Below are 112,276 nucleotides of genomic sequence, written 5' to 3'. Positions count from 1 at the left end.
GCTCGATCACGTCGCGCACGCGCTGCTTCAAGTCCTTCGGCCCCGGAAAGCCGCCGTCACGCTTACGCTCCCAGATCAGCGTATCGCCCACATGGATCTCAAAATTACCGCCGGTGCCGGGAATGAGCGCGACTTCACCGAGGCTGTCGCCGAACGTGGACAACAGTTCCTGTGCCATCCAGGCAGCGCGCAGCAGCCAGTTGCACTGGGTGCAGTAGAGAATGGCAATGCGCGGCTTTTCGGTCATGTCGGCTTCCGTGGCGATATCGGGTTGGCGGACGTTATCCATCGGCGGTCCACGCCGCAACAGTTCGCGATCAAGAATACCTCACGAAATTGTTAACTCAATTTATCAGGTTTTAGCGAAGGCCTCCCTTGATAGTCGCAATTTTCGCAGCAACAGAATGCTGCGTTGCAAAAAAACAAGAGGAGCCAACATGACTGACTTCACATCAACCCGGCCGCCAGCCATGCTGCCCGCGCTGCAGCGGTTCTATCTGCCGCTGGATACAACGGCCGAAACGCTGCTGCGCGTTGTTGCCGGCGCTCTGCTCGTCACCCACGGCTATGGCAAGATCCTTGATCCCTTCGGCGCCGCCGGCATGGTGGAAAGCCTTGGCTTCTATCCCGGCGCTTTCTGGTCGCTGCTGCTTTCGGCCACGGAATTCTTCGGCGGCATCTTGATCGCGATCGGCCTGTTGACCCGCCCGGCATCTTTCGCTGCGATGATCGTACTTCTGGTCACCGTCTACTTCCACGGCATCGTTCAGGACCAGGGCCTGGGCGGCTCTGAGAAGTCGATCCTGTGGGCGGCAATCTTCTTCTTCTTTGTCATTCGCGGATCGAACTCCCAGTCCGTCGACGCCAAAATTGGTAAACAGATCTAAGTCAGTGGCGCCGCAGTTCGCATTGCGGCGCTATTCCCCGATTTTCAGCGTTATCGGCTTGTAGGTGTCGATCTCGACACGCCCCGCGGCGATGAGATCCACGGCATCCCCATCTGCCGTTCCTGTGGCAGCAACAATATCGAACCCTTCGACATTGCAGTCGGTCTCGATCTTCGCCGTATTTCCCGCACTGTCCGCCGAGCCACCGAGCCTATTGAAAGTGATGGTTTCATCCGGCAGTTCGGTGTTCCCAGTCGCGGTGTTCGCCGGATCGAACTTCGGCCGAAGTGTCAGCGAAATATCCGTCAGTTCCTCACCACTTTCCAGGGCCGCAAAGTCATAGGCGCAATACCCTTGCCCGCCGAACCATGTGAACGTGTTGATCAGGGTAATGGTGAGGAATTGGGCGAGCATGTAGGAACCTTCCGATCGGATGAGTTCCGGGAGCGTAGACGCGACCAGCCATCATCGCCATGTCCATTTTCAGGCGGGTCGCCCGACGACTGAGCTTTGTGCCGAGGATCAGATCCCGCACAGCAAAATGGCGGCCGAAGCCGCCATTCTGAAGAGTGTCTTTGTCAACCCGGAAGCGATTACAGCGTGCGGGTGATGTGCTCGACGCGGAAGCACTCGATGGTGTCGCCGGCGCGGATGTCTTCGTAGTTCTCGAAGGCCATACCGCATTCCTGGCCCATCGGCACTTCGGAGACTTCGTCCTTGAAGCGCTTGAGGGTCTTGAGCTTGCCTTCGTGGATAACGACGTTGTCGCGAACCAGACGCACGCCTGCACCACGTTCGACCTTGCCTTCGATGACGCGGCAACCCGCGACCTTGCCGGTCTTGGTGATGTTGAACACTTCCAGGATTTCGGCATTGCCGAGGAAGGTTTCGCGGCGTTCCGGCGAGAGTAGGCCCGACATCGCTGCCTTCACGTCATCCACCAGATCGTAGATGATGTTGTAGTAGCGGATCTCGATACCGGCGCGTTCTGCGGCCGCACGGGCCTGGGTATTGGCACGAACGTTGAAGCCGATGATGGCCGCGTTCGAAGCTTCCGCCAGCGAGATGTCGGATTCGGTGATACCGCCGGCACCCGAATGGACGATGCGGGCACGGACTTCGTCGGTTCCCAGCTTGTCGAGTGCGCCGGCAATGGCTTCGATCGAGCCCTGCACGTCGCCCTTGATGACCAGCGGGAATTCCTTGAGGCCGGTATTCTGCAGCGTCATCATCATCTGTTCCAGCGAACCGCGCTGGCCCGATGCACGGGCAACGGCCTTGTCGCGGGTCAGGCGCTGACGATATTCCGAGATTTCGCGAGCACGGCTTTCGTTCTCGACGACGGCGAACTTGTCACCCGCCAGCGGCGTACCGGAAAGACCGAGGATCTCGACCGGCATTGACGGAGGCGCTTCCTTGACGTGTTCGCCCTTGTCGTTAACGAGGGCACGTACACGGCCCCACTGGTCGCCGGCAACGATGATCTGGCCCGGCTTCAATGTGCCCTTATGGACGAGAACGGTAGCAACTGCACCGCGGCCACGATCGAGCTGGGCTTCAACGACGGTACCTTCTGCCGAGCGGTCCGCATCGGCGCGCAGGTCGAGAATTTCGGCCTGCAGCAGGATGGCTTCGAGCAGCTTGTCGAGGCCGAGACCGGTCTTGGCCGAGACTTCAACGTCGAGCACTTCACCGCCCATGGTTTCCACGAACACTTCGTGCTGCAGAAGCTGATTGCGGACCTTCTGCGGATCGGCTTCGTGCTTGTCGACCTTGTTGATCGCCACGATGATCGGAACACCGGCAGCCTTTGCATGCTTGATAGATTCGATCGTCTGCGGCATGACGCTGTCGTCGGCCGCAACCACGAGGATCGCAATGTCGGTCGCCTGGGCGCCACGGGCACGCATCGCCGTAAAGGCGGCGTGGCCGGGGGTGTCGATGAAGGTGATCTTGTGACCGTTCTGCTCGACCTGATAGGCACCGATGTGCTGGGTGATGCCACCGGCTTCGCCCGAAACAACGTGGGTCTTGCGGATGGCGTCGAGCAGCGATGTCTTGCCGTGGTCGACGTGACCCATGATCGTCACGATCGGCGGACGTGGCAGCATGTCGCCATCGTCCTTGGTGTTGAACAGGCCTTCTTCGACGTCGGATTCCGATACGCGCTTGACGGTATGGCCGAATTCACCAGCGATGAGTTCTGCAAGGTCGGCGTCGATGACGTCGCCCGGCTTCATCATCTGGCCTTCCTTCATCAGGTACTTGATCACATCGACGGCCCGTTCAGCCATACGCTGCGACAATTCCTGAATGGTGATGGTTTCCGGAAGGATCACTTCGCGCATGACCTTTTCGCGGGTTTCCTGCATCTGGCTGCGGCGGAATTTCTCCTGCCGGCGGCGCATGGCAGCCATGGAACGGCTGCGCGGATTGCCATCGTCGGCGAGTGCTGCGGTCAGCGTCAGCTTGCCCTTGCGGCGTTCCTCTTCCGTCTTCGGACGGGCAGGGGCCTTGGCAGGCTCCGGACGAACGACCTTGCCGCGAACCGGTGCGGTCGCGCCACGGTTCGGACGTGCCTCTGTCTCTTCGCCTTCGGCCTTGCGGCGGGCGGCGAGTGCCGGTGTCACTGTCGACGGTGTCGTTGCAGGCTTTGCAGCCTCGGCACGAGCCTGGTCTTCCGCCTTGCGAACGGCAACGGCGGCTGCTTCGGCTTCAGCGGCAAGAGCGGCCTCGGCTGCTGCCTTTTCGGCTGCGCGTTCCGCAGGTGTGCGGGCAGCCTCTTCGGCGGCGAGGCGGGCTGCTTCAGCCTGCTCGGCCTTCAGGCGCTCTGCTTCTTCCGCCTGGCGGCGTGCCTCTTCGGCAGCGCGGCGCTTGGCGTCTTCGGCATCGCGGATCTGGGCTTCGGCAAGCGCACGGCGGCGGGCGTCGATCTCACCAGCGGAAAGCTGATTGAGAACCACACCGACCCGCGGGCGATTGTTGTTGTCCTGGCGATTGTCCTGCTGGCGCGGCTGCTGTTGCTGTGGAGCCGGGCGTGCTGGTTGTTGTTGTTGTACAGGTGCCGGACGCGGTGGTTCAACCACGCGTGCCACAGGGGCTGCCACCGGTGCTGCAATCGGAACGACCGGCTTTTCGTCTTCTGGCCGCATTGGCCGGCGCTTCCGCGTCTCGACCACGACAGCCTTCGTCCGGCCGCGACCCATGTCCTGGCGAACAGTTCCCTGGCTCACCCCGGAAGGCTTCAAGGTCAGCGTCTTCTTGGCTCCGCCGAATGTCTTGTCGTCGTTGTTGTCGGTCATTCCGTTCCGTTCCTAAGATCAGGGCCGGATGCGTATCACCAGACCCCGCCGTTCAATTTCTGTTTTGCAATCGCGGTTGTGCCGGCCTGCGCCGGTAACCCGCGTCATTGTGTCGGCAAGCCAGATTCGGCGCCAACGGCTCGAGCGGGGACGGTTCCCCGGTATCTTTCGAGCATGTTTGCGCGCTTCACTACACCCTCACCCGCCTGCCCTGCAAGCGCTGCGGCATGGATAAAAGCATTCTGGCCTAAAAGCCCTCCCATTTCCGCTTCGGTAAAGAAGCGGAAGGAGGGTATTTCCTGTCCGTCATTGACGACAAAGCTCATCGCCTTGCGCGCCTGGTCAATCTTGCGCACACCGTCCGCTGCGGCATCCACCGCATGAAAGGTGGCGAGTGCCGCAAGCCCGCGTACGGCCTGCTCGACTTTCGAGGCGCCGCTGATGAACTGCGCGGCCTTGCGTGCCAGGTTCATCATACCGCCCAGTTGCTGCGACAGGAGCCGGTCGACTTCGTCGGCAAGCTCCGGTCCAGCGATCACATCGGCCTTCTTCAGGCCACGGACAAACAACTTCTTCGCGATCGCCTTCTCCAGCACCGCGCGTTCCGCCGTCACCCAGCAGCCACGCCCAGGCAGCTGCTTCTTCAAGTCTGGCACCACCCGGCCATCAGGCCCGGCGACAAAGCGGATCAGCGTTTCCGGCGTTCCGCTCTGCCGTGTCACGATGCACATACGGCCGTTCACTGCGTCACCATCGACGTCCCCGACAGCATCTTTGTCTTCAACCAACATGGCGGTCATCAAGCAGCATCATCAGCCCAGATCACGATCAGCAACCCCTTTTCAGGCGTCCTGTTCCGCGCCTTCCACGACTTCGAGCGCTTCTTCTTCGCGCGCCAGATCTTCTTCGGTGATCCAGCCAGCAGCAAGACGCGCCTGCAGGATCATGCGTTCGGCATCGACGCGCGAGATTTCGATCTTGGAGAACAGACCTTCGAACTTCTTCGTCTCGCCGTCCTTGCGTTCCGACCAGCCGACGAGATCGTCAGCGGCGCAGCCTGCAAAGTCTTCCATCGTCTTGATGCCGTCTTCACCGAGCGCAACCAGCATCTGGCCGGTCATGCCGTTGATCGTGCGCAGCTCGTCGGAGACGCCGAGGGCAACGCGCTTGGCGTCCATCTCTGCTTCCAGGCGTTCGAGATATTCGCGAGCGCGGGTCTGCAATTCGCTGGCGGTGTCATCGTCGAAGCCTTCGATCGAAGCGATTTCGTCAAGCTCGACATAGGCAAGCTCTTCGACAGCGGCAAAGCCTTCCGATGCCAGAACCTGGCCAACCATTTCGTCGACATCGAGGGCTTCCATGAACAGCGCGGTGCGTTCGTTGAATTCCTTCTGGCGGCGCTCGGATTCTTCCGCTTCCGTCATGATGTCGATATCCCAGCCGGTCAGCTGCGATGCGAGGCGAACGTTCTGGCCGCGGCGGCCGATGGCCAGCGACAGCTGTTCATCCGGAACCACGACTTCGATGCGCTCTGCATCTTCGTCGAGAACAACCTTGGAGACTTCAGCCGGCTGCAGTGCGTTGACGATGAAGGATGCCGGGTTCTCATTCCACGGAATGATGTCGATCTTTTCACCCTGCAATTCGGCGACAACGGCCTGAACGCGCGAACCACGCATACCGACGCAGGCGCCGACCGGATCGATCGACGAATCGTTGGAGATGACGGCGATCTTGGCGCGCGAACCCGGGTCACGGGCAACCGAACGGATCTGAATGATGCCGTCGTAGATTTCCGGAACTTCCATGGTGAACAGCTTCACCATGAACTGCGGATGGGTACGCGACAGGAAAATCTGCGGGCCGCGCTGTTCGCGGCGCACGTCGTACACGAACGAGCGGACGCGGTCGCCGTAGCGCATGTTTTCCCGCGGGATCATTTCGTCGCGGCGGATGATGCCTTCGCCACGGCCGAGATCGACAATGACATTGCCATATTCGACGCGCTTGACCGTGCCGTTGACGATTTCGCCGATGCGATCCTTGAATTCGTCGAACTGGCGATCACGCTCGGCTTCACGAACCTTCTGGACGATAACCTGCTTGGCCGACTGGGCGGCGATACGGCCGAAATCCATCGGCGGCAGCGGGTCGGCGATGAAGTCACCGATAATGGCGTCCGGGTTGCGGTCACGCGCCAGTTCCAGCGGGATCTGGGTCGCGTAGTCCTCGGCGACCTCGACGACTTCGAGCAGGCGCTGAAGCCGGATTTCGCCGGTCTTGGAATTGATGTCGGCGCGGATATTGCTTTCCGAGCCGTAGCGCGAGCGGGCGGCCTTCTGGATCGCGTCAGCCATGGCGGCCAGAACGATTTCGCGGTCGATCACTTTTTCGCGCGCGACGGCATCCGCGATCTGCAGAAGTTCGAGCCTGTTAGCACTCACTGCCATATTAAAGTCTCCGTCTGATTGCCGGGGCCTCTATCGGAGGCGTCCCGCGCCCATGAACTCAATTGATCGGCGAATCTTCGTCTTCGAAGTTTTCGTTGGCGGCCTGCGCCGCCTTCGCCTTTTTGTCTGCTACCAGCGCGTCGCGGATCAGCTCGTCCGTCAGGATCAGCCTGCCTTCGGCCAGTGCCGTGAAGGGGATCACCACGCGCGGTTCTTCGCCGGGAGCCGGCTGATCACGCTCGATCGTAAAGCCTTCGTCGTCGGCCGAGATGATCGTGCCGCGGAAGCGCTTGCGGCTATCGACCAGGACCGACGTTTCGAACTTGATCAGATGACCCGACCAGCGGGTGAAATCCGACTTGCGCACCATCGGCCGGTCGATGCCCGGCGACGATACTTCCAGATGATACTCCCGGTCGACTGGATCTTCCACGTCGAGCACAGGCGAGATCGCCGTCGAGATCGCTTCGCAATCTTCCACGGTCATCGTGCCGTCAAGCCGCTCGGCCATGATCTGCAAGGTCGCGCCATTCTGTGAGGACAAGCGCACGCGCACCAGCTGGTAGCCCATCGGAACCAGCACTGGCTCGATGATATCGGCGATGCGCCGGTCGATCCCGGTCTCGGTGACGAGGCGCGGTTCCTGTATGTTTTCTGCCGTTGTCGTATCGGACAAACGATGTTCTCCCAAAACATCGGTAATAAAAAAGAGCGGGTCCTGATGGGCCCACCCTTCATCAACCGATCAAGAATTTGAGGGTCATATACGCGCGATTATCCGTAAATGCAAGATATCCTGCTTCCCGGACCGCAAAACCCGGTTGCAGGCTCTGAAGTGGTGAAATCCTGCCGATGACAGTGCTTTTGCTTGCCCGGCCGGTCATCTGGCTTAGATTGGGTGTCACAAAGACGATTCAAATCACAGACAGGGTGGGAAAGCGCGTTGCCGCATCGACTATCGCCATTGGCGCCGTTCAAGCACGATACGTTCCGGGTCATCTGGGTCGCAAGCCTCGCTTCCAATTTCGGCGGGCTGATCCAGGCCGTTGGCGCCGCCTGGATGATGACCTCAATTACAGATTCGGTGAACATGGTGGCGCTGGTACAGGCTTCGACCTCGCTGCCGATCATGCTGTTTTCGCTTGTTTCCGGGGCGCTTGCCGATAATTTCGACCGCCGCCGGATCATGCTGGTCGCCCAGTGTTTCATGCTGGTGGTGTCGGCACTTTTGACGCTCTGTGCCTATTTTGGCTTTATCTCGCCCTGGCTGCTTCTGCTGTTTACGTTTCTGATCGGTTGCGGCACGGCGCTGAACAATCCATCCTGGCAGGCCTCTGTCGGGGACATGGTGCCGCGCGATGTGCTGCCGGCGGCGGTGGCGCTGAACAGCATGGGCTTCAACATGACGCGCAGTGTCGGTCCGGCCATCGGCGGCGTCATCGTTGCGACCGCAGGCGCCGCGGCGGCCTTTGCCGCCAATACGCTCAGCTATTTCGCCATTATCTTTGCGCTCCTGCGTTGGCGCCGGGAAGAGACGCGCTCGACCTTGCCGCGCGAATCGATGGGCCGGGCCATTTCTGCCGGGCTGCGCTATGTCGCGATGTCGCCGAATATCGGCAAGGTGCTGGTGCGCGGCTTCTTCTTCGGCCTGTCCGCCAGCGCCATTCTGGCTCTGCTGCCGCTGGTCGCCCGCGATCTGGTTGCCGGCGGACCGCTCACCTATGGCATCATGCTCGGCGCCTTCGGCCTCGGCGCCATCGGTGGTGCACTTTTGAGCGCACGGTTGCGTGAACACATGTCCAGCGAGTGGGTCGTGCGCATCGCCTTTGCCGGTTTTGCCGTCAGCAGCCTGGTGACGGCCATAAGCCCCTATGGCTGGCTGACCAGTCTTGCGCTTCTGTTGTCGGGGGCCGGTTGGGTTCTGGCGCTGTCGCTGTTCAACACGACGGTGCAGCTGTCGACGCCGCGCTGGGTGGTTGGCCGGGCGCTGTCGCTCTACCAGACCACAACATTTGGCGGTATCGCTGCGGGCAGCTGGATGTGGGGGCAGGCGGCAGAGACCTATGGTCCGGCCACTGCCCTGATCGCCTCGGCCTTGCTGATGGTCGTCGGCGCCGCCATTGGACTGAAATTGCCGCTTCCGGAATTCGAGTCGCTCAATCTCGATCCGCTCAACCGGTTTTCGGAACCTCTGCTGAAGCTCGATCTCAAGCCGCGCAGCGGCCCGATCGTGGTGATGATCGATTACGAGATCGCCGATGACGATGTGCCGGAATTTCTGACGGCCATGGCCGAGCGCCGCCGAATCCGGATCAGGGACGGGGCGGGGCAATGGGGGCTGATGCGCGATCTGGAAAACCCGACGGTCTGGACAGAAACCTACCACGTGCCGACCTGGGTGGAATATGTCCGCCATAACCAGCGCCGCACCCAGGCCGATGCGGAGATCGGCGACCGGTTGACGGCGTTGCATCGGGGTGCCGCCGCCCCCCGTGTGCACCGGATGATCGAGCGCCAGACGATCCTTCCTTACGAGTACGAGCGCTATAAGCAGCAGATGGACATGCACTGAGCGTTACGCAGCGCGCCTCATGTCTCGAAAGGCCGGTTTTGCAATCCGCAACGCCGGCCTTTTTTATTGCCAGCTGCGCGATGTCCTCAAAAAGCCGGGGAGGGTGGCGTTTCCTCGGTTTAAAAATATTCACCCATATGGTTGACTAATGGGGGTATTTTATATATTCAACTATTAGGGTGAATAAATGGACGATGATGATCTCTCACGGGTTCTCAAGGCCGCCGGCGATACGACCCGGCGACGCATCCTGACGCTGCTTGTGCAGGAAGGTGCTTTGAGGGTGACGGCGCTCGCCGCCCATTTCGACATGTCGCTGAACTCCGTCTCCAAACACATCAAGGTGCTGGAGGAGGCAGGACTTGTCACCCGCCGGACTGTAGGCCGCGAGCACTTCATCGCAGCCGAGCTCGATCCGCTGACGCTGACCGAGCACTGGTTCGCGCAATTGAAGTCGATCTGGGAACTGCGCCTTGCGGCGCTGGAAAACTTACTCGTGTCAAAGGATGAGGACAATGAAGGAACTTGAGCTGACGGTCAGCCGCACAATCGCTGCATCGCGCGAAAAAGTGTTCAACGCCTGGCTTTCGCCGGAGATGCTGGCCAAATTCATGATGACGCCGTTCCCGGGCTCCGGCCTGGCCAAGGTCAGCAACGATCCGGTCAAGGGCGGCCGCTTCTCGATCATCATGGTCACGCCGGACAAGGAGATTCCGCATGCCGGCACCTATCTTGAGATAGATCCGCATTCGCGTCTGTCGTTCACCTGGGAATCGCCTTACTCCCTCGACGACAGCGTCGTGACCATCGACCTGGCAAAGGTCGACGCCGGCACGACAGAACTCACCTTGAAGCAGGTGAAGTTCAAATCCGAGGAAGCGCGCCAGGGCCACGAAGGCGGCTGGAACGCAATCCTGAACTTGCTCGAAACCAGCCTCTCTGCCGCCTGACGATTATGCCGGGCGAAATCGAACGCGGTTTCGCCCGCTCTAGAGTTTCCCCAGCAGGCTTTTCTGCGGAAAGCACGTCGGCTCGATGCCGTTCTTTGCCTGCCATGCGCCAATCGAGCGGCGAGTCTTGTAACCAGCCAGGCCATCGGCCTTGCCGATATCGTAGCCCTGTTTTTCCAACGCCTTTTGCATCTTCAGGACGTCCGAACGCAGCATCTTGCCGACATCGCCGAACTCGCGCTTGAACGCACCACCGCCCGAGGCAATCCGGTCGGCGAGATTGCCGATGAAAAGGGCATAGAGGTCGGAATTGTTGTATTCCTTGATGACGTAGAAATTCGGCGTGACGATGAATTCCGGGCCATGCCGGCCGGCCGGAACCAGCATCATGCCGTCGGCCTTGGCTTCGTTGGTTGGAAACGCCTTGCCGGATGCCCGTTCGATGCCATCGGTTGCCCATTTCGAAATCGGCTTGGCAAGATCCGGCCCCTCCTGCGCGCAGGTGACATTGGCGGGGATATAGACCTCGAAGCCCCAGTCGCGGCCGCGCTGCCAGCCTTTCTTCGATAGGTAATTGGCGATCGAGGCGAGTGTGTCCGGCGTCGATTTCCAGATGTCGCGGCGCCCGTCGCCATCGAAATCGACGGCATATTTCAGAAAACTGGTCGGCAGGAACTGCGGCTGGCCCATGGCACCGGCCCAAGAGCCGCGCATGTCGGCTTCCTTCACGTCGCCGCTATCGAGTATATGAAGAGCTGCAATCAGTTCGCGGCGGAACAGGTCGCCGCGCGTCGACATGAAGGCCTTGGTTGCCAGCACATCCATGATCGGATGCGGAATTTTCGCCCGGCCGAAACCAGATTCACGGCCCCAGATGGCGACGACGATCGCCACGGGAACACCGTAGGTTTTTTCGATCCGTCTCAGTGTCGCGGCATTTTCCTTGGCGAGACTGCGGCCGGTCGCTGCCAGTCCCTGCAGCCGTTGTTCGGAAAAATAGGCGCCGGGCGAGGAAAACTCCGCCTGGCTCTGTTTCTGCTCGCCCGGCGGTTTGCTGCCCGGAGGAACCAGATCCGGCAGGTCCCAGTTAAGTTTCACATCGGCAAAGGCGGCCTTGAAAGCGGAAGCGGAGATGCCGGATTTCTGCGCTTCCGGCCAGAGATCGGTCTGCAGCCATTGGCGGAACTGCGCCTCGGTGTCGGCCTTGGAGGCGGCAAGGGCGGGAATTGGACTAAGGGCAATAAGGGCGGCTGTGATCAGCGACAGAATATGCCGGGCCTTACCCCCCTCTGTCGGCGACGCCGACATCTCCCCCACAAGGGGGGAGATCGGCCGAGAGAATTGTGGGCGCCTTAGAACAAGGTTGACGAGGGAAAGGAATGATCTCCCCCCTTGTGGGGGAGATGTCACGAAGTGACAGAGGGGGGTAAGCAACGACATACGCATAACTTCCTTCAAATCGCAGTCCTCGCCCTCAAAGCCGCCGTCAGCGTGCCTTCGTCCAGATAATCCAGCTCACCGCCTACCGGCACGCCATGCGCCAGCCGGGTGATCTTGACGCCGAGGCCGTCGAGCTGGTCGGTGATGTAGTGCGCCGTCGTCTGGCCTTCGACGGTGGCGTTGACGGCGATGATCAGTTCGCGCACGCCGCCCTTGGTGATCCGCTCGATAAGGCCCTTGATATTGAGATCGTCCGGCCCGACGCCATCGAGCGGCGACAGAGTTCCGCCGAGCACATGGTAGGCCGTGTTCATCGTACTGGCCCGTTCCAATGCCCAGAGGTCGGACACGTCCTCCACGACGATGATCACCGAATTGTCGCGCCGGTCGTCGGAGCAGACGCTGCAGGGGTCGATCGTATCGACATTGCCGCAGCACGAGCAGATACGGACCTTGCGGTGCGCTTCGCCCATGGCGTCGGCTAGAGGGCCGAGCAGCTGGTCCTTCTTCTTGACCAGGTGAAGGGCGGCGCGCCGGGCCGAACGCGGCCCGAGCCCGGGCACCTTTGCCAGGAGCTGGATGAGTTTTTCAATTTCGGGACCGGTGACTCGCTTTGCCATGTGGGGTTTCTACTCCATATCTCCCGGGAACGGAATCGCTGAAAAGAAAGTGCCGCCCATGAAAATCCTCGCCGTCTGCACCGGCAATGCCGAAATACTGCCCGGAAAATCCTATAAAACCGGGATCTTCAAACATCCGGTAGAGGCTGGCGTGATGATCGACCGCGAGGGGCTGATCGGTGACAAGATCTGCAACCGCAAACACCATGGCGGCGTCGATCAGGCGGTCTATGCTCTGGGTTCGATCGATCTGGATTGGTGGTCGAAGGCGCTGGGCCGCGATCTCGATCCCGGCACTTTGGGCGAAAATCTGGTGATCGAGGGTGCCGACAGCCGCAAGATTTCCGTCGGCGATCGATTCTGGACGGCTGCGGTTGAACTTGAGGTGACATCGACCCGCATGCCCTGCGCCACACTGTCGGTTCGTATGGATGATCCCCTTTTCGCCAAACGTTTCATCAAGGCCGGGCGGCCGGGTTTTTACTGCCGCGTGCTGAAAGACGGCGTCGTCCACGCCGGCGACGCTGTGACCTATCACGCCTATTCCGGAGCCCCGGTGCTGATGCCGGAGCTGTTGGAAACCTTCGGCAGAAATCTTTCCGACGATGACCGGGCCCGCTATATCGCAGCGCCGATCCACCACAAGCTGAGAGCCCAGCTCAGCGGCTGATCTCAGTTTTCTTGACGTCCGCGACTTTAACCATCTGCTTAAGTTCCGCTTTCTTTCAATCTGTTCTCAACCTATGAGAAACCTTGTCACTCAGGGCCTTCAGGCCTGATGCGATCAATCGATGCCTGTATTGACACCGCACCCCGCAGCGAGCTTGCAGCAGCAAGCGCGCCCGAATGCGTGCGTCCGTCGGCAGGGAAGCGGCAAGGGCTGGCCAGATGAACGGATTTACGAGAATTGCAGGCTGCGTGGGGCGTATAGGCACCATGATGGTTGCCGGCTGTCTCACTCTGATGATCCAAGTCAGCGGCGCGCACGCCGGGGATTGTTCTCCGGTTCGGGGTTCCGGTAGCGCTGAAACGGCCCGGCTGCAGCGCCAGATCGCCGCCAATCGGGCGATGGAGTTGAAATACAGCTGCGCAGCCGCGGCGACCTTCGCCTGCCGCGAGATTGCCGGCCGGATCGCGCAGGCGAGCGCCCGTCTGGCGAGCCTGCCGGGTGCTTCTTCGCAGGTGTGTACAAAGCCCGTTGTCGCCGAGCGAGTTCCAGTTCGCCGCTCCGCCGCCGCGCGCGAGCTCACGGCCGGATATGCGCTGCCACGGATCAGCGCCAAGATCGAAACGCGGTGCGTTCGCCTGTCAGACGGATATTCTTTCCCGACACCAAACTCCGGATACAACACGGCCAACGACATGGAAGCGATTGCCGCGCAATGCAAATTCATCTGCGATGAATCGGCGATGGATGTTTACCGGATAACCGGCGCGGACCGGAGCACCGATGAGATGATTTCGGTGACGACAGGCGCTCGCTATGCGGAACTGCCGCATGCTGGGGCGTACCGCGTGGCGGCATCTCTCAAGACCTGCGATATCAACCGTTTCTATAAGGCTGTTCTGGCGAAGGCGCCCCTTGAAATGACCGGTACTGAAACCACGGCTTCGCATTCGGAAGCTACCCTATCGGCCGAGGGCGCCGTCATGAACGTGGCCTTGCTCGGAGATGTCGGCCTGCGCGGAACGAGCAGCGTCGTGCCCGCGCCACCGCGGAAAATCCGCATTGTTGGCGCGGCCTTCCTGCCCGAAGAATGAAGGGGATTTGAGCGCCCGCCCGAACGAAAAGGCGGGTTTATCTGGGCGGCGGTTTCGCACTTTCCCGTAAGCGGCTTTTATACCGGTCGCGTGGCGGGTAAAGCGCCTAGAAAGGCAGCTTCATGCCGGGTGGGATCGGCAGGCCGGCTGTCAGTTCGCGGGTCTTTTCGGCGGTGATGGCTTCCGCCTTGTCCTTGCCGTCCTTGTGGGCAGCAACGATCAGGTCTTCGAGGATCTCGACATCGTCTTCCTTGAAGAGCGACGGGTCGATCTTGAGGCTTTTAAGATTGCCCTTGCCGTCCATGCGCACGGTAACGAGACCGCCGCCGGAGGCGCCGTCGACTTCGAGCGCAGAAATCTCTTCCTGCATCTTCTCCATCTTGGCCTGCATTTCCTTGACCTTGCCCATCATGCCCATGATGTCACGCATCGTCATGTCCTCTTCTGAATGTCTCGATTGGTATGAACTAGTGCTCGATATCGTCGCCGGGAAGGATGTCACCTTCGGCAGATTCGGCGGCGGCTACGGCCACCGGTTCGTTTTCCTCTTCCGGCTCCGGTCCCTTGATGCGCACGTCGGTGATCTTGGCGCCTGGGAATTTGGCGAGAATAGCAGCAACGTCCGGGTCCTGGCGCGCATCGCTAACGCGCTTTTCCTGTGCACGGGTCTCGGCTTCGAGCAGCGTCGGTGCCCCGGGCTCACGGCTGAGGATGACCATCCAGCGGATGCCGGTCCAGTCTTCGAGCTTCTTCTGAAGCTCGGCAACCAGCGTCTTCGGCGCGTCTTCCGGCAGGTTGATTTCCAGCCGTCCCGGTTCCAGGTTCACCAGTCGCACGAAACCACGCACCAGCGTCTTCAGCTTGATATCGCGGTTGGTGCCGCAGAGGTCGGCGATGTCGCTGACGGAGCGGATCGGAACTTTCGGCTCGGCTTTCGCAACCGGAGCTGCGAGCGGCCGTTCTTCGATCCTGCCGACAGGCATGGCCTGGGGTGAAGCCATGGCCGGTACGGCGCGCAGCATGGTCGCGCCGTTGCCGGTTGCCCGCTGCGCGGGCATGTCACTGCCGTGCGCCTGGGTTGAGCCGCCCATGGATGCCTGCGCTCCGCCGCCATTGCCGCCACTCGGGGCGGAGGGCTGGCGCGGGGCGTCACCATTGGAGAGTTCGAGCAAGCGCCGGGCTGCATCTTCCGGTGAGGGAAGATGCGCTGCATGGGCAAGCCGGATCAACACCATTTCGGCAGCACCAGCCGGGCGCGACGAGCTTTCCGTTTCCGGAATACCCTTCAATAACATCTGCCAGATGCGCGACAGCGTGGTCACGGCAATACTGGATGAGAACTCGGCGCCACGGGTGCGCTCGATTTCGCTCAGCGACTGGTCGTTGGCGGCATCGGGCACGTATTTTAGCCGGGTGACGAGATGGGTGAAGTCGGCAAGATCGGTGAGGACCACGGATGGGCTGGCGCCCGCCTCATATTGACCGGCGAATTCATTGAGCGCCGCGGCCACGTCGCCTTTGACGATATGCTCGAAAAGGTCGACGATGCGGGCGCGGTCGGCAAGGCCGAGCATCGAGCGCACGGCTTCGACTTCGACCACGCCGCCGCCATGGGCGATTGCCTGGTCGAGCAGCGACAGGCCGTCGCGCGCCGAGCCTTCGGCTGCACGGGCAATCATCGCCATCGCGTCCGGATCGGCCGAAATGCCTTCCTTGCCGAGAATGGTGGTGAACAGGCCGACGAGATCCGACGCGCCGATACGGCGCAGGTCGAAGCGCTGGCAGCGCGACAACACCGTGATCGGCACCTTGCGGATTTCGGTTGTGGCGAAAATGAACTTCACATGCTCGGGCGGCTCTTCGAGCGTCTTCAACAGGCCGTTGAAGGCCTGGGTCGAGAGCATGTGCACTTCGTCGATGATGTAGACTTTGTAGCGCGCCGAAACCGGGCGGTAGCGCACCTGCTCGATGATCTCGCGAATGTCGTCGATGCCGGTATGCGAGGCGGCGTCCATCTCGATCACGTCGACATGACGGCCTTCCATGATCGCCTGGCAATGTTCGCCGGGGATACGGAGGTCAATCGTCGGCTTGTCGATCTCTGTTGTTTTGTAGTTCAGCGCGCGGGCGAGGATGCGGGCGGTGGTGGTTTTGCCGACACCACGAACGCCGGTCAGCATATAGGCCTGGGCGATACGGCCAGTCTCGAACGCATTGGTGAGCGTGCGCACCATCGGTTCCTGGCCGACCATCAGGTCGGAGAAATCCTTCGGCCGGTACTTGCGCGCAAGCACGCGGTAGGCGGCGGGCTTTTCGGATGTCGGGATCAGACTATCTTCGCTCATCGCCCTTTTTCCCCACAAAGGGGCCGCTTGGCTGCAAATCGTGTCCAGAAAGGACAGACGGAAAAGGGTGGGAGGCTGGCACGATGACCCGTGCCTGGCTCGTTGGGGCTGCTTCCTTCCGGACCTGACCCGGTTGGCGAGTGGCTCGTCCACCACCAACCTCCCGGCTCTCATATCGGCAATATCGAAACCAAATGCAAGCCACGCCTTCAAAAAACTGCTATCAGTAGACAAACAAACAGGAAAATCACTGTTCCGGGAGATCCGCTTGCCTGCCTTCGAGATTGATGAACGCCTTCAACGCGATGGATTGCTGATCACCTCGCTCGGCCTTTGCCAGCTACGTATCAACAATGACCGCCGCTGGCCTTGGCTTGTGTTGATCCCGCAGCGCAATGGGGTATCGGAAGTCTTCGATCTGACGCCGCTCGATCAGACCATGCTGACATTCGAGACCAACATGGTCGCAGCCGCATTGAAAAAGGCGACGGGGGCGACGAAAATCAATGTCGGCGCGCTTGGCAATATCGTCCGCCAGCTTCATGTTCATGTCATCGCCCGCAGTGAGGGTGATGCCAATTGGCCGGGGCCGGTCTGGGGATTTGGCTCGGCCGAGCCTTGGAGCGACGACGCGCTCAAGGCATTCGCAGCACGGATAGTGGAAAATCTCTGACCATGACGAAATCGATCTTCGACCTGCATAGCCCGCATCCCGAGCCGAGCACGCTCGTTGCTTTCTCCGAAAACCACCTGGATAGACAATCGGAACATCGCCCCGACGATTGCGTCGAGGTGGCTTTCCGCAAGGACGGTGCGCATGTCTTCGCTTTCTCCAGCGGCAAACTGGTGGTCAAGCACGACGAGAAGATCATCGATCCGTTGTTTGCGCCCTATGAGCTGGCCGGTCTGGAGCCGGTTCTCGATGATGCCATCCTGCTCGGGTTTCTGCCAAATGGCGAGCCGCGTCTGGCTGTTCCGATCAGCCTGACGGAGGAAACGCTGCCGGAACCCTTCAAGCTTGCCGATGGCCGCACGCTGTATCGCCAGCAGATGCTGACGGACGAACTGCTCGGTCAGTTCGCCCAGGCTTCGAGCCTGATCAGCTGGAACGCTACCAATCGCTTCTGCGGCAAATGCGGCTCGGTCATGGAAAGCAAGGCCGGCGGCTACCGGCGCATCTGCTCTGCCTGTGGCCACATGGTCTTTCCGCGCACCGATCCCGTCGTCATCATGCTCACGATCGATCTGGAACGCGACCTCTGCCTCCTTGGCCGCAGCCCGCATTTTCCAGAAGGCATGTATTCCTGTCTCGCAGGTTTCGTCGAGCCGGGTGAAACCATGGAAAATGCCGTCCGGCGCGAGACGATGGAGGAATCCGGTATCCGCGTCGGCCGGGTCCGCTACCACGCCTCGCAGCCATGGCCGATGCCGCATACACTGATGATCGGCTGTTATGCCGAGGCGAAATCGATCGACATTCACCGGGACGATCAGGAGCTGGAAGATTGCCGCTGGTTCACGCGCGAGGAAACCGCAGCGATGCTGGCACGCAATACCGGCGTGTCATTGGCTGCCGGCGAACTCGGGCCGCCGCCGAAGGGAGCCATCGCTCACCAGCTGATGCGCGACTGGCTGGACTGGCCGAAGTAACGAAATCGGCGCCCGCGATGGCGGACGCCGTTTGAATGTCAGCCGATTGCTAGATCAGAAATTGCGCTGAAGGCGAATGGTGCCGCCGACGGCGCTGCCGTGGCCACGCAAGCCATCGAATTCGGTGTAGTTGATTTCCGGCTGGAACTTCAGTCCTTCTACCACTGCATAGTCGACATTGAGGGCGGCGGCGAATGTTCCGTCATCCTCGTAGGCGGCCTGAGCGTTGAGAGACGTCTTTTCATTGACCTTGATGGCCATCCCGCCCCAAGCCGCCCAGTCTCCAAGCCACGGGCCGTAGTAATTCAGACGTCGCGTGCCGCCGGGACCGTCGTTATTGTCCCAATCCGACTGATAGCCGCCCATTGCCCAGACAGAAAACACGTCGTTGAAGGCAACATCGACGCGAATCTTGCCACCGAAGGCCTCGGCGTTGGTGTCATAGCCACCGATAAACGCGATGCCCGTGCCTTCTTTTGCATAATACCGCAAGCCGCCGGTCACATGCGGAAAGTCATCACCGTGATAGGAGACGGATGGCACGGGGGCAAAGCCGGTATCATAGCTTCCTCCACCTTCGTCGAGGCCAATCAGGGCGGAAAATCCAACGTCCCCGCCGTACATGTAGCTTATCTGGTTGGTCCGGTCGCCGGTATAGTCGATGACATCGTCATTGATGATATCGCCGGCCGAGTTCAGCCAGGTGTCATAGTGCGAATCGCCGTAGCCTGCGCGGAAGCCGCCAAGCTCGATAAAGGCAGCGTTGAGATAGGTTTTGGTGTCCGTGATGTTGTTCGCATCGCTGCGCAGTTCGATGAAGCTGCGCAATGTTCCGTACTCAGTGTCGGATTTGGCATCGAGCGTTATCGTGCCGCGGGTGAAAGCATCCCAGCCGTTGCTCTCGCCCGAGTAGGGGCTTTCGCCATAGTTCGAATCGAACCGGACATAACCACCGATCTTCAGGCAGGTTTCGGTGCCGGGAATATAGAAGAAGCCTTTTCCGAATGCGTCGCAAACGCGAACATATTCCATAGGCTCCGGTTCGGCAGCAACGATCGCGTCGGCGGCGCGTGCTCCAGTGGAGACCATCAAGGCGGCGGAAGAGCAAAGAAGAAGTGTCCTGATTGCCATGGGTCAACCTTTGTCGCGCCTGCAACCTCACAAGCGCCTGTCATTGCAAGGATTGCACAGCGCGCTGCGAATCAGGAGCGCGCTGTGCGACGAACAAATGGGTCCGTCACAAAACAATCACGTTTTCGGTTTCATTTCCAGCCGCTAATTCTCGCGGGTTATCTACAAGACGAGCCGCATAGGATGGGCCGTATAGGAGCCCAGGATGCGAACCTTTTCTGAAAAGAAGCGCAACTCGTCGAGCGCCTGGCGCACATGATTATCGTCCGGGTGCCCCTCGATGTCGGCATAAAACTGGGTGGCAATGAACTTGCCGCCGAGCTGGTAGCTTTCCAGCTTGGTCATGTTGATGCCGTTGGTGGCAAAACCGCCCATCGCCTTGTAGAGCGCGGCCGGAATATTGCGGACATTGAAGACGAAGGTCGTGACGATGACATCACTGTCTGCCTGCCGCTTGATGTTCTTCGGCTCGCGCGAAAGGATGACGAAGCGCGTCACGTTGTTTTCGGTGTCCTCGACATTCTCGGCGACGATGTCCAGCTTATAAAGGTCGGCTGCGAGCCTTGGAGCGAGAGCTGCCATCGACCGGTCGCCCATTTCCGCCACCAGCTTGGCGGCACCGGCCGTATCGCCCGCCACCACCGGCTTCCAACCGTTGGCCCGCACGATTTTGCGGCACTGGCCGAGCGCATGGATGTGGCTGTGCACGGTGCGGATCTCGTCACGCGAAACACCTGGAAGAACCATCAACTGAAAGCGGATCGGCATGAAATATTCGCCGATGATATGCAGCCGCGATTCGGGCAGGAGATGATGGATATCGGCGACGCGTCCGGCGATCGTGTTCTCGATCGGGATCATCGCTAGATCGGCCTCGCCGTTTTCGACGGCCAGGAAGGCGTCCTCAAAGGTCTGGCAGGGCAGGGGCTCCATCTCCGGGAACATGTCGCGGCAAGCCATGTCGGAATTGGCGCCGTAGTCGCCCTGGAAGGAGATGCGGTTGGTCTTGGTGATCATGATGCTGTCCGATCAGGCTTTGGCGGCAAGAAGGCGCCGGGCTTTTTCAAGGTCCGCCGGGGTGTCGACACCGAGCGGGACCGATTTGACGATTTCCACGTCGATGCGCATGCCGGCTTCGAGTGCTCGCAACTGTTCGAGCGATTCGCGCTTTTCCAGCGTCGATGGCGGCAGCGATACGAATTTTTCGAGTGCTGCACGCCGGTAGGCGTAGAGACCTATGTGATGATAGAGTGGACCCTTGCCGTGCGGCGCAGTGGTGCGCGTGAAATAGAGCGCCTTCAACCGGGTATCCGAAAGCGGCGAGCCGACGACCTTGACGACATTGGGGTTGAGCTTTTCATCCTCGTCTTCGATCTCGACGGTCAGCGTGGAGATATCGACGTCAGGGTTCTCCAGCGGCCGCAGCGCGGCGCGGATGGTTTCCGGTTCGATGGTCGGGAGATCGCCCTGCACATTGATGATGATCTCGGCCTTGCGCTCCGGATCGCTTGCCAAAAGCGCCTCGTGGATGCGGTCGGAGCCGGACTGATGGTCAACCCGGGTCATGACTGCCTCGAATCCGGCCGCTATCACCGCATCGAATACGTCCTGATGATCGACGGCAACGACGATCCGGCCGGCTCGCGCATCCTTCGCCCGCATGGCGACCTGGACGATCATGGGAAGGCCGCAGATGTCGGCAAGAGGCTTGCCGGGCAGTCGCGTCGAGGCCATGCGTGCGGGGATCAGAATCAGGGTTTTGTCCAAATTGTCGCTATTCATGCTTAGGCCTTCAAAACGCGCCGGAAAAGTGTCAAAAGGTCTCAGACCGGGGCTTATAATGTCTGTTGCAACACAAAGCCAAAAGACATAGGTTCCGCGCGATTTCAAGATAGGCTGGCGTTTTGTTCGCGCCGGTTGCAAGGGGAGCATTTGCGGATGAACTCATATGTAAACATGGGCGTGGGTGCCTTCCTCGGTACGGTCTTTGTTTTGATGTCCGTATCGATCGCATCGGAAGGCATCTTCCATTCGGAAGTTCCCGAAAAGGAAGGTTTTGCCATCATCGCCGAGGAAGGCTCCTCGGATGCTGGCGCTGGCGCCACGGCAGAGGTCGAAGTCGATATCAAGCCGTTGCTGGCATCGGCAGATGCATCGGCTGGCGAGAACGTCTTCAAGAAATGCGCAAGCTGTCACACCGTAGATAAGGGAGGGGCCAACAAGGTTGGTCCTAACCTCTGGGGTCTCGTCGAGCGTCCGATTGCTTCGCATGAAGGCTTTTCCTACTCGGCCGGCATGAAGACCTTCGCCGAAGCCAACAAGACCTGGACCTACGATCACCTGAGCTTCTTCATCGAAGCGCCGAAGAAGCACGTTCCCGGTACAGCGATGGGCTTTGCCGGCGTCAAGAAGCCTGACGAGCGCGCCAACCTGATTGCCTGGCTGCGCGAACATGCCGATACGCCAGTGGCGCTGCCGTCCGCGACTGCCGCCGCAGCACCTGCTGCTGAAGGCGAAGCTGCAAAGCCAGCCGCTGAGGCTGACGCTGCCAAGCCTGCTACGGAAGCCGAGGCCGCAAAGCCTGCGACCGAAGGCGACGCAACGAAGCCTTCGACTGAGACGGCGCCTGCTCCGTAAGGACAACGTTCTCGATGTACGCGAAGAATTGTAGCCCGGCCATGTGCCGGGCTTTTTCGTGTCCGGATGTCTGCGCTGGTTAACTACAGCAGAATATAGGCCCAGGCGGAAACCGAGATGACCCCGAGCGCGGTGGTGATGGTGATCGTCGATGACGCAAGGCCGTGGCCGACATTGAAGTGGTTGGCAATCAGCCAGGCGTTGACACCGGTGGGCACGGAGGACGTCAGCACCAGCGCCGCCGTCCAGTTGCTGTTGAGGCCGAGCAGCTGGCAGGCACCGTAGACGGCAGCTGGCAGGACGATCAGTTTCAGCGCGCTGGTGATCGACGCCATGCCGATGTTGCCGGCAAGACCGTATTTGTCGAGCGCCATGCCGATCGAGATCAGGGCCGCCGGAGCCGCCACACCCGCCAATTGATCGACGATGATCTTCACGGGACCGCCGAGCGGCATGCCGATGAGATGAACCAGCGCCCCAAGTGCGAGACCGATAACCAGAGGATTGCGCACCAGGTTGCGCAGGATGCCCTTCAGGAGCTTGAACGGGCTCTGGCCGGGCTTGCCACTGGTCTTGCGTTCGGCCCGTTCCATCAGGATGGTTCCGGCGATCATCATGACCGGCAGATGCACGGACAGAAGAATCGACAAGGCCACGACACCTTCTTCGCCGACGCTGCGCGACACGAGCGGCAGGCCGATGAAGACGGTATTGGCGAAGGCGGATGAAACCCCGGCCAGCACGCCGATCCGTGCATCCTTCTTGAAAAACAGCGTCGCCGCGAGGTGCCCCAAAGTCCATGTCACACAGACACCGGAGAAATAGGCAACCCAGAGCGGCCATGGCGAGCCATCCCTGAAGTCGGCTTCGGCAATGGTACGGAACAGAAGAACCGGAACGGCGACCCGAAAGACGAAATCGCCGAGCGCATCTCCCACGGATGCCTTCAGATAATTCGTCCGCACGATCAGCCAACCGAGCAGGATCAGGACGAAAATCGGCACGACATTCAGGAAGACATCGGACATCAGGCGCAGCCTCTTGGCAATAGGGACTTCCGCCATAGACCTATTCGCCGGGCAGCCGCAACCCAAGGCTCCACGGGATTTTGCGCCGACGCATATTTCACGCAAGGCTCATATGCGAAGATGGTTGCAGGAGGTTGTAAAATGATCGAAAAGTGGTGGCCAGAGCCTGTTGTGCTTGAACTCGACGGGGTAGGAAATTACCGCATCGTTCGTAACACCCGCGAAGCTGCACAGTGCTTGCTCGGCAAGTGGCCTGTTCATGACGGCACGGCCTACAACGCGGCGATCCAGACCTGCCGCTGTGTTCTGCGCGGTGAGCAGCCGGTGGACTATGCACGCCAGGATTTCATCGCCGCTGCAGTCGAGGCCTTCATTCATGTGCAGCCGGGCGCCTGACGTTCTCTTCTCACAAACTCATTTCAGAAAACCGGAACATTCGGGAAAAGCTTGCGTTGTCCTATGGAAGGACATCATTGCTATGCACAAACAGACCTATATTCACCAGGACGATCACCCGGACCTGACTGACGACGATCTGGCCGGTAAGGTCCTGCGCTACATCCAGTATGTCGTGCTGATTGACACATCACGCCTGCAGGTGATGGCGCTCGGCCGGATGGTGGTTCTCAGTGGCTATGTCTCGTGCGAAACCGAAATCGGCTGCGTCGAAGAGGCCGCCGCCTCTGTGATCGGCGTACATCTGGTCGAAAACCGTGTTGAAGTCTTGCTGCAGCATTAGCCGCTAACCCAGGCGGCTTGCCGCTACCTCAAAACAGAAAAACAGCGATGATGAGAGCGACCGGAAGCGCTATGCCGACAAGCCACATCAGCATCTGACGAAACATCAGCTGCCGGTATTGCCGATGGGCCGCATTTTTCTGCATTTCGGAGATGATCATTCGGATCTCCCTAGATCGCGCCGCCGGTAACGGGGTTCACGACTGGCTTCTCGCTTTCATCCTTGCCGCCAACGTGCTGAACCATCGGCGGAGCTTTCGATTGTTCATCAGCATTCGACGGCTTGCCCGGAGGACGATGAACATCCTTCGGGTTTTTCTGTTCAGGCGTTGCATTGGTATCGTCGGTAGACATCTGTTTGTCCTCACGCCATGCCAGCGGGATCGCCGATCGGCAAAAGCACCGGGTCAATCACGGGATCGTTGGGATTGCGCGTGTCGCCCTTGTCCGTAACCGGCGGTTTTGCAGGTTTGTCCTGCGAGCGGTCGGGCAGGCCGGGCGTCGTCTGTGGGCCGCGCGGGCTTTCGTCTTGTGAAACGGGAATTGTGGTTGGCATGGTTCTTCTCCTTTATGAGGAGCAAAACGATGCGCAAGCCAGAATGTTCCGAGGCGATGCCTAGTTGAGCGGTGCCTTTTCGCTTTGCAAGGTTCCACCGACTTCAGTCGGTTTTTTCTTGGGCAGCGGTTTCATGTTGCCCGAAAGAATATCGACTGGTGCGGAAACCGTGGTAGCTGCGACCTTACCCACGGTGTTGACCGTGCCGGCGACCAAGGCACCAATGCCATCGCCAATACCGATATCGGAATCTGTCAGTGTCTGTCCGGTGACGAGCCGCTGGCCAATCAGCTTGACGATCTCGGGGCTCTCGGCAAATTTTCCGTGGTTCAGGCTATCGGTGGATTTCACCTTCGTCAGATCGACCACGGTGATGCCGGATTCTTCCAGCTTGCTCTTGTAAGGTTCTTCTGCCGGGTTGATCTGGCCAAGTCGTTGGACGTCGCCGGAGATATAACGCGACAGCGCCAGCGCCCGGTCGTCTTGCGAAACGAAGATGGTGAAATTCGGCTTTCTGGTGCCAAGCTCGGCCCATTGCCGGGAAAATACGTCAACATCGATATCGGGCGACGCTAGAATGACGTTTTCGATTTTCTTCGGAAGGCCGCCATCGCGGATCGCCATCTGGCGGATCGATTCCATGGCCAGCCAGGTTCCCATCGAATGCGCGAGGATAGTGATGTCCTTGATGTTCTTGTCGTCGACCAGTGCCTTCAGCGTATTCTCCAGCGAGGTGCGAGAATAGTTGGTGCTTTCCTTGTCGTAATTATAGTCGAACACTTTGGCACGTGACGGCCAGGTGAAGAGGACCGGCGTTACGTCAGCGCCGGAATCGTGCACGATCTGAGCAAAGCGGAAGACTGAATCTTCATAGGTATTGTTGAAGCCGTGAATGAAGACCATCGCGTGACCGCCGCGGCCGTGCTTGCGCACCCATTCGTGCCCATCCTGAACAGTCTGCAGCGGCTTGACGCGCACAACGGCGAAATCGGTTTGCGGATTGGGCGGCAGCTTCTTCGGCCATTGCACGGTTCCAGATGTACGAACGGTGCCGGGTGGGATGGAGACGGCAACATCGGTGATCGAAGGATGCGCGCTGCGTTCGCCGGAAAACAGGGTGGCTGGATCGTCGGAGGGCTGGCGGCTGGTTGCTACCAGCATATCCACGACGGCATTGCCCTTCGGTTCGGCGGCAAGGTCGAGCGGCTGCATGACGCCCTTGGCATGACCACCGCACCCGCTGAGCGCCACAACAAGCGGTAAAATTATGGCCAGACGCCGGAGTGTTGCCCGATGTGAAAACGTGACAGGCATGCCGTTCGATGCTGAGGTCATGGATACGCTTCCAACAAAAACACAAAAGTTAACAAGACAGCCTGGAATTGTGCGCTGAACTCAGTCCACAGTCAGCTCCCGCCGTCAAGTCCGAACCGGGCAACTTGGCTGCCCCGGCCTATCCATGACACAGCTTCATATTGTATTTTTGACACAGCCGGATGCGAGTCATGATGCCGAGGCTCGACCATGGTTGTCGCTGCAATTTGATGGATTGGCGCCGGGGCTATCCCGATAGGCCCTGCAAGCCGAGGGCCGCATTCCGGCGCAAGTCCGCGATGGCTATCCTCAGTTCCGCCTCCTCCCATCCCGCAGCCAAACCGCCTTCGACCAGCTTTGCCTCGACGTCTTCCTCCGTAAGCGATGCTTCGTTCGACAGGTGCTCAAGTGCCACCTGGAGCGCTTCTTCACAGTCGAGCGCGCGTTCCGGATGACCAATGGGGCGTTTGGGGGATGCGATATACGTCATGCTCATTTCTCCTTGGCGGTGGCATAGGGCCGGACTGGAAATTCGCGGTAAAAGCTGACTGTCGATTGCCATGATGGTTTAGCGCAGGCGCGCGCTTACGGAAAGTCGAACTTGATACGAGCCGCAACCCGGAGGGCGACGCGTTTGCGAATGGCAAATGCGTACTGGATAGGTGCCGCTAGGAATGACGAAGAATACAAAGGAAAGAAGATGGCGGACAGAGCGTCTAATGGGTTGACTAATCGTGACTAGTCGCAAATAGCCAGCCTGTTGATATCAATAGCTTTTAGTTATTGACGACTATTCAAAATATCTGCGGATGGGTTCTAAGCGATTAGTTGAATTTGGCAACTAACAGCGCTGGACACCTCCATATGGCAACGAAAATTGACCTCTTGAACCGCGAATTGCGCAACCGCATCAAGGCCGGACGGCCTAACATCTGGTCGCATGGTAATAACTTATGTTTCTCGCTAGCCAAGAACGGCAAAGCGAGTTGGGTTTAAGCCTCCATGCGTTAATGTTTGCCAATGCTGATCAAAGATACCTAAAAGAAACTGGTAGCGATGAAATTGGCAAGCTGTTCTTCAAGCGTGAGGGAGACCGGACTAGCGCGCGTGATTGGTTGTCGAGTACGCTAATGCGGTTGATTTACCCAAACGTATTTGCCGGTGATGGCGACGATCTCGTTTGGCGGGAAATGCTTATGCGCGGTCGCACGTGGGAAGCTATTCGCCAACTCTATCCGCCTGAGCCAAGTCAGCGGTCATGATTGCGATCTGGCGAGAGGTTATTACCTCCGCTCAAAGACTTGAAAAATGGCTGCGCTAGCGATTCGGCTTGGCTTACCCACCTAAGGCGCGATGTCGGTCTTGCAGTAACTTATGCCGGTGGGTTGCTATATGGTGGACCTCCTTTTATCGGACGCAAAATACCAGAGCATTTGCTCAAAAACCCCCCCGAAAACGTTCCCCCAATATGGCGATAACATATGCGTCTTAAAGTCTCTCATCGCTGGTCCGCTATCCAGAAATTGCCTCATGATATTAGGTCCAAACCCAGGTAAGTTTAGATCGTCGAAAGATCCGCCAGGCTGAGAAAACGCAGTTCGAACCCACTCGCGCGTGGAACTTGCATGCGCCTTGGACAAGAAAACCTTACCGGAGATACCGTCCTTGATATCGAAGTATAGCCAAGGATTGGCGGAATCTTCTGTGTCGCTTTTATTGGTAAATTTGAAAAGTAATTCAAATTCCTTATAATCTGGGCAAATGTTATGTTGTTGTATCAGATTAGCAGGCAGATGGTTCTCAATTTCTCGACACTTAGTAACGAATATATCGCCTATAAAGCTTCCTAGCATAGATACTCGAACAAGAGATTTCAGTGTTGCAGAGTCGACGTGACCGGGTGAGAGCTTGTCACTGTCAATCAAACAGACTACGACGCGCTTTTGAACGATCTCCTCGTCGAAGCAGTGGACTATAGTTGACCCTCCGCCATGCCTAGCAGTGAAAGAATACTCTTTGACAGGGTGGGTTTTTCTCAAAACAAAGAAAATCTGTTGAACGAAATCACCGTCATTTTTGGAGTTCTCAACAAGGAGGATGGGCTCTTCAAGGTATTTGCCCCGCAACAACGGCCGATGCCCAATCTCGTATGAATTATTAGTCGTTTTCTGTAGTCCAGAAGTGCCGAGTCCAATATTGATGAGCGTGGGTGCAACAGCGAGCATGGATCCCCGTTGAGCAAAATCTTGGCGGAGGAAATCTAGATGCGCGCGATTTTTGCGGCTCATATCAACATGCGTTAGGGCCCACGCGCACGTCCGCCGACTGATTACAATATAGTGATTCGCTAGTATGCTCGCCCTGAGGATTTCAGAGAAAAGAAGATCAAGCTCATCCAATGGAGTAGAAATTAGGTCCTCGTCAGAGGCATCAAAATATATGATCATGATGTCAATAATTAAAGAAGCCAAATGGCCAGTTTTGCAGAACGCCATCTTCGCTAAATGTTGCGATCGACACTTGGGAATCGCTGTCGGTATCGTCCTCGCCAAATATTACGATTTGTACCTTATCTTTCGAAAGTGCTTTCTTGGAAATCAATTCTCCGATTTTATTCACTAAGCTCTCACTATGCGTTTCAACGATAAAGGATATTGGAAAACCAGCTTTGGAACTTAGGGCCTCGACGAAAACATCCGCCAAAAGCGCTTGATGTGCCGGATGTAGGTGCAACTCTGGCTGTTCGATTAGCAGTGTTTTATTTCCGGAGGAACCTCGATTGCCAGGCCTACGTGGATGCTGCATCCACCAAATTTGCGTCAAAACGGGGAGGACTTGGGATACACCGTAACCCGTATCTAACACATTTATTGATTTTCCACCGTGGTCGAGATTAATGCTTATGTGCCCCTCAGTTTTATGGACACTTACGCCGTAACCGAAAATTCTCTCCACCCAGTTGGAAAACTCATTCAATCTGTGGCGGTCCAACGATGCCAAGAACATTGGCAGGTTTCTTCCGTCGGGAGATATTTCGGCAACCTCTAACTCCTGCTGACGATAGAAACGTTCGCTTCGGGCGCGAGCAGGCCCAATATACTCCACCGACCGGAACATTGTCGCTAGACTACTGCTAAGTGCTTCTAATACATTCAATGCGTGATTAATCTTGCAAAGGTCGTCCAGTCTCTGCCGGGTATTTTGCCGCCACTTCTGAAGCAACCCAAGGTAGTAATGGTGGAATGTTTGAGTGTCCGTTTTAGCGAGTTCGTGGATAGTCGTTTGGTCGATCATTCTCTTTTGAAGAATTCTAGACGATTCCGACAAAATTCTACGCTTTCCGATACGTTGGTCTAAATTTCCCAACTCCTTCTCGACTAGTTTTCGGAAGAATTCGGTCCGCGTTTCCGGGACAAGGAGCTTGTCCTTATTTCTAGAAAAAACCGAAGGCGTACTGAATATGTTTGATTGCGAAAAATAGAGCTCTCGCGAGTCGAATACTCCTTTAATTTCTCGGCCATTAAGGGCGATTTCGCTTGCGAAAGGCCCCTCGTCCCCAAATGTAATTCTCAGTTCACTACCAATGTCATTTATCTTTACTGCAATCTCGTGCCTATCGGTCCCCTCATCACCCGCCCTCACTGAGTACAGGGCTTTGACACGTCCGTAGTTCACGTTCTTCGTCTGGGTTTGTGGCGCCCCGTTAATTGTCAAATATGCTGCTGTTCGGACCGATTGCGAAAACTCATCCATTTCAAAAGAAAATGTGATTTTTTTTGTGGTATCGTTGTCTGCCACGGCACTTCTGTAGTTACCGAAGTCCACGAAGTCGCCGTACCATAGGATTGGCGCACTTGATTTCGTTTCAATCGACTGGCGGAGAAGCGGCAAGGACCGAAGAAATGTGCTTTTCCCAGCGCTGTTTCTGCCCAGTAAGATTGTTAGGGGTCTTATTTCGATCATTGGGATCGACGAGAGGCGCCGCAGGTTTTCAACGGAATAGCTTAATTTCATCTATCGGATTCGCAGTTTAAATGGCGGCACATATTTGAGACGTTCGCACAATTTGGAGGAGCGTGCTAGGGGTGTCGAGCGCGGTGTTTGGTCCGCGTGAGTTGTGCCACTCACTTACCCAGCACGATAATTCGCCGCCAAACCGTCGCTCAACAAAAATGATTCGTCCCGCTGGGACGTCATCGCCTGCCCGAGCACGATTTGTCCGATTCCTCTCGCGATCACACGGACCGGCGCAGGGCGAAGACCAGGATACGCAATTCCCACGAGGCTAATTGATGGTAGAAGGGTTAGCAACCTTACTAACGAAAATCGCTAATGTGCTTGAAAAGCAAAGATTTCTCTTGCAAAAATGGCGGACAGAGCGGGATTCGAACCCGCGATACGCTCTCACGTATACACACTTTCCAGGCGTGCGCCTTCAACCACTCGGCCACCTGTCCGTTTTGTCAATCGCACCGGCGGTTGGGGCCGATGGATTAGAGACAAGCGCTTGCTTTCTCCTGACGCCCGGTTCGGCTGTGCCAAACCGGGTAGGCCGCGGGTGAAAACCTGCGACCGGCGCGATATATACCGAGGAACTCGGTGGGATCAACTGATTTCTGACAGTTTTTTGACTTCTTGCGATCCGCACCTGCGAAAAGCCGGGATTGCACTTCTCCGAGCCTGTGCTTATTGCTTGCCGGGGTCGGCAAATATGGACGGATAGTGGAGGCGGAATGCGGTTCTTGCTGCGGTTTGCGAGTTTTCTGGCGCTGGTCGTTGGTGTTCTCGTCGCATCCGTCGATGCCATCCAGTCCGTGTCGGCATCCCAGCCGGTGTTGACGCCATTGGCTGCAGCACTTGCGGCCGGCGGGTCCTCGACGCAGTCTCTCGTGCAGAGCCTCGAGCGGCCGCATGCGAATGGTGCCTTTCTCGATTCGCTGATCCGCTGGTCGCTGCAGCAGCCGGCTTTTGCCTTCTTTCTGCTGATCGCGCTGATCCTTTGGGTGATCGCCTATAAGCGCCCGTCCACCGCAGGGCGGTTCTCGGCCTGAGCAAAGGCGTGTCGAACCTAAAAGCCCTAATGCGTCGCTTCTCGTTCCGCTAAGCGTAGGTTTTTACGCGCGCAGCGTGCATCTCCTGATCGATCGCCTGAATGGGCACGCCAAGCATGGCGAAAAGGAAACAACGCCCGATAAACAAGGGTTTCGCGGGCGTTTCAGCAATTGCAAAGGTCCCAGTTTTGGCATAATCAAAACTTGAATATAAAAAGTAGGTTTTGTTCCCATCAGCGGCGAAAGCCGATTCTGCCGAGATGTCATGACTTTCCAACCGCGTATGAACAACAGGATTTCCGGGTTCTCCGTCATCGGCGGACTGAACCGGCGCGAGTGGAACGGGATTGTTGCAGATCTCTGGGATGTCGAATGCGCGCCCGCCGCAGGTGGGTTCTATGTGGCGGATGATCCCCGGTTGTTCATCGTGCTCGACGCAAAAGGGGGAGGGCGGCGCAACATCCGGCTGCGGCAGGCCCATCAGGCTGTCGCAGAAGACAGCCGCAGACAGGTTATCTCCTATATTCCGGCAGGCATGGAATTGTGGGCCGAAATGGTCGATGTGAACTATGTTCGCCATCTCGATCTGCATTTCAACGCTGATATCCTCAGCCGCCGGCTGATGGAGGACCTCGACGCGCGCAAGTTGGATACGCCGCGGCTGATGTTTTCCGAGCCAAGATTCCTGGCTTTGGCGGAGCTGATTGCCGCCGAGTGCGCCAATCCTCAGCCATTGCACGATCTTTATGGCGACGGTCTATCGGTCGCGCTGTTCGTCGATGTCATGAGGCTCGGTCCGGTGCGAACGCGCAAGCGGAGCGAACTCGCCTCATGGCAGCTTCGCCGCTCGATTGACTATATCGAGGAGAACTGCCTGCGCGGTATCCGGCTCGAAGAGCTGGCGACACTCACCGGCCTGTCGCAATCCTATTTCAGCCATGCCTTCAAGGCCTCGACGGGTCTGCCGCCACACCAATGGCAGATGAAGGCGCGGATCGAGCGCGCCAAGCATCTGATGCTCACCGGCGAATTTCCGATGAGTGTGGTTGCCGCCGAAACCGGCTTTGCCGATCAAGCGCATTTCACCCGTGTCTTCCGCAAGACGGTTGGCGCGACCCCCGCGACCTGGGCGAAAAGCCAGCGGCTCTGAGCATTTGCGCTTTGCCTGGGCACAATGCGGAATATGGACCAGAAACGTTCAAGAACCGCAGTCAGAGACAATCCCGCCGCCGTATAGTTGAGCTAAAGACTCCGCTTATATTCATGGAAATGCCGGATCGCGTGCCGCCGACGGGGGCGAAGGCGCCCGGTTTCAAGCGGGGGTGACGAATCATGCAGATCAAGGGGACTGGTCTCTACCGGGTATTGATGGCGAGTGCTGCCGTTGCGGCAATTGCCGTGGCGCAATCTGCCTATGCGCAGGATGCGGTAACGGGTGGCGCCACCGCGCTGGAGCGCCTGACCGTCGAAGGCGGCAAGGGCGGCAAGCCCAGCGAGAGCGATGCGACCGGTCCTGTCGATGGCTACGTTCCAAAGACGACGGGTACGGGATCAAAGACAGCGACGCCGGTTTCCGAAATTCCGCAATCCGTTTCGGTCATTGGCCGCAAGGAGTTGGGTGATCGCGGCGTCGTCACCAAGATCGACGAGGCGTTGCGCTACACCGCCGGCGTTTCGACCGAGCCCTTCGGCAGCGATCCGGACACGGACTGGTTCTATATCCGCGGCTTCGATGCCACTCAGACAGGCGTGTTTCTCGATGGTCTCAACCTCTATTCGTACGGCTTCGGCGGCTTTCAGACGGATGCGTACATGATGGAGCGCGTCGAGGTGCTGAAAGGTCCGGCCTCCGTTCTTTATGGTGGATCGAACCCCGGCGGTATCGTCGATCTCGTGCGCAAGCGGCCCCAGGCAGAGCCGGCCTATTCCACCGAGATCGGCATCAACAATTTCGGCAATTCCTTCTTCGGCTTCGACGTCAATGACAAGGCGAATGCCGACGGGACAATTACCTATCGCATCACCGGCAAGGTTTCCGGTGGCGACAACTACTCGGACTACTCGGAAGATCTGCGCGGCTTCATCATGCCGCAGATCACCTATGCACCGGATGACGCCACGTCGCTGACGGTTTATGCGATCGCCTCGGCGTTCGACCAGACCCATGTCGGCAACGGCTTCCTGCCCTATGAAGGCACGGTCACGAATGCACCGTTCGGCAAGATCGACCGCGACCTGTTCACCGGCGAGCCGGATCATGATTTCGGCCGTTACGACCAGCAGATGTTCGGCTACGAATTCTCACATGAGTTCGACAATGGCTGGAAGGTCTCGCAGAACCTGCGCTACAGCCATCTCGATAAGGCTGAAGAGCTTGTGTACCCCTACGCCTATACCGCGACCTACGATCTGGCTCGTCTCGGTTTCAAGCACGATACGTCGGTTGATAATTTCAGCGTCGATAACCGGGCTGAAAAGGAATTCTCGACAGGCCCGCTGAACCATTCGTTGTTGCTCGGCCTCGATTACAAGAACTTCAAGATCGACCAGACCCAGGCCTCGGCATTCCCTGCCTCCGACCTTGATCCGACGAACCCCGTCTATGGCGGCGCGCTGCCAGCGTACTTCACCTATCTTGATGGTATCACGCGGATGAAGCAGACCGGCGTTTATGCGCAGGATCAGATCCGGTTTGGGGATGGTTGGCTCGCGACGCTGAACGGCCGCTACGATTACGTTGATATCGAAAACAACTCGCGGCTTGCGACGGGCTCCTACAGCACCACCGACAGCGCGCTCAGCGGCCGCGCCGGTCTTGCCTATGAATTCGACAACGGCCTGACGCCTTATGTGTCGGCGTCAACCTTCTTCAACCCGCTGGTCGGAACGGCCTTTACCGGAGGAGCGCTCAAGCCGGAAGAGGGCCATCAGATCGAAGGCGGTATCAAGTATGAGCCGACCTTTATCGATGGCCTGTTCACCGCCTCCGTCTACCACATCGTCAAGAAGAACGTGGCACTGACCCGCCCCGACTTCCTGCAGGAACAGCTTGGCGAAGTGACCTCAACCGGTCTGGAACTGGAAGGCAAGGTCAACCTGAACCAGAACTGGAGGCTGCTCGGCTCCTATACTTATAACGATCTCGAAGTCACCGAAGATCTCAATCCCGCGCTGGTCGGCAATCGGCCCTACCTGATCCCCGAACATCAGGCTGCCCTGTGGGTCGAGTATCTGGTGACGGAAGGCGCGATGGAAGGCGTCAGTGTCGGTGGTGGCCTGCGCTATCAGGGCGAATCGTTCGCCGATATGGCAAATACCCGCAAGGTTCCCGACGCTGTCGTGGCTGATGCTGCGATCCGCTACCAAAAGAACGGTTGGGGTGCGGCGCTCAACGTCACCAATCTGTTCGACAAGGACTACGTCAAGGGTTGCCAGGGTCTGTTTACCTGCGGCTACGGCGACCAGCGGACGGTTACGCTGAAGCTCAGCAAGTCCTGGTAAGCTCGGACGGATGATTGAATTTAAGGGTCGCGGCACGTCGGTGCCGCGACCCTTTCTTTGTCTGCTGTCGATGCTGTGTGCACAAACAATGGCACCACTTTGCCCGCAAAGCTGATGATTTTGCCGGTTTTTTGAGCCATTTACCTTTTTTTACCAATTGAAAAATTTCGGGTGAATTTTGATTGGAGGCATGTAAGGATGCGCGCCAGCCAGACATCCCCAAAAGGGAGTGGTGGTTCCGCAGACATGCTCCCGCAGAGGAGCTTGCGGGAGGACCCAACAAGATCAATAGCAACAACAGGGCTGCACAATGAAAAAAACCATCCTCGGTCTCTTTGCCTTTTCGATGATGTCCGCCACGGCGCTCGCCGCCGACGTCAAGCCGGCGCTCATTTTCGATCTCGGCGGCAAGTTCGACAAATCCTTCAACGAAGCAGCCTTCAACGGCGCAGAAAAGTTCAAGACCGAAACCGGTATCGAATATCGCGAGTTCGAAATCAGCAACGACGCCCAGCGCGAGCAGGCGCTCCGCCGCTTCGCCGGTGATGGCAACAACCCGATCGTGGTCGTCGGCTTCAACTGGGCGCCGCCGCTGGAAAAGCTCTCGGCTGAATATCCGGACACCAAGTTCGCCATCATCGACACCGTCGTTGACAAGCCGAACGTCAAGTCGATCGTCTTCAAGGAGCAGGAAGGCTCGTATCTCGTCGGCGTTCTCGCCGGTCTGGCTTCCAAGTCGAAGACGGTTAGCTTCGTCGGCGGCATGGATATCCCGCTGATTCACAAGTTCGCCTGTGGCTACATCGGTGGTGCCAAGTCCACCGGCGCCGACGTCAAGGTGCTCGAAGCCTATACAGGCACGACACCAGACGCCTGGAACGATCCGGTCAAGGGCGGCGAAATCGCCAAGTCGCAGATGGATCAGGGCTCTGACGTTGTCTATCACGCTGCCGGCGGTACCGGCGTTGGCGTGCTCCAGGCAGCTGCAGACGCTGGCAAGCTCGGCATCGGCGTTGACTCGAACCAGAACGCACTTCAGCCAGGCAAGGTTTTGACCTCGATGCTCAAGCGCGTCGACGTGGCTGTTTATGAAGCCTTCAAGGCTGCCAAGGACGACAAGTTCGAATTCGGCGCTTCAAACCTCGGCCTCAAGGAAGATGGCGTCGGCTTCGCGCTCGACGACAACAACAAGGCGCTGATCACGCCCGAGATGATGACCGCAGTCGACAAGGTCAAGGCCGACATCGTTGCCGGTACGGTTCAGGTTCACGACTACATGTCGGACGAAGCCTGCCCCTATTGATAGTCTGTGATTGAATGAGAAAAGCCGCTGGTCCCCTGGGATCGGCGGCTTTTTCATGTGAATTCGAGTTTGCCTTTAGCCGGCTCAATAATGGGGCGGACGTGTATTTGCCGGTGCGTCCAGGCTCTGTTCTTCGAGGCTCAGGAAGCGCTCGGTCAAGCGGTCGAGTTTGGCGCGGGTCTGTTCGACGACGGTCCATTGTTCCGCCAGTTGGTCCGACAATTCCTCGATCGTCTTTGCCTGATGGGCAACCGTCTCCTCGAGCCGGGTGATGCGTTCGTTGTTGTCGATCATGGTTTTTCCTCGAAAGCGGTTCCGATGCCAGCGCATCCCCTATCATATCCACATGAAGGATACAGGCCGCGCCCACCGCTATATTGCCTTTCGCTCAGAAGCGCGTAAATCGCGCTGGACTCTCTTCGATGAACTGGGAAGAGTAGGCAAAACCGTGATTTTTGGGCTACCGCGTCCGGAATTCGATGCTAAACTTATACCAACTGGTAAAAAAATCGATGCCCGGGCTACCGCTGTCAAAGCGGAGATAACCGGGCCGACTTGGGGAACATGGGCCAATATGAGCGATATTGCCATCGAGCTGCGTGGCATCGACAAGAGCTTCGGCCTTGTTCATGCCAACAAGAATATCAACCTGACCGTCCGCAAGGGCACCATTCACGGCGTTATCGGTGAAAATGGCGCGGGTAAATCGACGCTGATGTCGATTCTCTATGGGTTCTATCAGGCCGACAAAGGCGATATCGTCATCGACGGCAAGACCGTGACGATCAAGGATCCCAATGCGGCGATCGCAAGCGGCATCGGCATGGTCCACCAGCACTTTATGCTGGTCGAGAATTTCACCGTGCTTGAAAACGTCATGCTCGGCGCCGAAGAAAGCCAGATCCTCAACACCAGTATTTCCAAGGCCCGCGTCGAGTTGAAGCGGCTGGAAAAGGAATATGCGCTGGAGGTCAATCCCGATGCGCTGATCGAGCAATTGCCGGTCGGCCTGCAGCAGCGCGTCGAAATCCTCAAGGCCCTCTACCGCAAGGCCGATATCCTCATTCTCGATGAGCCGACCGGCGTTTTGACGCCGCCGGAGGCCGATCACCTGTTCCGCATCCTCGGCCAGTTGAAGGATCAGGGCAAAACGATCATCTTCATAACCCACAAGCTGCGCGAGATCATGGCGATCACCGACGAGGTCTCCGTCATGCGCCGTGGCGAGATGGTGGCGACGCGCAAGACCAAGGAAACCTCGGTCGAAGAACTAGCCGAGCTGATGGTTGGCCGCCGCGTGCTGTTGCGGGTCGAAAAGGGAGCTGCCAATCCGGGCGAAGTGAAACTCGCTGTCGAAAACCTGACGGTGCGCGATAGCCGCGGCGTCACCATGGTCGACAATGTCTCTTTCAATCTGCGCGCCGGCGAAATCGTCGGCATTGCCGGCGTGGCGGGCAATGGCCAGTCCGAATTGCTGGAAGCGATCTCCGGCATCCGCAAGGCGGTCGGCGGCAAAGTCTTGCTCAATGGCCAGCCGATAGATGTCACCGCCAACGTCGATCCGCGCGACCTGCGCGACAGAGGCCTCGCACACGTGCCGGAAGACCGGCATCACGTTGGTCTGGTGCTGAAGTTTGAAGAGGCCGAGAACGGTATCCTCGGTTATCACCACGACAAGCGTTATCTGAACGGTGTCTTCCTCAATACCAAGGCAATCCAGGCGGATGCCGAGGAAAAGATCAAGAAATACGACATCCGGCCACCCAATCCGCGGCTGAAGACCGCCAATTTCTCAGGCGGCAACCAGCAGAAGATCGTGCTGGCGCGCGAGATGGAGCGGGGGCCGGATGTGCTGATCATCGGCCAGCCGACGCGCGGCGTCGATGTCGGCGCCATCGAATTCATCCACAAGCGGATCATCGAAATGCGGGATCAAGGCAAGGCTGTCTTGCTCGTTTCTGTCGAACTCGATGAAATCCGCGCCCTGTCCGACCGTATCATCGTCATGTTTGCCGGCCGTGTTGTCGGTGAGCGCGACCCGGATGCGACCGAAGGGGAACTCGGCCTGTTGATGGCCGGTGTCGAAGGCCGCAAGGAGGCCGCCGAATGAGCAATCCATACGCAAAACTGCCGGCCTGGGCCGAATACGGCCTGATTCCGCTGGTCAACCTGATCGTCGCCTTCATGGTGGCGGGGCTTGTCGTGCTGCTGGTTGGCGAAAATCCGCTGAAGGCCGCCTATCACATGATCAACGGCGCCTTTGGCCGTGGCGAATATATCGGCTTCACGCTGTATTATGCCACGACCTTCATCTTCACGGGCCTGTCGGTCGCTGTCGCCTTCCACGCCGGACTGTTCAACATCGGCAGCGAAGGCCAGGCCTATATCGGCGGTATCGGGGTGGCACTTGCGTGTCTCTGGCTGGACAAGACCATGCCCTGGTTCGTGGTCTTCCCGCTGGCGATCATCGGTTCGGCTGCTTTTGGCGCGATGTGGGCCTTCCTGCCCGGCTGGCTGCAGGCCAAGCGTGGCAGCCATGTGGTTATCACCACCATCATGTTCAACTTCATCGCCTCCAGCCTGATGGTCTATCTGCTGACCAAGGTGCTGAAACCGCTGGGCCAGATGGCGCCACAGACCCGTACCTTCGAGGCGGGCGGGCAGCTTCCGAAGCTGGACTGGCTGATGTCGATCTTCGGGCTCAATCTCGGTAATTCGCCGTTCAACGTCTCTTTTCTGCTCGCTCTTCTGGCGGCCTTCGGCGTCTGGGTGCTGATCTGGCGCACCAAGCTTGGTTATGAGATGCGGACCATGGGCCACAGCCCGTCTGCGGCGCGCTATGCCGGCATCGGCGAGGCGCGCATCACCATCATCGTCATGATGATCTCCGGCGGTCTGGCTGGCATGATGGCGCTGAACCCGATCATGGGCGAGCAATACCGCATGCAGCTGGATTTCGTGCAGGGGGCCGGTTTCGTCGGGATCGCCGTCGCGCTGATGGGCCGGTCGCATCCGGCCGGCATCATTCCGGCGGCCATTTTGTTCGGCATGCTCTATCAGGGCGGCGCCGAGATCGCATTCGAAATGCCGGCGATCTCGCGGGACATGATCGTCATCATCCAGGGTCTGGTCATCCTGTTTGCCGGAGCGCTGGAAAACATGTTCCGCCCGGCGATCGGCCGCGCATTCGCAAGTATCGGCCGCCGCTCCGTTGCTGCTGCGCAGACAAGGGGAGCCTGAGCCATGGACCTGTTCCACACGATCATCGCGATCCTCGAATCGACCATACGCGTTTCCGTCCCGCTGATCTTTGCAGCCCTTGCAGGCCTGTTCACCGAGCGGGCAGGGGTGTTCGACATCGGTCTTGAAGGCAAGATGCTCGGCGCTGCCTTTGCCGCCGGTGCTGTCGCGGCCGTCACCGGCAATGTGATGATGGGCCTTCTGGCTGCCGTCCTCATTTCCGTGCTGCTGTCGTTGGTGCATGGCTATGCGTCGATCACCCAGCGCGGCAGCCAGATCGTCTCCGGCGTCGCCATCAACTTCATCGTTGCAGGATCGACGGTCATTCTCGGGGAAGCCTGGTTCCGCCAGGGCGGCCGCACGCCGGCGCTCTCCGGTGACGCCCGCTTCCAGACGGTGACCTTGCCGTTTGCCGATGCGGTCAGGGACCTGCCGTTTCTCGGGCCGATCTATTCCGAGCTGCTGTCCGGCCATTTCATCCTGACCTATGTTGCCTTCGCCCTGGTGCCGTTCAGCTGGTGGATCCTCTACCGTACGCGTTTTGGCCTGCGCCTTCGTGCAGTCGGGGAAAATCCGAGCGCTGTCGATACGGCCGGTATCTCGGTGATCTGGCTGCGGTATCGCGCCGTTATCTGCTGCGGCATTCTCTGCGGTTTTGCCGGCGCCTATCTGTCGCTCGCCATGAGCGCCGGGTTCGTCAAGGGCATGACGGCAGGCAAGGGCTATATCGCGCTCGCCGCACTGATCTTTGCCAAGTGGCGGCCGCTGAACATCATGCTGGCCTGCCTTCTGTTCGGATTTCTTGATGCCTTTGCCATTCGTCTGCAGGGCAATCCGTTGCCACTGATCGGTCAGGTGCCGGTACAATTGATGCAGGCGCTGCCCTATATCCTCACGGTCATCCTGCTTGCCGGCTTTATCGGCAAGGCGATCCCGCCCAAGGCAGGTGGCGTACCCTATGTGAAGGAGCGCTGACCATGGAAAACGAACTTTTCGAGGCGGCACGCGAGGCCATGGCGAAAGCCCATGCGCCCTATTCGAAATTCCCCGTCGGCGCTGCCATTCGCGCCGAAGACGGCAAGATCTATACCGGCGCCAATATCGAAAACCTGTCCTTTCCCGAAGGCTGGTGCGCCGAAACGACGGCGATCAGCCACATGGTCATGGCCGGACAGCGCAAGATCGTCGAAGTCGCCGTCATTGCCGAGAAACTGGCGCTCTGCCCGCCCTGCGGCGGCTGCCGCCAGCGGCTGGCGGAATTCTCCGGTGCCAGCACCCGCATTTTCCTTTGTGACGAGAGCGGTGTGAAGAAAACGCTGTCCATGTCCGACCTGCTACCGCATTCCTTCGAAACGGATATCCTCGGATGACGGCCGCCGCTGATATGCTCAAGGCCAAGCTTGTTGGTCTGTCGCCGCGCTATGGCATCGTGCTTGGCTCCGGCCTCGGGTCGCTGGTCGAGGCGGTGGCTGATCCCGTTCGGATTTCCTACGCGGATATTCCCGGTTTTCCGGTCAGTGCCGTATCGGGTCACGCGGGTGAGCTGGTCGCGGGTAAAATCGGCGGCGTGCCGGTTATCGTTCTGTCCGGCCGGGTGCACTTCTACGAGCGAGGCGACGCCAATGCGATGCGCACGCCGATCGAAACATTGAAGGCGCTGGGCGTTGAAACGCTGATCCTGACCAACTCGGCCGGGTCGCTGCGCGAAGACCTGCCGCCGGGATCGGTGATGCAGATCACCGATCACATCAACTTCTCCGGTTCGAGCCCACTGATCGGCGTCGACAGCGACGATCGCTTCGTCGGCCTGACATCGGCCTATGATCCTGCTCTGGTCGAGCGCATGCGTGCCGCCGCAATCAAGCTTGATATCCCGCTCGGTTCGGGTGTCTATATGTGGTTCTCCGGCCCCAATTTCGAAACGCCGGCGGAAATCCGTATGGCCCGCATTCTCGGCGCCGATGCGGTCGGCATGTCGACGGTGCCGGAAGTCATTCTCGCCCGGTTCTTCGGTCTGAAGGTCGCCGCAGCCTCCGTGATCACCAATTTCGGTGCGGGCATGACCGGCGGTGAACTCAGCCACCACGAGACCAAGGATATGGCCCCCATCGGCGGTCGGCGGTTGGCTTCAATCCTTGCAGAAATGATTTCCGCATAGCTCTGCAGGCTTTCGCGCCTCCGGCAGCGCGCAAGACGGGTTTGCGCGGCCGTCTCAAGCGTATAGAACAACCGTTCGTGACCGGCCGCTGCTCCGCTCACGAATGATCGCGATCTAGAAATGGACGGACCCCATGATGCTCGAAGCCTCCAATCGCCAGCTAGCCGCGCTTGCGCTGTCATTGCTGGATCTGACCGACCTGACGGACGACTGCACGCCGGAGGCGATTGAAAAACTTTGCGCTTCGGCCCGCACGCCGCACGGACATACGGCGGCGATCTGCATCTGGCCGCGTTTCGTCGTCCAGGCGCGCGAGATCCTTGGGCCGAACAGCGCAGTCAAGATTGCGACCGTTGTCAATTTCCCCTCCGGTGAGTTACCGGTCGAAACCGTTATCGCCGAAACACTGCAGGCGATTGCCGATGGCGCTGACGAAATCGATCTTGTCATCCCTTATCGCGCCTTCATGGCCGGTGACGAACAGGCCGTCCGCACGATGATTTCCGAGGTGCGGAAAGCCTGCCCGGCGCCCATTCTGCTCAAGACCATTCTTGAGACCGGCGAATTGAAGGATCGTGGCCTGATCCGCAGCGCCTCCCATATCGCCATTCAGGAAGGCGCCGATTTCATCAAGACATCGACAGGCAAGGTCGCTGTCAACGCGACGCTAGAGGCGGCCGATATCATGCTGACCTGCATCCGCGAAAGTGGCCGCAAGGTTGGCTTCAAGCCGGCCGGTGGTGTTCGCACCGTGGGCGATGCCCGCCTCTACCTCACCCTTGCAGCGACGATCCACAGCCCAGACTGGCCGATGCCCTCAACGTTCCGCTTCGGCGCCTCCGGCCTGCTCGGAGATATCCTCTCTGTACTAGATGGCCGCGAACCCGTTGCCGGCGCGACGGCCTATTGATCATGATCCCGCAAGAGGTCATTCGTCGAAAGCGAAACGGCGAGACGCTCGGCAGCGCCGATATCGCCGGTTTCATCCGTGGTCTTACCGATGGATCGATTTCCGAGGGACAGGTAGCGGCCTTTGCCATGGCCACATGGTTCTCCGGTATGAACCTCGACGAGACCGTGGCGCTGACGCTTGCTATGCGCGATAGCGGCGACGTCCTGTCCTGGGATGATATCGGCCACCCTATCGGTGACAAGCATTCGACCGGTGGCGTTGGCGACAACGTGTCCCTGATGCTGGCGCCGATCGTGGCGGCGTGCGGGCTCGCCGTGCCAATGATTTCCGGCCGCGGTCTTGGCCATACCGGTGGCACGCTCGACAAGCTGGAATCGATCCCAGGTTACGACATCAAGCCGTCAGAAACGCTGTTCCGCCGAACTGTTCAGGAGGCCGGCTGCGCTATCATCGGCCAGACTGCTGACCTCGCGCCCGCCGACCGGCGACTTTACGCCATTCGCGACGTGACAGCGACGGTCGATTCCGTACCACTGATAACAGCCTCGATCCTTTCGAAGAAGCTCGCCGCTGGGCTGCAATCGCTGGTGCTCGACGTCAAGATCGGTAACGGCGCTTTCATGGTCGGGCTGGAGGAGGCCGAGACGCTGGCCCGCTCGCTGGTTGGCGTCGCCAATGGTGCCGGCGTGAAAACGACGGCGCTGATCACCGACATGAACGAACCGCTTGCCGATGCTGCCGGCAATGCCCTCGAGATCGAAAACTGTGTCGCCTTTCTGCGCGGAGAAAAAGCAGGAACCCGCCTGGAAGCGGTGGTGATGGCCTTCGCGACGGAGATGCTGATGACCTCCGGCATTGCAGCCAGCCCCACGCAGGGCATCGATCTTGCCCGGCGGGCATTGCAATCGGGTGCTGCATTGGAGCGCTTTGGCCGCATGGTTCATATGCTGGGTGGCCCTGCCGATTTCGTCGAGCGTCCGCAGGCCTATCTGGTCAAGGCGCCGGTCATTCTTCCCGTCGAGGCGCTTCGTGGCGGCTATCTTCAATCCTGTAATGCCCGCGATGTCGGGATGGAAGTCATTGCGCTCGGTGGTGGCCGGACAAGACCGGACGAAGCGATCGATCACCGCGTCGGCTTTAGTGGCTTAAAACCATTGGGGACCAAGGTTGAAAAGGGTGAAGCCTTTGCCTTTGTCCATGCCAAAGACGAAGCTCAGGCATTGAAGGCGCGTGGCCGGTTACAGGACATTTATGTGATTGGTGAAGACGCTATGCCTGAGCGGCCGGTGATTGTTTCCAAAATCAGCGGGTAAGGTGCAGCGCCCCGTTCTCGACCTTATAGGACGAGAGCTTGTTGAGAAAACTCATGCCGACCAGCATGCCCGACAGCGATTTGTCGGGCAGCACCATGGCTTGCACATCCTTGACCGCAATCGTGCCGATCTCGACGCGATCCAGCATGACGACAGCAGCCTTGACGATGCCGTTCGCGGTATTGGCCGTGGCGTTGAATGATAGTGATCCTGTCGAGATGCCAAGCCTCCGCGCAGTCGATATATTGATGGCGATCACGCTGGCGCCAGTATCGACCATACCGTCCGCCTTGCGTCCGTTGATGGTGAAGGTACCCGAGAAATGCCCCCCTCGACCGGGTTGCATGATGACGCCTCTGCCGCCGGCATATTTTGCCGGGCTGGTCTGGGCGGTTTTGGCTGGAATGTCGGCCTGCGGGCGGTCAAGATATGACGTAGCAATTCCCGGCAGCACCATGGCGGCGGCAACGATGCCTCCAGCAAAGACAGCCATACGAACCAGCATTGATCAACTCCGCGCGTGAAAATCTCCCTCAGCTAAACACGAAGCCCGCTAACAGGATGCAAAAAGCCGCCGGATTTTCCGGCGGCTGCGTGCCGAATTGTGAAGCTGGTTAAGGAACTGGCAAGATTCTGGTCGCCCGGCGGCCCGCTGACGAATGCGGGAGACCGGCCGATTGACCTTACTTCGTGCCGTACATCCGGTCGCCGGCATCGCCGAGGCCCGGTACGATATAGCCTTGCTCGTTCAGATGGCTATCGATCGACGCGGTAAAGATCGGCACGTCCGGGTGGGCAGCCTGAAAGTTCTTGATACCCTCGGGGGCGGCCAGCAGGCAGAGGAAACGCAGGTTCTTGGCGCCGCGCTCCTTCAGCTTGTCGATGGCGGCAATCGAGGAATTACCGGTTGCCAGCATCGGGTCGACGACGATGACGAGGCGTTCAGACATGCTTTCCGGCGCCTTGAAATAATATTCGACCGCCTCAAGCGTTTCGTGGTCGCGGTAGACGCCGACATGCGAGACGCGGGCGGACGGTACCAGTTCAAGCATACCCTCGAGCAGGCCGTTGCCAGCGCGCAGGATGGACGCGAATACCAGCTTCTTGCCTTCGAGTACCGGTGCCTGGATGGTCTGCATCGGCGTTTCGATGGTTTCCATCTTCAGTTCGAGGTCACGCGTGACCTCGTAGCAGAGCAGCGTCGAGATTTCGCGCAACAAACGGCGGAAACCTGCGCTCGAGGTCTCCTTTTTGCGCATGATGGTCAGCTTGTGCTGAACAAGCGGGTGATTGATGACTGTAACGCCGTCCATGGCCAAGCCCTCCTGCGGAATTTGGATTTAAAATCCTTTTTTCACGGAAAGGCGAGACGCCGCAAGGCCCGAACGGCGCTTTACGGCGTCATCCCCAGTCGAGCAGTCTCAGAGAGACGCCAAAAGGCGTGCGCGGGTGGGCTCATCCACGAAGGCGGCTTCGATCGCGGTGCGTGTCATGCCGTTAATCTGCTCATCGGAAAAACCCATCACCTGCGAGGCGATTTCGTATTCCTGTTTCAGCGACGTGTGGAAAAACGGTGGATCATCCGAGTTCAGCGTCACCCGGCATCCGGCCTCATGGAGCGCGCGCAAGGGGTGCGAGGCAAAGTCTGGAAAGACCTGCAGCGATATGTTGGAGCCCGGGCATGTTTCGAGAACGACGCCTTCGTCGGCGATCCGCTTGACGAGCTCGGCATCCTCGATGGCACGGACGCCATGGCTGATGCGCGAGGGCCGTACATGATCGAGCGCATCGCGGACGCTGAAGGCGCCGGCCATTTCGCCGGCATGAATGGTCAGGCCAAGCCCGCAATCACGGGCAATATCGAAGGCGCGCGAGAAATCGGCGACCGTGTGCATGCGTTCGTCGCCGGCAAGGTTGAAGCCTGTCACCAGCGGATGTTCGCGCTTGGCTGCATAGAGCGCTGTACGTTCCGCCGCTTCCGGCCCCATGTGCCGGATAATGGTGATAATCATCCGGCCTTCGATGCCGGTCTTTTGCTTGGCGGCCTCGATGCCTGCGGCCAATCCGCGGATATAGGCATCGCTGCCGATGCCGATTGTATTGCCATGGTCGGGGGAAACGATGATCTCGCTGTAGATCGTGCCTGCGGCTGCCAGTTCCGTCAGATAGGTCTCTGCCAGCAGCGCGTAGTCTTCTTCCGTGCGGAAAAGCTCGGCAACGGCGTCATAACATTTCAGGAATTCGCTGAAATTTGCCCAGACATACGCCCCGTCCTTGATGATGTCGCTGATATCGACATTGTATTTTTCGGCCATGATGAGGGCGAGTGCGGGTTGTGCAGCACCTTCAATATGGCAATGCAGCTCGGCCTTCTTCAGATATGCGCTCACAGAAAACTTCTCCCATGGAGGCCCGGTGGAAGGCCCAGATGTTTGGCAATCGTCTCGCCGATTCCGGCAAAGCTTGGCAGCACGCCAATCGAGCGGGTGCGAACGCCCGGACCGAAAACGAGAATCGGGACGCGTTCGCGTGTGTGGTCGGTGCCGCGCCAGGTCGGATCACAACCATGGTCGGCAGTCAGGATGACAATGTCGCCGGGTTTCAACTTGCGGTCCAGGTCGGGAAGCCGCTGGTCAAAGGCCTCAAGGGCGGCGGCATAACCCGGCACGTCGCGCCGATGGCCGTAAAGCATGTCGAAATCGACGAAATTGGTGAAGACCAGATCGCCGTCCTCGGCCTCGTCCATGGCTTTCAGGGTTGCCTCGAACAGGTCCATATTGCCGTTGGCCTTGATCGTCCGGCCAATGCCCTGATGGGCGAAGATATCAGCGATCTTGCCGACAGCGTGCACTGTCCGTCCGGCGTCTTTCAGCCTGTCGAGCAGGGTTGGCTCCGGTGGCAAAACAGAATAATCGCGGCGGTTGCCGGTGCGCACGAAGTCCTTCGGTGTAGTACCGACGAAAGGCCGGGCGATGACGCGGCCGATATTGTAATCGTCGAGCAGGCGCCGCACCACTTGGCAAAATGCAAGCAGGCGCTCTAGGCCGAAGGAATGCTCGTGCGCGGCGATCTGGAAAACCGAATCCGAGGAGGTGTAGCAAATCGGCTTGCCGGTACGCATGTGCTCCTCGCCATATTGAGCAATGATGTCGGTGCCCGAGGCATGGCAATTGCCGAGAATGCCGGGCACTTCGCCTTCACGGCAGATCGCTTCGACCAATTCCGCCGGAAACGTGTCGCCTTCCGTGGGGAAATAACCCCAGTCGAATGTTACAGGCGTCCCGGCAATCTCCCAATGCCCGGATGGCGTATCCTTGCCGCGTGAAACTTCGCTCGCAGCGCCATAAAGCCCGAACACCCGCTCTGGCAACGGCATACCGGCAGGCAGGCGCTTGTTGGCAAGTTTTGCAGCATGAAGCAGGCCGAGCGCCGACATGTTGGGAAGCGTCAGCGGCCCTGCGCGCAAGCCATCCCGGTCACCGGCACCCGCAGCACAGAATTCAGCGATATGGCCAAGCGTGTCGGCACCATCGTCGCCAAATTCGACCGCGTCCGGCGCCCCACCAATGCCAAAGGAATCAAGAACGAACAGAAAGGCACGCGCCATGAACCACCCAGTATGCTGCCGCAGCGACAGAACAAATTTTGCTCTTCACCTCGCGCAGTCAAGCGGAGGCTAAAGCGCGCAGAAATACTCCGAGGCCGTGCATATTGCAAATGGCCGACCGGTTATAGTTCGGGCCACGGTGGCGGGGTCTTTACTTGAAGGCCGGGCAATCACTGCATTTTATTTCCGTGCCGACGCGCTGACGGAAATAGGACGTTTTGGAGATGTCGATCGTATTTACAGCGCTTTTGGAGAGCCCTGGCGCAAAGAGCAATATTTCGTGCGGAATCACCAATTCTGATCGCACGATGAAGGTGTTTACAGCGGAAATATCGCTTGGCATTGTGACGGTAGAGCCAGCTTTATAGGGGGCACCGCCAGCCTGGTCATACGACCATGTCACTTCGCCAACACCGGGGGCGGTCATCTTGATGCCGGTCATCTTCAGTGTGTACTGGCCATCTTCCACCTGGAAAGGTGACATTACGCTTTTGGTGACGGTTTTCATGCCGTTGAGACTGGCCTTATCGACGCTTTGCATCTGTGTCAGCACGTCCGCCACCGTGCTTGAGGCACGCGAGACTTTTCGGGCGACGTTGAAGCCGACAGATATTTCGAAACAACCGATATAGGCCATGATCAGCAAGGGAGCGATGATCGCGAATTCGATTGCACCCGTTCCCTTCCGGTCACGCCAAAAGGTGCCAAACGTTTCCAATCTCCAAGAGAGCAATGCTCTATGATAACGCATAGTCTTCATAGTTTGCTTCCTCAGTAACTTTCGGTGCGAAAGGCGGTTGTTGCCACCATCAGATAGTCTTTCGGCATGCTGCTGCCGGCGGGGCGCAAATTGGTGATGTAGGGGCGCACGAGATCGGTGATGACTTCCCAGCGGTAGTAGGCGCGCACGATTGTGATCGTCGTCGGCCCGCCTGGGGCGAACTGGAAACCGGTGGTGTCGAGATCACCATCTTTCCGCGGGATGGTCTGTGGAATTTGCGAGAAGTCTGCGAAGCTTCGTACATCGATAAAGAGTTTTGAAGGTATTTTGGCCTCGGTTGCCGAGCAGGTCATGAGAACCGAAATTTCGGCGCAGAAAGCATTGCGGAATTGTTCTTGGGTCGTCGTTGATGTGATCTGGCCGGTTCGCACCTTGCGGGCCATCGTCTCGGTGGCGTTGGCCAGAAGTTGCTCTGCCGTGAACGCTGTGAACGTCTCAAGCGAGGCGAAAACGACCATCATGAAAGGCAGGGCGAGAAGCGCGAATTCAATCGCCGATGTACCAGATTTGTCTCTGAACAAACGTCGCAACAGGCCGCGGTTGGGTCTATTCTGCCGAGGGCCGTCGATCTGGCCGGTCTCAGCGTCTTCATTATGGTTGTTCAACATTTCGCCATTCCGCAATGCGCCATACGATGAGGTACATTAGGAAGCGACTGTTGATATTTCGTATGCAGGGACGATGATAATTTGAATGGAAACACTTACCGGATGATAAGGATTGGCGGCCAGATTTCGCCTCTGTCCGAATTCCATGCCTTAAATCCCCACGCTGACGGCTCTTGCATGCATCACGCTGTAATCTTGCCCGTCAGTTTGCGATAGTTGTTTTTTGCGTCGCGTGCTCTTCGCAGTTGGGTGTGCAGGAAAGCACCGATCGGACCGTCTGGCGAAATACCCTCACTGTATTGCCCTCGTCGATGGAGACAAGAATGCGCTCATCAACAATGGCATTTCCGTCCATGTCAAGAATGACAAGGTTCGTCGTGCCGAACGAGCGGCCCGTCAGTACGATGGTCTTTGCATCGGCAACGGTAGCGTCCGCGACGTCAGAATTGCCGATGATGACCTTGCTGACCGGCCGGTCGAGCTTTAGCACGCGCGCCTGATTCATGAAAACGTTCAGCATTTCGTCGGCCGCCATCGCCGGAGATGCACAAAACGAACTGATAAAAGCCAGAATTGCGAAGGCCGAGGTCAGCAACCGGGCGCCGATGGCTGTGTTTTGCAAGTTCATGGCTGTTTCCTGATGAAGAGAATGTCGAAAGCATCCTCTGTTTTGGTGAATGAAGCGTTAAATCAAGGGCGCCGGCAGCGCTTAAAGGCATTCAGTATGCCGTGCTTCGGCCGCGTATCGAGATGGGCTTGGAGATCGATAGTATTTTATACTTTACATTGTTGGGTTTTTTACCATGAAAGCTGGTGTTGATTGTTAATATATCGGTAACTCTTTTCTTTAAGCGAATTGAAATTCACGATCTGTAGGTTCTGGTCATCCGATCAACGGAAACAGTTGGCGGAAGTGCTGAACAAACAAGTGAAGTAGGAGAGATACCATGACCAAGATTTTCGCACGTTTCATGAAGGATGAGTCTGGCGCGACCGCGATCGAATACGGCCTGATCGCCGCCCTCATCTCCGTCGCCCTGATCACCGGTGCAACGGCCCTCGGTTCGCAGTTGAACGTGGTGTTCACTGGCTTGGGCACGAAGATGACCACTGCAGCCGGCAAGGTGTAATATCTTCTGACTATTCGAAAAGCCGCCCTTTTGGGGCGGCTTTTCCTTTTCTGTGCTGCACGGTCTGCCGACTTCGCATTTCGTTAAGTCAGTATGTGTACGTTCGGCGGAAGATGTTTTTCCGCCGGGTATAAGTAGGCCGCTAGCGATTGTATTTCAAAGCTGGGACGACGCGCATGATTGAAGCTGCCATTTTCGTCATATTTCCATTGTGCCTGGCAATTGCTGCGTTCTCCGATCTTTTTACGATGACTATTCCGAACCGGGTATCTGCCATTTTACTGGGTACATTTATCCTGATAGCTCCAATGGCCGGTCTCAGCTTGTCGATGATTGGCATGCACCTCGCCGTAGGCCTGATCGTGTTTGCGGGGTGTTTTACGCTGTTTGCGCTGAACATCATGGGCGGAGGGGACGCTAAACTGTTGACGGCAAGCGCTGTCTGGTTTGGCTTCAACAGCTCATTGCTCGAGTTTCTCATCTACGTGTCGTTTTTCGGTGGTGTCCTGACGATCCTGATCCTGATGTTGCGCAAGCAGGAAAACATCATTCTTGCGGCCGGTCTTCCGGTGCCGCACTTGCTGTTCACAGCCAACAAAATTCCTTACGGCATTGCAATCGGGTTTGGTGGCTTCCTTGCATATCCTTCATCGCCGTTGATGATAGCCGCGCTGGCCCGCCTGCATTAATTTCTTTGTTCCATTTTGTATCGCTGGTGTTCACTGTGCGGCACAGTCGAAGGAATGTTTGCGCCTTTGTGGTGCAAATCATTTGTTAACCACAAATGTAAGCGGTCCGTTAACTATAATTACACCAATTCCTGATCAATCTGCAGCGGGCATACTCTCGGCTGCAGGGAAAGATCATGAAACCGGTGCGCGTTATTATTCTGGCAGTGGCTGTCGCATCGGCGGGACTGGCCGGATTCCTGGCACTCAAGCTGACCAGCGGCAAGACCGTAGTGAGCACGGCAGAGCCGGTGATCGAGCGCGAACCAACCGTCAACGTTCTTGTTGCCAGCAAGAGCCTCCCCGTTGGGTCGAGGCTCAATCCGGATTCCATACACTGGATCTCCTGGCCCAAGGACGGCGTCGTCGAAGGCTTGATCACCGAGGAGCTTCGTCCGAACGCAGTCACCGATATGCAGGGTGTCGTCGTTCGCCTGCCGATTTTCAACGGCGAACCGGTACGCCAGGAAAAGATCGCGGATTCGTCGAGCCGGATCATGTCGTCACTGCTGCCGGCCGGCAAACGCGCTGTCGCCACCGAAATTACGGTTGCGACCGGTGCGGGCGGGTTCATTCTGCCGAACGATCGCGTCGACGTCATCATGGTCCGCAAGGAGCAGGATAATTTCCTGACTGAAACCGTTCTCAGCAATGTCCGCGTTCTCGCCATCGACCAGCAGGTCGAGGAAAAGGAAGACGGTTCCAGGTCGGTGGTCGGAACGACCGCCACGCTGGAGCTGACGCCGGATCAGTCGAAGGTCATGACGGTGGCGCAGCAAATGGCCGAGCGCCTGTCGCTGGTCCTGCGCAGTGTCGCCGACGCGCAGGAGCCGGATACGATCGGGGCTGACTATCTCTTGAGCGGCGATGGGCGGCCGTCAATTCAGGTCATCAAATCGGGCTCTATCGTCAAGAGCGATGACAGCTCATCCTTGGTTCAAGCGAAATGATGTGTGAGCGGGAGCGGAACGTGAAGCGGATCAACAACAAATTCCGGAGCTCTGTCGCAGGCGGCTTGGTCTTTTGTCTGGCTTTTTCGGGCTTGCCGGCCGGAACTTTCGTTGCCGAAGCGGCTTCACAGTCGGTGGTGCGCATCGTCGATAGCGGACCGGGCGTCAAGAAAACCATCAAGTTGGGGCTCAACAAGGCGGTCGTCATTGATCTCCCGAGGGACGCGCATGATATCCTTGTTGCGGATCCGATGCTGGCGGATGCGGTGACAAGGACATCGCGGCGAATCTACCTGTTTGGAAAAATGGTTGGCCAGACAAACATCTTTGTGTTCGGCCCGGGCGGCGAGGAAATAGTCAGCCTCGATGTAGAGATTGAACGCGATATTTCCGGCTTGGAGGCCAATCTCAGGCGCTTCCTGCCTGATTCCGATATCAAGGTCGAAATCATCTCGGACAATATCGTCCTGACCGGGACCGTTCGTACTCCGCTCGATTCCACGCGCGTCGAAGAACTCGCCAGTGCGTTTATCAAGGGCGGTGAAGCAACCACGCGCAATATTACCGCACAGGGCAATAATGGTGACGCAGACATCTTTGCCGAGCGTCGCCAGGTTTCGCAAATCGTCAATCTTCTCCGGATTGACGGTGAAGACCAAGTGATGCTCAAAGTAACGGTTGCTGAGGTTTCGCGCCAGGTGCTCAAGCAGCTTGGCTTTAGCGGGTCGATCAGAAGTTCGACCAGCGGTAACGGCATCACCTTCCGCAATCCGGCGAACCTCGGCAACGCGGTCAATGCGGTCGCATCCCAGATCAGCGGTGCCATCGGATCTGGTTCGATGGGGTTCGCCAGCTATATCAATGCGATGGAGCAAGCCGGTGTGATGCGCACGCTGGCGGAGCCCAGCCTGACAGCAATATCCGGCAAGAAGGCCAGCTTTTCCGTCGGTGGTGAATATCGTCTGCCATCGGAGCAGGAAATCGACAAAGAGGGTGTTCTAAAGCGCACCGTGGAAACTGTTGAATACGGTATCGGGCTAGATTTCACACCTGTCGTTCTGGGGCCGGGCCGTATCAGTCTTGAAATTGCAACTGAGGTTTCGGAACCAACGTTCGATGGATCGGTCGTCAACGGTAATACGATCAGTGTCCCCGGCCAGACCTATATGTCGATCCGCCGCCGCAAGGCGTCGACCAGCGTCGAACTCCCTTCAGGGGGCTCAATTGTGATCGGTGGCCTTGTGCAGGATAATATCCGCCAAGCTATGTCCGGTCTTCCAGGCGCCTCGAAAATTCCCGTTCTCGGTACGCTGTTCCGTTCGAAGGATTTCATTCGCAACGAGACAGAATTGGTCATCATTGCGACGCCTTACCTGGTTCAGCCTGTGGCGCGCGGCGACCTGTCGCGCCCGGATGACAATTTCAATCCGACTGACGACCTGTCCAGCGCGTTTCTCGGCGAGGTCAATCGCATCTACGGCACCCGTCAGGCCGCCCCCACGGGGCAGTATCACGGTAGCGTCGGCTTCATTTACAAATAGGCGGGAGCGGACATGACAACGAAGATCATCCTGAACCGCAATATGAAAAGGCACACGATCATGCGGGCAAAGTTTTTTGCAGGTCCAGTCCGTCTTGCGCGCCTGCTGACGATCGGCGCCTTGCTGGTTGCCGGTACAAGCCTTGTCGGCTGCGCCAACCGGGACGGTATGTCCACAGGTGCTGTGCCCGATGATTACCGAACCCGTCACCCGATCGTGATTGCCGAGGCTGAACACGCAATCGATGTACCGGTAGGGTCCAGCGACAGACGCCTGACGAAGGGTGCGCGCGACGTCATCCGCGGCTTCGCGCAGAGCTACACAAACTCCGCGACGGGCACGGTTCAGATTTTGCTGCCGCGCGGATCTGCCAACGCGCAGGCGGCATCTTCATTGCGCAAGGAAATCCGCGGTGTACTGGTCGGGGCCGGCATCCCGGCGAACCGGTTGGTAGAGGTCAGTTATCAGGCTGATCCCTATGGCGACGCAGCACCGGTGCGGCTGAGCTACACGGCGATTACTGCCAAGACTGCGCCGTGCGGCAACTGGCCGAAGGATCTGATCTCCAACACCATCCAGAACAAGAATTACGAAAACTTCGGCTGCTCCAGCCAGGCTAATCTTGCTGCGCAGATTTCCAATCCTCTGGATCTGCTCGGGCCGCGCGCCATGTCGCCGATCGATGCCGTCCAGCGCGGCAAGGTGATCAGCGACTACCGCGGAATAGACTCTGGCAGCGATCCCATTGGCCCGACGATCAACTTCAACTGATACATCCGAGCGGTTTGAAGGGATAGAACCATGAGCACGATTGACTACAAGATTGAGACCGCATCGGATGTATCGGATGGCTTTTCTGATACCGTTCGCCCAAGCGAAGTCGATCACCTGCGGCCACTTCCGCGGATATCCGTCCATGCCTTCTGCGAGACGGAGGCTTTGCAGCGGGTGATGGAACGGTGCGGCCAGGACCGGCGAATGAGCAAGGTCACCTTCAGGGTCAACAGTGGATCGATCGCTGCGGCCGCCAACATGTTTTCGACGACACCGACGCCCAATCTGATCATTATTGAAACATCAACGGAACCAAGGTCGCTGATGCAGGAACTGGCGCCATTGGCCGCCGTTTGCGACCCAAGCACCAAAGTCATCATCATTGGCCGTTACAACGATATCCCGCTCTATCGAGACCTGATTCGCAACGGCATCTCCGAATACATCGTTTCTCCGGTCGCCATGTCCGACGTGCTGGGTGCGATCGCGACGATCTTTGTCGATCCGGATGCCGAACCACTGGGACGCAGCATTGCCTTCATCGGAGCCAAGGGAGGCGTCGGTTCTTCGACCTTGGCGCATAACTGCGCCTGGGGTATCTCCAACCTGTTTTCAACCGAAGTCGTGCTGGCTGATCTCGATTTGCCTTACGGCACAGCCAACATCAATTTCGATCAGGACCCGCCGCAGGGCATTTCCGAGGCGGTCTTTTCCCCGGAACGTCTCGACGAAGTGTTTCTTGACCGGCTTTTGACGAAATGCTCCGAGCACCTATCGCTGCTTGCTGCGCCGTCGATGCTTGACCGGCCCTATGACTTCGATGCGACGGCCTTCCAGCCACTGATGGAAATCCTGTTGCGCAATGCCCCGGTCTCTGTGCTTGACGTGCCGCATCAATGGTCTGACTGGACCCGCACCGTGCTGGCGGAGGCGGATGAGGTCGTGATCACCGCAGTGCCAGATCTGGCCAACCTGCGCAACGCCAAGAACCTGTTCGATTCGCTGAAGAAGATCCGGCCCAACGACAAGATGCCGCATCTGGTGCTCAATCAGGTCGGCTTGCCGAAACGGCCAGAAATATCGCCGACCGATTTCTGTGGTTCCCTTGAGGTCGAGCCGGTTGCCATTATTCCATTCGACGTCGTCCTGTTTGGGAATGCCGCCAATAGCGGCCGGATGATTGCCGAGATCGACAAGAAGGCGCCGACGGCGGAAACTATTTCGCAACTCGCTCATCTCCTTACCGGCCGGGCAACAGCCAAGAAAGCCAAGACGGGCAGTCTTGGCAAAGTTCTCGGGATGCTTGGGCGTAAGTAACTGACAGTCAAACGGAAACCGGATTGAGCGCATGTTTGGTAAACGAGGAAACGAAGGATTCGGAAAGGGCGGGCCTACAAACTCCCCTATGCAACCGGCCGTGTCCGGCGCTGCGATAGCGGTTGCCGAGCGTCCGAGCGCGCCGGTGCTTGCAGAACCCGTTCGCGAAACGATGCCTGTCACCCGCTCGCAGCCATCTCCTCCGCCGGTTCGTAAGAAAGCCGCTCGGACCGAGGACTATTACGATACCAAATCCCAGGTATTTTCGGCGCTGATCGATACGATTGATCTTTCGCAGCTCGCCAAGCTCGACAATGAGAGTGCCCGCGAAGAAATTCGCGATATCGTCAACGACATCATCACCATCAAGAATTTTGCGATGTCGATCTCCGAGCAGGAAGAGCTGCTGGAGGATATTTGCAATGACGTTCTCGGCTACGGTCCGCTGGAGCCGCTTCTGGCACGCGACGACATCGCCGATATCATGGTCAACGGCGCTGGCCAGACCTTCATCGAAGTGAACGGCAAGACGATCGAATCCGAGGTCCGGTTCCGCGACAATGCCCAACTGCTGTCGATCTGCCAGCGTATCGTGTCCCAGGTCGGCCGTCGCGTCGATGAATCCTCCCCGATCTGCGATGCCCGTCTTCCTGACGGCAGCCGCGTCAACGTCATTGCCCCGCCGCTCGCCATTGATGGCACGGCACTCACCATTCGTAAGTTCAAGAAGGACAAGCTGAAGCTCGACCAGTTGGTCAAGTTCGGCGCCATCACCCCGGAAGGTGCTGTTCTCCTCCAGATCATTGGCCGCGTCCGTTGCAACATCGTCATCTCTGGCGGTACCGGTTCCGGCAAGACAACGCTCCTGAACTGCCTGACCGGGTATATCGATATCGAAGAACGCGTCATCACCTGCGAGGACACGGCCGAACTGCAGCTGCAGCAGCCGCATGTGGTTCGTCTTGAAACCCGCCCGCCGAATATCGAAGGCGAGGGCGAGATCACCATGCGTGATCTCATCAAGAACTGCCTGCGTATGCGGCCTGAACGCATCATCGTCGGCGAAGTCCGCGGACCGGAAGTTTTCGACCTGTTGCAGGCGATGAACACCGGTCACGACGGGTCGATGGGCACCATTCACGCCAACACGCCGCGCGAATGCCTGAGCCGTATGGAATCGATGATCGCCATGGGCGGTTTCACGCTGCCGGCCAAGACGGTGCGCGAAATCATTGCCGGTTCCATCGACATCATTATCCAGGCAAGCCGCCTGCGCGATGGCTCGCGCCGCATCACCCACATCACCGAGGTGATCGGCATGGAAGGCGACGTGATCATCACGCAGGACTTGATGCGCTACGAATTGGAAGGCGAAGACGCCAACGGCAAGATCATCGGTCGGCACAAGTCGACGGGTATTGGCCGTCCGCATTTTTGGGATCGAGCTCGCTACTTTAACGAAGACAAACGGCTGGCGGCGACGCTCGATGCGATGGAAAAGGACTGAGGGTCTTCATGTTCGGAATAGACATCACCATTCTGGCGATTGTTGGTCTCGTCGCGCTTTCGACGGCCGGGCTCGCCTATGGCATTCTGTTCACGCGCATCGAAACTGAAAAGAAAGCCGAAAGCCGCGTCCGCAAGGTCAAAGCCGCCGAATCCGACAGGATCCAGGTGAAGGTTGCGCGCGACCGGATGAACGAGATGTCCAAGCGGCGGAAATCCGTTCAGGATTCGCTGAAGGACCTTGAGAAGAAGCAGCAGGAAAAGTCAGCCAAGGCGAAGCCGAGCATGAAGGTCAGGCTGATTCAGGCCGGCTTCAAGATTTCGATCCCGCAGTTTTACATCGCCAGTGTGGTCTTCGGCGTTATGGCCAGCTTCCTGGCACTGATCGCCGGGATGCAATTGCCGGTGATCGCCGGGATTTTTCTCGTCGGCAGCGCCGGTTTGCCACGCTGGTTTATCAACTTCATGATCAAACGGCGCGCCAAGGCGTTTTTGAGCGAATTCCCGAATGCGCTCGACATCATGGTGCGTTCGATCAAATCAGGCCTGCCGCTGAATGATGCCATCCGGCTGATTGCCGGCGATGGCGTGGAGCCGGTCAAGACCGAGTTCAAGCGTATCATCGAGGCGCAGCAAGTCGGCCTGAATATTCCGGAAGCCTGTGCGCGCATGATCAACACCATTCCGCTGCCGGAGGTCAATTTCTTCGCCATTGTCATCGCCATCCAGGCGCAGGCCGGCGGCAATCTTTCCGAAGCGCTCGGCAACCTCTCCAAGGTGCTGCGTGAACGCAAGAAGATGAAGGCCAAGGTCCAGGCGCTGTCAATGGAAGCCAAGGCTTCAGCCTGCATCATCGGCGCGCTGCCGTTCATCGTTACGTTCATGGTTTATACCACCTCACCGGACTACATGATGGTCCTGTTCACCGACCCGCGTGGCCACCTCATCATGGGGTGTTCAGCGGTGTGGATGTCCATCGGCATTTGGGTCATGCGCAACATGATCAACTTCGACATCTAGGAAAAGGGGCCGGCATGAGCGAGGGCATGATCAACAGCTTGACAAACCCGAACGTTATCGTTGCCTTCCTGGCGGCGGTGGCGGTGCTGGCGACCTTCTATTCGCTGGCCGTCCCCTTCCTGGAGCGGGGAAATCTGGAAAAGCGGATGAAGTCCGTCGCTACGGAGCGGGATGTGATCCGGGCACGTGAGCGTGTGCGTCTCAACGCCGAGATCAGCGGTGGCAAGGCCTCGTTGAGGGCGCAGAACAACACGTCGGTCCGGCAGCTTGTCGAGAAACTCAACTTGCGTCAGGCTCTTGTGGATGAGAAAACGGTCAATCGGCTGAAGTCGGCTGGCTATCGGTCTCAAAACGCGCTCAATATGTTTCTCGTGGCGCGCTTTTGTCTTCCATTTTTGTTCCTCGCAGTCGGCGCTTTTTACATTTTCTTTCTGGGCTACCTCGCGGAAAAGCCTTTTATGATGCGGGTCCTGGCTGTCATTTGCTGTGGCTATCTCGGCTTCTATGCGCCCAATATCTTTATCTCCAATGCCGTATCCAAACGCCAGCATTCAATCCGCAGGGCGTGGCCGAATGCACTTGATCTGCTGTTGATCTGCGTGGAATCCGGTGTTTCGATGGAACTTGCCATGCGGCGCGTGGCCGATGAAATTGCCGAGCAGTCGGCGCCTCTTGCTGAAGAACTGGTCCTGACCACTGCGGAACTGTCATTTCTACCGGAGCGGCGTGTCGCGCTGGAAAATCTCGGTACCAGGACCGGGCTCGACGATGTGAAGTCGGTGGTGCAGGCGCTCAATCAGGCGGACCGATATGGCACGCCGATCGCGCAGGCTCTGCGTGTACTCGCCCAGGAAAGCCGCGACCAGCGTATGAATGAAGCGGAAAAGAAGGCTGCAGCCCTGCCGCCAAAGCTCACCGTGCCGATGATCCTGTTCTTCCTGCCGGTCCTGATCGCCGTCATCCTCGGTCCCGCTGGTATCCAGGTTTCCGACAAATTCTAGGGGCTCTCCCATGGGATTTCAGGCACCACCGCTGCGACGGCTGCGGTGGTGCCTGTTGCCTGGCGCTTATGCAGCGGTGGTTTCTGCCGGAAAGTCCGTCGAGGCACCAAGGTCGCGCCAATCGGCCAGTTCCTTTGCAACACTGGCATTCTTCGCCTCAATCGCGGCAATCGCGTCGGTGCCGAAAGGCATGCGCAACGGTGGATTTTCGGCGCTGGCGAGCATGATCATCGCCTTGGCGAACCGGGCGGGGTCTCCGGGTTGGCCATGGTTCTTTCCAGCGGCAAAGTCGCGCATCGCTCCGGCGGGTGTTTGCTCATAATCCGCTATTGAACTCGGGCTAATGGCGAGGGAGGCCTCATCAAGGAAGTCCGTGCGGAAGAAACCAGGTTCAACGACGGTGACGTTGATCCCCAACGGCTTCACTTCGACTGCCAGTGATTCCGAAAGACCTTCGATCGCAAACTTTGTTGAACCGTAGACACCCCATCCCGGGAATCCAGTATAACCGCCAATCGACGAGATGTTGAGCACATGACCGGAGCGTTGACGGCGCATGTGTGGCAGCACCGCCCGTGTGACGTTCAACAGTCCGAAGACATTGGTCGCATAGAGTTTTTCGACTTCCGCAGCCGTCGCCTCTTCAACGGCGCCGAGCAGGCCGTAGCCAGCGTTGTTGAGCAGGATGTCGATGTGACCGAACCGCTTGACGGCCTGTTCTGCCGCAGCGAACGCCTGGGTCTCGTTGGTGACGTCGAGAGAGACGGCAAGAAGGTTCGGATGGTTGCCGAACCGGTCAATGATCGTTTGCGGATTGCGAGCAGTCGCGACGACCGCATCGCCTGCATTGAGGGCTTCTTGTGTGATGAGGGCACCGAAACCGCGGGAGGCACCTGTGATGAACCATACACGCATGACGTCTTCCTTTCGTCGTTGAATTTACTTGCAGGACCAAGCTAGCCAAGAGCGATAAATGAGATAAGCTACTTTCTATTCTATAGATCAGTGAGGAATTTTCATTAATGCGCCGCCTTCGCTCTGCCGATCTGTCTGTGTTTCTGGCGATTGCGGAGCATCGCAGCTTTCGTAAGGCGGCGGTCGATCTTGGCGTAACGGCGTCGGCGCTCAGCCATGCGTTGCGGGCGATTGAGGAGAGATTGGATGTCCGGCTGGTGAATAGGACCACACGTGGTGTCGGTCTGACGGAAGCGGGCGAACGGTTGCTTGATCGGGTGCGCCCGGCCTTTCTCGATATCGATGCTGCGCTGGAGGAGCTTGACGCTTTCCGGGGGCAACCCTTGGGCAAGCTCCGGATCAACGCTCCACGCGCTGCCGCAAAACTCGTGCTTCTGCCGATCGTCGCTCGGTTTCTCAAGGCTCACCCTGCGGTCGAGGTCGAGATTGTCATCGACGATGCCTTGGTGGATATGGTCTCGGGCGGCTTCGATGCCGGTGTCCGGTTTGGCGAGATGATCGCGGCCGACATGATTGCAGTGCCCATTGGCCCGCGGCATCGTTTTCTTGTGGTCGGCTCGCCGGATCATTTCGAACGTCACGGGAAACCCGATACGCCCTACGATCTGAAGGATCATCACTGTATCCGCTACCGGTTTGCCGGCGGCGCATTCTACCGTTGGGAGTTTGATCGGGGTGGCCTTGAACTCGGCATCGACGTGCAAGGGCCGCTGACACTTGGTGATCAGGACGTGATGTTGCAGGCGGCGATGGATGGTGCCGGCTTGGCCTACGTCTTCGAAAGTCAGGCCACGGAGGCGATATCAGCGGGAAAGCTGATCAGCGTGTTGGAGGACTGGTGCCCTTACTATCCGGGCTTTTTTCTCTACTATCCCAGCCGCCGTCAACTGCCCGGCCCTCTCCGTGCTTTCCTCGATTTCGTAAAATCGAAGCGGTAAGGAGCTGACGTCAGTTCGTGGCCTTGTCGTCCTTGGCCAGTTTCTGCCAGGCGTTTTGCTGCGACATGATCGAGCGCAGATATTTGACGTTGGCTTCTGCCTGGTCTGGCGAGAGCTCTTGGCGGGCAATTTGCTCAGCCTCGGGGAAGCGTCCCTGCAGACCGACGGCAAGCGCCAGGTTCTGACGCACGCTGCTGTCAGCGCCGGGTTGGCCGACCGCCGAGCGCAGATAGGTTTCCGCTGTCTTCAAATCCTTGTTCAGCAGGTACGACATGCCGAGATTGGACAACACCGACGATTCGTTCGGTTGAATGTCGAGCGCCTCGCGGTAACGTTGGCGTGCTTCGCCGGCGCGGCCGAGCTGGTCAAGGATGGCGCCTTCGGCTGATTTCAGTTTCCAATCCGGGCGGTCGGGGGTCTGTGCGCGGGTAATCGTGCTCAGAGCCTGCTCAAGCTGACCTGCAGCCGCCTGCGATTTCCCATAGGCGGCAAGAACCTCGCGGTCGGTCGGGAAATTGATCGCCACCTGCTGCATGACGGCCAGTGCCTGATTGTTGCGGCCGGTCATGCGCAGCATATTGGCGTAGTTCAGGCCTGCGGCGCGATCTTTCGGATTCCGCTCATAGGCCTTGCCGATGCTTTCCGCTGCTGCAGAAAGTTCGGTTGCATTCATCGACTGGACAGGTTTCGAAAAATTGGCGGAGGGGATGGAGCCGGTCGTCAGCTCCTTCTTCTGCGTGCCGCAACTGACCAACGTCACCGCAAGAATAGCCATAGCGGTTCCCCGCAGGAGCCGGTTGCTCGAAAAAGACGTCAGTCGGTGTGAATTCATTGCCAATGCCCCTAAGCATTTTCTCAAGCACCGGACCAAATCCCCAACATATCGGCGCAATCTTCACTCAAGCAATAATCTGTTAACCCTAACAGAGCGTTAATCGGGTGATTCTGCACCGTTCCTTCCAAAGGACTTCCATGGCCTGCTATCAATTTATCGACCGTCCGTCGCCGTTCAATACCAGTGGTGGCAAAACCCTGCCGATTTTCGCGGTCACGCCGGCCCATATTGATATCGGCGCCATCGACCCGATTGCGCTCGACTGGGCCCGGAAGGCGGGCTTCAAGGCGGAGACCGGTGCGGTCCTGCTGATCCCCGCAGAGGACGGTCATCTTGGTGGTGCGCTGTTCGGGCTGGGCGCCAACCCTTCAGAGGCGCCGTTCCTGACGGGTAAGCTCGCGCGCACATTGCCAGCTGGAAAATGGCATATCGAGACCGCGCCATTGACGGCAAACCGGTTAGCGCTGGGCTACGGTCTCGGCTCCTACAGCTTCGACCGCTACAAGGCTGCGGTCAAGGAAGCGCCGACATTGATGATCCCGGCCGATGCCGATGCGGCCGATATCAAACGGCAGCTCGCAGGCATCTTTCTTGCCCGCGACCTGATCAACATGCCGACCAACGACATGGGGCCGAATGCGCTGGAAGAGGCATTCCGGTCGTTGGGAGACCATTACAAGGCCAAGGTTTCCGTTGTTTCGGGCGACGATCTGCTGAAGCAGAATTTCCCGCTAATCCACACTGTTGGCCGCGCCAGCGCCGAGGCGCCGCGCCTGCTTGAATTGCGCTGGGGCAAGAAAGGTCACCGCAAGGTGACGCTGGTCGGCAAGGGCGTCTGCTTCGATACCGGCGGCCTTGATATCAAGCCTGCCGCTTCCATGCTGTTGATGAAGAAAGACATGGGCGGCGCTGCCAATGTCATGGGGCTCGCCCTGATGATCATGGACGCCAAGCTGAAGGTGGATTTGCGCGTGCTTGTGCCGGTGGTCGAGAATTCGATCTCCGCCAATGCCTTCCGCCCGGGCGATATCTATCGTAGCCGCAAGGGTCTGACGGTGCAGATCGACAATACGGATGCAGAGGGCAGGCTGATCCTTGCGGATGCCCTGGCTTACGCAGACGAGGAAGAAACCGATCTCCTGATCGACATGGCGACGCTGACGGGCGCTGCCCGGGTCGCTCTTGGACCGGACCTGCCACCTTTCTACACCGACGACGAGGACCTAGCCCACGATCTGACAGAATCGAGCTTGACGGTCGATGATCCGATGTGGCGCATGCCGCTCTACAAGGGCTATGAGAAGGATATCTCGGCCCGTATCGCCGACCTCACCAACGCGCCTTCGGGCGGCATGGCGGGGTCGATCACGGCCGCCTTGTTCCTCAAACGCTTCGTGACCAACGCCAAGAGTTGGGCGCATTTCGACATCTTCGGCTGGGCGCCGGCTGAACGGCCGCATTCACCACTCGGTGGCGAGGCACAAGCCATCCGGGCGCTGTATCATCTGATCGCAAAGGGCAAGAAATAGTCTGGCCGCCGCTTGAAAGAGGCATGCCCCTGTTCGTGTGAACAAGGGCATGTTTTCAATGATGGTCTGAAAGGCTTCAGGCCTATTCGTTGATCAAACGCTTCAAAAGCTCGATCTCGTGCGAGAGCTTGGTATCGCCGGTAATCAGGTCCTCGATCTTGCGCACGGCGTGCAAAACCGTGGTGTGATCGCGCCCGCCAAAACGGCGGCCGATTTCCGGGAAGGAGCGGGGGGTCAAGGTCTTTGCCAGATACATGGCGATCTGGCGCGGTTTGACGATGACGCGGGTGCGGCGGTTGGACACCAGTTCCTGGCGCGACACATTGTAGTGCTTGGCGACAACACGCTGGATGTCTTCGATACGCACCCGGCGTGGCTCACCGGCGTTGACCAGATGGCCGAGCAGTTCATCGACGCGTTCGATCGACAGTGTCGGCTCAAACGAGAGGCGGAAAAGCAGCTGGTTGAAAGCGCCTTCGAGCTCGCGGCCGCTGGCGGTGATGTTGCGTGCGACGTGGCTCAGAATATTGGCGGGAATATCGAGCGATGCATCGTCCAGACGGACGACTTCGAGGCGGCGCTTGAGGATTTCGAGACGCATCTCGTAATCCGGTCCTTCCATCTCGATAGCGACGCCACCCTGCAGACGCGAACGAACCCGCGGATCAAGCGATTCCAGCTCCCATGGCGCGCGGTCCGCAGCAACGACGACCTGCTTGGCGCTGTCGAGCAGCATATTGAGAAGATGGCAGAATTCGTGCTGGATCGACTTGCCCTGCAGGAACTGCATGTCGTCGATGACCAGAAGATCGATATTGCGCAACGTTTCCTTCAACGACAGTGCGTCGTTGTCGCGAATGGCTGTTGCGAAACGCCACATGAAATATTCCGCCGTCAGATAGACGACACGGGGTGCGCGTGCACTCTGGATCGCAGCGGTGGCAATCGCCTGCAAAAGGTGCGTCTTGCCAAGGCCGACCGTCGAATGAATGAACAACGGGTTGAAACGCACAGCGCCGGCGCCGGCTTCGGCAATCGTCTTGGCGGCAGCAAGGGCGACACGGTTCGAGGAGCCCTCGACGAAGCTTTCGAATGTGTAGCGTGAATCCAGCGGCGAACCAAACAGGGGACCTGCGACTGGCTGCGACTTCTGGAGATTACCGACCGTGGCGGCCGCATGCTGGCCGAGCGTCTGCGGCGCTGAACGGCGTGAAGAGGCCGGTGCGGCTACATCGCTCTGGCTTGCCTGGGGAGCATTGTCGTGAAGACCCGGCCGGGTGCTGCGCGTTGCGCTGCGGACCACGATCTCCACCTTCAGGATTTCAGCGTCTTCCAGCTGAAAAATGCTGGTGATCTGGTCGAGGTAGCGGTTGTTGATCCAGGACTTCAGGAATGTCGTTGGAACGGACAGCCGTACGACGCTCTTGGAAACGGACTGCAACTTCAACCGGCCAAACCAGCTGGCAAAAACATCAGGACCGACCTGAGCCTTCAAACGCGCACTCACCCGCTCGAAAAGCGCGCTCTGGATCATGTCGCCCTTTTCTCCCGTCGTCGCGTCAGACTGTTTTACCGCGATCTGACGTGCATTCTCCCCATTCTCGAATACGATCGCCGCCGTCACCGAATTACCAAGCATATTGCCGCCTTCCAATATCATTCCGCGACGCCGACATTGCTGCCGGCGTCAGCCTTTATGTCTGTCTCGTGCGGCCCTTTTTCAAAGGCATGCCGCCCAATTCAAACGCTCTCCGTTCCGTAAGAGGAATCCTCATCCTCCTCTTGCGGTCCGGTTTCGTGCAAAATCCATCTGGCGTAGCCAAACGCATGTCCCGCTTGCACAGTTCATTCTAGGATCCGGTCAGGCCTCGCGTCCTTTCCGGGTCCAATCGTGTCTGACCGGCCTTCCCGACCCTCGTGAAAAGAAGGGCAGGCCAGTTTGCCGATAGTGCGTCCTCATTCGCATATCGGCCACCGTCCAGGCACCACGCAGTAAAAGCCACGATGTGCGTTGTCCGGCGTATTGGCAGTTTCAAGTGTTCACAACCAGAAGTCGCAGAGTGTCATTCCGGGCAAACATATTGCACAGCTGAAAACGCTCTGTTCTGATTGATGGAACGTTGTGGAACCACCCCGTTACAAAAAGTTTAAGTGAAACTACGCTGCCTGTTGAAAGGCTGCCTTTTCATCTTTTCCACAGGTATGTCCTGCGCTTTCTGTGGAGGCATTTAGGCAGGATCGTGGGACAAGATCAATCGCGAATTTTAGCACCTCGGAAGGCCCGGGCGTTGACTCTCATAGCGTGTCCTGCATGGACGGCAGCTCGGCGGAAGAGAATCGCTTTTGAATCAAGGGCTTTGAATTTTTGCCCGGATGTTAGCTGGCGAAAAACAAAAAAAATAAAAAATTTCTTGACTCGTTTAGACCTCGAATAGGCCTTGGTGAGAGGCGGGTGAGTCTGAGTATCCTCCCGCAACCATCTGTTTTTATTGAAAAATATTTGTCATTGCGATGACATAATAACTTGCACAAGAATTAACCATCTGTGTGCCGGAAGTTTGAATCTGAAAAGCCCGGTCATGGACCGGGCTATCTCATTGACGATATTTTAATAAGCCGGCTTAAGCCGAAAGCGACTTTACGCGGCTCGCGAGACGCGAAACCTTGCGCGATGCCGTGTTGGCGTGCACGACGCCCTTGCTGGCTGCGCGCATCAGTTCCGGCTGGGCTGCCTTCAGGGCTGCCTGAGCGAGAACCTGGTCGCCAGAAGCGATGGCTTCTTCGACCTTGCGGATGAAGCCGCGAACGCGCGAACGGCGGGACTTGTTGACTTCCGTGCGGCGGGCGATCTTGCGGGTCGCTTTTTTCGCCGAAGTTGTATTGGCCATTTGGTGTCTCTCTTCGAAATCTGACAAAAACTCTCTACCGCCGTGCCGGGTCACTGCGACCTGTCGTCCAAGCAAGTAGGGAGCAATATCGGAAAACCTTGGAGCGGCTTTCCAAACTGTGGGCGGCATATAGCCTTAAACACGCCTGCCGTCAACGCGGTATTTTCGAAAACACGGCTGGCGGGCGACCTTGGGCACACGCCCTATCTCTGGCATTTCGGGCAATAGAAGGTCGATCGCCCCGCCTGAACGACACGGGCGACGGTCCCGCCGCAGCCGGGCGTCCGGCAAGGCTCGTCTTCGCGGTCATAGACGGAGAACGAATGCTGGAAATAACCGAGCGTGCCGTCTGTCTGGATATGGTCCCGTAGCGAGGACCCGCCGGCAGCAATGGCATCGGCGATGACGGCCCGGATCGCCTCGGTCAGAAGCTCAAGCGCCGCCTTCGGTTTTCCCTTCGCATCCACCAGCGTACCTGCGGCCCTGAGCGGCGAGAGGCCGGCGCGCCACAATGCCTCGCAGACGTAGATATTGCCGAGGCCGGCGATATTCTTCTGGTCGAGCAGCGCCGATTTCAGCGGCTGCGCCTTACCGGCGAAACGCGCAGCCAGATAGGCGGCATCGAGCACGTTGCCGGTCGGCTCTTCGCCGAGATTGCGGATGAAGGCATGATTGGCGAGCGTGTCGCGTGTGGTGAGGTCCATGAAGCCAAAGCGGCGCGGATCATTGTAGATGACGCGGGACGGCCCCTGGAGGCCTTCGAGGTGAAAAACGACATGGTCGTGTTTCTCATCCTTGCTACGCGGATGGTGGAAGTCGCCTGGAGTTCCGGACACGGCGCCTTCTTCGACGCGGAAGGATCCGGACATGCCGAGATGGGAGATGATCACGTCGCCGCCTTCAAGGTCGATCAAGAGGTATTTCGCCCGCCGCCCCAGCGAGACGATCCGCCGTCCTGAGACCAGTGTTGCGAAGTCCTCTGGGAAGGGGAAGCGCAGGTCCGGACGTCGCAGCTCCGCGCGCACCAGAAGCGCGCCTTCCATTGCGGGCGTCAGGCCACGCCTGACAGTCTCCACCTCGGGAAGTTCCGGCATTCACGTCTCCTTGCCATGCGCCAACTGGCCGAAGCCATTTGGCAATTCCATTCGCAGCGCACATATCCTATAGCAAACCGGTCTTAACCACTGGCGCGAATGCCGCAGGCCGCTATCTGCCGCAGAGATAGCGTGGATGAATTGAATTCGCTATGGTCGGCGTAACAGCGATTGAATGGAGTAAGCCTTGATGACTGGTGAGCGCACCTCTGCCGATGGCGGCATGGAAACCTCCTATGGGTTTCGCCAGGTTGGTCAGGGTGAGAAACAGGCACTCGTCAACGATGTCTTCCACAAGGTCGCCAAGCGCTACGATATCATGAATGATGTGATGTCGATGGGCCTGCACCGCGCCTGGAAGGATGCGATGATCGCGTCGCTCAATCCGCGCCGCTCCGAGGACTACAAGGTTCTCGACGTTGCCGGCGGCACTGGCGACATCGCCTTCCGGATCGTTGAGGCGTCTGACCGCAAGGCGCATGCAACCGTACTCGATATCAACGGCTCCATGCTCGCCGTCGGCGCCGAACGCGCCGAGAAGAAGGGCCTGTCGTCCAATCTGACGTTCGTCGAGGCCAATGCCGAGGAGCTGCCTTTTGAGGCCAATTCCTTCGATGCTTATACGATCGCGTTTGGTATCCGCAACGTGCCGCGCATCGACGTAGCGCTGTCGGAAGCCTATCGCGTCCTGAAGCGCGGCGGCCGCCTGCTGGTGCTGGAGTTTTCCGAAGTCGAGATGCCGCTGCTCGACAAGGTCTATGATGCCTGGTCGTTCAACGCGATCCCGAAATTCGGAAAGATGGTCACCGGCGATGCCGAGCCCTACCAGTATCTGGTGGAATCGATCCGCAAGTTTCCCAACCAGCGCGATTTCGCTGCCATGATCACCACGGCCGGCTTCTCGCGTGTCAACTACACCAATTACACCGCCGGCATTGCCGCGCTGCATTCCGGCTGGAAGATCTGACGCATGATGTCCATTCTCGTGAAGCGCTCTGAGGGGCTGCCCCGGCGCGGCGGCAAGCTGCTATGAGCACGCCAGGAGCTTATCTTCGCCTCGTCCGTATAGGCTGGGTTCTGGTGCGCGAAGGTGTCGTGTCGGCGCTGCCGTCGGAAGACCTGCCGGCATTGCCGAAAGCCGCGCAATCCTTCGCCGGCCTTTTTGCACGCCGCCGTGCCAGAAATGAGGATCGCAGCGACCGGCTGGCGCGGGCCATCGAACGGCTTGGCCCATCCTATGTGAAGATTGGCCAGTTTCTCGCCACCCGCCCTGATGTCGTTGGTGCCGATTTTGCTGAGGATCTGTCCTTCCTGCAGGATCGCATGGCGACGTTTCCGGTAGAGGAAGCACGTGCGGCCGTCGAGGCCTCTCTCGGCCGTCCGGTTGCCGAACTTTACACCCATTTCGGCGACCCGATCGCCGCGGCTTCGATCGCGCAGGTGCACCCTGCGACGGTGCTCAAGGATGGCGTCCAGCAAAAGGTTGCAGTCAAGGTCATCCGCCCCGGCGTCCGGCAGCGTTTTGCCCATGATCTGGAGGCGATGTTCCTTGTTGCCGGATTGCAGGAGCGTTTCCTGCCCCATACCCGCCGTCTGCGGCCGGTTGAGGTGACGAAGACGCTGGAGCAGACCACCAAGATCGAGATGGATCTGCGGCTTGAGGCCGCCGCTCTGTCAGAACTGGGCGAGAATGCCGCGGATGATCCGGGCTTCCGGGTGCCGAAGGTTGATTGGGAACGCACCGGCCGCGACGTCGTGACGATGGAATGGGTCGATGGCACCAAGATGTCGGATGTCGAAGGCCTGCGCCAGGCCGGGCACGATCTCGATGCGCTGGCCGATACCCTGATCCAGTCCTTCCTGCGCCATACGTTGCGCGACGGTTTCTTCCACGCCGATATGCACCAGGGCAATCTGTTCGTCGATCCGCAGGGCATGATCGTTGCCGTCGATTTCGGCATTGTCGGCCGCCTCGGCAAGAAGGAACGCCGTTTCCTCGCTGAAATCCTCTATGGCTTCATCACTAGGGATTACCGGCGCGTCGCCGATGTTCATTTTGAAGCGGGCTATGTGCCCGGTCATCACGATGTTGCCAGCTTCGCTCAGGCAATCCGTGCCATCGGCGAACCGATCCACGGCCAGCCGGCGGAAACCATCTCCATGGCCAAGCTTCTGACGCTGCTGTTCGAGGTCACCGAACTCTTCGACATGGAGACCCGGCCGGAGCTGGTCATGTTGCAGAAGACCATGGTCGTCGTCGAAGGCGTCGCCCGTACGCTCAATCCGCGCTTCAACATGTGGAAAGCGTCCGAGCCCGTGGTTGGCGCCTGGATCCGCGACAATCTCGGCCCAAAACGCATTCTGGGAGACGTCAAGGAAGCCTTTCACGCCGCCGTCAGGCTGGCCGAGGCGGCCCCCGAAATTGCCGCGAAGACGGAAAAGTTTTCGCGCGAGATCACGGCTATGGCCGAGAACGGCATGCGTTTCGACGCGCAGACCGCCGAGGCTATCGGCAGGGCCGAGGCGCGGCACAGCCGCTCGGGCCGTGTGGCACTCTGGGTGATTGCGCTGACGCTGATCGTCATCGCATGGCGGGTTTTTTGAGCTTGCCTTCGCCCGTGCGTTCGTTCATTTTCATGGAATGAACAGCGCATCGAACACCCTTATTGTGACCTGCACGGACCTTTCGGGGTGCGCAGGATCGGTGCTGGGTTAAAAGCGCTTTCATCCTGTGGACCCTGCCGAGGCAGGTAGGGTCGCAAGCTTCTCACCTCCTCGCATTTGAAGACGAGGACCGTCATGAAGCAAACAGAAAACTCTCCCGTTGCGCCCTTGAACAGCGCACTGCTCATTCGGGCCTCGCGCCCCGGAGATCACGAGCAGATGGCCGTCATGCTAAACCAGCCGGGTGTGCGGCGGGGAACGCTGCGCCTGCCTCATACCCGCCCGGAGGAGGTCCGGTCCTGGCTGGAGAAGCCGTCGGATGGGGGACTTCAGCTCGTTGCCGAACGGGACGGCTTCATTCTGGGCGCTGCCGGGCTTCATCGCCAGATAGGGCGGCGTCATCACGTAGCTGTGCTCGGCATGAGCGTTCGCGACGATTATCAACGGCAGGGCATCGGCAAAGCGCTGCTGCTCGAACTCATCGATGCCGCGGATAACTGGCTGAACATCATCCGCATCGAACTCACTGTCTTTACCGACAATGCGGGGGCCATTGCGCTCTACGAGGCCGCTGGCTTTGAAGTCGAGGGCGTGCACAAAGCCTATGCGTTTCGCGGCGGAGCATTTGCCGATGTGCTCGCCATGGCCAGGGTCGGAACATTGAACGGCTGAGGTCCTGTTCCATCGTTGCAGGGAGGGCGGCCTTTTTGATCGCCCCGGCAGCATTCGGGCAGCAGCCACAAAGACGGCTGCATAAAGCCATCAATGAAACCGGCGGTTCATCCGCCGGTTTTTCGTCTGCAAACTCCTTCGCATTGCCATTGCCTGGAAACATTGCGAAACGAAAATCGGGAAAGATTACAGAGATTTCATGCTGTTGGACTTCATTATGGCGTAGTTTCAATTTAGCTGTCGCGGGGAATGATGACCCAACGCCCGATTGAATTTGAAAGAGACGTGAATGGCGGATGCCACCCGGAAAATTGCCCCTGCGGTTGAAGAGCAGGACGCCGCCGCCGCGCAGCCGATGCCGGCGCGCAGCAGGCGTGGGCGTACGCGCAAGCGCTGGCTGATCCTTCCGGTTCTGTTTCTCGCTGCCGCCGGCTGGTATGGCTGGTCGGTCTACGGCAAGCAGGAAGCGGCGGACGCCGTCGTCACGGAGACACCGGTGCGCGGCGATATCGAAAACAGCGTCACCGCGTCCGGTCTGTTGAGCCCGATCAAGGACGTCGATGTCGGCGCCCAGGTTTCCGGCCAGCTGAAGAGCCTCAAGGTCGAGATTGGCGATAGCGTCAAGGAAGGCCAGCTGATCGCTGAGATCGACAGCGCCTCGATCGAAACGCAGATCGAAATCGCCGAGGCCGAGCTTGCCAATCTTGAGGCCCAGATGATCGATAAATCGGCGCAGGTGGTTCTGGCGAGTGCCAACCTCACCCGCCAGCGGGCCCTTGTGGCCAGCAATGGTGCTGCGCAGTCGGCGCTCGACGAGGCGGTGGCGGCGCTTGCCACTGCAGAGGCCAATGTCGATGCGCTGAAAGCTCAGGTTCGCAAGCAAGAGGCAACGCTCAAGGACGCCCGCATCAGCCTTGGTTATACCAAGATCTATGCGCCGCTGACCGGAACGATCATCGACATATCGGCCAAGGAAGGCCAAACGCTCAACGCCAACCAGACAGCGCCAACCATCGTCACCATCGGCAATCTGTCGACCATGACGGTCGAAGCCCAGGTATCCGAAGCCGATGTCGGCAAGCTCAAAGTGGGAATGAACGCCTATTTCACCCTGCTCGGCCAGCCCGGCAAGCGCTATCCCGGCACGCTTCGCCAGATCAAGCCAACGCCCGCGACCGAAAACAATGTCGTGCTTTATTACGCGCTGTTCGACGTGTCCAATCCGGATGGCGCGTTGATGATGAACATGACGGCGCAGGTGTTTTTCGTCGAGTCTTCGGCGAAAGACGTGCTGACTGTGCCAATCGCCGCGGTTCATTTCGGCAAGGATCGCACGTCCGGGGACGTGACTGTCGTCACTGCTTCCGGCGCCCATGAAACCCGGAAGGTCGAGACCGGAGTTCGCAATCGCGTGCGGGTCGAGATCAAACAGGGCCTTGGCGAAAACGATGCCATCGTCGTCAGCGCGGGGTCCGGTGACAAGGCGTCGTCGGGCCGGGGCAATTCGCGGCGCGGCATGCCGCCGATGTTCTGAGGCCGCTATGACCCCGCTCATCTCGCTCAAGGATATCCGCAAGACCTTCGTCAATGGCGACGTGGCCGTTGAGGTGCTGCGTGGCGTCTCGCTCGATATTCAGCCCGGCGAATTTGTCGCCATCGTCGGTGCTTCCGGTTCCGGAAAATCGACGCTGATGAACATTCTCGGCTGTCTCGATACGCCGACCGGTGGCCAGTATCTGCTCGAAGGCGAAGATGTCTCGGATTTGAACGCCGACGAGCTTGCGGCAAGGCGGCGCCAGATGTTCGGCTTCGTCTTCCAGAGCTACAATCTGGTGCCGACCGCAACCGCGCAGGAGAATGTCGAGATCCCCGCGATCTATGCCGGCATGCCGTCGCGGCAGCGAGAAGAGCGTGCCAGCATGCTTTTGCGCTCGCTTCGTCTCGGCGACCGTCTCGATCACCTGCCCAACCAGCTGTCCGGCGGCCAGCAGCAGCGTGTGTCGATCGCCCGGGCGCTGATGAATGGCGGCCAGATCATCCTCGCCGACGAGCCGACCGGCGCACTCGACAGCCAGAGCGGCAAGGAAGTGATGGCGACGCTGCGGCAGATGAACGAGGACGGCCATACCGTCATCATCATCACCCACGCCCCGGAACTGGCTGAATCTGCTGACCGCGTCATCGAGATCAGCGACGGCCTGATCGTCGCCGACCGTATCCCGGGCAATATCAGGCGTATCGGCCGCGCCAAGCCGGCGCTAGCGGCAAGGAGCGCGGGTAAAGCTGCCATCGTTACCGATGTGGCCGAGGCCGTGCGTATGTCGTTCCGGGCGCTGCGGGCCAATCTGTTTCGCACAATTCTCACCCTGCTCGGCATCGTCATTGGCGTCAGCTCCGTCGTCGCGATGCTGGCCATCGGCACGGGTGCTCAGGATTCCGTGCTGAGTCGCATCGCCGCCATGGGATCCGATCTTCTGGTCGTGCGGCCCAACATGTCGAATTTTCGCGGCGGGGAAGGGGGGAGCATCGTCTCGCTGATCCCGTCCGATGCCGATGCTATTCTGGAATTGCCCAATATCAGTTTTGCGGTGCCGGAAATGTCGAGCACCTTGACGGTGCGGGCCGGCAATCTCGATACGCAGACAACGGTCAACGGCACGGTGCCGCAATTCCCTGAAGCCAAATCATGGACGGTCGAGGATGGTGCCTTTCTCGAAAAGACCGACATGGATGCCTATGCGAGCGTCGCCGTGCTCGGCCGGACCGTGGCGGATGCGCTGTTTCCTGATGGTGCTGATCCGCTCGGGCAGTATATTCTCATCAAGAACATTCCCTTCCAGGTGATCGGCGTGATGTCAAAGAAGGGCGCCAGCGCCGGCGGCAACGATCAGGACGACACTGTGCTGGTGCCGCTTTCGACCGGCAACCTGCGCCTGTTCGGGGCACGGAATGTCCGATCCATCACCGTACAGGTGAAGGATGGCGACGCCATCAACGTGACGCAAGACCAGATCCAGGCTTTGCTCGATGAGCGCCACAAGCGCCAGGACACGCAGATCATCAACATGGCGGCGATCCGCGAAACCTTCACCGAAACCTCGAACATTTTGAAAGTGTTCCTCGGCTCCATCGCTGCCATCTCGCTGCTCGTCGGTGGCATCGGGGTAATGAATATCATGCTGGTTTCCGTCACAGAGCGCACCCGCGAGATCGGTATCCGCATGGCAACGGGCGCGCGCGGTCGCGATATCCTCACGCAGTTTATCGTCGAGGCGCTGGTTGTCTCCGCGCTCGGCGGCCTGATCGGCGTCGGGCTGGGTCTTGGCATCGGCGCGGTAGCGCAGGCCTTTGGTGTCGCCGTCAGCTTCGCGCCCGGTCCTGTGATCCTCGCCTTCGGCAGCGCCTTCCTCACCGGATTGATCTTCGGCTATCTGCCCGCCTACAACGCCTCGCGCCTGCAGCCCGCCGTGGCGCTGGCGTCCACCTGATCAGCGGTCACAATCGCAACCGGTTGACGCCGCTCGCGTGATCGTTTCCACTGGTGCAAATGCACGAGGAGTGAAACCATGCCGGACGCAGATCGCTTCATGACCCAGGCCATCGCGCTTGCCCGCGACAATGTCCGCAAGGGCGGGCGGCCTTTTGGCGCCGTACTGGTTATGAATGGAGAGGTGGTGGCCACCGGGGTCAACGGCGTGATGGAGACACATGACCCGACTGCCCATGCGGAACTCGTCGCGGTGCGTGCGGCGGCCATCAAGCGTGGCACGGCCACTCTCAAGGGGGCTTCCGTCTATGCCAGCGGTCACCCATGCCCGATGTGCCTCGCCGCCATGCGGCTGGCCGGCATCACCGACATTTCCTACGCTTATTCGAATGAAGACGGCGCGCCCTACGGGCTGACCTCGGCAGCGCTTTATGCGGAGCTGCGCAAACCATTCGCCGACCAGCAGATGACATTCGCCTATCATCCGGTGCGGCCGGAGGGAGAGGCGGATATCTACGAGCTGTGGCGGGAAATGCAGCAGGGCTGAGCCTGTTGTCGTCGATCAGCGGCTGAATCAGCCATGAGGAGTGAGATGCAAAACCTTCTGTTGCGCCTCGGCGCATCGCTGTCGTTGCCGGGCGTGCTGATCGGCATTCTTTTCTTCGCCGTATCGCTCACACCAAGTCTCATTCCGCGGCCCTATGTGCTGCAGGGCGTGCTATCCGGCTGTTCGCTGGCGGCCGGATACGGCCTTGGCGTCCTCAGCCGCTGGCTCTGGCACTATCTTGAGCTCCCCGCCCTGACGCCCAAGATCGAGCGTGCCGTCAAGGCTTTGGCCGCGATGGGATGCGCAGGAATAGCGATCACATTCCTGTGGCAGGCAGCCCGCTGGCAAAACTCTGTTCGCAGCCTGATGGGGCTCGATCCTGTGGAAACCGCCGAACCGCTGAAACTCGCGCTGATTGCCCTTTTGGTTTTCATCGTGCTGATTGGGCTCGCCCGCCTGTTCCGGATGACGTTCGCCTTTCTGTCGCGCAAATTCGAGCATGTCACACCGACGCCCATTGCCCGTTTGCTGGGGGTTATCCTGGCCCTCGTCCTGTTCTGGTCTATCGGCGATGGTTTGCTCCTCAAGGCTGGCTTGCGGCTGGCCGATTCCTCCTTCCGCGAGCTGGATGCCTTGATCGACAGCGATCTGGCGCCGCCCGCCGATCCGTTGAAGACAGGCAGCTCCGCATCGCTCATCCCCTGGCACGATCTGGGATTTCGCGGCCGTGAATTCGTCGCGTCCGGCCCGACGGCTGAAAAGATCGGCGCTTTCTTCGGGCAGCCAGCACTGGAGCCGATCCGCGTCTATGTTGGCTTGAATGCCGCAGAAACGGCGAAGGAAAGGGCGGCATTGGCACTTGCCGAACTCAAGCGTACCGGCGCCTTCCAACGCTCCGCGCTGATCGTCGTGGTCCCGACTGGCACCGGCTGGGTCGATCCGGCAGCAATGGATACGGTCGAGTATCTGCATCGGGGCGACGTGGCGAGCGTCGCGCTGCAATATTCCTATCTGACCAGTTGGCTCTCGCTGCTGGTCGAGCCGAGCTATGGCGCGGAGGCTGGTGAATCGCTGTTCAAGGCGGTCTACGGCTACTGGACGACGCTGCCGAAGGATAAACGCCCCAAGCTTTATCTGCATGGCCTCAGCCTCGGTGCGCTGAATTCCGAGCGCTCGGCTGATCTCCTCGATGTGATCGGCGACCCTTTCCAGGGAGCGCTCTGGAGCGGTCCGCCCTTTGAGAGCGCTGGCTGGAAATCGGTAACCGCCGGACGCGAGCCCGGGTCTCCGGCCTGGCTGCCACGCTTCCGTGACGGTTCGGTTATCCGCTTTACGGCCCAGAAGAACGCGCTGGATATTCCGGGTGCAAAATGGGGGCCGATGCGCATTGTCTACCTGCAATATGCCAGCGACCCCGTGACCTTCTTCGATCCTCATTCCTTCTACCGGGAACCGGATTGGATGAAGCAGCCGCGCGGTCTGGATGTCTCGCCTTATCTGCGCTGGTATCCGGTCGTGACTATGCTGCAGCTGGCGCTCGACATGGCGATGGCGACGACATCGCCGATGGGATACGGTCATGTCTATGCGCCGGAACATTATATCGATGCGTGGGTTGCTGTCACCGATCCACAAGGATTGGCGCCCGGCGATGTCGAGCGCCTGAAGGCGATGGTATCGAAGCGGGATTGAACCGGCGGCGTTCATGCCGCCGGTCATTCGATATCAGGCGCGGCGCACGGGTGCGAGAAGCCGCAGTGCGTTGACCGTTACCAGCACGGTGGCGCCGGTATCGGCCAGGATCGCTGGCCACAGCCCGGTAATGCCGGCGATGGTGGTGACCAGGAACACGGCCTTCAGCCCCAGCGCCATGGTGATGTTCTGGCGGATATTTCCCATCGTGCGTTTCGACAGGTCGATCATTTCGGCGACGTCCCCGACCCGGCCGTGAAGCACGGCAGCGTCGGCGGTTTCCAGCGCCACGTCGGTGCCGCCGCCCATGGCAATGCCGATATCGGCCGCCGCCAGTGCCGGTGCGTCGTTGATCCCGTCACCGACCTTGGCAACGACAAACCCCTGTTGCTTCAGTTCGCCGACGATGCGCTGCTTGTCCTCCGGCATCAGCTCTGCCCGCACTTCGATGCCGAGTTGCTTGCCGATCGCGGTTGCCGTGCGCTTGTTGTCGCCCGTCAGCATCACGATCTTTACACCTGCATCCGTCAGGGCTTTCAGCCCGGATTTTGCATCGGGGCGCGGCTCGTCGCGCATGGCGATCGCACCGGCCAGCGTATCGCCGATGATCAGCACGGAGACGGTCTTGCCCTCGTCGTTGAGTGCAGTGATTGCCGCCGTCTGCTCAGCAGACAGTGCAATGCGGTCGCCGGCCGCCTGTGGTGAGCCGAGGAAGACCGCCTTGCCGTCCACTGTCGCCGTCACGCCCTTGCCACCCAGCGCCTTTGCGTCGGATACGGCGGGAACGTTCACCGTGTCAGCCGCGGCCCGGTCAAGGATCGCCTTCGCCAACGGGTGGCTTGAGCCAGTTTCAAGCGCGGCGGCAAAGGTCAGCACATCGGCCTCGGAATGGCCGAAGGGGAGGATATCCGTAACCTTCGGCTTGCCTTCGGTCAGTGTCCCGGTCTTATCCAGCGCAACGGCGGTAACGCTGCCCAAGGTCTCCAGTACGGCGCCCCCTTTCAGCAGCAGGCCGCGCCGGGCGCCAGCGGACAGTGAGGCGGCAATGGCGGCTGGCGTTGAAATCACCAGGGCACAAGGGCAACCGATGAGCAGGATGGCAAGGCCCTTGTAGACCCATTCGTCCCACGGGCCGCCCATAAACAGTGGCGGAATGATCGCCACGAGGGCTGCAACCACCACCACACCCGGCGTGTAATAGCGCGAGAACCGGTCGATGAAACGCTCGGTCGGCGCCTTGGATTCCTGTGCCTCCTCGACCAGTTTGACGACTCGGGCAATGGTATTGTCGGCGGAAGTCGCCGTCACTCGGACGCGCAATGCGGCATCCCCGTTGATCGTGCCGGCGAAGACCTTTTCATCGACGCCCTTGCGCACCGGCGTGCTTTCGCCGGTCACCGGCGCCTCATCAATGGCGCTTTCACCCGACAGGATCAGACCATCAGCGGAAATACGGTCGCCGGGGCGAACAAGAATGGTGGCGCCGACGGCAAGGCTTTCGGCAGGCACGGCGCGCGTCTGGCCGTTTTCTTCCAAGAGCGCCTCCTTCGGCACCAGCGCGGCCAGCGACTGGATGCTTTGACGCGCCTTCCCGGCGGCAACGCCTTCAAGAAGTTCACCGACCAGGAACAGGAAGACCACGGCGGCCGCCTCTTCGCCGGCATTGATGATCACAGCGCCAATGGCCGCGATCGTCATCAGCATCTCGATCGAAAACGGCGTACCGGCCATCGCGGCCATGATGGCGCGCCGGGCGATCGGGATAAGCCCGATCAACATGGCGACGATGAAGGCATAGGATGCAATCGAGGGCACGAGATGGCCGACAGCATAGGCAATCACAAGGGCAGCGCCGGAAAAAATGGTCAGCTTGCCCTTTTTGCTGGTCCACCACGGACCGCTTGTCGGCGCATGGTCATGCCCGTGCAGGCCTTCCATGGCGTCCTGGGTTGCGGGTTTCGAATGATCGTGACCGGCATGGCTTGCATGGTCGTGTCCGCTGTGATCGTGAGCCGCATGATCATGGCCATCGTGATCGCCATGCTTGGCATGATCGTGGCCTGCGTGACTGTGATCGCCGTGATCATGGCCGCAGCTGGCCTGCTTGGCCTCTGTAACCGGCGCGACCTTGCCGGCGATCTGCGAGACGGAATAACCAAGGCCCGTGACTTTCTTGGCAATGGCGGCGAGATCGCTGACCGCATCGTGTTTCACGGTCATCGTGCCTGCGGTCACCGAAACCGAAACATCCGCGACGCCCGGCATGCGCCGGACTGCCGTATCGATCTTGGCCGCGCAGGACGCGCAATCCATACCCTCCACCCGGTATCGTGTCTGTGTCGCCTCTGCCATTGTCCGCTTCCTGTGTATATTCTTGTCAAACTCTGGCATCTTTCGTACATCCTCTAGCGGCTAGAGGTGCAAGAGGAAAAGTCATGAAAAAGATCACGATTGGCGAAGCTGCGCGCAAAAGTGGCGTCAAGGTGCCGACCATCCGGTATTACGAGGGGATCGGCCTGCTACGGGAGCCAAGCCGCAGCGAGGGCAATCAGCGTTCCTATGAACAATCCGATCTCCATCGCCTGACGTTCATTCGTCATGCCCGCGAGCTTGGTTTCGAGGTTGAGGCGATCCGCACATTGCTCAGCCTTCAGGACAACCCTTTGCAGCCCTGCGCTTCCGCCGATGCCATCGCCAAGGCCCGGCTCGTCGAAGTGGAGCAGCGGATCCGCAGCCTGCTGGCGCTGAAGGCGGAGCTGGAAATGATGGTGGAAGGTTGCGGCCATGGCCGGGTCGATCAATGCCGGGTCATCGAGGTGCTCGCCGATCATGCGCAATGCACACATCACGGCCATTGAAACGGGAAACGGTGTCATAAACAGCGTTTCAGGGAGGATGATGGTTTCGCCGGTAACCTCCGGTTAAAAATAGTTCTAAAGTCAGGGAACTTTTCAACTGCCAAGGCGTTTTCTGTCTTATCGATAACGTACCCATTCAATTTTTTGCATACCCGGAAAAACATAAATGCCAGATCGGTCCCGCCGAGCCCAGTTGCGCGAAAACACGTCGCAAGCCCACGCCTCGCTTGACCGTATGGTCGGCTCCTTTGAAAGTCTTGATTCGTACAAAAACTATCTGCGCGGAATTTGGGCGTTCCGGGAGGCTGTCGAGCGCAAACTTGTTTCTACGGTCTGGCCGGAGCAATGCGACCGTTGGGATGCGGAGATGTTTTCAAACCTGATCGCCGACGATCTGCGTGACTTGGATGTGACGCCACAGCTATCGGTGGATGCACCGGTTCTGGACCAGAGCCCTGAGGCGCTTCTTGGCGTGCTTTACGTCCTGGAAGGGTCCGTGCTTGGCGCCCGCGTCCTTTACAAGCGTGCCCAGAAGCTTGGCTTCGACGGAGATTTTGGGGCGCGGCATCTGGCGGTGCAATCCCGTCGCAGCGATCGCTGGCCCGATTTTCTCGCCCTGCTCGAAAGTGCCGATTCCATCGACATGGAGCGCGTTGCCAACGCCTCGCGCGCAACGTTCAAGACTGCCGAACAGGCATTTCGTCAGGCATCCCATGAACCAGCATGACATCAACGCGGTCGAGCCGGTTAATCTGACCAATTGCGACCGTGAGCCGATCCATATCCCCGGCAGTATTCAGCCGCATGGCTGCCTGATCGCGTGCGATGCGCGGGCGATTACTGTTCTTCGGCATTCCACCAATGCTGGTTTCATGCTGGGCGTTTCCGGCGAGATCAATGGCTTGACGCTTGAAATGCTCGTTGGCGCCGAAGCGACGCACACATTACGCAACGCTCTTGCGACACAGGGCGAGGGCGTGCGCCCGGCTATTTTGTCAGGGTTGCATGTGCCGGGCGGCGTCTTCGATGTCTCGGTCCACATCTTCCGTTCGACCGTCATCATCGAGTTTGAGGCGGCCTCAATAGGCCAGCCATTGCAACTTGCCCGCGGTCTCATCGGCCGTATCCGTGATATCAGCGACATCGAGACTCTGGTGCGCCAAGCGGCTCGGCTGATCCGCGGTATGCTGGAATACGATCGTGTGATGATCTATCGCTTCGAGCAGGACGGGTCGGGCAAGGTTGCGGCCGAAGCCAAACGCGGCGATCTGGAGAGTTTTCTTGGCCAGTACTTCCCAGCCAGCGATATCCCGCAGCAGGCCCGTGTCCTCTATCTGAAAAACACCATCCGCATCATCGGCGACGCCGGCGGCGCGCGCATCTCGCTGGTTCCTGTCTTCGACGCATCAGGCGAAGCTTTGGATCTATCGCTCGCGCATCTTCGCAGTGTTTCGCCCATCCACTGCGAATATCTGCGCAATATGGGTGTCGCAGCCTCCATGTCGATTTCGATCATCGTCGATGGCGCACTCTGGGGGCTGATTGCGTGCCATCATTACCAGCCGCGTATCCTGTCGATGGCAGAACGGGTTGCTGCCGAAATGTTTGGCGAATTCTTTTCGCTGCATCTGACGTCTCTCCGGCAGAAATCCAACCTGGAGGCCGCGACACGCGCCCGTGCCTCGCTCGATCGTTTCCTGCGCCTGGCCTCCCATCACGCCGATATCGGTCATTTGCTGACGGAACACCTGCCTGATTTCAGTGCGTTGATGCCATGTGACGGGATCGGACTCTGGATGAACGGTACCTGGAGTTCGCATGGATTGGTGCCGCCGGCTTCTGCTATTCCGGGGCTTTCGCGTCTGATCGGCACGCTGGCCGAAGGCCGCGTCTGGGCCACCCACGCCTTGCCGCAGCGCATGCCGGAGGCGGAGGATTTTTGCGCGCAAGCGGCAGGTGTGCTGGCCATCCCTCTGACGCAGACACGACGGGATTATCTGTTCTTTTTCCGCAAGGAGCTGGTCCAGACACTAAATTGGGCCGGCAACCCGGAGAAAACTTATGCGACGGGGCCTTTGGGTGACCGGCTGACGCCGCGCGAAAGTTTTGCCATCTGGAAGCAGACCGTCCATCAGCAAGCGCAGCCCTGGACAGAGGCGGATCGCGAGATCGCCGAGGTTACGCGCGCTGCCCTTGTCGAGGTTGGACTGCGCCACAGCGAGTTGATGGCGGAAGAGCGCAGCCGCGCCGATGTGCGCCAACGCATGCTCAATGAAGAACTGAACCACCGCGTCAAGAATATCCTCGCGTTGATCAAGTCGCTGGTCGGTCAGCCGCTGCAGGAAGGCCGGACCCTGATCGATTATGTCGCATCGCTCAAGGGCCGCATCCAGGCGCTGTCTTTCGCCCACGATCAGGTGGTGCGCGGCGATGGCGGCGGGTTGCTGCTGGACCTTTTGAACGCGGAACTGACGCCCTATCGCCAGCCCACCATATCGATCGCCGTCAATGGCCCACCCGTCCTTCTCAATTCCCGCGCCTTTTCGGTGATGGCGCTTGTTCTGCATGAACTGTCGACCAACGCCGCCAAATACGGAGCTCTGTCGCGGCCCGGTGGACGGCTGGATGTGTCATGGTCGCTGGCGGCCCATGGTGACTGCGATATCGTCTGGCGTGAGACCGGCGGTCCTCTCGTCTCCCCGCCATCCCGCACCGGCTTTGGCACCGCGCTGATTGATCGCAGCGTGCCTTATGACCTCGATGGCCGCAGCAACGTGACCTATGCGCGTGAAGGCGTTGTGGCCCGGTTCCTGCTGCCTGCAAAGCATATTTCCCTGGCCGAACAATCGTCTCACGCGGTGTCTAGTCAGGCTGCCGGCGATGACACGACGAAGGGAACGCTGGCCGCGGATTTGAGGGTTATGCTGGTCGAGGACCAGATGCTGATTGCGCTCGATGTCGAAAGCATGCTCGGCGATCACGGTATCTTCGATGTGACGACCTCTGCCTCTGCCGCCGATGCCTTGAGCAGGCTCTTGGACTACACACCGGACGTGGCGATCCTTGATGTCAATCTCGGCGCAGGGACCTCTCTTGCCGTCGCTCGTGAACTGGCGGCGCGCAACATTCCCTTTCTGTTTGCCACCGGCTACGGAAACAGCGAAATGATTCCTCCTGATTTTTCGTGGGTACCGGTCATTCGCAAGCCATATGACGGTACATCGCTGATCACGACGATTGGAGGGCTTCTGGAAAACAGGGACGGCCGGTGATCACTGCTCCGGTGGCGTGATTGCCTCCCGACGGTCCGTCGAGTAGGGTCCAGCCGAAAGGGCAGGACGCAACCGTCCGCCGCCAACGGAATTCGTCATGACGCTTCAGGGAAAACGCATCCTCCTTATCATTTCCGGCGGCATCGCGGCCTATAAGAGTCTCGATCTGATCCGGCGGCTCCGCGAACGTGGTGCGTCCGTGCGCCCCGTGATGACGGCGGGAGCGCAGGCTTTCGTCACTCCGCTTGCCGTCGGAGCGCTGGCAGCCGACAAGGTGTTTACCGAGCTGTTTTCCCGCGAGGATGAGCAGGACGTCGGCCATATCCGCCTGGCGCGCGATTGCGACCTGATTGTCATCGCTCCTGCTACCGCCGACCTGATGGCGAAAATGGCCAATGGCCTGGCTGACGATCTGGCATCGACGATCCTTCTGGCGACCGACAAACCTGTGCTTGTTGCACCCGCGATGAATCCAAAAATGTGGTCGCACGCGGCCACTCGCCGCAACCATGCAACGCTTGTGGCTGATGGCATCCACTTCATCGGCCCGGCTTCCGGCGAAATGGCCGAAAGCGGCGAAAAAGGTGAGGGCCGGATGGCCGAACCACTGGAGATTGCCGCCGCCGCCGAAGCGCTGCTCGATGCAGGCCCGAAACCATTGGCAGGCAAGAAGGCCATCGTGACGTCGGGACCAACGCATGAGCCGATCGACCCGGTCCGTTATATCGCCAACCGTTCGTCGGGAAAGCAAGGGCATGCCATTGCCGCCGAGCTTGCCCGGCTCGGTGCCGAGGTGACACTGGTTTCCGGTCCGGTGGCGATCGCCGATCCGAAGGGTGTGAGGGTCGTCCATGTCGAGCGGGCTGAAGAAATGCGCTATGCTGTGATTGCAGCACTGCCCGCCGACATCGCTGTGATGGTCGCTGCTGTCGCCGATTGGCGTGTCGCCAGTGCGTCAGGCAACAAGATCAAGAAGCAGCCGGGCGAAGCGCCGCCGCCGCTGCTGCTGACCGAAAATCCGGATATCCTGAAAACCATCGGCCATCATGCCAAACGGCCGAAGCTGGTGGTCGGATTTGCTGCCGAAACGCAGAATGTCGCTGAGAATGGCCGCTCGAAGCTGGAGCGAAAGGGTGCGGATTATATCCTTGCCAACGACGTTTCGCCCCATACCGGTATCATGGGCGGCGACCGCAATACGGTGAAGGTGATCGGCAAGTCCGGTGACGAGGACTGGCCGGAGATGGACAAGCAGGCTGTTGCCGAGCGTCTCGGTAAACTGATCGCCTCACATTTTTCCTGACGCGACCCGCCCCATCCGCGACGTGTCCGGGGCGGCACCTGCCGTTCCGAAGAGGCGGACGTCAACGCCGTTTTCACCGACGATGACGGCCGTGCCGTCGGGGATTTCCACCCAGGCATTGTCGTCATCGTTGAGCGGTTCGGAGACGAGGCAATAGCCACCGCTCGGCCCCATCGGCGCCGCATAAAGCGTCGGTGCCTTCCAGTCGGATGCGTAGCGCACGGCATAGAGATCATGGCCGTCGGAAAGCGCGGCGGTAAAGCGTACTAGAACCTTGCGCTCAAGATGCTCGGCCAGTCGTTCGACGAAGGCCAGAGTTTCGGCAATCGCCCCCAACGGGTCCTGCTCAAGACCAAATTGCAATGCCAGCAGAAACAGCAGCTCGCTATCGGTCGAGCCGGTGCGGGCGGTGTAAAGGTCGTTGTCGAGCATCGCTTCCATCGGCCGGCGCAGATGCTCGAAGTCGCCAATCTGGCCATTGTGCATGAAGGACCAGCGGCCATGCACGAAGGGGTGGCAATTGTCGCGCCGCGTGCCGCCGCCCGTCGCTGCCCGCACATGGGCGAGAAACAGCGGTGAGCGGATCTGCCGGGCGATGCTCTTCAGGTTACAGTCCGACCAGGCGGGCAGGATGTCGCGGTAGCGGCCGGGTTCTGGATGATCACCATACCAGGCGACGCCGAAGCCATCGCCGTTGGTCGCCGTCTTGGCGCGGGTGGCGCAATGGGATTGCTCGATCAGCGAGTGAGCCGGCGACGACACCAGTTCTTCCAGATAGAGCGGCTCTCCGCGATAAGCTGCCCAGCGGCACATGCAGGATACTCCGGATCGCGGGGAAGGCCCGCCTTGATGGTTCGTTAACCATGATATTCGCCGATCATCCGGCCAAACATGGTAAAAATGCGTTAACGAACAGGATCATTTCCGCATTGTGTTGCCCAACCAACCATTTTGGGCCGTTGGGGCTGTTTCTTCGGGAACGTTGGAGGGAAAGCCAGCCCCGGTAACCCGGCCGCCGCCGCATGTGGCCGGGAAAATCACGAAACAGCAGGAAAAATGCAGCTGTGGAATGTATGTTCTATTCTTGCGGGGAAACTTTGCATAAGGTCCTGACGACAGCGTAAACTCAGGAAGAGACCCGGATACATGGCCGAAACCGAAAACAGCATCGCCATTCCGCAGGATTTCGACGGTCTCAAGACGATCATCCTGGAGCGTAAGGCCCAGTTGCCGAAACGACTGCGCCAGGTCGCTGCCTATGCCCTCGATAATCCCGATGAAATCGCCTTCGGTACGGCGGCCAGCATCGCCACCTCAGCCGATGTTCAGCCATCGACGCTGGTGCGGTTTGCCCAGCATTTCGGCTTTGAAGGTTTTTCCAGCCTGCAGCAGATTTTCCGGGCGCGCTTGCGTGAGCGCACTCCCGGTTATGACGAGCGTCTCAAATCGCTCAGCGGTAACGACCACAGCAAGCTGGAAAGCGGCTCGATCTTCAACGGCTTTGTCGCCGCAGCACACCGTTCGCTCGACAATATCGCCAGTTCGGTCGAACCCGAAGCATTCGAGCGTGCCGTCAATATCCTGGCCGATGCCGAAACCATCTATCTGGTTGCCAAACGGCGGTCCTATCCGATTTCCGGCTACATGGCCTATGCTTTCGGCAAGCTGAAGGTCAAATATCAGATGGTTGGCACGGCCGCTGGGATCGATGACGACATCCTGGCGATGGCAGGTCCGAAGGACGCAGCCTTTGCCGTCAGTTTCTCGCCCTATGCATCGGAAAGTGTCAATCAGGCCAAGCTGCTCGCCAACCGCAAGGTGCCAGTGGTCTCGCTGACCGATTCGGCATTCTCACCGCTCGCAGAATCCTCGAAAGTCTGGTTCGAGCTCGTCGAGGCCGACCATGCCGGGTTTCGCTCGCTCTCTGCCAGCATGGCGTTCGCCATGGCCTTGACGGTTGCGGTCGCCGAAAAAAGACGGCGGGTCAGCGAAGATCAGTCGATGGAATGAAAATTCCATATTGACGAAATGACGGAATTTATGTTTCATAAAGGCGACACCCCACCAGCCAATAAAAATGTCGGCGCGACGCAAGCGCCTGCCGGGAGGACGCAGTGAGCCAGACCAACAGGACGCAGGCAGACAAGCCGCTTGACCTCATCACCATCGGCCGTGCCTCGGTCGATCTCTACGGCCAGCAGATCGGCACCCGGCTCGAAGATGTCGCCAGCTTCGCCAAATCCGTCGGCGGCTGCCCCACCAATATTTCCGTCGGCACGGCGCGTCTCGGCCTGAAGTCCGCCCTGTTGACTCGCGTCGGCAAGGAGCAGATGGGCCGCTTCATCCGCGAGCAGCTGGAGCGTGAAGGCGTTGAGACCAAGGGCATCGTCACCGATCCCGAGCGGCTGACGGCGCTTGCGATCCTTGCCGTCGAAAACGAACATTCCTTCCCGCTGCTGTTTTATCGTGACAACTGTGCCGATAGCGCGCTCTGCGAAGACGATATTTCCGAAGACTTCATCCGCTCCGCCCGGGCCATCCTCGTCACCGGCACACATTTTGCCAAGCCGCACACGGACGCTGCCCAGCGCAAGGCGATCCGCATCGCCAAACAAAGCGGTGCCAAGGTCGTCTTCGATATCGACTACCGGCCGAACCTCTGGGGCCTTGCCGGCCACGATGCAGGCGACAACCGCTATATCGCGTCGGAAAAGGTCTCCGCGCATCTGAAGACGGTTCTGGCCGATTGCGACCTGATCGTCGGTACCGAAGAAGAAGTGCTGATCGCGTCAGGCGATAACGATCTGCTGGCAGCGCTCAAAACCATCCGCGCCAATTCCAAGGCGACGATCGTGCTGAAGCGTGGCCCGATGGGCTGCATCGTCTATGATGGCCCGATCTCGAATGATCTCGAAGACGGCATCATCGGCAAGGGTTTCCCGATCGAAGTTTATAACGTGCTCGGCGCCGGCGATGCCTTCATGTCCGGCTTCCTGCGCGGTTGGCTGAAGGGCGAGCCGCATGCAACCTCTGCCACCTGGGCCAACGCTTGCGGTGCCTTTGCCGTGTCACGCCTTCTCTGCGCACCGGAAATCCCGACTTGGACCGAGCTGCAGTTCTTCCTGGAAAACGGCAGCAAGGAAAAGGCGCTGCGCAAGGACGAGGCGATCAACCACATCCATTGGGCCACCACCCGCCGCCGTGAAATCCCGCAGCTGATGGCGCTCGCCATCGACCATCGCAGCCAGCTGGAAGATCTGGCAGGGGACAATGCCGAGCTTCTGGCTCGTATCCCGGCCTTCAAGGTACTGGCCGTCAAGGCGGCCGAGCGTATCGCCAATGGCCGCCCCGGCTTCGGCATGCTGATCGATGACAAGTATGGCCGTGATGCGCTCTATGCGGTCAACAAGAACTTCTGGATCGGCAAGCCGATCGAGCTTCCGGGTTCGCGGCCGCTGCAGTTCGAATTCAGCCAGGATCTCGGTAGCCGGCTTATCGATTGGCCGGTCGATCACTGCATCAAGGTGTTGAGCTTCTTCCATCCGGATGACCCGGCGGAGATGAAGGCAACCCAGATCGCCAAGCTGCGCTCCGCTTTCGAAGCCGCCCGAAAGGTCGGCCGCGAAATCCTGATCGAGATTATCGCCGGCAAACACGGCGCGCTCGACGACAACACCATTCCACGCGCCTTGAACGAACTCTACGATGCCGGCCTGAAGCCAGATTGGTGGAAGCTCGAGCCGCAGGCAAGCCGTGCCGCCTGGGCTGCGATCGATGCCGTTATCGAGGCGCGCGATCCGCTCTGCCGGGGTGTTGTTCTGCTGGGGTTGGAAGCGCCATATGACGTGCTGAAGGAAGGCTTTGCGGCCGCCCGCACGTCGAAGACCGTCAAGGGCTTCGCGGTCGGACGAACGATCTTTGCCGAGGCGAGCAAGGCCTGGCTGGCGGGCGAGATCAATGACGAGCAGGCGATCGCCGACATGGCTGGAAAATTCGAGGCGCTGGTCAATCTCTGGCTTGGCCTTGCGGAAACAAAAGCGGCCGGATGAAGGTGCGGTGCGCGTGGCTGCACCCCCTCTGTCGGCGACGCCGACATCTCTCCCTCAAGGGGGGAGATTAGCAAGGCCAACAAGGGCTCGCTATTGGGGAAGGCGCGAAGTTTGCGTTTAATCTCCCCCCTTGAGGGGGAGATGTCACGGAGTGACAGAGGGGGGTAAAGCTCTCCTCGAGTGAAGAGTTCAATGCGAGGCAATGTCCTCGTTCGAGGAGGAAACGATGAGCCAGAAAACCGTTCGCCTGACGATGGCGCAAGCCGTTGCGCGGTTTCTCACCCAGCAGATGACGATGATTGATGGCGAGAAGACCTCGATCTTCGGCGGTGTCTTTGCCATTTTCGGCCACGGCAATGTCGCCGGTATCGGCGAGGCGTTGCATGGCATCAAGGATACGCTGCCGACCTATCGCGCCCAGAACGAGCAGGGCATGGCGAATGCTGCGATTGCCTTCGCCAAGGCGAGCTTTCGCCGCCGCTTCATGGCCTGCACCACGTCTATCGGCCCCGGCGCGCTGAACATGGTGACATCGGCAGCGCTTGCCCATGTCAACCGCCTGCCGGTCCTGCTTCTCCCTGGCGACGTCTTTGCCAATCGGCGCCCCGATCCGGTCCTGCAGCAGATCGAGGATTTTGGCGACGGCACGATGACCGTCAACGACTGTTTTCGCCCGGTTTCGCGCTATTTCGACCGCATCACCCGTCCGGAGCAGATCATCCCGGCGCTGCGCCGCGCCATGCAGGTGCTGACCGACCCAGCCGATTGCGGTCCGGTTACGCTGTCGCTCTGCCAGGATGTGCAGGCGGAAGCCTATGATTATCCGGAAAGCTTCTTCGACGAAAAGGTCTGGACCACCCGCCGCCTGCATCCGGATGCGGATGAATTGGCGCATGCGATCACAGTGCTGAAGGCCGCCAAGAAGCCAGTCATCATTTCCGGCGGCGGCGTGCTTTATTCCGAAGCCAGCAAGACACTCGCAGCCTTTGCGGAACGGCACGGTATCCCCGTCGTCGAAACCCAGGCAGGCAAGTCGTCGCTGCCGCACAGCCACCCGCTCAACATGGGCTCAGTCGGCGTCACCGGCACCTCGGCATCCAACCAAATGGCCGAGGATGCGGATGTCGTTCTCGCCGTCGGCTCGCGCCTGCAGGATTTCACCACCGGTTCCTGGTCGCTGTTCAAGAACGACGACCTGAAAATCATCGGCCTCAATACCCAGGCCTTCGATGCTGCCAAGCATGAGGCCCTGCCGCTGGTATCCGACGCCCGCGTCGGTCTCGATGCCTTGAGCGCCGGCCTCGGTTCGCACAAGGTCGATGCCGCCTGGACGAAGAAGGCGGTGGACGGCAAGGCCGAATGGCTGAAGGCCGCAGACAAGGCGACCGCAACCACCAATGCGCCGCTGCCGTCCGACGCGCAGGTAATCGGCGCCGTCCAGCGCGCCCGCAAGGAAAACACCACGCTCGTCTGCGCGGCAGGTGGCCTGCCCGGCGAGCTGCACAAGCTCTGGCAGGCGGATGCGCCCGGCAGCTATCACATGGAATACGGCTTCTCGACCATGGGTTACGAAGTGGCCGGCGGCCTCGGCGTCAAGCTTGCCAAGCCCGACAGCGACGTCATCGTCATGGTCGGCGACGGCAGCTACATGATGCTGAACGCCGAGATCGCCTCGTCGATCATGCTCGGCGCCAAGATCACCATCGTCCTGCTCGACAATGCCGGTTACGGCTGCATCAACCGGCTGCAGATGGCGACCGGTGGCGCGAACTTCAACAATCTTCTGCGCGACACCCATCACGTCACGCTCCCGGCTATCGACTTCGCCGGACATGCCGCCGCCATGGGCGCGCTGACCCGCAAGGTCGCCTCGATCAGCGAGCTGGAAATCGCATTGAAGGAAACCGCCGGCGAAAACCGCACCACCGTCATCGTCATCGATACCGATCCGTTGATCACCACGGACGAGGGCGGCAACTGGTGGGATGTGGCGGTACCGGAAGTCTCGAAGCGCTCCGAGGTCAACGAAGCCCGCAAGGGCTACGAAAAGGCGCTCGCCTCCCAGCGCATCGGCTAAGATACGCCAACACCATTTCCAGATCATTTTTGGGGGAGCCTGCTGCAGGCTTCCCGAACGACGCTTCAAGGAGAATTTTCATGAAAGCCAAACTCGGCATGTCGCCCATCGCGTGGTGGAATGACGACCTCCCAGAACTCAGCGACGACGTGTCGCTTGAAGAGTGCCTGCGCCAGTCGCGCAGCGCGGGCTTCACCGGCATGGAGCAAGGCCGCCGCTTTCCCAACAATCCGAAGGACATGCTGCCGATCCTGCGCGCGGCCGACGTGACACTCTGCGGCGGCTGGTTCTCCGGCACGCTGGTCAATGAGGATCTGTCAGCCAACAAGGACCGCATCGCGCCGATGATCGAGCTGTTCAAGGCCGTCAATGCGCCCTGCATCGTCTATGGTGAAGTCGGCCGCTCGATCCAGGGCGACCGTTCCAAGCCGCTGGCCACCAAGCCGCGCCTGGGCGACGACGAGATGAAGGCCTATGCACGCCGCGTGACCGAATTCGGCGAATGGTGCGCCGACCAGGGCATGCCTCTGTCTTACCACCACCACATGGCGGCCGTCGTCGAAACCGAACCGGAACTCGACGCATTCATGAAGAATTCGGGCGAAGGTATTCCGCTGCTGCTGGACGCCGGCCATCTGGCTTTTGCCGGCGGTGACGTGCTGCGCGCCATCGACAACCACCATGCCCGCATCAACCATGTGCATGTGAAGGACATCCGTAAGGCCGTCGTCGACGGTCTGGATCGCAGCAAGCAGTCCTTCCTCGACGCCGTGGCGCTCGGCGCCTTCACCGTACCGGGCGACGGCTCGCTCGATTTTGGCGCTATCGTCAAGCGTTTCGCCGACTATGGCTATGAAGGCTGGTTCGTGGTCGAGGCCGAGCAGGATCCGCGCAAGTCGCCGCCACAGAAGATGGCGGAGATCGGTCATGCCGAGCTGATGCGCGTCATGACTGCGGCAGGCTATACCGTGGAAACGGAAGGCTTTCCCAAGGGGTAACGCTTCGGGCGCGCTTAAAACGCGCCCGAAAACACCTGAATGTTGGATAAAAGGACCAAGCGCATGCCAAACCTTCTCGTCAAGCCAAACGGCACCTCCGGGCTCGTCCACGACATCACGCCGCAATCCGCCGGTTGGACCTATGTCGGCTTTGGCCTCAACCGGCTGGCTGCTGGCGAGAAGGTTGGCGGGGAAAGCACCGACCGCGAAACCTGCCTTGTGCTGGTCTCCGGCAAGGCAAAAATCTCCGTTGATGGCGAGGATTTTGGCGAGCTTGGCGAGCGTATGACGCCGTTCGAGGGCCAGCCCTATGCGGTCTACGTGCCGAAGGGCAGCCGCTGGGAAGCGACGGCGACGACTGCGCTTGATCTCGCCGTCTGCTCCGCTCCGGGCGGCGAAGGCTACAAGGCTCAGGTGATCGCGCCCGGCCGCCATCCGCAGATGACCCGCGGCAAGAACACCAACACACGCTATGTCACCAACATCATGCCGGAAGACGACAATGCGGCGCATTCGCTGCTGGTCGTCGAGGTCATCACGCCCGGCGGCCACACCTCGTCCTATCCGCCGCACAAGCATGACGAGGACAACCTGCCGGCCGAGAGCTTCCTCGAAGAAACCTACTATCACCGGCTCAATCCGGCTCAGGGTTTCGCCATGCAGCGCGTCTATACCGACGACCGCTCGCTGGACGAGACGATGGCGGTGGAAGATGGAGACGTGACGCTGGTGCCGAAGGGCTATCACCCGGTCGCGGCGATCCATGGCTACGACCTCTACTATCTCAATGTCATGGCCGGCCCGTCGCGTGTCTGGAAATTCAACAACGCCAAGGAACATGCCTGGCTGTTCACCGGCGTCTGATGCGCTAGGTTCCTCCTGAACAGGGAGGAACCGCCATGCATATCGATGGACACTGTCATTGCGGCGCGATCCGCTATGAAGCCGAGATCGACCCCGATAATGTCGGCATCTGCCACTGCACCGATTGCCAGCACCTGACTGGCTCGGTCTATCGCGTGACGGTTTCCGCCCCGAAGGCCCATTTCCGCATCACGGCGGGCGAGCCGAAAACCTATGTGAAGACCGGCGATAACGGACGCACGCGGTTCCAGATGTTCTGCGGCAATTGCGGTTCGCCGATCTATACAACGGGAACTGGCGAGGACGCCGAAGAGATCGGCATCCGCTGGGGTAACGTCAGCCAGCGCCGGGCGCTTGCGCCACGCGGCCAGATCTGGTGTTCTTCGGCGGCGAACTGGTTTGGCGAGCGCGAAGCGCTGCCTGGCCGCGAGCGGGATTGAGGAACGGACAATGAAAACCGGCCAGTTCCGGATGCGGCAATGCGTAGTCGAAGGTGTGGAGGCTGTGGAGGCCGACACCGCCCATAGCTTCGGCCGCCATACGCATGATCAGTTCGGCATCGGCGTGATCATCCGGGGTGCCCAGACGTCCGCCAGCGGCCGCGGCCCGGTCGAGGCCGGTCCCGGCGACATGATCACAGTCAATCCGGGTGAAGTGCATGACGGTCATCCGATCGGCCCGGAGGGACGTTCGTGGCGGATGCTGTATTTCGATCCCGGCGTAATTGCCCAGGCGGTTCTCGATATCGGCGAAGGCAGGCCAGAAGATTTCGTGTTTTCAAGGCCGGTGATGAACGATGGAGACGCTTCCCGGCGTCTCCTGCCGGTCTACGCGGCAATGACGCAGATGCGCGAGACGCTGGCGCCCGAAACTGGCTTTCTGCAGCTGGTGGCATCGCTGATGGATCGCCAGTCGGTCTCCCGTTTCGTGCCACCGTCCATCAATCAGGCAAAGGCCTTGCTGGATGATGATCCGGCCGCCGCAACGTCTCTTTCCGATCTTGCCGCAGCAAGCGGTCTCAGCCGGTTTCAGGTGGTGCGGGGGTTCTCGCAGGCGACCGGCATGACGCCGCACGCCTATCTGGTGCAGCGCCGTATCGGGGCCGTTCGCAGGCTGATCGTCAAGGGTGCATCACTTGCCGATGCCGCTTTTGCCAGCGGCTTTGCCGATCAGAGCCATATGACCCGGGCTTTCGTTCGCGCCTATGGCATGACGCCGGGAGCCTACGCGCTGGCGCAGAATTGACGACCTGCAATTTCGTTCAAGACCGGAGGGTCGAGGATCCGCTTATCTGCGGTTTTCCTTGTCGAACGGAGTGCATCGTGACCCTCGAATATCTGCTGACATCCATTGTCGTCATTCTGCTACCCGGCACCGGCGTGCTTTATACGCTGGCAACCGGCCTCAATTCCGGCGGCCGGGCCAGTATCCTCGCCGCCTTCGGCTGCACGCTCGGCATCCTGCCGCATATCGTTGCCAGCGTCGCCGGGCTGGCCGCTCTGCTGCACACCAGCGCCCTGGCGTTCGAGGTGATCAAATATCTCGGCGTCGCCTATTTGCTCTACATGGCCTGGAGCGTCCTGCGCGATGCCGACAGCCTGCAGGTGACGGAGAAAACCCCGCCGATGCGGCCCGGCAAGATTATCGGGACAGCCATCCTGCTCAACAGTCTCAACCCGAAGCTATCGCTGTTCTTCCTGGCCTTCCTGCCGCAGTTCGTGCCGGACGGTACGCCGTCGCCGACGCTGTTCATGCTGTGGCTCGCCGCCGTGTTCATGGTGCTGACCTTCATCGTCTTCGTGTTCTATGGCGTCTTTGCTGCAGCAGCGCGGCGTTACGTCATCTCCCGGCCGGGCGTCACCACATGGCTGCGGCGTGGTTTTGCCGGTGCCTTCGGGCTGATGGGGCTACGGCTGGCGCTGTCGGCGCGGTGAGGCTGGCCAAGAAAGCGCATCCGAGCCCAGCCAAAGCGGATATCCGTTTGATCTTGAGGGGGAATCCCCTTATTCGAACGGGGTCCGCCGCGCGGTCACAAGACATGCGGCTCGCCAGACATTCAAAGGAGCCTGCCTCGTGTCTTCAGCGTCCTCGCCGGTATTCGGCAAGAAATACTCCGCCTTCCTGTTCGACATGGATGGAACGCTCCTGAGCTCCATCGAAGCCGCCGAGCGGGTCTGGGGAAAATGGGCTGAAAGCCATGGCCTCGATGTTGCAACCTTCCTGCCGACCATGCATGGCAAGCGCGGCGTCGATACGATCCGCCAGCTTGGCCTGCCGGGTGTCGATCCGGAAGCAGAATCGGCCATCATCTGCCAGGGCGAGATCGAGGACATCGATGGCGTCAAACCGCTGCCGGGCGCAATCGAATTCCTCAAGAGCCTGCCGCCGGAGCGCTGGGCTATCGTTACCTCGTCGCCGCGCGAACTCGCCAAGGTGCGTATCGCTGCCGCCGGCCTGCCGGAACCGAAATTCATCGTCATCGCCGAAGATGTCTCGCGCGGCAAGCCGAGCCCGGAATGCTACCTGCTCGGCGCTGAGCGTGTCGGTTTCGATGCCAAGGATTGCCTCGTATTCGAAGACGTGGCGGCTGGTGTGATCGCCGGGGAATCGGCAGGCTCCGACGTCATGGTCATCACCGCCACGCACACGCATCCTTTTGAGACGGCGCACCAGACGATCCCCGGTTACATCGGCATCGAAGTCTCGGTCGACGAAAATGGCGATCTCACGCTGACGGACCGCCGCTGATCAAACCTCGTCAACGGTCTGCATGAGTGAGAACGTTGACGATCGTACCGAAGGGGTCGCGGACATAAAAGCGCCGCACCCCCCATGGTTCGTCGGTGATTTCGTAGACAATATCCAGCTCAAGCTGTCTGGCTTTGGCGTAGATTTCATCGACGTTATCAACCTCGATCGAAAGCTGCGGCACCGGCGTGCCGGAGCCGCCCTGACTGGCGATGGAAATCTGGGCCGGCGCCTGCTGCCCTGATGCAAAGGTCAGGATCCAGCCGTGGTCCATGACGAGATCAAGGCCAAGCAGTTCGCCATAAAAAGCTTGTGCTGCCTGCGGATCGGCCGCCTCGATATTGGCGACGATGCGAAGGATGGTCATCGTTCAGGCCTCCGTTGCACGCGCCTTCGCCATAGTTTCATCCAGTTGCGAGATCAACGCCAGCAGAATGTCGTTCGCTGGCGTCGGCACATTGGCCATCCGTCCGAGCAACGTGATGGCGCGCGTGAGCGGTGTGATCTCCATCGGCCGGCCCTGTTCCAGATCCTGCAGCATCGAGGTCTTGGCGTTGCCGAGAGTGCGTCCGTGCTCCATCTTCTGCTCGACGGTTTCGCTCACGGGGCAGCCGAGACGCCCGGCGACGTCACGCACCTCGGTCATGACCTGCTTCACCAAATCGACCGCAGGCCCATCCATGATCTCTGTGATCCGCCCCCGGGTCAGTGCGCTGATCGGATTGAAGGCCGCATTGCCGAGAAACTTCAGCCAGATCTCGTTCCGGATGCGATCCGTCGTCTTGATCGTCCAGCCGCTGGCCTCCAGAAGGTTGGCGATTTCGCCGAGTTCCGCGGACATGGCGCCGGATGGCTCTCCGAGATGCAGCAGCCCGCCGCTGGTCAGCCGGATGTGGCCGGGCTCCAGCATCTGCGCACCCTGATAGATAACGCCGCCGATAACGCGCTCCGGGCCGATCCGCTGCCAGACCAGACCATCCGGATCGAGCGCCTCCACCTGCCGGCCTTCAAGGCCGCTCGCTTTGTCGCCATGGAAATACCACCACGGAATGCCGTTCTGGATCATCACCACCCGGCTGTCCGGCTTCAGCAGGCCGGCGATATCCTCGCTCGCCGAGGTCACCTGATGGCCCTTGAGGGTGACGATCACGAGGTCCTGCGGGCCGAGTTCGGCGGCAGTGTCGGTGGCGGCAAATGTCGCCACCAGCGGCTCTGTCTTGCCCGGTTCGTAGAGAGAGAGCCCGTGTTCGCGGATGGCCTTTAGATGAGCACCACGGGCAATCGCCGTGACGGTTGCACCTTTGAGCATGGGAGAGGAGGCAAGCCTTGCCGCCAGCGCGCCGCCGATGGCACCCGCACCGAAAATGCAGATATTGCGAAATTGCTTGGCGTTTTCCATGGGGTCTCCTCCGGGTGCTTTTTCGAACGATATCGTTAGTAGCAATGCCAAAAGCGCGGGGCCAGCGGTGAAATTCCCGGGTTGCGGAAAAGTGATCAGCGATCGGTCTCCAGGGTAGGCGGAACGCGTATGGGGAGGTCGCTGATGGACATCGACAGTGTGGGAGGGGCTCGCTAAGCTCCGGTCAACCCTTCTTTTTCTGCCGGAGTACCCGATGTCCCAGAAACCCGCCTTCATCACCGAGCCGGCCCGCCAGATTGATGTGATCCATGAAACGGATGTGCTGGTGGTCGGGTCCGGCCCGGGTGGCCTTGCTGCAGCACTTGCCGCTGCGCGTGCTGGCGTTTCCGTCACGCTGGTCGAGCGGTTCGGCTGTTTTGGCGGCAATATCACCGTCGTCGGCGTCGAAGGTTTTGCCTGGTATCGGCATGAGGCGACGGTCGAGGCGGGCGGCATCGGCTGGGAATTCGAGGAGCGGGCAAAGGCGATGGGGGCCGCCGTGCCGGAAAGCCAGTCGCTGAGTTATGAGCTGGATTCGGAAGGCTTCAAGCTGGTGGCCGACCGGCTGGTCGAGGAGGCTGGCATTCACGCAATGCTGCACCGTCAGTTCGTTGCCCCGATCATGGATGGCAATGCGATCAAGGGCATCATTGTGGAATCCAAGGCCGGACGGGAAGCCATACTCGCCACGAGGGTGATCGACGCGACCGGCGATGCCGATGTCGCGCACCGTGCCGGAGCGCCGTCGTTCAAGACACCGGTGGAGCAGATGCAGGCAGCGTCGGTGATGTTTCACCTTGCAGGGGTCGACAAGAAGGCCTTCATGGCCGGTGTGCGCTCGGATCCGCAGACCTATAGCGACTGGTCGACCGGCGAATGGCAGATCGAAACCTCGGGCAAGGAGGACCAGATGTTCTCTCCTTTCCTCGGCAAGCCCTTCGCCCAGGCGATCCGCGATGGCGTCATTCCAGCACATCTGAATACGATTTCAGGCACCTGGGGCGCGCTGCATGATACCGGCGAGCTGACCTATATGAACCTCATCCATCTCGCCGGCTGCGACGGAACCGACCCGGACAGCATGACCCGTTTCGAGATCGAGGGCCGACGCCAGTCGATGCTCGCCATCGAAGCGCTGCGCCGCTACACGCCCGGCTGCGAAGGCGCGCGTCTGCGCAATTTCGGCATGAGCATCGGGATTCGCGATACCCGCAAGATCGATGCTGTTTACAACATGACCGAAAGCGACGTGCGCAACGAGGGCCGGTTCGAGGATACGATTGGCATATATCCGGAGTTCATCGATGGTTATGGCGTGCTGATCTTGCCGACCACCGGACGCTACATGCATATCCCCTATCGGTCGATGCTGCCCAAGGGGATCGAAAACCTGCTGGTCGCGGGCCGGGCAATCGGCGGCGACCGCATCGCCCATGCGGCGACGCGTAACATGACCTGCTGTGCCGTCGCAGGGCAGGGCGCCGGCGTTGCTGCGGCCTTATCGGTCAAGAGCGGCAAGTCGCTTGCCGGTATCGATCTCGGTGCTGTTCAGGCAGAGCTTGAGAAGCAGGGTGTGCGGATCAGGTAGTTTGGGCCGCTATAACGCAGCTTTAGCGATGTGATCTAACTTGCCAATCAACGTCGCGGAGGTTCATTTTTGTTCGAGTAGCTTCCCGTTCTCCGTCATCCCGGAACAAGTCCGGGATGACGGAGGAGGCTTTTGCGCAAATCACCGATGTTGCAAAAACTACGGAGACGAGGATTGTCAGCAGTCGAGTATCACGCCGCCTTGGCGACGTGATACTCCTTGATGGCGATCATCTTGATCGCCGGATACCGTTCTGCCTCGTAGCGCAGCGAGAACGCATCCTGCGCCAGAAACACCGGATCGCCGTCGAGATCGCGGGCGATGTCGCCGCGGCGGGCGGTGATGAACTTGTCGAGATCGGCTGGCTGTTCAGCCGAAATCCATCGGCACACGGAGAAGCGGGCGATGTCGAACGAAACCGGCAGGCCGTATTCATGCTGCAGCCGCTCTTTCAACACGTCGAGCTGCAGCGCGCCAACGACACCGACGATGGCAGGCGAGCCGTCTTCGGGCGAAAACAGCTGCACGACACCTTCTTCGGCCATCTGCTGCAGCGCTTCCTTGAGCTTCTTCGCCTTCATCGCATCTTCCAGGCGCACGCGGCGCAGGATTTCCGGCGAGAAGTTCGGAACACCCTGGAACACCAGCTGTTCGCCTTCGGTCAGCGTATCGCCGATCCTGAGGGTTCCGTGGTTGGGAATGCCGACCACGTCACCGGCATAGGCCGTATCGGCCAGCTGCCGCTGCGAGGCAAAGAAGAACTGCGGTGCGGTGAGGCCGAGTTGCTTGCCGGTCCGCGCCAGCCGGGCCTTCATGCCGCGCTCCAGCTTGCCGGAGCAGACGCGGGCAAAGGCGATGCGGTCGCGATGGTTCGGGTCCATGTTGGCCTGGATCTTGAAGACGAAGGCCGTCATTTTCTCGTCGGTTGCATGAACGGTGCGGATATCGGCCACTTGGTCGCGCGGCGGTGGGGCGATATCCCCGAGCGCATTGATCAGGTCGCGCACGCCGAAATTCCTGAGCGCCGAGCCGAAGAACACAGGCGTCAGATGACCCTCGAGGAAAGCCTTTCTGTCGAAAGGCTTGCAGGCTTCGATGGCCAGCGAAGTTTCTTCGATGAAGGTGTCGCGCTCGTTTTCCGGCAGACGGTGAGCGACCATTTCCGGGCCGTTGACCTTGGTCGGAATTTCCTGCGTGTCGGAACCGCGCACGGTGTTGTCGGCCAGGTGATACGAGCCACAGAAGGTTTTCGACCTGCCGATCGGCCAGGTCACTGGCGCGCAATCGAGCGCCAACTTCTCTTCCACTTCATCGAGGATCTCGAAGGGATCGCGGCTTTCACGGTCCATTTTATTGATAAATGTGATGATCGGAATATCGCGCATCCGGCAGACTTCGAACAGTTTCAAAGTCCTCGGCTCGATGCCCTTGGCGGCGTCGATGACCATGACGGCCGCATCGACGGCAGTCAGCGTGCGATAGGTGTCGTCGGCGAAGTCTTCGTGGCCCGGCGTGTCGAGAATGTTGAAGACATTGCCGTGATATTCGAAGGTCATCACCGAGGTGACAACGGAGATGCCGCGTTCGCGCTCGATCTTCATCCAGTCGGAGCGCGTCTGGATACGGTCCTTCTTCGCCTTGACTTCACCGGCAAGCTGAATGGCGCCGCCGAACAGCAGCAGCTTTTCGGTGAGCGTCGTTTTACCGGCGTCCGGGTGTGCGATAATAGCAAAGGTGCGGCGGCGGGAAACCGCCTCGGCGATACTTTCGGCCATGATATGAATCCTGTGAATTGCCGCGTATGTAGCGGAGCCGTGGATAACTTGCAATTCGCATTGATCGCGCCAGAGCCGGATTGCTAGTGAAGAGATATGACCACACACGCGCAAAATGCTCCGATTCTGAATCTCGTCCGCCTGCCGAACGCCGAGGGCATTGATTTGCCCGCCTATGAAACTGCAGGCGCGGCCGGCATGGACCTTCGCGCCGCCGTCGAGGCGGACCGGCCACTGTTCCTCGGTCCGGGCAAGCGCGCGCTGGTGCCGACCGGTTTCATCTTCGAGGTTCCCGCAGGTTATGAAGCGCAGATTCGCCCGCGCTCCGGTCTCGCCTTCAAGAACGGCATCACCTGCCTCAATACGCCCGGCACGATCGACAGTGATTACCGTGGCGAGGTCAAGGTCCTTCTGATCAACCTCGGCGACGAGGATTTCGTCATTGAACGCGGCATGCGCATCGCCCAGATGGTGATCGCCCCGGTCACGCAGGTTTCCGTTCGTGAAGCTTCCGATGCCAGCGAAACCACGCGCGGCGCCGGCGGCTTCGGCTCTACCGGTGTTTAAGTGACTGCCGCGACTGGCAGTCACGGACTGACATTCCGGCAGGACTATTTCGCCGATCCGGCCGACTGGGCTGCTTTGGTAGCACTGCTGCAGGACACGTTTGGTATCGATGTCAGCATCCAGGATCGTTTCGGCGGGCCGGACCCGACCAGCGTGCCCTTTGCCTATTTCGATGAAGACGGCACCTGCGCCGCCAATTTCAGCACTTTTTCCATGCCGATGATGATTGATGGCCGCTTGGTAAAGGCAGCCGGTTTCCAATCAGGTGCGGTGCGGCCGCAATGGCAGGGCCGTGGGCTCTATCGTGACCTGATGAACCGCGCTCTCAACTGGGGCGACGATCAGGGTTTTGAGCTCGGTATCCTCCTGACCGACAAGCCTGCGATGTACGAACCCTATGGTTTCAAGATCCTGCCGCAGCAACGGTTCTTGGGGGCTCCGCCCCCCTTGGAAGTGAAGCTTGCGGACACGTCGCGTGAACTTTCTGTCGATAATGCCGGTGACGTCGCCCTGATCCGTCAGGTGTTGCGTGAAAGGGTGCCTGTCTCTTCAGTTTTTGCCGTCGCGGCGCAGGCGGAAATGTTCCTGCTCAACAGTGTTTTCGATCCGGACATCAAGCTCACTTATCTCGATCCCTTCGAGGCAGTGATTGCTTGGAAATCTGATGACGCTTCGTTCCAGCTTCTCGATATTGCCGGAAAAGCGATACCGGCATTTGCCCAGGTGCTCGCTGCACTTGATCAGAAACCGGATCACGTCGAGGTTTGCTTCCCGCCAGACAAGTTGGATTGGCAGGGCCTCCCGGAGCTGTTGGATTCCGATGTCAGCCTGATGGTTCGAGGCGAAGCGGCAGTTCGTTTGTCCGGTCCTGTCATGCTGTCACCACTGGCCGAATTCTGACGCCTATTTGCTGACGCTGAGCGGCGGCAGCCGGCGCTTCACCGGCGACGATTTGACAATCGACGTATTGGTCTGGGATCGTTCGGCGATCCGGTCGAGGATCGTATCCAGCTGCTCCATGTCGCGCACCAGAAGCTTGGCGATGAAGCAGTCGTCGCCCGTCACCTTGTCGCATTCGACGAATTCAGGTGTGTCCTGGATCATTTTTTCGACGATATGCAGCATGCCCGGCATGGGGCGAGCGCGCACGACCGCCTGAAGGGCGTAACCCAGTGCCGCAGGGTTGATCGCGATAGTAAAGCCGGTGATTACGCCGCGATCTTCCAGCCGCCGAAGACGGTCGGCGGTGCTGGGCGAAGACAGGCCTGCCTCCTGCGCCAGTTCCTTCAACGAGATGCGGGCATTGGAAGAAAGTATGTCCAGCAGGCGCCGGTCGAGATCATCAAGCATGGGAAACTCCGTAAGGCGAAATGCAAGAAACGCCTTTCATGATAAGGCATGCTGCCACATCATCCTTCCAAAATCCATATATTCGACGATTGCGACATCCTATTGTTCCGCTTCGTACAAGGGAGTGGATGTGATGGATAAGGACATCAGAACCGGCAGCATCGAAATGACGGCCGCCATGCTGATCTCTGGCACGATCGGTTGGTTCGTGCTGATGTCCGGCCAGCCAGTGATCGATGTAGTGCTGTGGCGTTGCCTGTTCGGCGCATTGACTCTGCTGGTCATCTGCGCTGCCTTGGGCCACTTTCGCGCTGATATCCTGACATGGCGGCTGTTCGGGCTGGCCGTGCTCGGTGGCATCGCCATCGTCGTCAACTGGTTGCTGCTGTTCGGTGCCTATTCGCGCTCATCCATCTCGATCGCCACGATGGTCTACAATACCCAGCCGTTCATGCTGCTGGCCATCGGCGGGCTGGTTTTCCGGGAAAAGATCACCGCCACGAAACTGTCTTGGCTTGGCGTCGCCTTTGGCGGAATGGTGGCGATCGTCGGGGCAAAGCCCGCCGGTGGTTTTACCGGCAGCGACTATCTAACGGGGATTGCCATGGCTTTGGCGGCCGCGTTCTTTTATGCGCTGGCGGCGCTGGTGGCGAAACGGTTGAAGGGAACCCCGCCGCATCTGATTGCGCTGATCCAGGTTGTTACCGGGCTTTTGATGCTGGCACCGTTCGCAGGTGCGTCCGGCCTGCCGACGCAGGCCTATCAATGGGCGCTGCTGGTGGCGATGGGGCTGGTGCATACCGGACTAATGTATGTTCTGCTCTATGGCGCGATCCAGAAATTGCCGACGCATCTGACTGGCGCCTTGTCGTTCATTTACCCGGTCGCGGCCGTTGCCGTTGACCGTATAGCCTTCGGGCATCAGCTGCAGCCGGCGCAGCTTATCGGCTCCGCGGCGATCCTGATTGCAGCTGCGGGCATGACATTCGGCTGGACATGGCCCCGCCGGATGCGGCATCAGGCGAATTGAATTTACATATGGGAGACCGGAATGATCACCTGCACCCTGCGCTACACGATCGATCCCTACAAACTTGCCGAATTCGAAGAATACGCCAAGCTTTGGATCCCGCTGGTCAACCGGCTGGGCGGCACGCATCACGGCTATTTCATGCCGCATGAAGGGGCAAACAACATCGCGCTCGCCCTCTTCAGCTTTCCAAGCCTCGCGGCCTACGAGGACTATCGTGAGCGCATGGCCAAAGACGCCGAATGCCTCGCCGCCTTTGCCCTTGCCGAAAAGACCCGCTGCATTCTGAGCTATGACCGCAGCTTCATGCGGCCGGTTTTCGAATAGCCGCTTAGAACGTAATCTCGTCCGACCGGCGCAGTTCGATCGCATGTCCCGCGGCATTGAAGCCGCCGAGCAGGTGATTGTGGTGGGCGATGATCTGCGAAAAGGTCAGCTCACCCATGTCGCCGGTCGCATGGCCATCGGAAAGCAGCGTGACGTCATAGCCCAAAGAGATCGCCCGGCGCGCCGTGGTATCGACGCAGAACTGCGTCTGACAGCCGCCGATGACGAGATGGGTGATCGCGTGTTTTTCCAGCTGCTCCTGCAGGTCAGTCTGAAAGAAGCTGTCACAGCTCTTCTTGTGGACGATGTCTTCTCCAAGAACCGGCGCAATCTCATGGCGCAGGCCCCAGCCATGAGATGAGCGGGCGAGTGGATCGCCGGGACCGCCGTCGTGCTGCACCAGAATGACCGGGATATGCGCGGCCCGGGCGCGGGCCTGGATCGATTGCAGACGTCCGATAGTCTCGGTGAGCGCGGCATCCACGGCGGGCTGGCGCTCGGGGGAACATTCGCCCTCGAGAATGGCGTTCTGAACGTCGATGATGAGAAGTGCTGTGGTCATTGCATGCTCTGCTTTTGTTGTCGAAAAATGTGTAGCCTCAGCGCCGGCTCTCCATCGCCATGCGCAGGGCAAGCGCGCCGAGCACGCCGCCCATCAGCCAGCGTTGCATGGAAAGCCAGACCGGACGGCCAGCGAGAAAGGTGGCGATCGAGCCAGCCGTCAACACGATGAGCGCATTGATGGAAACGCTGGTGACAATCTGGATTGTCCCGAAGATGACGGACTGCAGGAAGACTTTTCCGAGCGCCGGGTCGATGAATTGCGGCAGCAGCGACAGGTAAAGTACCGCAAGCTTCGGATTGAGCACGCTGGTGGTAAAGCCCATCAGAAACAGGCGGCGCGGGCTGTCTGCAGGCAGGTTGCGGACTTCGAAGGCCGAGCGCCCGCCGGGGCGCACCGCCTGCCAAGCGAGATAGAGAAGATAGGCCGCGCCGGCAATGCGCAGGGCGTCATAGGCGTAAGGCACGGCAAACAGCAGCGCTGTGATGCCGAAGGCGGCCGACAGCATGTAGACGACAAAACCGAGGGCAACGCCAATCAGCGAGATCAGTCCCGCAGCCGGCCCTTGGCAAAGCGAGCGGGAAATCAGGTAGATCATGTTCGGGCCGGGCGTTAGCACCATGCCGAGCGCAACGAGGGCAAAGGCTGCGAGGCTTGTTGCTTCGGGCATGAATGGCATCTCCAGGTAAGAGCGTATGGGGCGGGGGCCTCGGTCTGTGCACGGCATTGCATTAGCGGGAACAGATGCTTCTATCAATGCCGTGCAAATTGCCAGCCTCAAGAAAACCGGCTAGATGTGCCTCCCGCACATCTACGGAGCCGATGATGAGCATCACCATGCTTTTTGCCTATTGCACCGCGCTTTTCATCGCCGCCGCGATCCCCGGACCCGGAATGACGGCGCTTGTCGCACGCGCGCTCGGATCCGGCTTCCGCGAAACGTTCTTCATGGGGGTCGGCCTTGCGCTCGGTGATATCGTCTATCTGACGGGTGTCATTCTGGGGCTTGCCTTTGTCGCACAGACATTCACCACGACATTCATGGTGATCAAGGCCCTCGGCGCTCTCTATCTGATGTATATTGCCTACAAACTTTGGACCGCGGGGCTGCTGCCGCAAGATATCCAGGCAAAGAAGAGTGCCAGCATGGGCATGTCCTTTCTCTCCGGCCTTCTGGTGACGCTCGGCAACCCCAAGACCATGCTTTTCTACGTGGCGCTGGTGCCGACGCTGATTGACGTGGATGTAATTGGCATCAAGGAATATACCGTGCTCGTCTGCGCGTCCTTCATCGTTCTGATGGCGGTGGTCATCCCTTACATCCTGCTTGCGTCGCGCGCGCGGCTGCTTCTCAAAAAGCCTCGAGCCTTGAAATCATTGAACCGGATTGCCGCCGGCATCATCGGTACAACTGCGGCGTACATCGCCGTTCGCGCTGCCTGAAAAAATCGTTCCGGAACAGGCGGTTCCGCAATAGTTTTTTCCAATTGAAACAACGTGCTGGAGAATGACACTCTGGCAACCGGAGGGCTTTGCCCCTATTCTTCCGGCAACTGATGAAAAAAAGGGAGAGCACCATGTCAGAACAGCGCAAGCCCGGCCGCGGCCGCGTCTATTCCTCGATCACCGAGACGATCGGCGATACCCCGATCGTGCGTCTCGACAAGCTGGCCAAGGAAAACGGCGTCAAGGCCAACCTGCTGGCAAAGCTCGAGTTCTTCAACCCGATCGCTTCCGTCAAGGACCGCATCGGCGTTGCGATGATCGAGGCGCTGGAGGCCCAGGGCAAGATCACCCCCGGCAAGACGACGCTGGTCGAGCCGACTTCGGGCAATACCGGTATTGCGCTTGCCTTTGCCGCTGCCGCCAAGGGGTACAAGCTCATCCTCACCATGCCGGAAACCATGTCGGTGGAGCGCCGCAAGATGCTGGCGCTGCTCGGCGCCGAACTGGTGCTGACCGAAGGTCCGAAGGGCATGAAGGGCGCCATCGCCAAGGCCGAAGAGCTTGCGGCGACCCTGCCGGATGCGATCATCCCGCAGCAGTTCGAAAACCCGGCCAACCCGGAAATCCACCGTAAGACGACGGCAGAGGAAATCTGGAACGACACCGACGGCGGCGTCGATATTCTTGTGTCCGGCATCGGCACCGGCGGCACGATCACCGGCGTTGGCCAGGTGCTCAAAGGCAAAAAGCCGTCGGTCAAGGTGATCGCCGTCGAGCCGGCGGAATCTCCGGTCCTGTCCGGCGGCGTTCCCGGACCGCACAAAATCCAGGGAATCGGCGCCGGTTTTGCGCCTGCCATTCTCGACACCAAAATCTACGATGAGATCATTACCGTTTCGAGCGCCGATGCGATCGAGACCGCCCGTCACGTGGCGCGTCTTGAGGGCGTCCCGGTCGGTATCTCGTCGGGTGCGGCGCTGAAGGCTGCGATCACCATCGGCCAGCGCCCGGAAAACGAAGGCAAGACCATCGTTGTCATCATCCCGTCCTTTGCCGAACGCTATCTGTCAACGGCCCTGTTCGAAGGCCTCGGCGGCTGATTGCAGGTCTGATCCAGTAAAGCTTTGAAAGGCCGCCTGCGAGGGCGGCCTTTTCGATTCAGGACTACGCGGCGGCGGTCAAACGCTCTCCGGCGATCCGGTAAGAGATCGCTTCGGCGAGATGAATGCGCCCGACCGTGGTTTTCTCATCGAGATCGGCAAGCGTACGAGCAACCTTCAGGATGCGGTGATAGCCGCGTGCTGAAAACTTCATCTTTTCCGCCGCGTCGCGCAGCAATTGCAGTCCGCCCGCATCGGGTTCGGCCATTTTTTCAATCATCGCTGTAGAGCAGCGGGCATTGGAAAGGATCTGCGGCATGCCGAAGGCGATGAAACGGTCCATCTGGATGTCGCGGGCGCGCGCCACCCGCCGGGCGACCACGGAACTGGGTTCGGCAGGTGCCGGGCGGATCAGGTCGGCGGCGGTGACGGAAGGCACATCGATGCGAATATCTATCCGGTCCATCAGTGGCCCCGAGATACGTCCCTGATAATCGGAAACGCAGCGCGGACCGCGGGCGCAGCTATGGCCGGGTTCTCCCGCCATGCCGCAACGGCAAGGGTTCATCGCGGCCACCAGCTGGATCGCCGCTGGATACGTGACCCGGTGATTGGCGCGGGCGATGATGCATTCGGCGGTTTCGAGCGGCTGGCGCAGCGCATCGAGCACCTGCGGCGTAAACTCCGGAAACTCGTCGAGGAACAGCACGCCATTGTGTGCCAGCGAGGCTTCTCCCGGCTTGGCACGCAGGCCACCGCCGATCATCGCCGGAATGGTGGCGGAATGGTGCGGTGTGCGGAACGGCCGCCGATCCGACAGTTTGCCGCCAGCCAATTGTCCGGCGATCGAGTGGATCATCGACACTTCGAGCAGTTCGGGCGGCGATAGCGGCGGCAGGATCGAGGGCAGCCGGGCGGCCAGCATCGATTTTCCTGAGCCGGGTGGTCCGACCATTAGAAGATTATGATTTCCCGCGGCTGCCACTTCCAGCGCCCGCTTGGCACTTTCCTGGCCCTTGATGTCGGCGAGATCCGGCATGTTGGCTGCGTTGGCGCGCACGGCCGGTTCGGGACGCGACAGGACCTGCGTGCCGCGAAAATGATTGGCGAGGGCAATCAGGCTGCGCGGTGCCAGAATATCGATCTCCGAACCGGCCCAGGCCGCTTCCGCGCCGCTGTCGGATGGGCAGATCAGGCCTTTGCCGAGCCCGTTGGCGCCGATGGCGGCGGGGAGTGCGCCGGAAACGGCGGCGATCGTGCCGTCGAGATTGAGTTCGCCGATCACCACATATCCGTCCAGCGCGTCACCGGGAATGGCGCCAAGAGCGGCCATCAGGCCGAGCGCGATCGGGAGGTCGAAGTGGCTGCCCTCTTTGGGAAGATCGGCGGGGGCGAGATTGATGGTGATTTTCTTGGGCGGAAGCGAAAGGCCGGAGGCATGCAATGCTGCCTGCACCCGCTCACGGCTTTCGGCAACCGCCTTGTCCGGAAGGCCGACGATCTGCATTATGAGGTGGATTATTTATAGAGTGCGGATTGACGCCAGCTTGATGAAGGCAAGATAGTTTGCCGCGAGCTTGTCATCACGAGTTGCGATCCGTCGGCATTGCTTGATCTTGTTGAAGAACCGCTTCCGGCACCCTTCGGTGAGCGTTGTCTCATAAAGAGGATCTTTCACGGCAGTCGGTCTTGCTGACAAAGTCAAAAAGGATCAAATTAATTTTGAAACCTGATCATCGGGGGGGGCAGATAAACAGCGTTGGGGAGATGGCAACTTTCTATCCGGCGGCGAGCTACAATACCCGCTCCGTTAGCGGGGAAACATTGATGGTGAATGAACAGCGATAATTCTCAGGAGCTCACAAAATGGCAGGCAGCAAACGGTCTTATGATGAGTCACTTTTGCGGAGGGCCTTCGATGTGGCGAGGCGTTCGCGCGACGGCGGGGATCACCCATTTGGGTCAATTCTCGCCGACCATGATGGCAATGTCTTACTCGAACAGTGCAACGGCTACAGTTCGGAAGGTGGCGACCGCACGGCCCACGCCGAGAAGCTTCTCGCCACGCGCGCCGGCAAAGCTTATGATTTGAAGTTTCTTGCCGGATGCACGATGTACACGTCCGCGGAGCCATGCGCCATGTGCTCAGGCGCGATCTATTGGGCAGGCATAGGGCGCGTCGTGTTTGGCCTGTCCGAGAGCGAGATGAAACAGCAGATAGGCGATAGCCAGGAAAATCCGACGCTTGATCTCCCCAGCCGCGTCGTATTCGCCGCCGGTCAGCGCCCAACGGAAGTCGTCGGCCCCATACTTGCGGACGAGGCAGCGAAACTCCACGAAGAATACTGGTCTCGCCGTTAACGGCCCTTCTGCGACATGGCAACGGTAGCCGATAATGCCCGCTTTCGCCTCGGAAGCAGACATACGTGCATGATCTAGCCATTACCCGTTTATGAGTTCACGCCCTTGTCAGCGAAAACATTATGATCGAATGGTCGTAGACATTATCGCTGAACCGACCTGACGGTTTCCAACCGCTACGTCGGTAAAACCAGATAGCTGGCGTGTTGAAAGAAGCGACCTCCAGTAAACGGGCGCCATCGACTTCAGCATTGAATAGCAGGCTGCTACCGATGCGTTTTCCACGGAAGTCCTTTCGCACGAAAAGACCGTGGATAGCGCCGGAGCAATGAGAAATTGATCCTATCACGTCGCCATTTACGACAGCAACTTCCGTGCAGCTTAGAAAAGCGTCCAGGTGACGTTCAACCAGATCGTCTGCTTTGAACCGCTCGATCACATCCGGCGGAACGTGGGGTGAATAAAGTTCGATCCAGCATGTGTGGAGAAGCTTACGTAGCGGAGAGCGGTCAGTGGAATTTGCACGACGAAACTGACAATCGAAGTTGGTATTTTGCATAGTGAATGCCTCCTGCAGCCCGCGTCCTTCCAGAACGTGGTGAGGTCAAGCAAACAACTTTCCAGATTTTATGCTTTGCGAAAGACGATGCCATGAGGATGCTCGCTGTTTCCTCTTAATCTCAGCCCACTGGGCTAGCAGAGCCCACCGATTTCGATGGGCTCGCAACGATCAAAATTAAGGGAACATTTTCTCAGCCTTCGCCGTGGCAAGCGCCTTTCCCTTTGCGTCCAACGCTTTAATCGTGAAACGATACTTGTGTTTGCCGGTCGGTGGACAAGGCCCTTTATATCGAAATGCACCGTACGGAAGCGATTTCTCTCCGGAGTAAGTGACTTTCCCGCCCCCATGCATGAAATCCGTTGCGTACATATCCGTCATGCGGATGTCTAGCTTAGCGGTACCGTCCGGAACTCCGGATAAAGAAATCGGAGGAGACTTGCTGTCGAAGCATTTCTTTGTAGGTCCCCAGTCCACGGATGCTGACATCCCGGCAAAAGCAGTTCCTGAAAGAGCGAGGGACAGGCAGCAAGTAAGTAGAAATCTCATTCGTGCGTTTCTCCACATTTATTCGCAACCATGAGATTATTTAGCTGTTTTCTGGATTCAACCTGATTTAGCCATTGATACACGAAATGTCAGTTCTATCAGCATGTTTCTGAAGTCAGGAGCGCCTTAATGGAACGTTGAAAAATCCAAACGAAACACGGACGGTCTCCTCATCGAAAAGGAGATAACCGATGTCGTTCGCAGATATGAAATTGCTTGCAGTTCAACCCCGTACCGACCTCGATGCAGTCGGAAAACGTCGCCTACGACTTACCAATCAGATCAAAAAACAGATTGCTATGCTGGAAGACCATACACTTGGTAAAAAGCGCCGAGGAGCGTGGTACGTCGAGCAGCCCGACGGTTCGCTGATCATCTCGGTGCGTTATGGAAAACAGGATCTTGAGCTCGCCAAGGGAAAGCATGCAATCGACTGTCGTGCGCCAGAGGAGTGTATCGTTGCACTGAAGCAGGCTTTGCTTGTCGTCTTAAAAGGAACGTTCGACGATCAGCTCGCCAAAATTTCGACGCAGATCAGAGCTCGCTTCAAGAAAGCAAAATGACTTAAATCATCGGTGATGACGATCACAATCTTCGTCAACGCCATTCGAGAAGATATCTGTCGACCCCGCCCGACGTTAATCAGGCGGGGTTGCAAAGATTAAGCAGCTTTCTTGTCCGCCATCAATGCTTGAAGTCTAGCGTCGATCTCTTCCGAGGAGAGCTTCACATCTTGCTTCGCAACCTTGACCTGCGGTGGAATGCGGTGGTGCAAAGGATATGTGATGATCCGACCCTTCGCACCGATGCGCCGCAACATAACTTCCTTGACGAATTCAGCTTCTCTGGCTGTCATTTGAAGGAAATTCAGATCTCGATCGGATTCCACCGAAAAAATCACCCCGTCCGGTACTGCGGTGTCGAGAGCTGCAAGAGCGTGTTCGTAACCAAGCTGGGTTTCAAGGTCGGTGAGTACGCAGGTGCCCGTGCCAGGCCGCCAACTCGGGTCGCCGCCGTCTTTTTGCGTTCTGATAATCAGCATGTCAACGTTCCTTGCCGCTGCGATTTGCAGAGCTGTGTCGATATCGTCAAAATAGCGATAGATGACTGCAAAGTGAGGATTTGGTTCCTTTCCGTGTGTATCCTGCATGTTTTTGGTCTCCTGCGTCTGCTGGAAGAATGTGTGAATCTCATGGTTGATTTGCATCTTGCCCCGTCTTATCGTGAAAACGACGTAGATATGCTGTCGGAAGCAGTAACTGTTGCCGTTGTTTCTGTGTGATGTTTTGATTTATTCAAAAGAAACTGCTGGCGGGGCAGTAATTAACTGCGCTATTGCACTCTTTCTTTCGTGTCCAATGCATAGCTGAAAAAAAAGTTTGTTTACAAGAGAATTCGCATAACTTTTGCAATTATCCTGAAAGCTATTCAGCTGACTGCCTCTTATCCCGCTAGTCGGTTCCGCGAGCCTCGGAAATGGTCTGGATCGTGGTTATCGTTGCCTCCACAGCCGGAGGAGTTTCTTTGCGCAAAAGCTTCATGGGAATGACGCGGATAAATTGCCAAGTCCTGCCCGACCGCCATCTCGCTTGCGTTCATCCCGAGAAACTTCGCCATATACGACGACAAGCGCGTTGCACCGTTTGATTTGATAGCCATGTTATGGATCGGAGCAACATCGATCTCGTCAAAGTCCAGCGCATGTCGAGGATCGTTTTTTATCCGCTCTATCGCAGCGTCAAATGCCTCGATCTGATGCGTTTTGCAGACCCACAGTGAATGCATGTGCAGGTTTTCGTTGCTGGTTGGTCGTCCGTAACGCGTTCCATTTACATCTGCAACAGCGATCATCAACGGTTGTTGCTTGCGTTTACCCGCACGCGACCAGTTGGTGCCGAGAAGCGCCTGACACACCGTTTTATATAGCCGGTCAACGTTGAAAAACTCAGGAGAGAGGTTTTCTGCATTTAACCGGTTGATGTCCAACAGCCTTGGATCCGCTCTGACACCTGAACTGTCGTTCAGGTCAGACTTGCGTCTGTTAATCATCCTTTTGTCGAAGGTCAGCGTTATAAACCGTGCATTCGCTTGGAGATAGCTTTCTGCCGTTTGCCCGTCGAGCAATTCCTTGCTGATATGCGCTTGCACCAGCTTATCGATCCATTTCGCATATTCATGTGAAGCTCTGTATGATGCATTCATATCCTTTCTCATCGCATAGTAATATAAAGGCTCACCGGTAAGTGACCTTGAATGTTGATGGAAGCCTGGTTGGTGCCCCGAGTAAATAGTTCAGGGTGAAGCCAGAGCTGGATGATGTATTTATGATTGTTGGTAGGTTGTGGATGAAACCACGCTGATTTTATAGCATATCAAGGGTCAAAAACCCAGAAAAATCGCATAATTATGCTGCACCTGACCAGACCCAATGATGGGTTTATCTCTTCAACGTTGCCAAGGCGTCCAACTGCTTGAGCGCAACACCTAGCACCGGGTCATCCAATGACCAGAGCACGGCTATGGCGCGTTGAATCTTCTCACGTTGATCCGACGACGATTGTTCGTCGAAGCCTGAGGTCAGCAGAGCGTCCACCGGAACCTCCAGCGCCTTACTCAGGGCAATAAGCGTCTCGACGTTTGGAATATTGACGCCGCGTTCGATCTGCGAAATCGCATCCTCGGTCCGTGAAGTAGCTTCGGCTAAGTTCGCCTGAGTCAGCTTCCTGACCCTGCGTAGCTCCCTTACCAATGATCCGATCTGCTTTCCCGATATCATCACACGACATTGCTTTTGCCATCCGCAAAAGGAACCCGACGAAATACGGGAAGTGAAAATTAATCCGTATGTAGCTACGGAAAATGTGGTGATTGCCGCAGAAATTGGGTATGCGTTCTTATGGTTGTGCGTTGCCATGAATGCAGGTGATACACAGCTCATGTTTTATCAATCAGGGGGATGAGATGCGTTTTGCAGGTAATGTTATTTGGTTCGTTTTCGGAGGCGCGGTACTCGCGCTTACATGGCTTTTCGGTGCGCTTCTATTTGCGATATCCATAATCGGATTGCCAGTCGCCAGAGCAGCTGTTGAGATGGCAAAGCTCTCCGCGTTTCCGTTCGGAAAGGACGTCGTTCATGTCAGAGAAATTGACGGAAAAGGCGTATCTGCGACCACGGCAGCGACGGGTACGATCGGTTTCGTGGCGAATATCATATGGATGCTGACTTTCGGTTGGGTTTTGTTTCTCGGCTACTTGGTTGCTGGGGTAATCAACTGCTTAACGATTATCGGTATTCCATTCGGGTTGCAGTCCTTCAAACTTGCTGGACTGTCGTTCTGGCCTGTGGGGCGTCGAGTGGTTACGAAGGAAATGGCCAACGCCGTGCGAAAGCAAAATGCTGCCGAAAAGCTTGACCGCCTCCGAGGCAAAAAAACGAACTTACCAGAGGCAGCATAGTCCAAGAGCCTTTGCTTTCCTGCAGACAATTGAATCTGCACGAGAGCATTGCTCTATCTTGTCACCATCTTGAAGGTCAAAAATGAAAATTATCCGCGCTGTAGCCGTTGCGTCGTTTTTTTCTGTCGCCACAGGGGTCGTTGCCGACGTGGTGACACTTCACGACCTCACCAAGGCCCATCGCATCACAATTCAACGTGGTTTTTCTCTCCCTGACGGAGTGTGTGCGAACGCTATAATCGACGAAATCGAGGCCTATGGCGGTGACGACGCCATGAAAGAATTCATCATAGATACCGACATTGCGCCACTTACGATTAAGAGTAGCGGGCGGGATTTTAAACATGTCTGTAAAGACGGAGTTCATTCAACAATTGAAAAGGGCAATTCGCAGATCATGCAAAAATACGACGCTGATGGTAATCCCACAATGATGGAGCCCTGATCTGCTAATTTCGAAGGTGTAGCGAACCAATGGTCGCCTTAACTTGATTTACGTCCAATGTGTTGTCAGATTAATCTGATGATGAATCTGTGCGAGTGCTATCGAGGACCGCAGGTAGCTTTTTTTGCTGTTCCCGTGGCAGAATAGTGGCGAGCGCTTCCTCAAGTGTTGCCCTCGTCAAAGTGTAAAAGCAGCATTTTATGCGATAGTTCGAATTGGTCGCCCAAATAAAGGATGTATGGCGGTTGGTTAGATGACAATTTCGGGTCGCCCGCGACCGAATGAACCTTTTTCGATGATCTTCAATCAATGACTGTAGGCTTTGGTTGACTGGAGGTCAGAAATGAACATCAAGAGCCTTCTTCTCGGCTCCGCTGCAGCTCTCGCAGCAGTATCCGGCGCCCAGGCAGCTGACGCAATCGTAGCTGCTGAGCCGGAACCAATGGAAT

At 58.9% G+C, this 112,276-nt stretch carries 112 protein-coding genes, 1 tRNA gene, 1 other RNA gene and 2 pseudogenes (1 of these 116 cut by a window edge); 65 read left to right on the top strand and 51 right to left on the bottom strand.

Going from position 1 to position 112,276, the window contains the following annotated elements; all coding sequences use genetic code 11:
* Positions 1-247 carry the 5' portion of a SelT/SelW/SelH family protein gene (locus R6X40_RS20755; RefSeq protein WP_318416020.1) on the bottom strand. Its footprint begins 35 nt before the window's first position, so the window shows 247 of its 282 coding nt (coding positions 1-247); its start codon is at positions 245-247; its stop codon lies off the left edge, out of view.
* A 190-nt stretch (positions 248-437) separates the two neighbouring features.
* On the opposite strand from R6X40_RS20755, the gene R6X40_RS20750 reads away from it, so the two are divergent.
* On the top strand, positions 438-887 hold the full coding sequence (locus tag R6X40_RS20750; protein WP_318415705.1) for a DoxX family protein: 450 nt from the start codon (positions 438-440) through the stop codon (positions 885-887).
* Between the two features lie 30 nt (positions 888-917).
* On the opposite strand, the gene R6X40_RS20745 is transcribed toward R6X40_RS20750, so the two are convergent.
* The 5 genes from R6X40_RS20745 to rimP all read right to left on the bottom strand — a co-directional run bounded on the left by R6X40_RS20745 (position 918) and on the right by rimP (position 7,315).
* On the bottom strand, positions 918-1,301 hold the full coding sequence (locus tag R6X40_RS20745) for a hypothetical protein (protein WP_318415704.1): 384 nt from the start codon (positions 1,299-1,301) through the stop codon (positions 918-920).
* Between the two features lie 179 nt (positions 1,302-1,480).
* A complete protein-coding gene (infB, locus tag R6X40_RS20740) occupies positions 1,481-4,189 on the bottom strand; it encodes a translation initiation factor IF-2 (RefSeq protein ID WP_318415703.1) in 2,709 nt (902 codons plus the stop codon).
* Between the two features lie 104 nt (positions 4,190-4,293).
* A complete protein-coding gene (locus tag R6X40_RS20735) occupies positions 4,294-4,980 on the bottom strand; it encodes an RNA-binding protein (RefSeq protein WP_318416018.1) in 687 nt (228 codons plus the stop codon).
* A 51-nt stretch (positions 4,981-5,031) separates the two neighbouring features.
* Positions 5,032-6,639, bottom strand: coding sequence for a transcription termination factor NusA (nusA, locus tag R6X40_RS20730; protein ID WP_318415702.1), 1,608 nt, complete (start codon positions 6,637-6,639; stop codon positions 5,032-5,034).
* Positions 6,640-6,697: 58 nt separating this feature from the next.
* The gene (rimP, locus tag R6X40_RS20725; RefSeq protein WP_318415701.1) at positions 6,698-7,315 is read right to left on the bottom strand and encodes a ribosome maturation factor RimP; all 618 of its coding nucleotides are present in this window, start codon (positions 7,313-7,315) and stop codon (positions 6,698-6,700) included.
* A 267-nt stretch (positions 7,316-7,582) separates the two neighbouring features.
* On the opposite strand from rimP, the gene R6X40_RS20720 reads away from it, so the two are divergent.
* The 3 genes from R6X40_RS20720 to R6X40_RS20710 all read left to right on the top strand — a co-directional run bounded on the left by R6X40_RS20720 (position 7,583) and on the right by R6X40_RS20710 (position 10,161).
* Positions 7,583-9,211, top strand: a complete 1,629-nt coding sequence (locus R6X40_RS20720) for an MFS transporter (RefSeq protein WP_318415700.1) — start codon at positions 7,583-7,585, stop codon at positions 9,209-9,211.
* A 187-nt stretch (positions 9,212-9,398) separates the two neighbouring features.
* Positions 9,399-9,740, top strand: coding sequence for a metalloregulator ArsR/SmtB family transcription factor (locus tag R6X40_RS20715; protein WP_318415699.1), 342 nt, complete (start codon positions 9,399-9,401; stop codon positions 9,738-9,740).
* The gene (locus R6X40_RS20710; RefSeq protein WP_318415698.1) at positions 9,727-10,161 is read left to right on the top strand and encodes an SRPBCC domain-containing protein; all 435 of its coding nucleotides are present in this window, start codon (positions 9,727-9,729) and stop codon (positions 10,159-10,161) included. The genes R6X40_RS20715 and R6X40_RS20710 overlap by 14 nt, the downstream gene beginning before the upstream one ends.
* A gap of 39 nt (positions 10,162-10,200) precedes the next feature.
* Here R6X40_RS20710 and R6X40_RS20705 read toward each other — a convergent pair whose 3' ends face one another.
* Entirely contained in the window at positions 10,201-11,469 is a 1,269-nt protein-coding gene (locus R6X40_RS20705) for a lytic murein transglycosylase (protein ID WP_318415697.1), read from the bottom strand.
* Positions 11,470-11,615: 146 nt separating this feature from the next.
* The gene (gene recR / locus R6X40_RS20700) at positions 11,616-12,221 is read right to left on the bottom strand and encodes a recombination mediator RecR (RefSeq protein WP_318415696.1); all 606 of its coding nucleotides are present in this window, start codon (positions 12,219-12,221) and stop codon (positions 11,616-11,618) included.
* Positions 12,222-12,279: 58 nt separating this feature from the next.
* Here recR and R6X40_RS20695 point away from each other — a divergent pair, with 58 nt between their 5' ends.
* The gene (locus R6X40_RS20695; protein ID WP_318415695.1) at positions 12,280-12,891 is read left to right on the top strand and encodes an MOSC domain-containing protein; all 612 of its coding nucleotides are present in this window, start codon (positions 12,280-12,282) and stop codon (positions 12,889-12,891) included.
* 218 nt (positions 12,892-13,109) lie between these two features.
* Positions 13,110-13,982 (top strand): DUF2865 domain-containing protein, encoded by an 873-nt coding sequence (locus R6X40_RS20690; RefSeq protein ID WP_318415694.1) that lies wholly within the window; start codon positions 13,110-13,112, stop codon positions 13,980-13,982.
* A 106-nt stretch (positions 13,983-14,088) separates the two neighbouring features.
* On the opposite strand, the gene R6X40_RS20685 is transcribed toward R6X40_RS20690, so the two are convergent.
* From R6X40_RS20685 to ffs, 3 genes are all read right to left on the bottom strand, one after another.
* A complete protein-coding gene (locus R6X40_RS20685) occupies positions 14,089-14,412 on the bottom strand; it encodes a YbaB/EbfC family nucleoid-associated protein (RefSeq protein ID WP_318416016.1) in 324 nt (107 codons plus the stop codon).
* A gap of 37 nt (positions 14,413-14,449) precedes the next feature.
* Positions 14,450-16,327, bottom strand: coding sequence for a DNA polymerase III subunit gamma/tau (locus tag R6X40_RS20680; RefSeq protein ID WP_318415693.1), 1,878 nt, complete (start codon positions 16,325-16,327; stop codon positions 14,450-14,452).
* 67 nt (positions 16,328-16,394) lie between these two features.
* Positions 16,395-16,491: signal recognition particle sRNA small type (ffs, locus tag R6X40_RS20675), an RNA gene on the bottom strand.
* Between the two features lie 104 nt (positions 16,492-16,595).
* Between ffs and R6X40_RS20670 the strand changes: the two genes are divergently transcribed.
* Both R6X40_RS20670 and nudC read left to right on the top strand, forming a co-directional pair.
* Positions 16,596-17,000 carry an HIT family protein gene (locus R6X40_RS20670; RefSeq protein WP_318415692.1) on the top strand — a complete coding sequence of 135 codons (405 nt, stop codon included), beginning with the start codon at positions 16,596-16,598 and terminating at the stop codon, positions 16,998-17,000.
* 2 nt (positions 17,001-17,002) lie between these two features.
* The gene (gene nudC, locus R6X40_RS20665; protein ID WP_318415691.1) at positions 17,003-17,977 is read left to right on the top strand and encodes an NAD(+) diphosphatase; all 975 of its coding nucleotides are present in this window, start codon (positions 17,003-17,005) and stop codon (positions 17,975-17,977) included.
* A 54-nt stretch (positions 17,978-18,031) separates the two neighbouring features.
* Here the strand turns inward: nudC and R6X40_RS20660 are convergent, their stop codons facing one another.
* The 3 genes from R6X40_RS20660 to R6X40_RS20650 all read right to left on the bottom strand — a co-directional run bounded on the left by R6X40_RS20660 (position 18,032) and on the right by R6X40_RS20650 (position 20,890).
* Entirely contained in the window at positions 18,032-19,108 is a 1,077-nt protein-coding gene (locus tag R6X40_RS20660; RefSeq protein ID WP_318415690.1) for a porin, read from the bottom strand.
* A 162-nt stretch (positions 19,109-19,270) separates the two neighbouring features.
* A complete protein-coding gene (locus R6X40_RS20655) occupies positions 19,271-20,125 on the bottom strand; it encodes a prephenate dehydratase (protein ID WP_318415689.1) in 855 nt (284 codons plus the stop codon).
* A gap of 12 nt (positions 20,126-20,137) precedes the next feature.
* Positions 20,138-20,890, bottom strand: coding sequence for a 3-deoxy-manno-octulosonate cytidylyltransferase (locus R6X40_RS20650; RefSeq protein ID WP_318415688.1), 753 nt, complete (start codon positions 20,888-20,890; stop codon positions 20,138-20,140).
* 156 nt (positions 20,891-21,046) lie between these two features.
* Here R6X40_RS20650 and R6X40_RS20645 point away from each other — a divergent pair, with 156 nt between their 5' ends.
* Complete coding sequence (locus R6X40_RS20645; RefSeq protein WP_318415687.1) at positions 21,047-21,745, top strand: cytochrome c family protein; 699 nt, start codon at positions 21,047-21,049, stop codon at positions 21,743-21,745.
* 83 nt (positions 21,746-21,828) lie between these two features.
* Here R6X40_RS20645 and R6X40_RS20640 read toward each other — a convergent pair whose 3' ends face one another.
* Entirely contained in the window at positions 21,829-22,773 is a 945-nt protein-coding gene (locus tag R6X40_RS20640; protein WP_318416014.1) for an AEC family transporter, read from the bottom strand.
* A gap of 141 nt (positions 22,774-22,914) precedes the next feature.
* Here R6X40_RS20640 and R6X40_RS20635 point away from each other — a divergent pair, with 141 nt between their 5' ends.
* Together R6X40_RS20635 and R6X40_RS20630 are read left to right on the top strand one after the other, a co-directional pair.
* The gene (locus R6X40_RS20635) at positions 22,915-23,169 is read left to right on the top strand and encodes a DUF982 domain-containing protein (protein WP_318415686.1); all 255 of its coding nucleotides are present in this window, start codon (positions 22,915-22,917) and stop codon (positions 23,167-23,169) included.
* Positions 23,170-23,251: 82 nt separating this feature from the next.
* Positions 23,252-23,512 (top strand): BON domain-containing protein, encoded by a 261-nt coding sequence (locus R6X40_RS20630; RefSeq protein ID WP_318415685.1) that lies wholly within the window; start codon positions 23,252-23,254, stop codon positions 23,510-23,512.
* A gap of 28 nt (positions 23,513-23,540) precedes the next feature.
* Here R6X40_RS20630 and R6X40_RS20625 read toward each other — a convergent pair whose 3' ends face one another.
* The 5 genes from R6X40_RS20625 to R6X40_RS20605 all read right to left on the bottom strand — a co-directional run bounded on the left by R6X40_RS20625 (position 23,541) and on the right by R6X40_RS20605 (position 25,871).
* Entirely contained in the window at positions 23,541-23,672 is a 132-nt protein-coding gene (locus R6X40_RS20625; protein ID WP_318415684.1) for a hypothetical protein, read from the bottom strand.
* 10 nt (positions 23,673-23,682) lie between these two features.
* The gene (locus R6X40_RS20620) at positions 23,683-23,865 is read right to left on the bottom strand and encodes a hypothetical protein (RefSeq protein WP_318415683.1); all 183 of its coding nucleotides are present in this window, start codon (positions 23,863-23,865) and stop codon (positions 23,683-23,685) included.
* Between the two features lie 10 nt (positions 23,866-23,875).
* Positions 23,876-24,067: a hypothetical protein gene (locus R6X40_RS20615; RefSeq protein WP_318415682.1), complete on the bottom strand. Its 192-nt coding sequence runs from the start codon at positions 24,065-24,067 to the stop codon at positions 23,876-23,878.
* A 60-nt stretch (positions 24,068-24,127) separates the two neighbouring features.
* Complete coding sequence (locus R6X40_RS20610) at positions 24,128-25,402, bottom strand: alpha/beta hydrolase (protein WP_412178429.1); 1,275 nt, start codon at positions 25,400-25,402, stop codon at positions 24,128-24,130.
* A 226-nt stretch (positions 25,403-25,628) separates the two neighbouring features.
* Complete coding sequence (locus R6X40_RS20605; RefSeq protein ID WP_318415681.1) at positions 25,629-25,871, bottom strand: hypothetical protein; 243 nt, start codon at positions 25,869-25,871, stop codon at positions 25,629-25,631.
* Between the two features lie 463 nt (positions 25,872-26,334).
* Here R6X40_RS20605 and R6X40_RS20600 point away from each other — a divergent pair, with 463 nt between their 5' ends.
* A complete protein-coding gene (locus R6X40_RS20600; protein ID WP_318415680.1) occupies positions 26,335-26,643 on the top strand; it encodes a hypothetical protein in 309 nt (102 codons plus the stop codon).
* 126 nt (positions 26,644-26,769) lie between these two features.
* Here R6X40_RS20600 and R6X40_RS20595 read toward each other — a convergent pair whose 3' ends face one another.
* The 3 genes from R6X40_RS20595 to R6X40_RS20585 form a co-directional block, all read right to left on the bottom strand.
* The gene (locus R6X40_RS20595; RefSeq protein ID WP_318415679.1) at positions 26,770-27,669 is read right to left on the bottom strand and encodes a hypothetical protein; all 900 of its coding nucleotides are present in this window, start codon (positions 27,667-27,669) and stop codon (positions 26,770-26,772) included.
* 163 nt (positions 27,670-27,832) lie between these two features.
* Complete coding sequence (locus R6X40_RS20590) at positions 27,833-29,395, bottom strand: AAA family ATPase (RefSeq protein WP_318415678.1); 1,563 nt, start codon at positions 29,393-29,395, stop codon at positions 27,833-27,835.
* 353 nt (positions 29,396-29,748) lie between these two features.
* Positions 29,749-29,838: transfer RNA gene (locus R6X40_RS20585), tRNA-Ser, on the bottom strand.
* Positions 29,839-30,114: 276 nt separating this feature from the next.
* Here R6X40_RS20585 and R6X40_RS20580 point away from each other — a divergent pair.
* The 4 genes from R6X40_RS20580 to R6X40_RS20565 all read left to right on the top strand — a co-directional run bounded on the left by R6X40_RS20580 (position 30,115) and on the right by R6X40_RS20565 (position 35,236).
* Positions 30,115-30,432, top strand: coding sequence for a hypothetical protein (locus R6X40_RS20580; protein ID WP_318415677.1), 318 nt, complete (start codon positions 30,115-30,117; stop codon positions 30,430-30,432).
* 265 nt (positions 30,433-30,697) lie between these two features.
* Entirely contained in the window at positions 30,698-31,582 is an 885-nt protein-coding gene (locus R6X40_RS20575; protein WP_318415676.1) for an AraC family transcriptional regulator, read from the top strand.
* Between the two features lie 182 nt (positions 31,583-31,764).
* Positions 31,765-33,933, top strand: coding sequence for a TonB-dependent siderophore receptor (locus tag R6X40_RS20570; RefSeq protein ID WP_318415675.1), 2,169 nt, complete (start codon positions 31,765-31,767; stop codon positions 33,931-33,933).
* 310 nt (positions 33,934-34,243) lie between these two features.
* Positions 34,244-35,236 (top strand): BMP family ABC transporter substrate-binding protein, encoded by a 993-nt coding sequence (locus R6X40_RS20565; RefSeq protein WP_318415674.1) that lies wholly within the window; start codon positions 34,244-34,246, stop codon positions 35,234-35,236.
* A gap of 84 nt (positions 35,237-35,320) precedes the next feature.
* Here R6X40_RS20565 and R6X40_RS20560 read toward each other — a convergent pair whose 3' ends face one another.
* On the bottom strand, positions 35,321-35,530 hold the full coding sequence (locus R6X40_RS20560) for a SlyX family protein (protein ID WP_318415673.1): 210 nt from the start codon (positions 35,528-35,530) through the stop codon (positions 35,321-35,323).
* 280 nt (positions 35,531-35,810) lie between these two features.
* On the opposite strand from R6X40_RS20560, the gene R6X40_RS20555 reads away from it, so the two are divergent.
* The 7 genes from R6X40_RS20555 (at position 35,811) to deoA (ending at position 42,860) form a co-directional block, all read left to right on the top strand.
* Positions 35,811-37,346 (top strand): ABC transporter ATP-binding protein, encoded by a 1,536-nt coding sequence (locus R6X40_RS20555; protein WP_318415672.1) that lies wholly within the window; start codon positions 35,811-35,813, stop codon positions 37,344-37,346.
* Positions 37,343-38,476 carry an ABC transporter permease gene (locus R6X40_RS20550; RefSeq protein WP_318415671.1) on the top strand — a complete coding sequence of 378 codons (1,134 nt, stop codon included), beginning with the start codon at positions 37,343-37,345 and terminating at the stop codon, positions 38,474-38,476. The genes R6X40_RS20555 and R6X40_RS20550 overlap by 4 nt, the downstream gene beginning before the upstream one ends.
* Before the next feature lie 3 nt (positions 38,477-38,479).
* Complete coding sequence (locus R6X40_RS20545) at positions 38,480-39,451, top strand: ABC transporter permease (RefSeq protein ID WP_318415670.1); 972 nt, start codon at positions 38,480-38,482, stop codon at positions 39,449-39,451.
* Between the two features lie 2 nt (positions 39,452-39,453).
* Positions 39,454-39,846, top strand: coding sequence for a cytidine deaminase (locus R6X40_RS20540; RefSeq protein WP_318415669.1), 393 nt, complete (start codon positions 39,454-39,456; stop codon positions 39,844-39,846).
* Positions 39,843-40,634 carry a purine-nucleoside phosphorylase gene (locus R6X40_RS20535; RefSeq protein ID WP_318415668.1) on the top strand — a complete coding sequence of 264 codons (792 nt, stop codon included), beginning with the start codon at positions 39,843-39,845 and terminating at the stop codon, positions 40,632-40,634. The genes R6X40_RS20540 and R6X40_RS20535 overlap by 4 nt, the downstream gene beginning before the upstream one ends.
* Positions 40,635-40,770: 136 nt before the next feature.
* Positions 40,771-41,544: a deoxyribose-phosphate aldolase gene (gene deoC / locus R6X40_RS20530; protein WP_318416010.1), complete on the top strand. Its 774-nt coding sequence runs from the start codon at positions 40,771-40,773 to the stop codon at positions 41,542-41,544.
* Positions 41,541-42,860 carry a thymidine phosphorylase gene (gene deoA / locus R6X40_RS20525; protein WP_318415667.1) on the top strand — a complete coding sequence of 440 codons (1,320 nt, stop codon included), beginning with the start codon at positions 41,541-41,543 and terminating at the stop codon, positions 42,858-42,860. The genes deoC and deoA overlap by 4 nt, the downstream gene beginning before the upstream one ends.
* Here the strand turns inward: deoA and R6X40_RS20520 are convergent.
* The 7 genes from R6X40_RS20520 to R6X40_RS20490 all read right to left on the bottom strand — a co-directional run bounded on the left by R6X40_RS20520 (position 42,850) and on the right by R6X40_RS20490 (position 48,484).
* Positions 42,850-43,365 (bottom strand): TIGR02281 family clan AA aspartic protease, encoded by a 516-nt coding sequence (locus R6X40_RS20520; protein ID WP_318415666.1) that lies wholly within the window; start codon positions 43,363-43,365, stop codon positions 42,850-42,852. The two genes, deoA and R6X40_RS20520, sit on opposite strands and share 11 nt — an antisense overlap.
* 178 nt (positions 43,366-43,543) lie before the next feature.
* Positions 43,544-44,173 carry a uracil phosphoribosyltransferase gene (gene upp, locus R6X40_RS20515; protein ID WP_318415665.1) on the bottom strand — a complete coding sequence of 210 codons (630 nt, stop codon included), beginning with the start codon at positions 44,171-44,173 and terminating at the stop codon, positions 43,544-43,546.
* 108 nt (positions 44,174-44,281) lie between these two features.
* Entirely contained in the window at positions 44,282-45,250 is a 969-nt protein-coding gene (locus tag R6X40_RS20510) for an adenosine deaminase (protein WP_318415664.1), read from the bottom strand.
* A complete protein-coding gene (locus R6X40_RS20505; RefSeq protein WP_318415663.1) occupies positions 45,247-46,467 on the bottom strand; it encodes a phosphopentomutase in 1,221 nt (406 codons plus the stop codon). The genes R6X40_RS20510 and R6X40_RS20505 overlap by 4 nt, the downstream gene beginning before the upstream one ends.
* A 151-nt stretch (positions 46,468-46,618) precedes the next feature.
* The gene (locus tag R6X40_RS20500; RefSeq protein WP_318416008.1) at positions 46,619-47,218 is read right to left on the bottom strand and encodes a TadE/TadG family type IV pilus assembly protein; all 600 of its coding nucleotides are present in this window, start codon (positions 47,216-47,218) and stop codon (positions 46,619-46,621) included.
* A gap of 20 nt (positions 47,219-47,238) precedes the next feature.
* Positions 47,239-47,856: a TadE/TadG family type IV pilus assembly protein gene (locus R6X40_RS20495; RefSeq protein ID WP_318415662.1), complete on the bottom strand. Its 618-nt coding sequence runs from the start codon at positions 47,854-47,856 to the stop codon at positions 47,239-47,241.
* Between the two features lie 202 nt (positions 47,857-48,058).
* Entirely contained in the window at positions 48,059-48,484 is a 426-nt protein-coding gene (locus tag R6X40_RS20490) for a pilus assembly protein N-terminal domain-containing protein (protein ID WP_318415661.1), read from the bottom strand.
* 319 nt (positions 48,485-48,803) lie between these two features.
* Here R6X40_RS20490 and R6X40_RS20485 point away from each other — a divergent pair, with 319 nt between their 5' ends.
* From R6X40_RS20485 to R6X40_RS20445, 9 genes are all read left to right on the top strand, one after another.
* The gene (locus tag R6X40_RS20485) at positions 48,804-48,986 is read left to right on the top strand and encodes a Flp family type IVb pilin (protein WP_318415660.1); all 183 of its coding nucleotides are present in this window, start codon (positions 48,804-48,806) and stop codon (positions 48,984-48,986) included.
* Positions 48,987-49,162: 176 nt separating this feature from the next.
* Entirely contained in the window at positions 49,163-49,675 is a 513-nt protein-coding gene (locus R6X40_RS20480) for a prepilin peptidase (RefSeq protein ID WP_318415659.1), read from the top strand.
* Between the two features lie 176 nt (positions 49,676-49,851).
* On the top strand, positions 49,852-50,664 hold the full coding sequence (cpaB, locus tag R6X40_RS20475; RefSeq protein ID WP_318415658.1) for a Flp pilus assembly protein CpaB: 813 nt from the start codon (positions 49,852-49,854) through the stop codon (positions 50,662-50,664).
* A gap of 20 nt (positions 50,665-50,684) precedes the next feature.
* Positions 50,685-52,205, top strand: coding sequence for a type II and III secretion system protein family protein (locus tag R6X40_RS20470; RefSeq protein WP_318415657.1), 1,521 nt, complete (start codon positions 50,685-50,687; stop codon positions 52,203-52,205).
* Between the two features lie 60 nt (positions 52,206-52,265).
* Entirely contained in the window at positions 52,266-52,976 is a 711-nt protein-coding gene (locus tag R6X40_RS20465; RefSeq protein WP_318416006.1) for a CpaD family pilus assembly protein, read from the top strand.
* Between the two features lie 30 nt (positions 52,977-53,006).
* The gene (locus R6X40_RS20460) at positions 53,007-54,296 is read left to right on the top strand and encodes a CpaE family protein (RefSeq protein WP_318415656.1); all 1,290 of its coding nucleotides are present in this window, start codon (positions 53,007-53,009) and stop codon (positions 54,294-54,296) included.
* Between the two features lie 31 nt (positions 54,297-54,327).
* Positions 54,328-55,803 (top strand): CpaF family protein, encoded by a 1,476-nt coding sequence (locus R6X40_RS20455; protein WP_318415655.1) that lies wholly within the window; start codon positions 54,328-54,330, stop codon positions 55,801-55,803.
* A gap of 8 nt (positions 55,804-55,811) precedes the next feature.
* The gene (locus tag R6X40_RS20450) at positions 55,812-56,822 is read left to right on the top strand and encodes a type II secretion system F family protein (RefSeq protein ID WP_318415654.1); all 1,011 of its coding nucleotides are present in this window, start codon (positions 55,812-55,814) and stop codon (positions 56,820-56,822) included.
* Positions 56,823-56,836: 14 nt separating this feature from the next.
* Positions 56,837-57,823: a type II secretion system F family protein gene (locus R6X40_RS20445; protein ID WP_318415653.1), complete on the top strand. Its 987-nt coding sequence runs from the start codon at positions 56,837-56,839 to the stop codon at positions 57,821-57,823.
* A 66-nt stretch (positions 57,824-57,889) separates the two neighbouring features.
* On the opposite strand, the gene R6X40_RS20440 is transcribed toward R6X40_RS20445, so the two are convergent.
* Positions 57,890-58,738, bottom strand: coding sequence for an oxidoreductase (locus tag R6X40_RS20440; protein WP_318415652.1), 849 nt, complete (start codon positions 58,736-58,738; stop codon positions 57,890-57,892).
* A gap of 107 nt (positions 58,739-58,845) precedes the next feature.
* On the opposite strand from R6X40_RS20440, the gene R6X40_RS20435 reads away from it, so the two are divergent.
* Positions 58,846-59,736, top strand: coding sequence for a LysR family transcriptional regulator (locus tag R6X40_RS20435; RefSeq protein WP_318415651.1), 891 nt, complete (start codon positions 58,846-58,848; stop codon positions 59,734-59,736).
* A 10-nt stretch (positions 59,737-59,746) separates the two neighbouring features.
* Here the strand turns inward: R6X40_RS20435 and R6X40_RS20430 are convergent, their stop codons facing one another.
* Positions 59,747-60,511, bottom strand: coding sequence for a tetratricopeptide repeat protein (locus R6X40_RS20430; RefSeq protein WP_412178428.1), 765 nt, complete (start codon positions 60,509-60,511; stop codon positions 59,747-59,749).
* 197 nt (positions 60,512-60,708) lie between these two features.
* Between R6X40_RS20430 and R6X40_RS20425 the strand changes: the two genes are divergently transcribed.
* Positions 60,709-62,100, top strand: a complete 1,392-nt coding sequence (locus R6X40_RS20425) for a M17 family metallopeptidase (RefSeq protein ID WP_318415649.1) — start codon at positions 60,709-60,711, stop codon at positions 62,098-62,100.
* Positions 62,101-62,182: 82 nt separating this feature from the next.
* Here the strand turns inward: R6X40_RS20425 and dnaA are convergent, their stop codons facing one another.
* The 3 genes from dnaA to mutM form a co-directional block, all read right to left on the bottom strand.
* Positions 62,183-63,634: a chromosomal replication initiator protein DnaA gene (gene dnaA / locus R6X40_RS20420; RefSeq protein WP_318416004.1), complete on the bottom strand. Its 1,452-nt coding sequence runs from the start codon at positions 63,632-63,634 to the stop codon at positions 62,183-62,185.
* 1,087 nt (positions 63,635-64,721) lie between these two features.
* Positions 64,722-64,988, bottom strand: coding sequence for a 30S ribosomal protein S20 (gene rpsT / locus R6X40_RS20415; protein WP_318415648.1), 267 nt, complete (start codon positions 64,986-64,988; stop codon positions 64,722-64,724).
* 203 nt (positions 64,989-65,191) lie between these two features.
* Complete coding sequence (mutM, locus tag R6X40_RS20410) at positions 65,192-66,082, bottom strand: bifunctional DNA-formamidopyrimidine glycosylase/DNA-(apurinic or apyrimidinic site) lyase (protein ID WP_318415647.1); 891 nt, start codon at positions 66,080-66,082, stop codon at positions 65,192-65,194.
* Positions 66,083-66,272: 190 nt separating this feature from the next.
* On the opposite strand from mutM, the gene ubiE reads away from it, so the two are divergent.
* From ubiE to R6X40_RS20375, 7 genes are all read left to right on the top strand, one after another.
* Positions 66,273-67,049 (top strand): bifunctional demethylmenaquinone methyltransferase/2-methoxy-6-polyprenyl-1,4-benzoquinol methylase UbiE, encoded by a 777-nt coding sequence (ubiE, locus tag R6X40_RS20405; RefSeq protein ID WP_318415646.1) that lies wholly within the window; start codon positions 66,273-66,275, stop codon positions 67,047-67,049.
* A gap of 62 nt (positions 67,050-67,111) precedes the next feature.
* The gene (gene ubiB, locus R6X40_RS20400; RefSeq protein ID WP_318415645.1) at positions 67,112-68,686 is read left to right on the top strand and encodes a 2-polyprenylphenol 6-hydroxylase; all 1,575 of its coding nucleotides are present in this window, start codon (positions 67,112-67,114) and stop codon (positions 68,684-68,686) included.
* Between the two features lie 195 nt (positions 68,687-68,881).
* On the top strand, positions 68,882-69,418 hold the full coding sequence (locus R6X40_RS20395) for a GNAT family N-acetyltransferase (RefSeq protein ID WP_318415644.1): 537 nt from the start codon (positions 68,882-68,884) through the stop codon (positions 69,416-69,418).
* Positions 69,419-69,773: 355 nt separating this feature from the next.
* The gene (locus R6X40_RS20390; protein WP_318416002.1) at positions 69,774-70,952 is read left to right on the top strand and encodes an efflux RND transporter periplasmic adaptor subunit; all 1,179 of its coding nucleotides are present in this window, start codon (positions 69,774-69,776) and stop codon (positions 70,950-70,952) included.
* 7 nt (positions 70,953-70,959) lie between these two features.
* Positions 70,960-72,906 (top strand): MacB family efflux pump subunit, encoded by a 1,947-nt coding sequence (locus R6X40_RS20385; RefSeq protein ID WP_318415643.1) that lies wholly within the window; start codon positions 70,960-70,962, stop codon positions 72,904-72,906.
* 78 nt (positions 72,907-72,984) lie between these two features.
* Positions 72,985-73,452, top strand: a complete 468-nt coding sequence (locus R6X40_RS20380; RefSeq protein WP_318415642.1) for a nucleoside deaminase — start codon at positions 72,985-72,987, stop codon at positions 73,450-73,452.
* A gap of 45 nt (positions 73,453-73,497) precedes the next feature.
* Positions 73,498-75,144: an alpha/beta hydrolase gene (locus R6X40_RS20375; protein WP_318415641.1), complete on the top strand. Its 1,647-nt coding sequence runs from the start codon at positions 73,498-73,500 to the stop codon at positions 75,142-75,144.
* Between the two features lie 33 nt (positions 75,145-75,177).
* Here the strand turns inward: R6X40_RS20375 and R6X40_RS20370 are convergent, their stop codons facing one another.
* Positions 75,178-77,496 (bottom strand): heavy metal translocating P-type ATPase, encoded by a 2,319-nt coding sequence (locus R6X40_RS20370; protein WP_318415640.1) that lies wholly within the window; start codon positions 77,494-77,496, stop codon positions 75,178-75,180.
* 83 nt (positions 77,497-77,579) lie between these two features.
* Between R6X40_RS20370 and R6X40_RS20365 the strand changes: the two genes are divergently transcribed.
* The 4 genes from R6X40_RS20365 (at position 77,580) to coaBC (ending at position 82,577) form a co-directional block, all read left to right on the top strand.
* On the top strand, positions 77,580-78,002 hold the full coding sequence (locus R6X40_RS20365) for a helix-turn-helix domain-containing protein (protein WP_318415639.1): 423 nt from the start codon (positions 77,580-77,582) through the stop codon (positions 78,000-78,002).
* 166 nt (positions 78,003-78,168) lie between these two features.
* The gene (locus R6X40_RS20360; protein ID WP_318415638.1) at positions 78,169-78,729 is read left to right on the top strand and encodes a biliverdin-producing heme oxygenase; all 561 of its coding nucleotides are present in this window, start codon (positions 78,169-78,171) and stop codon (positions 78,727-78,729) included.
* Positions 78,716-81,274, top strand: coding sequence for an HWE histidine kinase domain-containing protein (locus tag R6X40_RS20355; protein WP_318415637.1), 2,559 nt, complete (start codon positions 78,716-78,718; stop codon positions 81,272-81,274). Before R6X40_RS20360 ends, R6X40_RS20355 begins: the two co-directional genes overlap by 14 nt.
* A 97-nt stretch (positions 81,275-81,371) precedes the next feature.
* Complete coding sequence (gene coaBC / locus R6X40_RS20350) at positions 81,372-82,577, top strand: bifunctional phosphopantothenoylcysteine decarboxylase/phosphopantothenate--cysteine ligase CoaBC (protein WP_318415636.1); 1,206 nt, start codon at positions 81,372-81,374, stop codon at positions 82,575-82,577.
* Here the strand turns inward: coaBC and R6X40_RS20345 are convergent.
* Entirely contained in the window at positions 82,563-83,390 is an 828-nt protein-coding gene (locus R6X40_RS20345) for a class II glutamine amidotransferase (protein WP_318415635.1), read from the bottom strand. The genes coaBC and R6X40_RS20345 overlap by 15 nt on opposite strands.
* A gap of 333 nt (positions 83,391-83,723) precedes the next feature.
* Between R6X40_RS20345 and R6X40_RS20340 the strand changes: the two genes are divergently transcribed.
* The 9 genes from R6X40_RS20340 (at position 83,724) to R6X40_RS20300 (ending at position 93,313) form a co-directional block, all read left to right on the top strand.
* Positions 83,724-84,587 (top strand): MurR/RpiR family transcriptional regulator, encoded by an 864-nt coding sequence (locus tag R6X40_RS20340; protein WP_318415634.1) that lies wholly within the window; start codon positions 83,724-83,726, stop codon positions 84,585-84,587.
* Between the two features lie 104 nt (positions 84,588-84,691).
* Positions 84,692-86,626: a bifunctional 5-dehydro-2-deoxygluconokinase/5-dehydro-2-deoxyphosphogluconate aldolase gene (locus R6X40_RS20335; RefSeq protein WP_318415633.1), complete on the top strand. Its 1,935-nt coding sequence runs from the start codon at positions 84,692-84,694 to the stop codon at positions 86,624-86,626.
* Between the two features lie 226 nt (positions 86,627-86,852).
* Positions 86,853-88,703, top strand: a complete 1,851-nt coding sequence (iolD, locus tag R6X40_RS20330; RefSeq protein ID WP_318415632.1) for a 3D-(3,5/4)-trihydroxycyclohexane-1,2-dione acylhydrolase (decyclizing) — start codon at positions 86,853-86,855, stop codon at positions 88,701-88,703.
* Between the two features lie 80 nt (positions 88,704-88,783).
* On the top strand, positions 88,784-89,701 hold the full coding sequence (iolE, locus tag R6X40_RS20325; protein WP_318415631.1) for a myo-inosose-2 dehydratase: 918 nt from the start codon (positions 88,784-88,786) through the stop codon (positions 89,699-89,701).
* Positions 89,702-89,764: 63 nt separating this feature from the next.
* Positions 89,765-90,565, top strand: a complete 801-nt coding sequence (gene iolB, locus R6X40_RS20320) for a 5-deoxy-glucuronate isomerase (protein ID WP_318415630.1) — start codon at positions 89,765-89,767, stop codon at positions 90,563-90,565.
* A 35-nt stretch (positions 90,566-90,600) separates the two neighbouring features.
* Positions 90,601-91,005 (top strand): GFA family protein, encoded by a 405-nt coding sequence (locus R6X40_RS20315; RefSeq protein ID WP_318415629.1) that lies wholly within the window; start codon positions 90,601-90,603, stop codon positions 91,003-91,005.
* 10 nt (positions 91,006-91,015) lie between these two features.
* Positions 91,016-91,810, top strand: a complete 795-nt coding sequence (locus R6X40_RS20310) for an AraC family transcriptional regulator (protein WP_318415628.1) — start codon at positions 91,016-91,018, stop codon at positions 91,808-91,810.
* A gap of 77 nt (positions 91,811-91,887) precedes the next feature.
* Positions 91,888-92,499: a LysE family translocator gene (locus R6X40_RS20305; protein ID WP_318415627.1), complete on the top strand. Its 612-nt coding sequence runs from the start codon at positions 91,888-91,890 to the stop codon at positions 92,497-92,499.
* A 139-nt stretch (positions 92,500-92,638) separates the two neighbouring features.
* Positions 92,639-93,313, top strand: a complete 675-nt coding sequence (locus R6X40_RS20300; protein ID WP_318415626.1) for an HAD family hydrolase — start codon at positions 92,639-92,641, stop codon at positions 93,311-93,313.
* Between the two features lie 10 nt (positions 93,314-93,323).
* On the opposite strand, the gene R6X40_RS20295 is transcribed toward R6X40_RS20300, so the two are convergent.
* Both R6X40_RS20295 and R6X40_RS20290 read right to left on the bottom strand, forming a co-directional pair.
* The gene (locus R6X40_RS20295; RefSeq protein WP_318415625.1) at positions 93,324-93,680 is read right to left on the bottom strand and encodes a VOC family protein; all 357 of its coding nucleotides are present in this window, start codon (positions 93,678-93,680) and stop codon (positions 93,324-93,326) included.
* Between the two features lie 3 nt (positions 93,681-93,683).
* Positions 93,684-94,712, bottom strand: a complete 1,029-nt coding sequence (locus tag R6X40_RS20290) for a 2-dehydropantoate 2-reductase (RefSeq protein WP_318415624.1) — start codon at positions 94,710-94,712, stop codon at positions 93,684-93,686.
* A gap of 214 nt (positions 94,713-94,926) precedes the next feature.
* Between R6X40_RS20290 and R6X40_RS20285 the strand changes: the two genes are divergently transcribed.
* Entirely contained in the window at positions 94,927-96,300 is a 1,374-nt protein-coding gene (locus R6X40_RS20285; protein ID WP_318415623.1) for an FAD-dependent oxidoreductase, read from the top strand.
* A 191-nt stretch (positions 96,301-96,491) separates the two neighbouring features.
* Here the strand turns inward: R6X40_RS20285 and R6X40_RS20280 are convergent, their stop codons facing one another.
* Positions 96,492-98,075 carry a peptide chain release factor 3 gene (locus tag R6X40_RS20280; protein ID WP_318415622.1) on the bottom strand — a complete coding sequence of 528 codons (1,584 nt, stop codon included), beginning with the start codon at positions 98,073-98,075 and terminating at the stop codon, positions 96,492-96,494.
* Positions 98,076-98,171: 96 nt separating this feature from the next.
* On the opposite strand from R6X40_RS20280, the gene dut reads away from it, so the two are divergent.
* Together dut and R6X40_RS20270 are read left to right on the top strand one after the other, a co-directional pair.
* Entirely contained in the window at positions 98,172-98,642 is a 471-nt protein-coding gene (dut, locus tag R6X40_RS20275; protein WP_318415621.1) for a dUTP diphosphatase, read from the top strand.
* Positions 98,643-99,542 carry a GNAT family N-acetyltransferase gene (locus tag R6X40_RS20270; protein ID WP_318415620.1) on the top strand — a complete coding sequence of 300 codons (900 nt, stop codon included), beginning with the start codon at positions 98,643-98,645 and terminating at the stop codon, positions 99,540-99,542.
* 3 nt (positions 99,543-99,545) lie between these two features.
* Here R6X40_RS20270 and R6X40_RS20265 read toward each other — a convergent pair whose 3' ends face one another.
* The gene (locus R6X40_RS20265) at positions 99,546-99,992 is read right to left on the bottom strand and encodes an Lrp/AsnC family transcriptional regulator (protein WP_318415619.1); all 447 of its coding nucleotides are present in this window, start codon (positions 99,990-99,992) and stop codon (positions 99,546-99,548) included.
* Between the two features lie 133 nt (positions 99,993-100,125).
* Between R6X40_RS20265 and R6X40_RS20260 the strand changes: the two genes are divergently transcribed.
* Positions 100,126-101,022 carry a DMT family transporter gene (locus R6X40_RS20260; protein ID WP_318415618.1) on the top strand — a complete coding sequence of 299 codons (897 nt, stop codon included), beginning with the start codon at positions 100,126-100,128 and terminating at the stop codon, positions 101,020-101,022.
* Between the two features lie 21 nt (positions 101,023-101,043).
* Complete coding sequence (locus R6X40_RS20255) at positions 101,044-101,349, top strand: NIPSNAP family protein (RefSeq protein ID WP_318415617.1); 306 nt, start codon at positions 101,044-101,046, stop codon at positions 101,347-101,349.
* Positions 101,350-101,353: 4 nt separating this feature from the next.
* Here R6X40_RS20255 and R6X40_RS20250 read toward each other — a convergent pair whose 3' ends face one another.
* A complete protein-coding gene (locus R6X40_RS20250; RefSeq protein ID WP_318415616.1) occupies positions 101,354-101,911 on the bottom strand; it encodes a cysteine hydrolase family protein in 558 nt (185 codons plus the stop codon).
* Between the two features lie 37 nt (positions 101,912-101,948).
* Positions 101,949-102,581, bottom strand: a complete 633-nt coding sequence (locus R6X40_RS20245; RefSeq protein WP_318415615.1) for a LysE family translocator — start codon at positions 102,579-102,581, stop codon at positions 101,949-101,951.
* Between the two features lie 155 nt (positions 102,582-102,736).
* Between R6X40_RS20245 and R6X40_RS20240 the strand changes: the two genes are divergently transcribed.
* Both R6X40_RS20240 and cysK read left to right on the top strand, forming a co-directional pair.
* Positions 102,737-103,354 carry a LysE family translocator gene (locus R6X40_RS20240; protein ID WP_318415614.1) on the top strand — a complete coding sequence of 206 codons (618 nt, stop codon included), beginning with the start codon at positions 102,737-102,739 and terminating at the stop codon, positions 103,352-103,354.
* Positions 103,355-103,488: 134 nt separating this feature from the next.
* Entirely contained in the window at positions 103,489-104,457 is a 969-nt protein-coding gene (cysK, locus tag R6X40_RS20235; protein WP_318415613.1) for a cysteine synthase A, read from the top strand.
* A 64-nt stretch (positions 104,458-104,521) separates the two neighbouring features.
* On the opposite strand, the pseudogene R6X40_RS20230 reads toward cysK, so the two are convergent.
* Positions 104,522-105,964: pseudogene (locus R6X40_RS20230) on the bottom strand (YifB family Mg chelatase-like AAA ATPase); the annotation flags it as partial.
* Positions 105,965-105,979: 15 nt separating this feature from the next.
* Positions 105,980-106,090: pseudogene (locus R6X40_RS20225) on the bottom strand (IS5/IS1182 family transposase); the annotation flags it as partial.
* A gap of 233 nt (positions 106,091-106,323) precedes the next feature.
* On the opposite strand from R6X40_RS20225, the gene R6X40_RS20220 reads away from it, so the two are divergent.
* Entirely contained in the window at positions 106,324-106,818 is a 495-nt protein-coding gene (locus tag R6X40_RS20220) for a nucleoside deaminase (RefSeq protein WP_318415612.1), read from the top strand.
* Between the two features lie 97 nt (positions 106,819-106,915).
* On the opposite strand, the gene R6X40_RS20215 is transcribed toward R6X40_RS20220, so the two are convergent.
* Positions 106,916-107,377, bottom strand: coding sequence for a GNAT family N-acetyltransferase (locus R6X40_RS20215; RefSeq protein WP_318415611.1), 462 nt, complete (start codon positions 107,375-107,377; stop codon positions 106,916-106,918).
* Positions 107,378-107,554: 177 nt separating this feature from the next.
* Entirely contained in the window at positions 107,555-107,866 is a 312-nt protein-coding gene (locus R6X40_RS20210; RefSeq protein ID WP_318416000.1) for a YbhB/YbcL family Raf kinase inhibitor-like protein, read from the bottom strand.
* A gap of 251 nt (positions 107,867-108,117) precedes the next feature.
* Here R6X40_RS20210 and R6X40_RS20205 point away from each other — a divergent pair, with 251 nt between their 5' ends.
* On the top strand, positions 108,118-108,489 hold the full coding sequence (locus R6X40_RS20205) for a hypothetical protein (RefSeq protein ID WP_318415610.1): 372 nt from the start codon (positions 108,118-108,120) through the stop codon (positions 108,487-108,489).
* Positions 108,490-108,587: 98 nt separating this feature from the next.
* Here R6X40_RS20205 and R6X40_RS20200 read toward each other — a convergent pair whose 3' ends face one another.
* From R6X40_RS20200 to R6X40_RS20190, 3 genes are all read right to left on the bottom strand, one after another.
* Positions 108,588-109,076, bottom strand: a complete 489-nt coding sequence (locus R6X40_RS20200) for a hypothetical protein (protein WP_318415609.1) — start codon at positions 109,074-109,076, stop codon at positions 108,588-108,590.
* A 293-nt stretch (positions 109,077-109,369) separates the two neighbouring features.
* The gene (locus R6X40_RS20195) at positions 109,370-110,128 is read right to left on the bottom strand and encodes a hypothetical protein (RefSeq protein WP_318415608.1); all 759 of its coding nucleotides are present in this window, start codon (positions 110,126-110,128) and stop codon (positions 109,370-109,372) included.
* Between the two features lie 235 nt (positions 110,129-110,363).
* Entirely contained in the window at positions 110,364-110,840 is a 477-nt protein-coding gene (locus tag R6X40_RS20190; protein ID WP_318415607.1) for a helix-turn-helix transcriptional regulator, read from the bottom strand.
* Positions 110,841-110,887: 47 nt separating this feature from the next.
* Between R6X40_RS20190 and R6X40_RS20185 the strand changes: the two genes are divergently transcribed.
* Together R6X40_RS20185 and R6X40_RS20180 are read left to right on the top strand one after the other, a co-directional pair.
* Positions 110,888-111,382 carry a YccF family protein gene (locus R6X40_RS20185; protein ID WP_318415606.1) on the top strand — a complete coding sequence of 165 codons (495 nt, stop codon included), beginning with the start codon at positions 110,888-110,890 and terminating at the stop codon, positions 111,380-111,382.
* An 82-nt stretch (positions 111,383-111,464) separates the two neighbouring features.
* Entirely contained in the window at positions 111,465-111,827 is a 363-nt protein-coding gene (locus R6X40_RS20180; protein WP_318415605.1) for a hypothetical protein, read from the top strand.
* Positions 111,828-112,276: the final 449 nt, after the last annotated feature.

Origin of the sequence: Rhizobium sp. PL01 (assembly GCF_033447125.1) — a bacterium.
In the GTDB taxonomy this organism is placed as follows: domain Bacteria; phylum Pseudomonadota; class Alphaproteobacteria; order Rhizobiales; family Rhizobiaceae; genus Pararhizobium.
Note: the sequence above shows the minus strand (reverse complement) of the source record. Positions and strands in the feature narration are given on the sequence as shown.

Bases quoted from the DNA above. Each gene is read 5' to 3' on its own strand.
- R6X40_RS20615 (WP_318415682.1), bottom strand. From the start codon at position 24,067: ATGCCAACCACAATTCCCGTTTCACAAGACGAAAGCCCGCGCGGCCCA.
- R6X40_RS20280 (WP_318415622.1), bottom strand. From the start codon at position 98,075: ATGGCCGAAAGTATCGCCGAGGCGGTTTCCCGCCGCCGCACCTTTGCT.
- R6X40_RS20445 (WP_318415653.1), top strand. From the start codon at position 56,837: ATGAGCGAGGGCATGATCAACAGCTTGACAAACCCGAACGTTATCGTT.
- R6X40_RS20245 (WP_318415615.1), bottom strand. From the start codon at position 102,581: ATGCCCGAAGCAACAAGCCTCGCAGCCTTTGCCCTCGTTGCGCTCGGC.
- dut (WP_318415621.1), top strand. From the start codon at position 98,172: ATGACCACACACGCGCAAAATGCTCCGATTCTGAATCTCGTCCGCCTG.
- R6X40_RS20620 (WP_318415683.1), bottom strand. From the start codon at position 23,865: ATGTCTACCGACGATACCAATGCAACGCCTGAACAGAAAAACCCGAAG.
- R6X40_RS20635 (WP_318415686.1), top strand. From the start codon at position 22,915: ATGATCGAAAAGTGGTGGCCAGAGCCTGTTGTGCTTGAACTCGACGGG.
- R6X40_RS20370 (WP_318415640.1), bottom strand. From the start codon at position 77,496: ATGGCAGAGGCGACACAGACACGATACCGGGTGGAGGGTATGGATTGC.
- R6X40_RS20480 (WP_318415659.1), top strand. From the start codon at position 49,163: ATGATTGAAGCTGCCATTTTCGTCATATTTCCATTGTGCCTGGCAATT.
- coaBC (WP_318415636.1), top strand. From the start codon at position 81,372: ATGACGCTTCAGGGAAAACGCATCCTCCTTATCATTTCCGGCGGCATC.
- R6X40_RS20295 (WP_318415625.1), bottom strand. From the start codon at position 93,680: ATGACCATCCTTCGCATCGTCGCCAATATCGAGGCGGCCGATCCGCAG.
- R6X40_RS20505 (WP_318415663.1), bottom strand. From the start codon at position 46,467: ATGGCGCGTGCCTTTCTGTTCGTTCTTGATTCCTTTGGCATTGGTGGG.
- R6X40_RS20660 (WP_318415690.1), bottom strand. From the start codon at position 19,108: ATGGCAATCAGGACACTTCTTCTTTGCTCTTCCGCCGCCTTGATGGTC.
- iolB (WP_318415630.1), top strand. From the start codon at position 89,765: ATGCCAAACCTTCTCGTCAAGCCAAACGGCACCTCCGGGCTCGTCCAC.
- R6X40_RS20250 (WP_318415616.1), bottom strand. From the start codon at position 101,911: ATGACCACAGCACTTCTCATCATCGACGTTCAGAACGCCATTCTCGAG.
- R6X40_RS20205 (WP_318415610.1), top strand. From the start codon at position 108,118: ATGTCGTTCGCAGATATGAAATTGCTTGCAGTTCAACCCCGTACCGAC.
- R6X40_RS20345 (WP_318415635.1), bottom strand. From the start codon at position 83,390: ATGTGCCGCTGGGCAGCTTATCGCGGAGAGCCGCTCTATCTGGAAGAA.
- R6X40_RS20465 (WP_318416006.1), top strand. From the start codon at position 52,266: ATGCGGGCAAAGTTTTTTGCAGGTCCAGTCCGTCTTGCGCGCCTGCTG.
- R6X40_RS20520 (WP_318415666.1), bottom strand. From the start codon at position 43,365: ATGCTGGTTCGTATGGCTGTCTTTGCTGGAGGCATCGTTGCCGCCGCC.
- R6X40_RS20340 (WP_318415634.1), top strand. From the start codon at position 83,724: ATGGCCGAAACCGAAAACAGCATCGCCATTCCGCAGGATTTCGACGGT.
- R6X40_RS20220 (WP_318415612.1), top strand. From the start codon at position 106,324: ATGGCAGGCAGCAAACGGTCTTATGATGAGTCACTTTTGCGGAGGGCC.
- R6X40_RS20450 (WP_318415654.1), top strand. From the start codon at position 55,812: ATGTTCGGAATAGACATCACCATTCTGGCGATTGTTGGTCTCGTCGCG.
- R6X40_RS20565 (WP_318415674.1), top strand. From the start codon at position 34,244: ATGAAAAAAACCATCCTCGGTCTCTTTGCCTTTTCGATGATGTCCGCC.
- R6X40_RS20390 (WP_318416002.1), top strand. From the start codon at position 69,774: ATGCCGGCGCGCAGCAGGCGTGGGCGTACGCGCAAGCGCTGGCTGATC.
- R6X40_RS20240 (WP_318415614.1), top strand. From the start codon at position 102,737: ATGAGCATCACCATGCTTTTTGCCTATTGCACCGCGCTTTTCATCGCC.
- R6X40_RS20535 (WP_318415668.1), top strand. From the start codon at position 39,843: ATGACGGCCGCCGCTGATATGCTCAAGGCCAAGCTTGTTGGTCTGTCG.
- R6X40_RS20380 (WP_318415642.1), top strand. From the start codon at position 72,985: ATGCCGGACGCAGATCGCTTCATGACCCAGGCCATCGCGCTTGCCCGC.
- R6X40_RS20685 (WP_318416016.1), bottom strand. From the start codon at position 14,412: ATGCGTGACATCATGGGCATGATGGGCAAGGTCAAGGAAATGCAGGCC.
- R6X40_RS20590 (WP_318415678.1), bottom strand. From the start codon at position 29,395: ATGAAATTAAGCTATTCCGTTGAAAACCTGCGGCGCCTCTCGTCGATC.
- R6X40_RS20435 (WP_318415651.1), top strand. From the start codon at position 58,846: ATGCGCCGCCTTCGCTCTGCCGATCTGTCTGTGTTTCTGGCGATTGCG.
- mutM (WP_318415647.1), bottom strand. From the start codon at position 66,082: ATGCCGGAACTTCCCGAGGTGGAGACTGTCAGGCGTGGCCTGACGCCC.
- R6X40_RS20715 (WP_318415699.1), top strand. From the start codon at position 9,399: ATGGACGATGATGATCTCTCACGGGTTCTCAAGGCCGCCGGCGATACG.
- R6X40_RS20540 (WP_318415669.1), top strand. From the start codon at position 39,454: ATGGAAAACGAACTTTTCGAGGCGGCACGCGAGGCCATGGCGAAAGCC.
- nusA (WP_318415702.1), bottom strand. From the start codon at position 6,639: ATGGCAGTGAGTGCTAACAGGCTCGAACTTCTGCAGATCGCGGATGCC.
- R6X40_RS20555 (WP_318415672.1), top strand. From the start codon at position 35,811: ATGAGCGATATTGCCATCGAGCTGCGTGGCATCGACAAGAGCTTCGGC.
- R6X40_RS20210 (WP_318416000.1), bottom strand. From the start codon at position 107,866: ATGTCAGCATCCGTGGACTGGGGACCTACAAAGAAATGCTTCGACAGC.
- R6X40_RS20645 (WP_318415687.1), top strand. From the start codon at position 21,047: ATGAACTCATATGTAAACATGGGCGTGGGTGCCTTCCTCGGTACGGTC.
- R6X40_RS20460 (WP_318415656.1), top strand. From the start codon at position 53,007: ATGAGCACGATTGACTACAAGATTGAGACCGCATCGGATGTATCGGAT.
- R6X40_RS20625 (WP_318415684.1), bottom strand. From the start codon at position 23,672: ATGATCATCTCCGAAATGCAGAAAAATGCGGCCCATCGGCAATACCGG.
- R6X40_RS20315 (WP_318415629.1), top strand. From the start codon at position 90,601: ATGCATATCGATGGACACTGTCATTGCGGCGCGATCCGCTATGAAGCC.
- iolD (WP_318415632.1), top strand. From the start codon at position 86,853: ATGAGCCAGAAAACCGTTCGCCTGACGATGGCGCAAGCCGTTGCGCGG.
- R6X40_RS20580 (WP_318415677.1), top strand. From the start codon at position 30,115: ATGCGGTTCTTGCTGCGGTTTGCGAGTTTTCTGGCGCTGGTCGTTGGT.
- R6X40_RS20655 (WP_318415689.1), bottom strand. From the start codon at position 20,125: ATGATCACCAAGACCAACCGCATCTCCTTCCAGGGCGACTACGGCGCC.
- iolE (WP_318415631.1), top strand. From the start codon at position 88,784: ATGAAAGCCAAACTCGGCATGTCGCCCATCGCGTGGTGGAATGACGAC.
- recR (WP_318415696.1), bottom strand. From the start codon at position 12,221: ATGGCAAAGCGAGTCACCGGTCCCGAAATTGAAAAACTCATCCAGCTC.
- R6X40_RS20395 (WP_318415644.1), top strand. From the start codon at position 68,882: ATGAAGCAAACAGAAAACTCTCCCGTTGCGCCCTTGAACAGCGCACTG.
- R6X40_RS20430 (WP_412178428.1), bottom strand. From the start codon at position 60,511: ATGGCTATTCTTGCGGTGACGTTGGTCAGTTGCGGCACGCAGAAGAAG.
- R6X40_RS20570 (WP_318415675.1), top strand. From the start codon at position 31,765: ATGCAGATCAAGGGGACTGGTCTCTACCGGGTATTGATGGCGAGTGCT.
- R6X40_RS20500 (WP_318416008.1), bottom strand. From the start codon at position 47,218: ATGCGTTATCATAGAGCATTGCTCTCTTGGAGATTGGAAACGTTTGGC.
- R6X40_RS20485 (WP_318415660.1), top strand. From the start codon at position 48,804: ATGACCAAGATTTTCGCACGTTTCATGAAGGATGAGTCTGGCGCGACC.
- R6X40_RS20595 (WP_318415679.1), bottom strand. From the start codon at position 27,669: ATGAGCCGCAAAAATCGCGCGCATCTAGATTTCCTCCGCCAAGATTTT.
- R6X40_RS20680 (WP_318415693.1), bottom strand. From the start codon at position 16,327: ATGAGCGAAGATAGTCTGATCCCGACATCCGAAAAGCCCGCCGCCTAC.
- rpsT (WP_318415648.1), bottom strand. From the start codon at position 64,988: ATGGCCAATACAACTTCGGCGAAAAAAGCGACCCGCAAGATCGCCCGC.
- R6X40_RS20290 (WP_318415624.1), bottom strand. From the start codon at position 94,712: ATGGAAAACGCCAAGCAATTTCGCAATATCTGCATTTTCGGTGCGGGT.
- R6X40_RS20600 (WP_318415680.1), top strand. From the start codon at position 26,335: ATGTTTCTCGCTAGCCAAGAACGGCAAAGCGAGTTGGGTTTAAGCCTC.
- R6X40_RS20385 (WP_318415643.1), top strand. From the start codon at position 70,960: ATGACCCCGCTCATCTCGCTCAAGGATATCCGCAAGACCTTCGTCAAT.
- R6X40_RS20630 (WP_318415685.1), top strand. From the start codon at position 23,252: ATGCACAAACAGACCTATATTCACCAGGACGATCACCCGGACCTGACT.
- R6X40_RS20745 (WP_318415704.1), bottom strand. From the start codon at position 1,301: ATGCTCGCCCAATTCCTCACCATTACCCTGATCAACACGTTCACATGG.
- upp (WP_318415665.1), bottom strand. From the start codon at position 44,173: ATGGACGGCGTTACAGTCATCAATCACCCGCTTGTTCAGCACAAGCTG.
- R6X40_RS20215 (WP_318415611.1), bottom strand. From the start codon at position 107,377: ATGCAAAATACCAACTTCGATTGTCAGTTTCGTCGTGCAAATTCCACT.
- R6X40_RS20265 (WP_318415619.1), bottom strand. From the start codon at position 99,992: ATGCTTGATGATCTCGACCGGCGCCTGCTGGACATACTTTCTTCCAAT.
- R6X40_RS20705 (WP_318415697.1), bottom strand. From the start codon at position 11,469: ATGTCGGCGTCGCCGACAGAGGGGGGTAAGGCCCGGCATATTCTGTCG.
- ubiB (WP_318415645.1), top strand. From the start codon at position 67,112: ATGAGCACGCCAGGAGCTTATCTTCGCCTCGTCCGTATAGGCTGGGTT.
- R6X40_RS20285 (WP_318415623.1), top strand. From the start codon at position 94,927: ATGTCCCAGAAACCCGCCTTCATCACCGAGCCGGCCCGCCAGATTGAT.
- R6X40_RS20560 (WP_318415673.1), bottom strand. From the start codon at position 35,530: ATGATCGACAACAACGAACGCATCACCCGGCTCGAGGAGACGGTTGCC.
- R6X40_RS20180 (WP_318415605.1), top strand. From the start codon at position 111,465: ATGAAAATTATCCGCGCTGTAGCCGTTGCGTCGTTTTTTTCTGTCGCC.
- R6X40_RS20255 (WP_318415617.1), top strand. From the start codon at position 101,044: ATGATCACCTGCACCCTGCGCTACACGATCGATCCCTACAAACTTGCC.
- R6X40_RS20610 (WP_412178429.1), bottom strand. From the start codon at position 25,402: ATGACCTCAGCATCGAACGGCATGCCTGTCACGTTTTCACATCGGGCA.
- cysK (WP_318415613.1), top strand. From the start codon at position 103,489: ATGTCAGAACAGCGCAAGCCCGGCCGCGGCCGCGTCTATTCCTCGATC.
- R6X40_RS20710 (WP_318415698.1), top strand. From the start codon at position 9,727: ATGAAGGAACTTGAGCTGACGGTCAGCCGCACAATCGCTGCATCGCGC.
- R6X40_RS20360 (WP_318415638.1), top strand. From the start codon at position 78,169: ATGCCAGATCGGTCCCGCCGAGCCCAGTTGCGCGAAAACACGTCGCAA.
- R6X40_RS20455 (WP_318415655.1), top strand. From the start codon at position 54,328: ATGTTTGGTAAACGAGGAAACGAAGGATTCGGAAAGGGCGGGCCTACA.
- ubiE (WP_318415646.1), top strand. From the start codon at position 66,273: ATGACTGGTGAGCGCACCTCTGCCGATGGCGGCATGGAAACCTCCTAT.
- R6X40_RS20750 (WP_318415705.1), top strand. From the start codon at position 438: ATGACTGACTTCACATCAACCCGGCCGCCAGCCATGCTGCCCGCGCTG.
- R6X40_RS20690 (WP_318415694.1), top strand. From the start codon at position 13,110: ATGAACGGATTTACGAGAATTGCAGGCTGCGTGGGGCGTATAGGCACC.
- R6X40_RS20550 (WP_318415671.1), top strand. From the start codon at position 37,343: ATGAGCAATCCATACGCAAAACTGCCGGCCTGGGCCGAATACGGCCTG.
- R6X40_RS20190 (WP_318415607.1), bottom strand. From the start codon at position 110,840: ATGGCAACGCACAACCATAAGAACGCATACCCAATTTCTGCGGCAATC.
- R6X40_RS20195 (WP_318415608.1), bottom strand. From the start codon at position 110,128: ATGAATGCATCATACAGAGCTTCACATGAATATGCGAAATGGATCGAT.
- R6X40_RS20310 (WP_318415628.1), top strand. From the start codon at position 91,016: ATGAAAACCGGCCAGTTCCGGATGCGGCAATGCGTAGTCGAAGGTGTG.
- R6X40_RS20365 (WP_318415639.1), top strand. From the start codon at position 77,580: ATGAAAAAGATCACGATTGGCGAAGCTGCGCGCAAAAGTGGCGTCAAG.
- R6X40_RS20375 (WP_318415641.1), top strand. From the start codon at position 73,498: ATGCAAAACCTTCTGTTGCGCCTCGGCGCATCGCTGTCGTTGCCGGGC.
- dnaA (WP_318416004.1), bottom strand. From the start codon at position 63,634: ATGATCCAGAGCGCGCTTTTCGAGCGGGTGAGTGCGCGTTTGAAGGCT.
- R6X40_RS20735 (WP_318416018.1), bottom strand. From the start codon at position 4,980: ATGTTGGTTGAAGACAAAGATGCTGTCGGGGACGTCGATGGTGACGCA.
- R6X40_RS20440 (WP_318415652.1), bottom strand. From the start codon at position 58,738: ATGCGTGTATGGTTCATCACAGGTGCCTCCCGCGGTTTCGGTGCCCTC.
- R6X40_RS20545 (WP_318415670.1), top strand. From the start codon at position 38,480: ATGGACCTGTTCCACACGATCATCGCGATCCTCGAATCGACCATACGC.
- R6X40_RS20260 (WP_318415618.1), top strand. From the start codon at position 100,126: ATGGATAAGGACATCAGAACCGGCAGCATCGAAATGACGGCCGCCATG.
- nudC (WP_318415691.1), top strand. From the start codon at position 17,003: ATGACGAAATCGATCTTCGACCTGCATAGCCCGCATCCCGAGCCGAGC.
- infB (WP_318415703.1), bottom strand. From the start codon at position 4,189: ATGACCGACAACAACGACGACAAGACATTCGGCGGAGCCAAGAAGACG.
- R6X40_RS20605 (WP_318415681.1), bottom strand. From the start codon at position 25,871: ATGACGTATATCGCATCCCCCAAACGCCCCATTGGTCATCCGGAACGC.
- R6X40_RS20185 (WP_318415606.1), top strand. From the start codon at position 110,888: ATGCGTTTTGCAGGTAATGTTATTTGGTTCGTTTTCGGAGGCGCGGTA.
- R6X40_RS20650 (WP_318415688.1), bottom strand. From the start codon at position 20,890: ATGAATAGCGACAATTTGGACAAAACCCTGATTCTGATCCCCGCACGC.
- R6X40_RS20490 (WP_318415661.1), bottom strand. From the start codon at position 48,484: ATGAACTTGCAAAACACAGCCATCGGCGCCCGGTTGCTGACCTCGGCC.
- R6X40_RS20495 (WP_318415662.1), bottom strand. From the start codon at position 47,856: ATGTTGAACAACCATAATGAAGACGCTGAGACCGGCCAGATCGACGGC.
- R6X40_RS20575 (WP_318415676.1), top strand. From the start codon at position 30,698: ATGACTTTCCAACCGCGTATGAACAACAGGATTTCCGGGTTCTCCGTC.
- R6X40_RS20355 (WP_318415637.1), top strand. From the start codon at position 78,716: ATGAACCAGCATGACATCAACGCGGTCGAGCCGGTTAATCTGACCAAT.
- R6X40_RS20200 (WP_318415609.1), bottom strand. From the start codon at position 109,076: ATGCAGGATACACACGGAAAGGAACCAAATCCTCACTTTGCAGTCATC.
- deoC (WP_318416010.1), top strand. From the start codon at position 40,771: ATGCTCGAAGCCTCCAATCGCCAGCTAGCCGCGCTTGCGCTGTCATTG.
- R6X40_RS20425 (WP_318415649.1), top strand. From the start codon at position 60,709: ATGGCCTGCTATCAATTTATCGACCGTCCGTCGCCGTTCAATACCAGT.
- R6X40_RS20640 (WP_318416014.1), bottom strand. From the start codon at position 22,773: ATGTCCGATGTCTTCCTGAATGTCGTGCCGATTTTCGTCCTGATCCTG.
- cpaB (WP_318415658.1), top strand. From the start codon at position 49,852: ATGAAACCGGTGCGCGTTATTATTCTGGCAGTGGCTGTCGCATCGGCG.
- R6X40_RS20695 (WP_318415695.1), top strand. From the start codon at position 12,280: ATGAAAATCCTCGCCGTCTGCACCGGCAATGCCGAAATACTGCCCGGA.